122 protein-coding genes, 1 tRNA gene and 1 riboswitch (1 of these 124 running past the window's edge) are annotated in these 115,343 nt (G+C 30.0%); of the genes, 109 read left to right on the forward strand and 14 right to left on the reverse strand.

The window, feature by feature from the left end; all coding sequences use genetic code 11:
* On the forward strand, nucleotides 1-79 hold a 79-nt coding region (locus JK634_RS20695; protein ID WP_202765996.1), incomplete at its 5' end, for an IS3 family transposase.
* Nucleotides 80-133: 54 nt separating this feature from the next.
* Here JK634_RS20695 and JK634_RS03065 read toward each other — a convergent pair.
* Complete coding sequence (locus JK634_RS03065) at nucleotides 134-772, reverse strand: TetR/AcrR family transcriptional regulator (RefSeq protein ID WP_202766155.1); 639 nt, start codon at nucleotides 770-772, stop codon at nucleotides 134-136.
* A 143-nt stretch (nucleotides 773-915) separates the two neighbouring features.
* On the opposite strand from JK634_RS03065, the gene JK634_RS03070 reads away from it, so the two are divergent.
* The 4 genes from JK634_RS03070 to JK634_RS03085 all read left to right on the forward strand — a co-directional run bounded on the left by JK634_RS03070 (nucleotide 916) and on the right by JK634_RS03085 (nucleotide 5,506).
* Nucleotides 916-2,580, forward strand: a complete 1,665-nt coding sequence (locus JK634_RS03070) for an MFS transporter (protein ID WP_202766156.1) — start codon at nucleotides 916-918, stop codon at nucleotides 2,578-2,580.
* 134 nt (nucleotides 2,581-2,714) lie between these two features.
* Entirely contained in the window at nucleotides 2,715-3,194 is a 480-nt protein-coding gene (locus JK634_RS03075) for a cupin domain-containing protein (protein WP_202766157.1), read from the forward strand.
* Between the two features lie 90 nt (nucleotides 3,195-3,284).
* Nucleotides 3,285-4,334 (forward strand): sugar ABC transporter substrate-binding protein, encoded by a 1,050-nt coding sequence (locus tag JK634_RS03080; RefSeq protein WP_202766158.1) that lies wholly within the window; start codon nucleotides 3,285-3,287, stop codon nucleotides 4,332-4,334.
* A 137-nt stretch (nucleotides 4,335-4,471) separates the two neighbouring features.
* Nucleotides 4,472-5,506: a sugar ABC transporter substrate-binding protein gene (locus JK634_RS03085; RefSeq protein ID WP_202766159.1), complete on the forward strand. Its 1,035-nt coding sequence runs from the start codon at nucleotides 4,472-4,474 to the stop codon at nucleotides 5,504-5,506.
* A gap of 58 nt (nucleotides 5,507-5,564) precedes the next feature.
* Here the strand turns inward: JK634_RS03085 and fabF are convergent, their stop codons facing one another.
* A complete protein-coding gene (fabF, locus tag JK634_RS03090) occupies nucleotides 5,565-6,800 on the reverse strand; it encodes a beta-ketoacyl-ACP synthase II (RefSeq protein WP_202766160.1) in 1,236 nt (411 codons plus the stop codon).
* Between the two features lie 123 nt (nucleotides 6,801-6,923).
* On the opposite strand from fabF, the gene JK634_RS03095 reads away from it, so the two are divergent.
* Nucleotides 6,924-7,799: an AraC family transcriptional regulator gene (locus tag JK634_RS03095; RefSeq protein ID WP_202766161.1), complete on the forward strand. Its 876-nt coding sequence runs from the start codon at nucleotides 6,924-6,926 to the stop codon at nucleotides 7,797-7,799.
* A gap of 39 nt (nucleotides 7,800-7,838) precedes the next feature.
* Here the strand turns inward: JK634_RS03095 and JK634_RS03100 are convergent, their stop codons facing one another.
* Nucleotides 7,839-8,135: a hypothetical protein gene (locus JK634_RS03100; protein WP_202766162.1), complete on the reverse strand. Its 297-nt coding sequence runs from the start codon at nucleotides 8,133-8,135 to the stop codon at nucleotides 7,839-7,841.
* 170 nt (nucleotides 8,136-8,305) lie between these two features.
* Here JK634_RS03100 and sigK point away from each other — a divergent pair, with 170 nt between their 5' ends.
* The 21 genes from sigK (at nucleotide 8,306) to JK634_RS03205 (ending at nucleotide 29,201) form a co-directional block, all read left to right on the forward strand.
* Nucleotides 8,306-9,001 carry an RNA polymerase sporulation sigma factor SigK gene (gene sigK, locus JK634_RS03105; RefSeq protein ID WP_202766163.1) on the forward strand — a complete coding sequence of 232 codons (696 nt, stop codon included), beginning with the start codon at nucleotides 8,306-8,308 and terminating at the stop codon, nucleotides 8,999-9,001.
* Nucleotides 9,002-9,189: 188 nt separating this feature from the next.
* On the forward strand, nucleotides 9,190-10,245 hold the full coding sequence (locus tag JK634_RS03110; RefSeq protein ID WP_202766164.1) for a type IV pilus twitching motility protein PilT: 1,056 nt from the start codon (nucleotides 9,190-9,192) through the stop codon (nucleotides 10,243-10,245).
* A gap of 196 nt (nucleotides 10,246-10,441) precedes the next feature.
* Entirely contained in the window at nucleotides 10,442-11,716 is a 1,275-nt protein-coding gene (locus JK634_RS03115) for a glycosyltransferase family 2 protein (protein ID WP_202766165.1), read from the forward strand.
* 138 nt (nucleotides 11,717-11,854) lie between these two features.
* The gene (locus JK634_RS03120; RefSeq protein WP_202766166.1) at nucleotides 11,855-13,081 is read left to right on the forward strand and encodes a cell division FtsA domain-containing protein; all 1,227 of its coding nucleotides are present in this window, start codon (nucleotides 11,855-11,857) and stop codon (nucleotides 13,079-13,081) included.
* Nucleotides 13,082-13,095: 14 nt separating this feature from the next.
* Nucleotides 13,096-14,202 carry a cell division protein FtsZ gene (gene ftsZ / locus JK634_RS03125; RefSeq protein ID WP_202766167.1) on the forward strand — a complete coding sequence of 369 codons (1,107 nt, stop codon included), beginning with the start codon at nucleotides 13,096-13,098 and terminating at the stop codon, nucleotides 14,200-14,202.
* Between the two features lie 158 nt (nucleotides 14,203-14,360).
* Nucleotides 14,361-15,164, forward strand: a complete 804-nt coding sequence (locus JK634_RS03130) for a sigma-E processing peptidase SpoIIGA (RefSeq protein ID WP_202766168.1) — start codon at nucleotides 14,361-14,363, stop codon at nucleotides 15,162-15,164.
* 13 nt (nucleotides 15,165-15,177) lie between these two features.
* Nucleotides 15,178-15,885 (forward strand): RNA polymerase sporulation sigma factor SigE, encoded by a 708-nt coding sequence (gene sigE / locus JK634_RS03135; protein WP_202766169.1) that lies wholly within the window; start codon nucleotides 15,178-15,180, stop codon nucleotides 15,883-15,885.
* Nucleotides 15,886-15,963: 78 nt separating this feature from the next.
* Nucleotides 15,964-16,737 carry an RNA polymerase sporulation sigma factor SigG gene (gene sigG, locus JK634_RS03140; protein WP_202766170.1) on the forward strand — a complete coding sequence of 258 codons (774 nt, stop codon included), beginning with the start codon at nucleotides 15,964-15,966 and terminating at the stop codon, nucleotides 16,735-16,737.
* A gap of 165 nt (nucleotides 16,738-16,902) precedes the next feature.
* Nucleotides 16,903-17,163: a YlmC/YmxH family sporulation protein gene (locus tag JK634_RS03145; RefSeq protein ID WP_202766171.1), complete on the forward strand. Its 261-nt coding sequence runs from the start codon at nucleotides 16,903-16,905 to the stop codon at nucleotides 17,161-17,163.
* A 59-nt stretch (nucleotides 17,164-17,222) separates the two neighbouring features.
* The gene (nrdR, locus tag JK634_RS03150; RefSeq protein WP_202766597.1) at nucleotides 17,223-17,678 is read left to right on the forward strand and encodes a transcriptional regulator NrdR; all 456 of its coding nucleotides are present in this window, start codon (nucleotides 17,223-17,225) and stop codon (nucleotides 17,676-17,678) included.
* Between the two features lie 184 nt (nucleotides 17,679-17,862).
* The gene (gene pgeF / locus JK634_RS03155; RefSeq protein WP_202766172.1) at nucleotides 17,863-18,576 is read left to right on the forward strand and encodes a peptidoglycan editing factor PgeF; all 714 of its coding nucleotides are present in this window, start codon (nucleotides 17,863-17,865) and stop codon (nucleotides 18,574-18,576) included.
* A gap of 15 nt (nucleotides 18,577-18,591) precedes the next feature.
* Nucleotides 18,592-19,290 (forward strand): response regulator transcription factor, encoded by a 699-nt coding sequence (locus tag JK634_RS03160; RefSeq protein WP_202766173.1) that lies wholly within the window; start codon nucleotides 18,592-18,594, stop codon nucleotides 19,288-19,290.
* A 2-nt stretch (nucleotides 19,291-19,292) separates the two neighbouring features.
* Complete coding sequence (gene pnpS / locus JK634_RS03165) at nucleotides 19,293-20,990, forward strand: two-component system histidine kinase PnpS (RefSeq protein WP_202766174.1); 1,698 nt, start codon at nucleotides 19,293-19,295, stop codon at nucleotides 20,988-20,990.
* A gap of 228 nt (nucleotides 20,991-21,218) precedes the next feature.
* Nucleotides 21,219-22,109, forward strand: a complete 891-nt coding sequence (locus JK634_RS03170; RefSeq protein WP_202766175.1) for a phosphate ABC transporter substrate-binding protein — start codon at nucleotides 21,219-21,221, stop codon at nucleotides 22,107-22,109.
* Nucleotides 22,110-22,179: 70 nt separating this feature from the next.
* Nucleotides 22,180-23,070: a phosphate ABC transporter permease subunit PstC gene (pstC, locus tag JK634_RS03175; RefSeq protein WP_202766176.1), complete on the forward strand. Its 891-nt coding sequence runs from the start codon at nucleotides 22,180-22,182 to the stop codon at nucleotides 23,068-23,070.
* A 1-nt stretch (nucleotide 23,071) separates the two neighbouring features.
* On the forward strand, nucleotides 23,072-23,956 hold the full coding sequence (gene pstA, locus JK634_RS03180; RefSeq protein ID WP_202766177.1) for a phosphate ABC transporter permease PstA: 885 nt from the start codon (nucleotides 23,072-23,074) through the stop codon (nucleotides 23,954-23,956).
* 12 nt (nucleotides 23,957-23,968) lie between these two features.
* Nucleotides 23,969-24,718 (forward strand): phosphate ABC transporter ATP-binding protein PstB, encoded by a 750-nt coding sequence (pstB, locus tag JK634_RS03185; protein ID WP_202766178.1) that lies wholly within the window; start codon nucleotides 23,969-23,971, stop codon nucleotides 24,716-24,718.
* 24 nt (nucleotides 24,719-24,742) lie between these two features.
* On the forward strand, nucleotides 24,743-25,399 hold the full coding sequence (gene phoU, locus JK634_RS03190; RefSeq protein ID WP_202766179.1) for a phosphate signaling complex protein PhoU: 657 nt from the start codon (nucleotides 24,743-24,745) through the stop codon (nucleotides 25,397-25,399).
* A gap of 153 nt (nucleotides 25,400-25,552) precedes the next feature.
* Complete coding sequence (locus JK634_RS03195; RefSeq protein ID WP_202766180.1) at nucleotides 25,553-26,887, forward strand: DUF512 domain-containing protein; 1,335 nt, start codon at nucleotides 25,553-25,555, stop codon at nucleotides 26,885-26,887.
* Nucleotides 26,888-26,889: 2 nt separating this feature from the next.
* Nucleotides 26,890-28,206 carry a ribosome biogenesis GTPase Der gene (gene der, locus JK634_RS03200; RefSeq protein ID WP_202766181.1) on the forward strand — a complete coding sequence of 439 codons (1,317 nt, stop codon included), beginning with the start codon at nucleotides 26,890-26,892 and terminating at the stop codon, nucleotides 28,204-28,206.
* A 2-nt stretch (nucleotides 28,207-28,208) separates the two neighbouring features.
* Nucleotides 28,209-29,201 carry an NAD(P)H-dependent glycerol-3-phosphate dehydrogenase gene (locus tag JK634_RS03205; RefSeq protein WP_202766182.1) on the forward strand — a complete coding sequence of 331 codons (993 nt, stop codon included), beginning with the start codon at nucleotides 28,209-28,211 and terminating at the stop codon, nucleotides 29,199-29,201.
* Nucleotides 29,202-29,236: 35 nt separating this feature from the next.
* Here JK634_RS03205 and JK634_RS03210 read toward each other — a convergent pair whose 3' ends face one another.
* Nucleotides 29,237-29,689: a GNAT family N-acetyltransferase gene (locus JK634_RS03210; protein ID WP_202766183.1), complete on the reverse strand. Its 453-nt coding sequence runs from the start codon at nucleotides 29,687-29,689 to the stop codon at nucleotides 29,237-29,239.
* 216 nt (nucleotides 29,690-29,905) lie between these two features.
* Between JK634_RS03210 and spoIVA the strand changes: the two genes are divergently transcribed.
* From spoIVA to JK634_RS03225, 4 genes are all read left to right on the forward strand, one after another.
* On the forward strand, nucleotides 29,906-31,384 hold the full coding sequence (gene spoIVA, locus JK634_RS03215; protein WP_202766184.1) for a stage IV sporulation protein A: 1,479 nt from the start codon (nucleotides 29,906-29,908) through the stop codon (nucleotides 31,382-31,384).
* A 76-nt stretch (nucleotides 31,385-31,460) separates the two neighbouring features.
* Nucleotides 31,461-31,586: a hypothetical protein gene (locus JK634_RS20515; RefSeq protein ID WP_274601334.1), complete on the forward strand. Its 126-nt coding sequence runs from the start codon at nucleotides 31,461-31,463 to the stop codon at nucleotides 31,584-31,586.
* A 55-nt stretch (nucleotides 31,587-31,641) separates the two neighbouring features.
* A tRNA-Pro gene (locus JK634_RS03220) sits at nucleotides 31,642-31,717 on the forward strand.
* Nucleotides 31,718-31,947: 230 nt separating this feature from the next.
* A complete protein-coding gene (locus JK634_RS03225; RefSeq protein ID WP_202766185.1) occupies nucleotides 31,948-32,778 on the forward strand; it encodes a histidinol-phosphatase HisJ family protein in 831 nt (276 codons plus the stop codon).
* A gap of 300 nt (nucleotides 32,779-33,078) precedes the next feature.
* Here JK634_RS03225 and JK634_RS03230 read toward each other — a convergent pair whose 3' ends face one another.
* A complete protein-coding gene (locus tag JK634_RS03230) occupies nucleotides 33,079-33,408 on the reverse strand; it encodes a hypothetical protein (RefSeq protein ID WP_202766186.1) in 330 nt (109 codons plus the stop codon).
* Nucleotides 33,409-33,556: 148 nt separating this feature from the next.
* Between JK634_RS03230 and murI the strand changes: the two genes are divergently transcribed.
* From murI to sugE, 3 genes are all read left to right on the forward strand, one after another.
* Nucleotides 33,557-34,345, forward strand: coding sequence for a glutamate racemase (gene murI, locus JK634_RS03235; protein WP_202766187.1), 789 nt, complete (start codon nucleotides 33,557-33,559; stop codon nucleotides 34,343-34,345).
* A gap of 263 nt (nucleotides 34,346-34,608) precedes the next feature.
* A riboswitch (guanidine-I (ykkC/yxkD leader) is annotated at nucleotides 34,609-34,713 on the forward strand.
* 158 nt (nucleotides 34,714-34,871) lie between these two features.
* Entirely contained in the window at nucleotides 34,872-35,342 is a 471-nt protein-coding gene (tnpA, locus tag JK634_RS03240; protein WP_202766188.1) for an IS200/IS605 family transposase, read from the forward strand.
* A 158-nt stretch (nucleotides 35,343-35,500) separates the two neighbouring features.
* On the forward strand, nucleotides 35,501-35,821 hold the full coding sequence (sugE, locus tag JK634_RS03245) for a quaternary ammonium compound efflux SMR transporter SugE (RefSeq protein WP_202766189.1): 321 nt from the start codon (nucleotides 35,501-35,503) through the stop codon (nucleotides 35,819-35,821).
* A 54-nt stretch (nucleotides 35,822-35,875) separates the two neighbouring features.
* Here the strand turns inward: sugE and JK634_RS03250 are convergent, their stop codons facing one another.
* Together JK634_RS03250 and JK634_RS03255 are read right to left on the reverse strand one after the other, a co-directional pair.
* A complete protein-coding gene (locus JK634_RS03250; protein ID WP_202766190.1) occupies nucleotides 35,876-36,193 on the reverse strand; it encodes a hypothetical protein in 318 nt (105 codons plus the stop codon).
* A gap of 23 nt (nucleotides 36,194-36,216) precedes the next feature.
* Nucleotides 36,217-36,537 carry a hypothetical protein gene (locus tag JK634_RS03255; RefSeq protein WP_202766191.1) on the reverse strand — a complete coding sequence of 107 codons (321 nt, stop codon included), beginning with the start codon at nucleotides 36,535-36,537 and terminating at the stop codon, nucleotides 36,217-36,219.
* Between the two features lie 163 nt (nucleotides 36,538-36,700).
* On the opposite strand from JK634_RS03255, the gene JK634_RS03260 reads away from it, so the two are divergent.
* Together JK634_RS03260 and JK634_RS03265 are read left to right on the forward strand one after the other, a co-directional pair.
* Entirely contained in the window at nucleotides 36,701-37,255 is a 555-nt protein-coding gene (locus JK634_RS03260; RefSeq protein ID WP_202766192.1) for a GNAT family N-acetyltransferase, read from the forward strand.
* 219 nt (nucleotides 37,256-37,474) lie between these two features.
* Nucleotides 37,475-37,690: a hypothetical protein gene (locus JK634_RS03265; protein WP_202766193.1), complete on the forward strand. Its 216-nt coding sequence runs from the start codon at nucleotides 37,475-37,477 to the stop codon at nucleotides 37,688-37,690.
* 40 nt (nucleotides 37,691-37,730) lie between these two features.
* Here JK634_RS03265 and JK634_RS03270 read toward each other — a convergent pair whose 3' ends face one another.
* Nucleotides 37,731-38,120 (reverse strand): hypothetical protein, encoded by a 390-nt coding sequence (locus tag JK634_RS03270; RefSeq protein WP_202766194.1) that lies wholly within the window; start codon nucleotides 38,118-38,120, stop codon nucleotides 37,731-37,733.
* 246 nt (nucleotides 38,121-38,366) lie between these two features.
* On the opposite strand from JK634_RS03270, the gene JK634_RS03275 reads away from it, so the two are divergent.
* The gene (locus JK634_RS03275) at nucleotides 38,367-39,437 is read left to right on the forward strand and encodes a diguanylate cyclase (protein ID WP_202766195.1); all 1,071 of its coding nucleotides are present in this window, start codon (nucleotides 38,367-38,369) and stop codon (nucleotides 39,435-39,437) included.
* Between the two features lie 54 nt (nucleotides 39,438-39,491).
* Here JK634_RS03275 and JK634_RS03280 read toward each other — a convergent pair whose 3' ends face one another.
* The gene (locus JK634_RS03280) at nucleotides 39,492-40,073 is read right to left on the reverse strand and encodes a hypothetical protein (RefSeq protein WP_202766196.1); all 582 of its coding nucleotides are present in this window, start codon (nucleotides 40,071-40,073) and stop codon (nucleotides 39,492-39,494) included.
* Nucleotides 40,074-40,278: 205 nt separating this feature from the next.
* Here JK634_RS03280 and JK634_RS03285 point away from each other — a divergent pair, with 205 nt between their 5' ends.
* Nucleotides 40,279-40,875, forward strand: a complete 597-nt coding sequence (locus JK634_RS03285; RefSeq protein WP_202766197.1) for a HEPN domain-containing protein — start codon at nucleotides 40,279-40,281, stop codon at nucleotides 40,873-40,875.
* A gap of 80 nt (nucleotides 40,876-40,955) precedes the next feature.
* Nucleotides 40,956-42,164, forward strand: coding sequence for an EAL and HDOD domain-containing protein (locus JK634_RS03290; RefSeq protein WP_202766198.1), 1,209 nt, complete (start codon nucleotides 40,956-40,958; stop codon nucleotides 42,162-42,164).
* 49 nt (nucleotides 42,165-42,213) lie between these two features.
* On the opposite strand, the gene JK634_RS03295 is transcribed toward JK634_RS03290, so the two are convergent.
* The gene (locus JK634_RS03295; RefSeq protein ID WP_202766199.1) at nucleotides 42,214-42,516 is read right to left on the reverse strand and encodes a hypothetical protein; all 303 of its coding nucleotides are present in this window, start codon (nucleotides 42,514-42,516) and stop codon (nucleotides 42,214-42,216) included.
* Nucleotides 42,517-42,668: 152 nt separating this feature from the next.
* Here JK634_RS03295 and JK634_RS03300 point away from each other — a divergent pair, with 152 nt between their 5' ends.
* The 18 genes from JK634_RS03300 to spoVM all read left to right on the forward strand — a co-directional run bounded on the left by JK634_RS03300 (nucleotide 42,669) and on the right by spoVM (nucleotide 58,679).
* Nucleotides 42,669-43,643, forward strand: a complete 975-nt coding sequence (locus JK634_RS03300) for an asparaginase (protein ID WP_202766200.1) — start codon at nucleotides 42,669-42,671, stop codon at nucleotides 43,641-43,643.
* A 92-nt stretch (nucleotides 43,644-43,735) separates the two neighbouring features.
* Entirely contained in the window at nucleotides 43,736-44,617 is an 882-nt protein-coding gene (locus JK634_RS03305; protein ID WP_202766201.1) for a YicC/YloC family endoribonuclease, read from the forward strand.
* 14 nt (nucleotides 44,618-44,631) lie between these two features.
* Nucleotides 44,632-44,901, forward strand: coding sequence for an extracellular matrix/biofilm regulator RemA (gene remA / locus JK634_RS03310; RefSeq protein WP_202766202.1), 270 nt, complete (start codon nucleotides 44,632-44,634; stop codon nucleotides 44,899-44,901).
* Nucleotides 44,901-45,539, forward strand: a complete 639-nt coding sequence (gmk, locus tag JK634_RS03315) for a guanylate kinase (RefSeq protein WP_202766203.1) — start codon at nucleotides 44,901-44,903, stop codon at nucleotides 45,537-45,539. Before remA ends, gmk begins: the two co-directional genes overlap by 1 nt.
* Nucleotides 45,520-45,738 (forward strand): DNA-directed RNA polymerase subunit omega, encoded by a 219-nt coding sequence (gene rpoZ, locus JK634_RS03320; protein ID WP_202766204.1) that lies wholly within the window; start codon nucleotides 45,520-45,522, stop codon nucleotides 45,736-45,738. The genes gmk and rpoZ overlap by 20 nt, the downstream gene beginning before the upstream one ends.
* A 1-nt stretch (nucleotide 45,739) precedes the next feature.
* Nucleotides 45,740-46,936, forward strand: coding sequence for a bifunctional phosphopantothenoylcysteine decarboxylase/phosphopantothenate--cysteine ligase CoaBC (coaBC, locus tag JK634_RS03325; RefSeq protein ID WP_202766205.1), 1,197 nt, complete (start codon nucleotides 45,740-45,742; stop codon nucleotides 46,934-46,936).
* A gap of 49 nt (nucleotides 46,937-46,985) precedes the next feature.
* Nucleotides 46,986-49,187 carry a primosomal protein N' gene (priA, locus tag JK634_RS03330; RefSeq protein ID WP_202766598.1) on the forward strand — a complete coding sequence of 734 codons (2,202 nt, stop codon included), beginning with the start codon at nucleotides 46,986-46,988 and terminating at the stop codon, nucleotides 49,185-49,187.
* Nucleotides 49,188-49,196: 9 nt separating this feature from the next.
* The gene (def, locus tag JK634_RS03335; RefSeq protein WP_202766206.1) at nucleotides 49,197-49,640 is read left to right on the forward strand and encodes a peptide deformylase; all 444 of its coding nucleotides are present in this window, start codon (nucleotides 49,197-49,199) and stop codon (nucleotides 49,638-49,640) included.
* Between the two features lie 11 nt (nucleotides 49,641-49,651).
* Entirely contained in the window at nucleotides 49,652-50,587 is a 936-nt protein-coding gene (fmt, locus tag JK634_RS03340) for a methionyl-tRNA formyltransferase (RefSeq protein WP_202766207.1), read from the forward strand.
* An 11-nt stretch (nucleotides 50,588-50,598) separates the two neighbouring features.
* On the forward strand, nucleotides 50,599-51,282 hold the full coding sequence (locus JK634_RS03345; protein WP_202766208.1) for a zinc metallopeptidase: 684 nt from the start codon (nucleotides 50,599-50,601) through the stop codon (nucleotides 51,280-51,282).
* 7 nt (nucleotides 51,283-51,289) lie between these two features.
* Nucleotides 51,290-52,612, forward strand: a complete 1,323-nt coding sequence (gene rsmB, locus JK634_RS03350; RefSeq protein WP_202766209.1) for a 16S rRNA (cytosine(967)-C(5))-methyltransferase RsmB — start codon at nucleotides 51,290-51,292, stop codon at nucleotides 52,610-52,612.
* Nucleotides 52,613-52,614: 2 nt separating this feature from the next.
* The gene (gene rlmN, locus JK634_RS03355) at nucleotides 52,615-53,649 is read left to right on the forward strand and encodes a dual-specificity RNA methyltransferase RlmN (RefSeq protein ID WP_202766210.1); all 1,035 of its coding nucleotides are present in this window, start codon (nucleotides 52,615-52,617) and stop codon (nucleotides 53,647-53,649) included.
* An 11-nt stretch (nucleotides 53,650-53,660) separates the two neighbouring features.
* A complete protein-coding gene (locus JK634_RS03360; protein WP_202766211.1) occupies nucleotides 53,661-54,377 on the forward strand; it encodes a Stp1/IreP family PP2C-type Ser/Thr phosphatase in 717 nt (238 codons plus the stop codon).
* Nucleotide 54,378: 1 nt separating this feature from the next.
* On the forward strand, nucleotides 54,379-56,283 hold the full coding sequence (pknB, locus tag JK634_RS03365) for a Stk1 family PASTA domain-containing Ser/Thr kinase (protein WP_202766212.1): 1,905 nt from the start codon (nucleotides 54,379-54,381) through the stop codon (nucleotides 56,281-56,283).
* A 121-nt stretch (nucleotides 56,284-56,404) separates the two neighbouring features.
* Nucleotides 56,405-57,268 carry a ribosome small subunit-dependent GTPase A gene (gene rsgA, locus JK634_RS03370; RefSeq protein WP_202766213.1) on the forward strand — a complete coding sequence of 288 codons (864 nt, stop codon included), beginning with the start codon at nucleotides 56,405-56,407 and terminating at the stop codon, nucleotides 57,266-57,268.
* Nucleotides 57,262-57,912, forward strand: a complete 651-nt coding sequence (gene rpe, locus JK634_RS03375) for a ribulose-phosphate 3-epimerase (protein ID WP_202766214.1) — start codon at nucleotides 57,262-57,264, stop codon at nucleotides 57,910-57,912. The genes rsgA and rpe overlap by 7 nt, the downstream gene beginning before the upstream one ends.
* Before the next feature lies 1 nt (nucleotide 57,913).
* A complete protein-coding gene (locus JK634_RS03380; RefSeq protein WP_202766215.1) occupies nucleotides 57,914-58,549 on the forward strand; it encodes a thiamine diphosphokinase in 636 nt (211 codons plus the stop codon).
* Between the two features lie 58 nt (nucleotides 58,550-58,607).
* Nucleotides 58,608-58,679: a stage V sporulation protein SpoVM gene (spoVM, locus tag JK634_RS20700; RefSeq protein ID WP_373689038.1), complete on the forward strand. Its 72-nt coding sequence runs from the start codon at nucleotides 58,608-58,610 to the stop codon at nucleotides 58,677-58,679.
* A gap of 138 nt (nucleotides 58,680-58,817) precedes the next feature.
* Here spoVM and rpmB read toward each other — a convergent pair whose 3' ends face one another.
* Nucleotides 58,818-59,009: a 50S ribosomal protein L28 gene (gene rpmB, locus JK634_RS03390; RefSeq protein WP_202766216.1), complete on the reverse strand. Its 192-nt coding sequence runs from the start codon at nucleotides 59,007-59,009 to the stop codon at nucleotides 58,818-58,820.
* A gap of 195 nt (nucleotides 59,010-59,204) precedes the next feature.
* On the opposite strand from rpmB, the gene JK634_RS03395 reads away from it, so the two are divergent.
* From JK634_RS03395 to JK634_RS03420, 6 genes are all read left to right on the forward strand, one after another.
* Entirely contained in the window at nucleotides 59,205-59,552 is a 348-nt protein-coding gene (locus tag JK634_RS03395; protein ID WP_202766217.1) for an Asp23/Gls24 family envelope stress response protein, read from the forward strand.
* A 13-nt stretch (nucleotides 59,553-59,565) separates the two neighbouring features.
* Nucleotides 59,566-61,194 carry a DAK2 domain-containing protein gene (locus JK634_RS03400; protein ID WP_202766218.1) on the forward strand — a complete coding sequence of 543 codons (1,629 nt, stop codon included), beginning with the start codon at nucleotides 59,566-59,568 and terminating at the stop codon, nucleotides 61,192-61,194.
* A 122-nt stretch (nucleotides 61,195-61,316) separates the two neighbouring features.
* Nucleotides 61,317-63,350 carry an ATP-dependent DNA helicase RecG gene (recG, locus tag JK634_RS03405; RefSeq protein WP_202766219.1) on the forward strand — a complete coding sequence of 678 codons (2,034 nt, stop codon included), beginning with the start codon at nucleotides 61,317-61,319 and terminating at the stop codon, nucleotides 63,348-63,350.
* Between the two features lie 66 nt (nucleotides 63,351-63,416).
* A complete protein-coding gene (gene rsmD / locus JK634_RS03410; protein ID WP_202766220.1) occupies nucleotides 63,417-63,974 on the forward strand; it encodes a 16S rRNA (guanine(966)-N(2))-methyltransferase RsmD in 558 nt (185 codons plus the stop codon).
* Nucleotide 63,975: 1 nt separating this feature from the next.
* Nucleotides 63,976-64,458, forward strand: coding sequence for a pantetheine-phosphate adenylyltransferase (gene coaD / locus JK634_RS03415; RefSeq protein ID WP_202766221.1), 483 nt, complete (start codon nucleotides 63,976-63,978; stop codon nucleotides 64,456-64,458).
* Nucleotides 64,459-64,469: 11 nt separating this feature from the next.
* Nucleotides 64,470-65,009, forward strand: a complete 540-nt coding sequence (locus JK634_RS03420; protein WP_202766222.1) for an ATP synthase subunit B family protein — start codon at nucleotides 64,470-64,472, stop codon at nucleotides 65,007-65,009.
* On the opposite strand, the gene ylbJ is transcribed toward JK634_RS03420, so the two are convergent.
* Together ylbJ and JK634_RS03430 are read right to left on the reverse strand one after the other, a co-directional pair.
* A complete protein-coding gene (ylbJ, locus tag JK634_RS03425) occupies nucleotides 64,993-66,033 on the reverse strand; it encodes a sporulation integral membrane protein YlbJ (protein ID WP_202766223.1) in 1,041 nt (346 codons plus the stop codon). The genes JK634_RS03420 and ylbJ overlap by 17 nt on opposite strands.
* Before the next feature lie 87 nt (nucleotides 66,034-66,120).
* Nucleotides 66,121-67,353 (reverse strand): nucleotidyltransferase, encoded by a 1,233-nt coding sequence (locus tag JK634_RS03430; protein ID WP_202766224.1) that lies wholly within the window; start codon nucleotides 67,351-67,353, stop codon nucleotides 66,121-66,123.
* Nucleotides 67,354-67,558: 205 nt separating this feature from the next.
* On the opposite strand from JK634_RS03430, the gene pta reads away from it, so the two are divergent.
* The 19 genes from pta (at nucleotide 67,559) to JK634_RS03525 (ending at nucleotide 84,636) form a co-directional block, all read left to right on the forward strand.
* A complete protein-coding gene (gene pta, locus JK634_RS03435) occupies nucleotides 67,559-68,560 on the forward strand; it encodes a phosphate acetyltransferase (RefSeq protein WP_202766225.1) in 1,002 nt (333 codons plus the stop codon).
* 22 nt (nucleotides 68,561-68,582) lie between these two features.
* A complete protein-coding gene (locus JK634_RS03440) occupies nucleotides 68,583-69,773 on the forward strand; it encodes an acetate/propionate family kinase (RefSeq protein WP_202766226.1) in 1,191 nt (396 codons plus the stop codon).
* A 163-nt stretch (nucleotides 69,774-69,936) separates the two neighbouring features.
* On the forward strand, nucleotides 69,937-70,434 hold the full coding sequence (locus JK634_RS03445; RefSeq protein WP_202766227.1) for a YceD family protein: 498 nt from the start codon (nucleotides 69,937-69,939) through the stop codon (nucleotides 70,432-70,434).
* A 12-nt stretch (nucleotides 70,435-70,446) separates the two neighbouring features.
* On the forward strand, nucleotides 70,447-70,629 hold the full coding sequence (rpmF, locus tag JK634_RS03450) for a 50S ribosomal protein L32 (RefSeq protein ID WP_202766228.1): 183 nt from the start codon (nucleotides 70,447-70,449) through the stop codon (nucleotides 70,627-70,629).
* Between the two features lie 121 nt (nucleotides 70,630-70,750).
* A complete protein-coding gene (plsX, locus tag JK634_RS03455; RefSeq protein WP_202766229.1) occupies nucleotides 70,751-71,749 on the forward strand; it encodes a phosphate acyltransferase PlsX in 999 nt (332 codons plus the stop codon).
* A 103-nt stretch (nucleotides 71,750-71,852) separates the two neighbouring features.
* Complete coding sequence (acpP, locus tag JK634_RS03460; protein WP_202766230.1) at nucleotides 71,853-72,083, forward strand: acyl carrier protein; 231 nt, start codon at nucleotides 71,853-71,855, stop codon at nucleotides 72,081-72,083.
* A gap of 98 nt (nucleotides 72,084-72,181) precedes the next feature.
* On the forward strand, nucleotides 72,182-72,871 hold the full coding sequence (gene rnc, locus JK634_RS03465) for a ribonuclease III (protein WP_202766231.1): 690 nt from the start codon (nucleotides 72,182-72,184) through the stop codon (nucleotides 72,869-72,871).
* On the forward strand, nucleotides 72,864-73,907 hold the full coding sequence (locus JK634_RS03470) for an elongator complex protein 3 (RefSeq protein ID WP_202766232.1): 1,044 nt from the start codon (nucleotides 72,864-72,866) through the stop codon (nucleotides 73,905-73,907). The genes rnc and JK634_RS03470 overlap by 8 nt, the downstream gene beginning before the upstream one ends.
* Nucleotides 73,908-74,158: 251 nt before the next feature.
* On the forward strand, nucleotides 74,159-77,716 hold the full coding sequence (smc, locus tag JK634_RS03475) for a chromosome segregation protein SMC (protein ID WP_202766233.1): 3,558 nt from the start codon (nucleotides 74,159-74,161) through the stop codon (nucleotides 77,714-77,716).
* A gap of 14 nt (nucleotides 77,717-77,730) precedes the next feature.
* Nucleotides 77,731-78,639 carry a signal recognition particle-docking protein FtsY gene (gene ftsY, locus JK634_RS03480; protein WP_202766234.1) on the forward strand — a complete coding sequence of 303 codons (909 nt, stop codon included), beginning with the start codon at nucleotides 77,731-77,733 and terminating at the stop codon, nucleotides 78,637-78,639.
* 149 nt (nucleotides 78,640-78,788) lie between these two features.
* Nucleotides 78,789-79,127 (forward strand): putative DNA-binding protein, encoded by a 339-nt coding sequence (locus tag JK634_RS03485; protein ID WP_202766235.1) that lies wholly within the window; start codon nucleotides 78,789-78,791, stop codon nucleotides 79,125-79,127.
* 10 nt (nucleotides 79,128-79,137) lie between these two features.
* Entirely contained in the window at nucleotides 79,138-80,487 is a 1,350-nt protein-coding gene (gene ffh / locus JK634_RS03490) for a signal recognition particle protein (RefSeq protein WP_202766236.1), read from the forward strand.
* A gap of 43 nt (nucleotides 80,488-80,530) precedes the next feature.
* The gene (rpsP, locus tag JK634_RS03495) at nucleotides 80,531-80,779 is read left to right on the forward strand and encodes a 30S ribosomal protein S16 (protein ID WP_202766237.1); all 249 of its coding nucleotides are present in this window, start codon (nucleotides 80,531-80,533) and stop codon (nucleotides 80,777-80,779) included.
* A gap of 45 nt (nucleotides 80,780-80,824) precedes the next feature.
* Nucleotides 80,825-81,052 (forward strand): KH domain-containing protein, encoded by a 228-nt coding sequence (locus tag JK634_RS03500; protein ID WP_202766238.1) that lies wholly within the window; start codon nucleotides 80,825-80,827, stop codon nucleotides 81,050-81,052.
* Nucleotides 81,053-81,223: 171 nt separating this feature from the next.
* Complete coding sequence (gene rimM, locus JK634_RS03505) at nucleotides 81,224-81,721, forward strand: ribosome maturation factor RimM (protein WP_202766239.1); 498 nt, start codon at nucleotides 81,224-81,226, stop codon at nucleotides 81,719-81,721.
* Nucleotides 81,711-82,421, forward strand: coding sequence for a tRNA (guanosine(37)-N1)-methyltransferase TrmD (gene trmD / locus JK634_RS03510; protein ID WP_202766240.1), 711 nt, complete (start codon nucleotides 81,711-81,713; stop codon nucleotides 82,419-82,421). Before rimM ends, trmD begins: the two co-directional genes overlap by 11 nt.
* Nucleotides 82,422-82,545: 124 nt before the next feature.
* Nucleotides 82,546-82,893: a 50S ribosomal protein L19 gene (rplS, locus tag JK634_RS03515; RefSeq protein ID WP_202766241.1), complete on the forward strand. Its 348-nt coding sequence runs from the start codon at nucleotides 82,546-82,548 to the stop codon at nucleotides 82,891-82,893.
* 73 nt (nucleotides 82,894-82,966) lie between these two features.
* A complete protein-coding gene (gene ylqF / locus JK634_RS03520; RefSeq protein ID WP_202766242.1) occupies nucleotides 82,967-83,812 on the forward strand; it encodes a ribosome biogenesis GTPase YlqF in 846 nt (281 codons plus the stop codon).
* An 11-nt stretch (nucleotides 83,813-83,823) separates the two neighbouring features.
* Nucleotides 83,824-84,636, forward strand: a complete 813-nt coding sequence (locus JK634_RS03525) for a ribonuclease HII (RefSeq protein WP_202766243.1) — start codon at nucleotides 83,824-83,826, stop codon at nucleotides 84,634-84,636.
* Nucleotides 84,637-84,712: 76 nt separating this feature from the next.
* Here JK634_RS03525 and JK634_RS03530 read toward each other — a convergent pair whose 3' ends face one another.
* Complete coding sequence (locus JK634_RS03530; protein WP_202766244.1) at nucleotides 84,713-85,075, reverse strand: YraN family protein; 363 nt, start codon at nucleotides 85,073-85,075, stop codon at nucleotides 84,713-84,715.
* 90 nt (nucleotides 85,076-85,165) lie between these two features.
* Between JK634_RS03530 and JK634_RS03535 the strand changes: the two genes are divergently transcribed.
* The 27 genes from JK634_RS03535 to JK634_RS03665 all read left to right on the forward strand — a co-directional run.
* Nucleotides 85,166-86,680 (forward strand): YifB family Mg chelatase-like AAA ATPase, encoded by a 1,515-nt coding sequence (locus JK634_RS03535; protein WP_202766245.1) that lies wholly within the window; start codon nucleotides 85,166-85,168, stop codon nucleotides 86,678-86,680.
* Entirely contained in the window at nucleotides 86,677-87,750 is a 1,074-nt protein-coding gene (gene dprA, locus JK634_RS03540) for a DNA-processing protein DprA (protein WP_202766246.1), read from the forward strand. Before JK634_RS03535 ends, dprA begins: the two co-directional genes overlap by 4 nt.
* Nucleotides 87,751-87,790: 40 nt before the next feature.
* Nucleotides 87,791-89,881 carry a type I DNA topoisomerase gene (gene topA, locus JK634_RS03545; RefSeq protein WP_202766247.1) on the forward strand — a complete coding sequence of 697 codons (2,091 nt, stop codon included), beginning with the start codon at nucleotides 87,791-87,793 and terminating at the stop codon, nucleotides 89,879-89,881.
* Nucleotides 89,882-90,025: 144 nt separating this feature from the next.
* Entirely contained in the window at nucleotides 90,026-90,802 is a 777-nt protein-coding gene (gene codY, locus JK634_RS03550; protein WP_202766248.1) for a GTP-sensing pleiotropic transcriptional regulator CodY, read from the forward strand.
* Nucleotides 90,803-91,029: 227 nt separating this feature from the next.
* A complete protein-coding gene (gene rpsB, locus JK634_RS03555) occupies nucleotides 91,030-91,731 on the forward strand; it encodes a 30S ribosomal protein S2 (protein ID WP_202766249.1) in 702 nt (233 codons plus the stop codon).
* A gap of 73 nt (nucleotides 91,732-91,804) precedes the next feature.
* Nucleotides 91,805-92,719 (forward strand): translation elongation factor Ts, encoded by a 915-nt coding sequence (gene tsf, locus JK634_RS03560; protein ID WP_202766250.1) that lies wholly within the window; start codon nucleotides 91,805-91,807, stop codon nucleotides 92,717-92,719.
* A 61-nt stretch (nucleotides 92,720-92,780) separates the two neighbouring features.
* Entirely contained in the window at nucleotides 92,781-93,488 is a 708-nt protein-coding gene (pyrH, locus tag JK634_RS03565; RefSeq protein ID WP_202766251.1) for a UMP kinase, read from the forward strand.
* 20 nt (nucleotides 93,489-93,508) lie between these two features.
* A complete protein-coding gene (gene frr / locus JK634_RS03570; RefSeq protein WP_202766252.1) occupies nucleotides 93,509-94,066 on the forward strand; it encodes a ribosome recycling factor in 558 nt (185 codons plus the stop codon).
* A 68-nt stretch (nucleotides 94,067-94,134) separates the two neighbouring features.
* Nucleotides 94,135-94,902, forward strand: a complete 768-nt coding sequence (locus JK634_RS03575) for an isoprenyl transferase (protein ID WP_202766253.1) — start codon at nucleotides 94,135-94,137, stop codon at nucleotides 94,900-94,902.
* A gap of 13 nt (nucleotides 94,903-94,915) precedes the next feature.
* Nucleotides 94,916-95,710, forward strand: coding sequence for a phosphatidate cytidylyltransferase (locus JK634_RS03580; RefSeq protein ID WP_202766254.1), 795 nt, complete (start codon nucleotides 94,916-94,918; stop codon nucleotides 95,708-95,710).
* Nucleotides 95,711-95,912: 202 nt separating this feature from the next.
* Nucleotides 95,913-97,067, forward strand: coding sequence for a 1-deoxy-D-xylulose-5-phosphate reductoisomerase (locus tag JK634_RS03585; protein WP_202766255.1), 1,155 nt, complete (start codon nucleotides 95,913-95,915; stop codon nucleotides 97,065-97,067).
* Between the two features lie 11 nt (nucleotides 97,068-97,078).
* A complete protein-coding gene (rseP, locus tag JK634_RS03590) occupies nucleotides 97,079-98,110 on the forward strand; it encodes an RIP metalloprotease RseP (protein WP_202766256.1) in 1,032 nt (343 codons plus the stop codon).
* A gap of 12 nt (nucleotides 98,111-98,122) precedes the next feature.
* On the forward strand, nucleotides 98,123-99,172 hold the full coding sequence (ispG, locus tag JK634_RS03595) for a flavodoxin-dependent (E)-4-hydroxy-3-methylbut-2-enyl-diphosphate synthase (protein WP_202766257.1): 1,050 nt from the start codon (nucleotides 98,123-98,125) through the stop codon (nucleotides 99,170-99,172).
* A 54-nt stretch (nucleotides 99,173-99,226) separates the two neighbouring features.
* On the forward strand, nucleotides 99,227-103,552 hold the full coding sequence (locus tag JK634_RS03600; RefSeq protein WP_202766258.1) for a PolC-type DNA polymerase III: 4,326 nt from the start codon (nucleotides 99,227-99,229) through the stop codon (nucleotides 103,550-103,552).
* Between the two features lie 290 nt (nucleotides 103,553-103,842).
* Nucleotides 103,843-104,298 carry a ribosome maturation factor RimP gene (gene rimP / locus JK634_RS03605; RefSeq protein ID WP_202766259.1) on the forward strand — a complete coding sequence of 152 codons (456 nt, stop codon included), beginning with the start codon at nucleotides 103,843-103,845 and terminating at the stop codon, nucleotides 104,296-104,298.
* A 19-nt stretch (nucleotides 104,299-104,317) separates the two neighbouring features.
* Complete coding sequence (gene nusA, locus JK634_RS03610; protein ID WP_202766260.1) at nucleotides 104,318-105,370, forward strand: transcription termination factor NusA; 1,053 nt, start codon at nucleotides 104,318-104,320, stop codon at nucleotides 105,368-105,370.
* Between the two features lie 22 nt (nucleotides 105,371-105,392).
* A complete protein-coding gene (gene rnpM / locus JK634_RS03615; protein ID WP_202766261.1) occupies nucleotides 105,393-105,662 on the forward strand; it encodes an RNase P modulator RnpM in 270 nt (89 codons plus the stop codon).
* A complete protein-coding gene (locus JK634_RS03620) occupies nucleotides 105,652-105,966 on the forward strand; it encodes a ribosomal L7Ae/L30e/S12e/Gadd45 family protein (RefSeq protein ID WP_207753582.1) in 315 nt (104 codons plus the stop codon). The genes rnpM and JK634_RS03620 overlap by 11 nt, the downstream gene beginning before the upstream one ends.
* A gap of 23 nt (nucleotides 105,967-105,989) precedes the next feature.
* Entirely contained in the window at nucleotides 105,990-108,071 is a 2,082-nt protein-coding gene (gene infB / locus JK634_RS03625) for a translation initiation factor IF-2 (protein ID WP_202766262.1), read from the forward strand.
* A 12-nt stretch (nucleotides 108,072-108,083) separates the two neighbouring features.
* Nucleotides 108,084-108,434, forward strand: a complete 351-nt coding sequence (gene rbfA / locus JK634_RS03630; RefSeq protein WP_202766263.1) for a 30S ribosome-binding factor RbfA — start codon at nucleotides 108,084-108,086, stop codon at nucleotides 108,432-108,434.
* Entirely contained in the window at nucleotides 108,431-109,375 is a 945-nt protein-coding gene (locus JK634_RS03635) for a DHH family phosphoesterase (protein ID WP_202766601.1), read from the forward strand. The genes rbfA and JK634_RS03635 overlap by 4 nt, the downstream gene beginning before the upstream one ends.
* Complete coding sequence (gene truB, locus JK634_RS03640) at nucleotides 109,375-110,253, forward strand: tRNA pseudouridine(55) synthase TruB (protein ID WP_202766264.1); 879 nt, start codon at nucleotides 109,375-109,377, stop codon at nucleotides 110,251-110,253. Before JK634_RS03635 ends, truB begins: the two co-directional genes overlap by 1 nt.
* Nucleotides 110,254-110,272: 19 nt before the next feature.
* Nucleotides 110,273-111,202 (forward strand): bifunctional riboflavin kinase/FAD synthetase, encoded by a 930-nt coding sequence (locus tag JK634_RS03645; protein WP_202766265.1) that lies wholly within the window; start codon nucleotides 110,273-110,275, stop codon nucleotides 111,200-111,202.
* A gap of 120 nt (nucleotides 111,203-111,322) precedes the next feature.
* Nucleotides 111,323-111,586 (forward strand): 30S ribosomal protein S15, encoded by a 264-nt coding sequence (rpsO, locus tag JK634_RS03650; RefSeq protein WP_202766266.1) that lies wholly within the window; start codon nucleotides 111,323-111,325, stop codon nucleotides 111,584-111,586.
* Between the two features lie 90 nt (nucleotides 111,587-111,676).
* Nucleotides 111,677-113,782, forward strand: a complete 2,106-nt coding sequence (locus JK634_RS03655; RefSeq protein WP_202766267.1) for a polyribonucleotide nucleotidyltransferase — start codon at nucleotides 111,677-111,679, stop codon at nucleotides 113,780-113,782.
* A gap of 49 nt (nucleotides 113,783-113,831) precedes the next feature.
* Nucleotides 113,832-115,130, forward strand: coding sequence for a M16 family metallopeptidase (locus JK634_RS03660; RefSeq protein ID WP_202766268.1), 1,299 nt, complete (start codon nucleotides 113,832-113,834; stop codon nucleotides 115,128-115,130).
* Between the two features lie 89 nt (nucleotides 115,131-115,219).
* Nucleotides 115,220-115,343 carry the 5' end (the start) of a YlmC/YmxH family sporulation protein gene (locus tag JK634_RS03665; protein WP_202766269.1) on the forward strand. 152 nt of this gene lie beyond the right edge of the window, so 124 of the gene's 276 nt are visible here — the first part of the coding sequence; it begins with the start codon at nucleotides 115,220-115,222; its stop codon lies off the right edge, out of view.

Here is a 115,343-nt window from a genome sequence, read left to right on the forward strand (position 1 = left end):
CAACAATAATCGTATTAAGATCAAACTAAAAGGACTGAGTCCTGTTCAATACAGGCTCCAGTCCTTGAAGATAGCTTAATTAAAAATTGTCTAAAATTATGGGTTCAGTTCATTTTAGCTCTTTTTTATTAAATTAACTAGTGAGTGTAGTAGATTTAAATAGAGAATAAATCATATCAACACCTTTTTCAATATACGAATTTATATCTTTTATATTTTCGTCATAAAGAATTTTGTGGCATATATCATCTATAATTAGATTGCAATAATGAAGAAAGATAGCAGAATCTTCTTCACTTTTAAAAGGAATAGACATGATATCAAAAACTTCGTAAATTTTCTTTATTCTTTCTATTTCTTGAGCTTCTTTTAAATTTCTAACGTCCTTATCTAATAAAGTTAAGGCATCTAATTCATCATGATAGATTTTAGAAAAATTGTGATACTGAATCATTAATTTCACAAAAACTCTAAATATATCTTTTACAGCATTTTCGTTTTCCAAATCAATTATCTTATTTTCCATCCAAAAATCTTTCGTAGGGTAAATAAATCTGTCAGATACCATTTTTTGAACATGTAAGTAAATGTCTTTTTTATCTTCAAAATAAGCGTATACAGAACCGGTAGCAACGCCAGCTTCTTTAGCAATATCTGCAGTAGTAGTGTTATAGTAGCCTATTTCGTTGAATAGCTTAAATGAGGCCTGAATAATTTTATCCATCTTTTCTAAAGCTCTTTTTTGAGTTGGTTTTCGTATTTTTCTTTCCATATCATCACCTAATATAATATTAAAATAGCTAAAATAAAAAGTCAATAACATGAAATTCATTTCATGTTATTGACAGGAGAAAATTCTATTGATAATATATGAATATGAAATTAATTTCATATTATGATCTAAGGAGTGTTATCATGAATAAAAAAGAAAAAATTTTTGCATTTATCTCATTAGCAATCGCATGTTTTTTAACCGTTTTGGATGGAACAATAGTAAATGTATCATTACCTTCTATGGCTAATTATTTTAATACAAACATTACAGGAATTTCTTGGGTTAGTACATCATATTTAATCCCTTTTTCAGCATTACTTATTAATTTTTCTAAAATTGCAGATATTTACGGAAGAAAGAAATTATTTTTAATTGGATTATTTATCTTTGGAATTTCTTCTGTATGTTGTGGTCTTTCAACTTCATTACCAATGATTATATTTTTTAGAATAATTCAAGGTGTAGGGGCAGCTATTTTAACTCCATTAGCAATACCTTTAGGCATTGAACTTTTTGGAAAAGATGCTATGGGAAAATTAGCAATTATTATTGGAATGATTATATCTATTTCAGCTGCATCTGGTCCAGTATTAGGTGGGGTCTTAAATGAAGCTTTTAATTTTAAAGCTATTTTTTATGTGAATATACCTTTCATCTTAATAGCATTATTTTTAGGTAAAAAATATGTAGTTGAATGTTATGATAGAACAATTGAGAAAAAAGTTGATATTGTAGGTTCGATTCTTCTAGCATATGGCTTAGGCGCACTTACATTCTTGTTAGTTAAAGGAAATGAATATGGATGGAGTAGTAATAAAATTATTTTTTTAATGATAACATCGCTAGTATCTATAATAATTTTTTTAATATATGAAAGAAAAATTCCTAACGCAATGATAGATTTTAGTTTATTTAAGACAAAAAGCTATACTGCATCAATTATTTTAATTTCAATAATCTTTTTTGCATATATGCCTATTTCATACCTTATGAATTTTTATCTTGAAAATCAACTTGGGTATTCGGTTCTAAAATCAGGTTTGATTATTGGAATAACTAGCGCAACTTCGTTTATAATGTCACCAATATTTGCACTAATTTCTAAAAAAACTTCTTCGAGAGTTGTTTCATTCTGCGCAATTGTATTTATTTCCTTAGGAGATTTGATGTTTATATTTATGAATAGCAGCAACAATACTAAAATTATTTATATAGCATTTATTATACTTGGATTAGGTATGGCTTCTACAACGCCACTATATCAAAGTGCATTTGAAGAGATTTCTCTTGATAAAAATGGAATGGCTTCTGGTGTACTAAATAGCTTAAGACAATTAACAGCATGTATTGCAATTGCATTAGTTTCTACTTTAAGTACACATTATACAAATATAGCAATTGATAATACAAAAAATAAAATAATAGAAAAAGTAAATGAAAATGTAGTTCTAGAACAAGAAGTTAAGGACACAATCAATGATAAGATTAATGATTCGTCAGCTAGCAAAGGAGAAGTCTTTTCAAAAGAAATGGTACACAATATAATATCTCAGAAGGAAAAAACGATTTTACCTACAGTTCCACAAAATATGCAAGAGGCGGTCTCAAAGAAATTTCAAGCGCAAGAGATTGAAGTGAATAAAGTGTTACAAGATATAAACAAAATTAAAGAAGATGAAAGTAATGAGGTTTATAATAAGAGTTACATGATAACTGGTATAATCGCATTATTTGGATTGTTCATAGTGCCTTTTAATATTAGAAATGAAATTAAGAGTGGAAAAAAATCTAAGGCCATAGCATAGAATATAAAAAGATATTAGTTTATTGTATATAATGGAAATAATTAACTACTTAAAATTAAAATGTGTTTTAAGATAGGTTTATAAAAGTAGTTATAAACCTATCTTTTTTTATTAATTAAAAGGGGGAATATAAAGTGGCTCAAATTTTTAGAAAAGATACGATGCAGTTTAAATTAAGACAGTCACCAATACCAGAATTCTCTTGGCATACAAGTGAAAAATTATCAGAATTAGCTAAATCAGAACATATGCAATTTAATGTAAGATTTCTTGATCCGGGAAAGTACTCATATCCATATCACTTTCATAGAAATTCAGAGGAATTATTTGTAATACTCTCCGGCACGGTAACTTTAAGAATTCCAGATGAATTCTTAATTCTAAATGAAGGTGATATTGTATTTTTCAAAATGGGGCCAAGTGGAGCACATCAACTATATAATCACACCACTGAACCATGCAAGTTTTTAGATATCAGGACAGTATTTGGGCTAGATGTATGTGAATATCCGGATTCAGGAAAAATAAATATTTTGCCATACGAAGAGATATACGAAAGTAGTGCAAAAGTAGATTATTATAAGGGAGAAGAAAAAGTAAAAGATAAATGGTGAATAAATATTAAATTTAATTAGAATTATATACATAGCTTTAATTTAGCGTGAATATTCTAGTTATAAGAATAATAGTATTAAAGAGGCATTATGTACCAATTAATACCAAAACCTTTATTAATGCAATTTAATTATGTGAGTAGGGATTTCTTAGAAATAGATAAGTTAATTTTAATGAGAGAAGAAGAACTTATGGACAGTGGCAAAAGACAAGGAACTATAGGAGTATCCTTACCAGATGGAGTAGAAAAGAGATGGATTAGAGATCTTGCAGCAATGGAGAAGGAAGCAAAAGAAAAAGGAGCATTTTTAAAATCAGAAGTTTCAAATAACGTGTTTGCTAATCAAGATACAAAAGTGGATAAATTGTTATCAGAGGGTATAAGTATATTAATAATAGCCCCAACAGATTCAGTTGCTGCAGCTTCAATAGTTGACAAAGCACATAAAGTGAATGTTAAAGTAATTGCCTATGATAGAATAATAAAAAATAGTGATGTTGATTTATATGTAACCTTTGATAGCCAACGCGTTGGAGAAATTCAAGGACAATATCTTACAAAAACTGCTCCAAAAGGTAATTATATTATTTTAACAGGAGATCCTGAAGATAATAATTCAGCACTTTTGTTAAAAGGAGCAATGGAATTTATTCAACCTCTAGTTACGCAAAGAGAAATTAAAATAGTTACAAATATGCCAGTATTAAATTGGGATCCTAAAAATGCATATAAAATAGTAGCTGATTCACTAAAGGATAATAAAAATAACATAAATGCAATATTAGCACCAAATGATGCAATTGCCGGAGCTGCAATAGATGCTTTAAAAGAACAAGGATTGGCAGGAAAAGTTATAGTTACAGGTCAAGATGCTGATGTTGATGCAGCAAAAAGGATAGTGCAAGGAACTCAAGCAATGACTGTTTTCAAAGATACAAGAGCTTTAGGAGCAGCAGCAATAGATGCAGCAATAAAACTTTCAGAAGGAAAAGCATTAGATCTAAGTGGTACAACCAATAATGGTAAAATTGAAGTACCATCTATTTTATTGGATTCTGTAGCAGTGACAAAAGATAATTTAGAGGCTATACTAATAAATAGTGGATTTATTAAAAAATCGGATGTTTTTACTACCTAATAATTTGGGTAGTTTTTTATTTTATTGATATAAAAAGATTATAAAATGATTCTTAGTTTTTAATATATGAAAACATTCATAGATAAATGATTATTTGAATAAATTTATAAATAAATAATTAGTTTATAGAGGTAATCATGTTCCTAAGTTTACCAAATGAATTTCATGTACCTATTAGGTTTATAAATAAAGACATTTTAGAATTTAATGAAGTATTCTTAAATTTCAGACAAGCACCAATAGGAGTATCCCTCCCCTTACAGCAGGAGGAAAGGTGGATCAAAGATTTAGAAGCAATGAAGCAACGAGCTAAAGAAATTGGTGTTTCATTAGATGTCAGACTTGCTAGAGATGCAAATGATCAAAAAGCACAAGTAGATGAATTAATCACCAAAGGCAGTATTGGAGTTTTAATCATAGCTGCTATTAATCCTTTGGCTTTTGAGGACTTAGTAGATAAAGCACATAAGTCAAATATTAAAGTGATTGCATATGATAGACTAATAAAAAATAGTGATTTAGATTTATATATTACCTTTAATAATGAAAGAGTTGGAGAACTACAGGGAAGATATTTAATTGAAAAAGTTCCAAAAGGAAATTATATTATCTTATCTGGAGATCCTGAGGATAATAATGCCAAGTTAGTTAAAGAAGGGGCAATGGCATTTATAAATCCTCTTGTAACATTGAGAGATATAAAAATTGTTGCAGATAAAGCAGTAGATAATTGGGATCCTAAAATTGCATATGGTTTTGTAAAAGAGGCATTGATTGCTAATAAGAATGCTGTAAATGCAGTGTTAGCACCAAATGATGATATTGCAGGTGGGGCAATAGATGCTTTAAAAGAACAAGGGTTAGCAGGAAAAGTTGCAGTAACTGGTCAGGATGCAGATTTTCAAGCTATTCGTAGAATTATAGAAGGTACACAATCTATGACAGTTTTTAAGGACACAAGGGAGTTGGGAAAAGTAGCCATTGAATCTGCAAAAAAACTAGCACTTGGTGAAGCAATAGATTCGACTGATACTATTAATAATGGTAAAACAGATGTGCAATCGATATTTATTTCACCTACATTGGTAACTAAAGATAATTTAGTTCAAATACTTATAAATAGTGGATACTTAAAAAAAGAAGATGTATATGGAAAAAATAACATTAAGTAAATCCTAATTAAAAAACTGCCTAACTTAGGCAGTTTTTTTAGAAATTCAAACAAGATTTTTATTTAAATGCTTTCAAAACTATAGTAGCATTATGTCCACCAAAACCAAGTGAGTTCGATAGAGCATAATTTATATCAGTAGATATGCCTTTATTTGGAGTGTAATTTAAATCGCATTCAGGATCCGGAGTATTATAATTTATTGTTGGAGGTATAAATCCATCTTTAAGTGCTAGAGCCGTTATAATTGCTTCAACTGCACCAGTAGCCCCTAACATATGTCCAGTCATTGATTTTGTAGAACTAATAGGTAATTTGTAAGAATATTCACCAAAAACAGTTTTAATAGCAGCTGTTTCATTCTTATCATTAGCTGAAGTGGAAGTACCATGAGCATTAATATAGCCTATCTCTGATGGGTTTATTCCTGCATCTTCAATTGCTGTTTTCATTGATCTTGCTGCACCTTCGCCACCCTCTGCTGGTGAAGTAATGTGATAAGCATCATTAGTGCAACCATATCCAACAACCTCAGCAATAATATTGGCACCTCTTTTAATTGCATGTTCGTATTCTTCAAGAATTAGCATTCCAGCACCTTCACCCATGATAAACCCATCTCTCTCTTTATCAAAAGGTCTTGAAGCAGTAGTTGGATCCTCATTTCTAGTCATGGCTTTGCTTGAACAGAAGCCAGCTAAACATAATCTAGTAATTGAGGCTTCAGTACCACCAGCGATTATTGCGTCAGCGTCACCTCTTTGAATAACCTTAAAGGCATCTCCTAATGTATTTGTAGAAGTTGCGCAGGCTGTTACTGTACATTCAACAAAACCTTTTGCACCAAATCTTATAGCAATAAGACCAGATGCCATATTGGATATCATCATAGGTACTAAAAATGGACTAACTCTTCCTGGACCTTTTTCAATTAGAGTGTTATATTGATTTTCTAAAGTTTCGATTCCACCAATTCCTGAACCTACAATTACGCCTAGACGTTCTTTGTTGACATTTTTTAAGTCAAGCTTAGAATTCTCTATGGCCATTTGTGCTGCAGCAATAGCGTACTGTGAGAATCTATCCATTCTTCTTATTTCTTTTTTTTCAATATAAATTTCAGGATTAAAATCTTTAATTTCAGCAGCAACTTTCGTAGGCATATCTGAAACATCAACTCTTTCTATTTTACTTATTCCACTTTTTCCTTCTTTTATGTTATTCCAGAATTCTTCAGTTCCCATACCAACAGATGAAACTACACCTGTTCCAGTGATTACTACACGTTTTTTCATTTAATAAACCTCCATATTATATAAAGTATTAATATTCACATATATTTACACTAAATAAAATATCATATATAATTTATTAAAAATGAACAACAATTGCTTTTTTAAGCATCAATTGAGGTTATTATGATTGATTTAAAGGATACAATAGAAGAATGCATAGAATATATAGAGGATAATATCTATAATAAAATATCTTTAGATGAAATTTCTGAAGAAACTGGAATATCAAAATATTATCTTCATAGAGTATTTAAATCATTAACAGGAGAGTCAATTATAGAATATGTACAATCAAGGAAACTTACTGCAAGTATAGATGAATTGGTACATACTAATAAGAGAATTATAGATATTGCTATGGATTATGGTTTTAATTATGAGCAATCTTATATTAGAGCTTTTAAGAAAAAATTTGGACACACTCCATTAAAAGTTCGTACAGATGATGTTTCAATGGTTCTTACAGAAAAAATAAATATAAATGATATACTTACTGTAGACAATTCTATAACCTATAAACCTTCTTTTATATTTAAACAAAAATTTAATATTGTAGGTACAGAATATAAAATTATGAGTAAATCTGGAGATAACGCAGCCAATACTTATGGACGTGAATTTTTTTATAATCGCAAAAATGAGATTGTGAATCCTATAAATTCACACATTTATATTGGGTATACAGATTGGAGTCAAAATGATAACGGATATATATATTACATGCCATCTACACAAGTAGCAGATTTAGAACATATACCAGACGGAATGAAAGGTGTAACGATACCTGCAAATAAATATGTTGTATTTAGATTTATTGGATTTTTTAATCCAGATGAAATTAGGGGAAGACATATAGGAAGAGTTCTAGCTCATTTATATAGAAAATGGATATATAAATCAGAGTTTAAATTTGCAGATTCCTTTAGACTTGAATATATAGATTCATCTTTAACAAAAGACAATTATTGTGAACTTGATATTTATCAACCTATAGAATAAATAGAAGTAGCCATCAGTAGCTACTTCTATTTTTTTACTTTATGAAAATAGGAGTATAGTGTAATTTATTATGGCATCAGTTCTTTTCTCAAATTTACTACCTCTAAACCCGAAAACAACTGTTACTTGAACCTCATAGGGGCTAATAACTTGTAACTTACAATCAACTGTACTTCTAAAAAATGGACCTTCTTCATCAGAAAATCCATAATCGATTCCCTGTAGAGCAACGGTTGCTTGGGATACATAGAATGGATATGTTTTATAAGTTTTATTTAATACTCTTCCGCCAGAAGTTTTTTCAGAAAACCTAATAGAGTCATTAATTATTCTCATGATATCACCTCATAAAATATATATGTTTACCTATACAATATTTATACAAACTGAATAGTATTTTCTAAAAATAAATATGCATAATTATAGGAAAAAAATAAAAAAATATTAGTAAATAAGTACAGGCTTACCTCATAATATATTAATAAGCATTACTAGGAGGCAAGGCTTTGATTATTGTTGCAAATTTATTTGAGCTAATATGCAATTTACCTTTTCTAACAGGATATGTAAACAATAATACTTTCCCAAAACCTCTTTCCGAGGAAGAGGAAGAACTATATTTAAGAAAATTACGTGAAGGTGAAACCTCAGCAAAGTCAATACTTATTGAAAGAAACTTGAGACTTGTGGCACATATAGTAAAGAAGTATTCTGTACAAAACAAGGAGGTTGATGATTTAATCTCAATAGGTACAGTGGGATTAATTAAGGCTATAGAGTCTTTTGATTCAACCAAAGGAACTAGACTTGCTACCTACGCTGCTAGGTGTATAGAAAATGAAATTCTTATGCTTTTTAGAAATAATAAAAAAAACAAGGGAGAAGTATATTTACAGGATCCCATTGGTATTGATAAAGAAGGCAATGAAATTTGTTTAATGGATGTACTAAGTAGTGATAGTGATTCAGTAGTAGAGATTGTTGAAAATAATCTTCAAGTTAAGAGTTTGTACAACAAAATGAGCAAATTTTTAACTTTAAGAGAAAAAGAAATAATTGAAATGAGATATGGACTGCTAGATGGTAAGATAAAAACACAAAGAGAAATAGCTGCTCTCTTAGGTATTTCGAGATCATATGTATCTAGAATAGAAAAAAAAGCTCTGAAAAAATTATATAAGGAAATGAATGGAAGGTACTAGTATAAGGCTAAAATCTTGTGATATATAGTTAGAATTTTCACTTTTGACTTATGGACAAAGTGTAAAAGAACTTTAATTATATAAAAAAACAGATTTTAGCCTTTTATGTTGAAATGGAGATTTTTTTATATGAAAAAAATGTTATAATATACTTAGGGATAGTATGCAAATTAGATTGGAGGATATTTATGTATGATTTATTGAATTTATTAAAGGATACTTTAGAAAGGGGAGCATCAGATTTACATTTAACTGTAGGAATACCACCAATAATAAGAGTTAATGGAGAGTTAATTAAAATTGGTAAAGAGTCATTAACACCTGCAGATACAAATAGATTTACAATGGAAATTCTAGAGGATAAATATCCTATATATAATGAGGCGGGAGAATATGATACCTCATATTCAATTTCAGGTTATGGTAGATTTAGAGTAAATGCCTTTAAGCAAAGAAATTCAGATGCCTTAGCATTAAGAGTTATAGCATTAAAAATACCTACATTAGAAGAATTAAAACATCCTGAGATTGTAAAAACATTAACCGAGAAAAAGAGAGGGTTAGTTCTAGTAACAGGACCTACAGGAAGTGGTAAATCTACTACATTAGCGGCTATGATTAACCAGATAAATAATACAAGAGAAGAACATGTAATTACTTTAGAAGATCCGATTGAGTATTTACATAAACACAAACAATGTATAATAAATCAAAGAGAAATAGGTAAAGATTCTAAAAGTTATGAAAATGCATTAAGGGCAGTTCTTAGAGAAGACCCAGATGTTATTTTAGTAGGTGAGATGAGAGATTTAGAAACTATTGCAATAGCAATAACTGCTGCTGAGACTGGTCATCTTGTATTTTCAACCTTACATACAATAGGTGCAGCTAAGACAATCGATAGAATTGTAGATGTTTTCCCACCACATCAACAGCAGCAAATAAGAATTCAGCTTTCAGCTGTTTTACAAGGAATTATTTCTCAACAATTAGTTCCAACAGCGGATAAGAAAGGAAGAGTTGCAGCTCTTGAAGTAATGGTTACTACACCTGGTATTCAAAACTTAATAAGAGAGGGAAAAACTCATCAAATTGAATCTTCTATTCAAACTGGAAGTAAATATGGAATGAAGACCATGGATATGGCTTTATCTGAATTGTATAGAAAAGGAATTATTACGTCAGAAACCGCACTAAGCTACGCAGTAGATAGTGAGACTATAAAGCGAATTATGCTACTATAAAGAATCTTTTGGTAAAACTAAAATTATCCTTGTAAATCATAAGAATTTAAGATAAGATTTACAAGGTGTTTTATTTTTTGGGGGATAAATATAGGAAATAGGAAAACAATATTAATATTAGTTTAAATATATAACATTAAGTGGTAATAATCATTTTTTTGTGCTAAAATATGTATGAACTAGGGGGGAGCATTAAATGTATTATATTAAAGGTATCTTTAATTTTATTTCTGTAATATTTTCAAATTTAGTATTCATCATTTCCCTATATTTTTTGTTTCTTTCACTTTTTGGATTATTTAAAAAGAAGTCCAAAGGACATAAACCTCCAAAAACTAGCTTTGCCTTAATTGTCGCAGCACATAATGAAGAAAAAGTAATCAAAGGAATAATTGAAAGCTTTAAAAGACTGGATTATCCCAAAGAGCTATTTGATATCTTTGTTATAGCAGATAATTGTTCTGACAGAACTGCCGCAATAGCAAGGGAAGCTGGTGCAAAAGTATATGAACGTTTTGATGAAACTAAAAAAGGAAAAGGTTATGCACTTGAATGGATGTTTGACAAGATATTCAAGATGAAAAAACAATATGATTCAGTGGGAGTATTTGATGCTGATAATTTAGTTAGCAAGAATTTTTTATTAGAAATAAATAATAAATTCATTGATGGATATAAGGTAGTACAAGGATATTTGGATTCAAAGAATCCTAACGATACATGGATTACAGCAAACTATTCAATTTCTTTTTGGCTTTCAAATAGAATGTTCCAGTTAGCAAGAAGCAATGTAGGATTATCTAGCCAACTTGGGGGAACCGGTTTCTGCATTAAGACAGATACTTTAAAGGAGTTAGGCTGGGGAGCAACTTGTCTTACAGAAGATTTAGAGTTTTCATGTAAATTAGTTCTTAATGGACATAAGGTAGGTTGGGCACATGAAGCTGTAGTATATGATGAAAAACCACTAACTTTAGCTCAGTCATGGTCACAACGAAAAAGATGGATGCAAGGATTTGCTGATGTTTCAAGCAGATATTTCTTTAAATTAGTAAAAAAGGGAATTACAGAATTAAACGTAGTAGCTCTGGATTGTGCGTTATATAGTATACAACCAATACTACTTATTTTACTAGGAATAGCTTTAGCATTGAACTTATATAATCAATTTATGATGGTACCTAATATGGTAATAGGAATTATTTCATTTTTAAATTCGGCAAATGCTAATATAACAATATACGGTGGATTGATTCTACTTATATTACAAATATTATATAGTCCCTTTATTCTTGCGATTGAAAAGAAAATGAGTTTTAAAATTATGTTATACTTTATACTTAACCCAATATATTCTTTAACTTGGGTTCCTATTTCAATACAAGGTATAATAGCAAAGAACGACAAAGAATGGTCACATACTGAGCATACTAGAAATATTGATATTACAGAGTTGGAAAAAGTGAACTAAGAATATATTGTAAAAAAACTTGGAAAATCCAAGTTTTTTTTATTTTGATTAAATGATAATTGTCAATAATTACATGAAGGAATTTAGTGATGAGTGTTGAATATGAATATGTGATGAAGCTTAAGGAGGAATCGACAGTTGAGAAATATAGCATTAATAGGAGTAGACATAGGTTCATACAATATTAGTATTTCATCAGGAATAATAAATTCATTAGGAGAATTAGAAATATTAAATAGTTATAGTCAAGTTTCACAAGGTGTAATTGCAGGAATAATTGAAGATAAAGAAAGCTTATCTAAAGTTTTAAAATCATTGTTAGATAAAGCAATTAATGATACAAATCTCAAAGACTATATTATTCAAGTAGGAATAACTTCAAGAGAAAGCAGAATATCTTATAATAATTACGAAAATCCTATTAAAACTGGTGAAGTAAACGCATCAGATATTAATAAAATTATTGAAAAAGCAAGAGAAGATTTAGTATTAGGACGAGATGAAATAGTAGCTGATACAATAATTCTTGATTATATAATTGATAATAGAAGTATTAAAGAAAATGTTATTGGGTGGAAAAGTAGAAGACTCAAGGCTAATCTTTGTCATATAATCTGCAAAAAAAATATTGTAGATAGTTATATAGAAGTATTTAATTTGATAGGTTATAAAGTAAATAAAATATCACCTGATATAATTTATTCCAGAAAGTTTTTCTTAGAGAATAATTACAATGATACAGCTCTTATTGATATAGGAGACGAAGTAACTGATATTGCTATATATAATAATGACATTCCAAAAGAATTGTTTTCAATTCCTATTGGTGGTAAACAAATTACCAATGATATTTCAATTGGATTGGGTTTGCCAAAAGGGGAAAGCCAAAGAATTAAAGAAATTTATGCCTTTAGTTATAAAACTTTAACAAACTTGGACGATAATATTAATAGTAAAATTGGAACAATAGAAATTGATAAGGTTTTACTAAAGGAAATTATAGAAGCTAGAATTGAAGAAATACTTAAAATTGTAATTTTACAGTTAAAAAAAGCTTCATACTATGATAAAATAAGTAATGTAATAATCTTCGGTGAAGGAATTGTTAATTTTGAGGGCATTAAAGGTTTAGCTAAAACAATTATCGGTAAAAAAATTACAATTACAACAAGAAATAGTCATAATTTACAAAATTCTTCAACTATTTTATCCTTATCTATTGTAAAGGGCGCATATGATGATATAGAATTATTATGTGAGAACTTTAATACATTAGATTTTAAACAAAATGAAATTGAAGCAAATAAGAATTATAAGAATAAGAAATTGAACAAACTTAAAAATATGCTAAAGGGAATTTTCTAAAGGAGGAATAAATTTTGTTAGACTTTGAAGTAGATATACAAGATTTCACAAATATTAAGGTTATAGGTTGCGGCGGTGGCGGTAGTAACGCTGTTAATAGAATGATTGTTGAAGGATTAAAAAATGTTGAATTTTTAGCTATAAATACAGATAAACAAGCACTTATGCTTTCTCATGCAAATCAAAAAATCCAAGTTGGTGAAAAATTAACTAAAGGCCTTGGTGCTGGAGCTAATCCTGAAATCGGTAAAAAGGCAGCTGAAGAAAGTAGAGAAGAAATAGAAGAGGCAATAAAAGGCGCTGATATGGTATTCATTACTGCTGGTATGGGTGGTGGAACAGGTACAGGAGCCGCACCAGTTGTTGCTGAAATTGCAAAATCTCTAGGAATTTTAACTGTAGGAGTTGTAACAAAACCTTTTCCTTTTGAAGGAAGAAGAAGAATGAAGCATGCTGAAATGGGAATTGAGAACCTTAAAGAAAAGGTTGATACATTAGTTATCATTCCTAATGAAAGATTGTTAACTATGGTTGATAAGAAGACAACCTTATTAGATTCTTTCAAGCTTGCAGATGATGTATTAAGACAAGGTGTACAAGGTATATCTGACTTAATTACAATTCCAGGTCTTGTAAACTTAGACTTTGCTGACGTTAGGGCGGTAATGTTAGATAAAGGACTTGCACACATGGGTGTAGGTAAGGGAAGTGGAGATAATAGAGCACAAGAAGCTGCTAAACAGGCAATTTCTTCACCTTTACTTGAGACATCAATAGTTGGAGCAACTGGAGTTTTACTTAATGTTACTGGTGGTGCTGATTTAGGATTATTAGAAATTAATGAGGCTGCAGAAATTGTTCAAGATGCTGCAGATCCAGATGCTAATATAATATTTGGTGCTGTAATTGATGAAACATTAAAAGATGAAATTAGAATAACAGTAATCGCTACTGGCTTTGAAGAAGAAGTAAGAAGTATATCAAAAGAGGAAGCTAAAAAAGAAGTAGCTAGTACTATAGTTTCAGAAAAAGCAGAAGAAGAAACAGTAGCTCAACATAAGGTTGAAGAGGATGAGGATGAGATTAACATTCCTACATTCTTAAGAAATAGAAAAAAATAGTTTAAATTTAAAGAACCGTTGTTTAAAAAGCAACGGTTCTTTTTTTATATTAAATGTAGTTAATTGTAAATTATAAGAAAAAAATAATCATAAATATCCTTTTTAAAATGACAATATTTTCCTATGACTAGTTTTATAATTTAAATGGGGTGATAATTATGATAATATACATAGATATTTTACTTATAGAGAATTTCATAATAAATTTATTTCTATTAATGGTAATGACAAAATTATTAAAGGTTAAAAAGAGGAGAAAACAAGAAGTTTTTGCAGCAACTTTAGGAGCCTTCTATGTTTTAGTCATGATTAGCCCAAGTTTAAAGTTCTTTACATTAATACCTTTTAAGATAATTGTATCAATAATTATGGTATATATAACCATTGGAACAACACATATAAAGAATTTAATTAAAGGAACAGGGGTGTTAATAATGCTATCCTTTTTATTAAGTGGCGTGTGTTTTGGTTTATCATTTTTTTCAAATGGATATAGTTTGAATTCGGGATACACTTTAAATTCATATCCTATTAAATACTTGGTACTCGCTATACTTTGTATTTTAATATTTACTGAAAGAATTGTAGACATAATTAAAGATAAATATTTTGTTAGTAATTACACTTATGACTTAACAATTAAAATTAACAATAAAGAGATTCATACACAAGGATTTTTAGATACTGGAAATGAACTAAAAGAACCGATCACAAATCTACCGGTAATAATTATTGAAAAGGCGTTATATGATGATGTGGATTTAGACCCAAAGAAACTACTATATATTAATTTTAAAGCTGTTAATGGTGTTGACGGAATGTTAAGAGGAATAAGAGTAGATGAAATAATTATAGAAAATGAAAGCTGCAAATTGTTAAGAGAAGGAATTGTATGTTTTACCGAGCATTCACTGGCAGAGGATGGTGAATATAGAGCTTTATTATCAAGAGGAATAGTATAGGGGTGTTGACGTTATGAATAAAATTCTAATTATAATAAATAGAATATTAAGCAAACTAAAATTATTTAGAAAAAAAGTATATTACGTTGGAGGAAATGATGCACTTCCACCTCCACTTTCAAAGGAAGAAGAAGAACAATTGGTTTCAAACTTAATGAATGGAAATGAAAAAGTCAGAAGTACACTTATAGAAAGAAATTTGCGATTGGTAGTTTATATAGCAAGAAAATTTGAAAATACTGGAGTTGGAGTTGAAGACTTAATATCAGTAGGAACTATTGGTTTAATAAAGGCAGTCAATACCTTTAATCCAGAGAAGAAAATTAAATTAGCAACCTATGCATCGCGTTGTATAGAAAATGAAATACTAATGTATTTAAGAAGAAATTCCAAAGTGAAGGCTGAGATTTCTTTTTATGAACCATTAAATATTGATTGGGATGGAAATGAATTATTGCTTTCAGATATATTAGGTACTGAAAATGACATTGTATATAATTTAATTGAAGATGAAGTTGATAAACAATTATTATTCATGGTACTAAAAAATTTGAATGACAGAGAGAAGGAAATAGTTAAATTAAGATTTGGATTATATGGCTCTAGAGAAAAGACGCAAAAGGAAGTAGCCGACATGTTAGGTATTTCTCAATCATATATTTCTAGATTAGAAAAGAAGATAATTAATAGATTAAAAAAAGAAATGAATAAAATGATTTAATATGTTTAGTATAAAAAAACCTCCTAAGGGATATACTCTTAATGCAGTCATTTATTACGTCCTAAGGGGTTGGTCATTTTGATTATTAATAAGGTTGAAATCTGTGGAGTAAATACAGCTAAACTACCAGTGCTAAAGTCAAAGGAAATGAAAGAGTTGTTAATTAGAATGAAAAACGGCGATGAAAGTGCTAGAGAAGTTTTTATTAAAGGCAATTTAAGGCTAGTATTAAGTGTAATACAAAGATTTAACAACCGTGGTGAAAATGTAGATGACCTTTTTCAAGTGGGTTGCATTGGATTAATGAAAGCTATTGACAATTTTGACTTAGAGCAAAATGTTAAGTTTTCCACCTATGCTGTACCAATGATAATTGGTGAGATTAGAAGATATTTAAGAGATAATAATTCAATTAGAGTAAGCAGATCATTAAGAGATATTGCTTATAGAGCTCTACTTGTAAGAGATAGATTAATTAATGAAGATAATAAAGAACCTACAATTTCTCAAATTGCAAAAGAACTAGAATTGCCAAGAGAGGAAGTTGTATTTGCACTGGATGCTATTCAAGATCCAGTATCGTTATTTGAGCCTATATATCATGATGGCGGAGATGCCATTTTTGTTATGGATCAAATTAGTGATACCAAAAATGGTGACGATAACTGGCTTGAGAACATATCTATTAAAGAAGCAATGAAAAAGCTTAATGAAAGAGAAAAATTAATACTTACATTAAGATTTTTTAATGGAAGAACACAAATGGAAGTTGCAGATGAAATTGGTATTTCACAAGCACAGGTTAGTCGATTAGAAAAAACTGCATTGAAGCATATGAGAAAATATGTTTAATAACAGCTTGAATTAAGGGAATTCAGAATTATGAGTTCCCTTAATTTTATTATTAAAAATAAAGTTATATTACAATATTATTTGAATATTATGTAGTATAGGGTTTTTGATAGGAAACTTAACTTAAAACCCTGAAATAGGTTTTAAAATTAGGGGGATTAAAAAATGGAAGAAATATTACATTCATTAAATGCTATAAGAACTATGGAAGTTATTGATATAGAAAGAGGAATAAAGATTGGCTTTGCACGAGACTTTAAGATAAATTGTGATAATAATTCTATTGAGTCTATTCTTATTCCAATACAAAAAGGAAATTGGTTTGGTAAGATGGAATATATAGAAATAGCTTGGGGCGATATTATTAAAATAGGTGAAGATGTGATACTTGTAAATCTCAAGGAAATTGCTCAAGAAATACTCTAGCAAATTTAACATTTTATAGGTATAATATATTTACATCATATATGAGGGGCGTGAATAGAATGAGATGTCCATATTGTTCCTATGAAGAAAGTAAAGTAGTTGATTCAAGATCGACTGATGATTTTGCTGCAATTAGAAGAAGAAGAGAATGCTTAAGCTGTGGTAAAAGATATACAACCTATGAGAAGCTTGAGGATATTCCAATTCTTGTTATAAAGAAAGATCAAAGCAGAGAAAACTTTAATAAGGATAAAATAATTAGTGGGTTAATAAAAGCATGTCAGAAAAGACCTGTTTCTAGAGCTCAAATCGAGGAAATCGCAAGTGATATAGAAAAAGCAATAAGTAATAAGATGATTTCTGAAATAAAGTCTGACCTTATTGGAGAAATGATAATGGATAGATTAAAAGACATTGATGAAGTAGCTTATGTTAGGTTTGCGTCAGTTTATAGACAGTTTAAAGACATAAATACTTTCCTTCAAGAAATTGAACGATTAATGTTAAATAAATAGTGGATTAAGGACTACATAATTTAAAGAGTACTAAAAAGAGATAATATTTCATTTTAGTAACTTTGTAAGTAGTCCTTTTGTTATATTAAAAATTTATGTTATAGTTTAGTTAAGACGTGTTAATTTTTGTTATAAATACAATAAGATATACATATAAAATGTTAAAATTAAGAGGTAAGAAAGTATGCAAAATAAAAATATGAAGGATTTTATAAGTATAGTAGATGACAATTATGAAGTATATTTCTCAATTGGAGATAAAAATTATAGTAAGAGTACAATGAGTGGTAGAGCCAATATAAAAAGTTTAGAAGATATTTTCTCAATGGAGTCTGTAAAATATATATCGCAGGTACATTCTGATAGAATAATTAATTTGGTTAACATTGAAGAAGATACTTCAAAATTAGAGGCAGATGCTATAATAACTAGTTTAAAAAATACTGGAATAGGAGTTTTTTATGCAGATTGTGTACCAGTTATACTTTATGATAAATCAACCGGGATAATTGCAGCAGTGCACAGTGGCTGGAGAGGAACCTACGAAGAAATTGTTAAAAAGACAGTTTTATCAATGGGGAATGAATACAGCTGTAAGATATCAAATATAAAGGTAATAATAGGACCTCATATTCACGATTGTTGTTATGAAGTAAGTGAAGAGCTTAAAACACAATTCACAGATAAAGATTCGTTTAGGGGAGTAAATTTATTCAAAGGTAGAAATTTATCTCTTAAAAAAGCAATTATAAAAGGATTAAATGACTTAGGAGTAGAAGACAAAAATATATTAACATTAGATTACTGTACTTGTTGTGAAAAAGATATTAAATTGCATTCTTACAGAAGAGATGGAATTAATTCAGGAAGATGCTATGGATTTATAGTAAAAAAATAGCTGGAGGTAATAAAAATGTCAAGCGAGAAAATATTTATTGTTGATGATGAAGAACATATATTAGAACTTTTGAAATTTAATTTTGAAAATTCAGGTTACAAGGTAGACACAGCTACCAATGGTGTTGATGCATTAAAAAAAATTAAAGCAGAACCACCTAAGCTTATTTTGTTAGATGTTATGCTTCCAGGTATGGATGGTTATGATGTTTGCAAAGAGATAAGAAGGGAAAGCGCTACTCAAAATATTCCAATAATAATGATTACTGCAAAGAGTGAAGAACTTGATAAAATTCTTGGCCTTGAACTAGGGGCAGATGATTATATTACTAAACCTTTTTCAGTTAGAGAGATTCTTGCTAGAGTAAAAGCAGTATTAAGAAGAACAACTTCAAATACAACAACTGAACGAGCGTTTAATGTATACAATATATCAGTAGATTTTGTTAAGCATGAAGTACTTAAAGATGGGCAAAAAGTAGACTTAACACTTAAGGAGTTCGAATTATTAGAAATATTAATTAGAAATAGAGGAAAAGTATTAACTAGAGAGACATTATTAGATAAAATATGGGGATATGAGTACATTGGTGAAACTAGAACGGTTGACGTACATATAAGACACCTAAGAAAGAAAGTTGAAGAAGATGATAAAAATCCTAAACTAATTGAGACAATCAGAGGAATCGGATATAGATTCTTCAGCGGAGATTAAATATGAGAAAAAAAATCTTATTTTCTATAATAGTAACCGTTCTGTTTGCACTTATAGTAGTAAGTACTGCATTTATAACTATGGTAAATTATCAATATGTGAATAATGCAAAAGAAACCTTAAAAATATATAATGACCTAGTTAAATATTCTGACTTGAAAAATATAGAAAACATCCCTAAGCTAGCAGCAGCGGATAAAAATACTCCAGAAATAAGAATTACATATATCTTAAAAGATGGAAAAGTTGTCTTTGACTCAGATGAAGATAGTTCAAAACTCGATAATCATAATACAAGAGAGGAAGTTCAAGCTGCAAGGCAAAATGGTGAAGGTTCAGCTATTAGATTTTCAAATACTTTACACAAAACTATGGTTTATTATGCAACCCAATTAGATGATGGAAGTATAATTAGAACTTCAATTCCATTAGAAAATACTAAGTTATTCTACAATGGATATTTTAAGTATTATATTTTAGTCTTTTTAATTGTAATTTTAGTTACAATTTGGTTATCATTTAAATTAATTAAAGTTATTGTTGAACCAGTTAAGGAAATGGAGTTTATAACATCGAGAATTGCTCAAGGCGAATATAATAGAAGAGTTAGAATTTTCTCAAAAGATGAACTTGGTTCGCTAGGAAAAACTTTTAATAATATGGCAGAACAATTACAATCTAAGATAAACGAAGTTGTAGAAAAACAAAATAGACTTGAAGCTATTTTAACTAGTATGGACAGCGGTGTTATAGCAGTTGATAGAATGCATAATATAATAATGATAAATCCATATGCAAAAAATATATTTAGCATTAAGGATGACATAATAGGCAAACCCCTATTAGATCATATTCGTGATTTTGAATTAGATCTTCTCTTTGAAGAGAAATCAGAAGGCGTACATGAGATTAAAATTATTTGGCCAAGTGAAAGAATATTAAGAATAAGAACTACAGATATTATAAATGGAAGTGAATTCATAGGAACAGTTGCTGTTCTGCAAGATATAACTGATATCAGAAGACTAGAAAATATGAGATCTGAATTTGTAGCAAATGTTTCTCATGAACTTAAAACTCCACTTACTTCAATAAAAGGTTTTGCTGAAACCTTAAAATATGTTGAAGATGAGGCAACTAGACAAAAGTTCTTAGGCATTATTGATGATGAATCAGAAAGACTAACAAGATTAATTAATGATATCTTAACTTTATCAAATATTGAACAAAACAATGATATTATTAAAGAAGAATTCCATCCTAAAGAAATAGTTGAAGATGTAACATTATTAATGAAGAAACTAGCTGATGATAAAAAAATACAACTAAACACTTCTAATGATTCTTCTGTATATTTGTATGGAAGTAAAGATGGATTTAAACAGATGGTTATTAATCTTCTGGAAAATGCAATCAAATATTCAGAAGAGGGAGATACAGTAAACTGCAGAAGTTATAGTAAGAATGGGGAGTATTATTTTGAAGTAGAGGATACAGGTTGTGGAATACCTGAAAATGAATTAACAAGAATCTTTGAAAGATTTTATAGAGTTGATAAAGCTAGAAGCAGAGCTAAAGGTGGAACTGGTTTGGGGCTTGCAATAGTAAAACATATCATAAAGAGTTATAATGGAACAATTGATGTTCAAAGTGAAGTAGGAAAAGGAAGTAAGTTCTTAGTTAAAATTAAACATTTATAATAAAAAAAGAGGCAATGGCCTCTTTTTTTTATTATTAAATAAGAATATGTAAGTAATTTAAATAAAGATTAAATTGTAAAATTCCTTGTCAATATAGCTAATGTTAATTTTAATTAACATTAGCATAATACTAATTTACATTTATCTAATAGTGGGTTAACTTTGTAGGTTTATTATTAATCTTGTAAGGAATAATAAATATGTAAATAAAGTTTTGGAGGAATAGAAATGAAAAGAAAAGGAATAAAATTTACAATCTTAGGTATGTCTCTAGTATTAGGACTTTCAGCTTTCGCTGGATGTGCAAAGAAAGATGATACTGCGAACCAAACTAAAAAGTTATCAGGAAGCATAACTTTAGCAGGATCAACTGCTTTACAACCATTAGTTGAAGCTTCAAAAGATGGATTTAATTCTGAATATCCAGATATAACAATTAATGCTCAAGGTGGTGGATCCGGTACAGGATTAACTCAAGTATCTCAAGGAGCAGTTGATGTAGGAGATTCTGATGTATTTGCAGAAGAAAGTTTAAAGCCAGAAGATGCTAAAGCACTTGTAGATCACAAAGTGGTTGCTCAAGGATTTGCTGTAGTAGTTAACAAAAACTTAAATGTTACTAACTTAACTAAGAAACAAATTCAAGACATATTTGCTGGAACAATTAAAAATTGGAAAGAAGTTGGCGGACCAGATAAGGAAATCATAATCGTTCACAGACCAAGTTCTTCAGGAACAAGAAAGACTTTCGTTAAAGTTGTACTTGATGGAAACAAAGATTTAGAAAATGATAAGCTTGGTGTTACTCAAGATAGTAACGGAGCTGTAGTTCAAGCTATGGAGAAGTCTGATGGATCAATCAGTTACGTTTCACTTGCATACTTACAAAGTGATGAAGCTAAAGATAAGTTAAGCGGAGTAAGCATTGATAATGTTGCACCAACTAAAGATAACATAACAACTGGAAAATATATATTCTGGTCATGGGGACATATGTATACTAAAGGCGAACCAAATGAAGTAGTAAAAGCATTCTTAGATTATGTTGGAAGCGATAAAAACAAAGAAGTTATTAATAAACAAGGATATATCAACGGATCAGATATGAAGGTTAAATAATAATTAAAGAGAATTCTCCAAGGGCTGATTAGTTTCAGCCCTAAATTTCATGGAGGGGGATAATTAAAGTATGGAAGGCTCAAGAAGTTTTATAAAAAAATTAAGAACAGAATATACAGGAAAAATATATGCTTATTTATGTGGAATAATTATCATAATACTAACCCTTTCAATAATGTTTTTTATTGCATCAAAGGGGCTTCAAACATTTATAACTGATAAACAAAGCATTAAAGATGTGTTACTTGGACTTAACTGGAAACCAGATGCAAGCACTCCTAAGTATGGGGCTTTAGTGTTCATACTAGGATCAACATTTGTTTCAGTAGGCGCAGTTATAATTAGCGCACCTATTGCTATAGCTTTAGCAATATTTATGAATCTTATTTCAAGTAAATTTGGTAAAAAGGTATTACAACCTGCATTAGAATTGTTTGTTGGAATACCATCAGTAGTTTATGGATGGATAGGTATATCAATTTTAGTACCATTAATCAAAAACTCCTTTGGAGGTTTAGGTTTTAGTTTATTATCAGGTATTTTAGTTTTAAGTATAATGATATTACCAACTATTGCTTCACTTGCCTCAGATGCAATTAGTACAGTACCAAGAGACTATTTAGAAGCTTCTTATGGATTAGGTGCTACTAGGTGGCAAACTATAAGTAAGGTAATAATTCCAGCTGCCAAAAGTGGAATATTAACAGGAGTAGTTCTTGGGATAGCAAGAGCCTTTGGAGAGGCATTAGCTGTACAAATGGTTATAGGTAATAGTGCAAGAATCCCGGCTGGTCTTACAGACTCTACTGCAACATTAACTAGCATTATAACTATGGATATGGCAAATACAGCAACAGGAACCCCATGGAATAATGCTCTTTGGACACTTGCATTAATACTTCTAGTTATTAGTTTCTTATTTATATTAATAATTAGAAAGATTGGATCAAGAGGTGAGTAATATGAAAGCAAAAACCCAAGATAAGATTGCAACAATAATTTTGTATATTATTTCTAGCTTAGTAGTATTACTACTAGTAGCGTTTATGGGATATATAATTTATAGAGGAGCATCCTCATTAAATATAAATTTCTTAACTTCAGCTCCAAAGACCACATCTTCTGGAGGTGGAATTGGACCAGAGTTATTTAATTCATTATATATGCTTGTAATTTCATTAATTATTACTGTTCCATTTGGAATAGGAGCAGGAATATATCTAGCAGAATATTCTAAAGAAGGTAGATTTGTTCGTTTTGTTAGATTATCCATAGAAACAATGGCATCATTACCTTCTATAGTAATAGGTTTGTTTGGATTATTAGTTTTCGTAACATATTTACATTGGGGATATTCAATATTAGCGGGAGCTATTTCAGTTTCCATACTAAATTTACCTTCCCTTGCAAGAGTAAGTGAAACAGCAATAAAGGCATCCTCAAAAAAAGTTAAAGAAGCTAGTTTAGGACTTGGGGCTACTAATTGGCAAACAATAAAAAAGGTTGTATTACCTTCTGCTATGCCACAAATATTAACAGGAATTATATTAGCTTCAGGAAGAATATTTGGTGAAGCTGCAGCGTTTTTATATACTGCTGGACTTAGTTCAGGAAGACTTAAGTTTACAGATATAAGTCTTGTAAATAATACATCACCATTTTCATTATTTAAACCAGCTGAAACCCTAGCAGTTCATATATGGAAATTAAACTCTGAAGGTTTAGTGCCAGATGCTGCAAAAATAGCAAATGGTACATCAGCAGTTTTAATTATAGCTGTACTATTATTTAATATTCTAGCAAGAGTAATTGGAAATGCACTATATAAGTCATATAGTGGTAAATAGGAGGAAAAAAGTATGGGAATTATAGATACTAAAAACTTAAATTTATATTATGGTAAATCGCAAGCATTAAAAGATATAACATTAGAAATTGATAGAAATTCAGTTACAGCATTAATTGGACCTTCAGGTTGTGGTAAATCAACTTTTTTAAGAACCTTAAACAGAATGAATGATTTGATAGATAGTGTAAATATAACTGGAGAAGTATTTTTTGAAGGAAAGAATATATATAGCGACTACGATGAAATATTACTAAGAAAAAGAGTAGGAATGGTATTCCAAAAAGCTAATCCATTTCCTATGTCTATTTATGATAATATAGCATATGGTCCTAAAATACACGGTATAAAAAATAAAGCAGAGCTTGATGAAATTGTGGAGAACAGTTTAAAAGGGGCAGCTTTATGGGATGAGGTTAAAGATAGATTAAAGAAGAGTGCATTAGGTCTTTCAGGAGGGCAACAACAAAGACTTTGTATAGCAAGAAGTTTAGCTGTTGAACCAGAAGTACTTCTAATGGATGAACCTACTTCAGCACTAGATCCAATTTCAACTAGTAAGATAGAAGAGCTAATGGATGAACTTAAAAAGAAGTATACAGTTATCATAGTAACACATAATATGCAACAAGCAGGTAGAATTGCTGATAAGACTGCTTTCTTCTTAAACGGCGAAGTAGTAGAATATGATTTAACAGAAAACATATTTTATAAACCTACCGATAAGAGAACAGAAGACTATATTACTGGTAGATTTGGTTAAAAACAGAATAAAGGAGAGATTTATATGACAAGAACTTCTTCAGATTTAAAACTAAAAAAGATACACGAAGACATAATAAAAATGGGTAGCATAGTTGAAAAACAAATTTTTCTATCAATTGAAGCATTAAAAAGTAAGGATGTAGATTTAGCCAATGAAACTATTAAAAAAGATGATTTAGTTGATAATCTACAAAAGCAAATAGAGGAAGACTGCATAAAATTTATAGCAGCTGAACAACCTTTAGCTGTTGATTTAAGAGATATATTTACTGCAGCAAAGATCGTTACAGACTTAGAGAGAATGGCTGACCATGCAGTTGATATTTGTAAAATTGTCAAAAGAACAAAGGATCAAAAACATGTTAAAGAGCTTAAGGACATAGGAGAGATAGCAGCAAAGGTACAAAATATGATAAAGCTATCTATTGATGCATATATAGCTTTAGATGAGAAAAAAGCATTAAGTATATGTAAGATGGATGATGAAATAGATGCTTTATATAAGAAGGTATTTGAAGAACTCTTAGGTATAATGAGTAATCAATCTGAACACATTGGTCAATCAGCTCAATTATTATTTGTATGCAAATATCTAGAAAGAATTGCAGACCATGTTACTAATGTATGTGAATGGACTATCTACTTAAAAACTGGTAAATATGTTGATTTGAATGAATAAATGTGATTAGTATTATTAAAGATAAGCAGAAACCAAAGGGTTTCTGCTTATTAATTTGTAGAAATTCATATTTCTTGACTTAATTTAGGAATTAAGTTAAGATTACATAATGAAAGAGTATGGGTTAATAAGCCAAAAAACTAGGAGAAAGTTATGAAAAATAAAATTTTAAAGGTTGAAGCTAATAGTTTAGGTGAAGAACTTGGAATTGAAGCTGGAGATTTTTTATTATCTATAAACGGTACTGCTATAGAAGATATTATGGATTATAAATTCTTAATGTCGGATGAATATATAGAAGTTGAAATAGAAAAGCCTAACGGAGAAGTTTGGATTCTTGAGGCTGATAAGGAAATACAAGAAGACTTAGGGGTGGATTTTGAAAGCTCCATAATGGATAGAGCAAAGAGTTGTTCTAATAAATGTATTTTTTGTTTCATAGATCAATTGCCAAAGGGAATGAGAGATACACTTTATTTTAAGGATGATGATTCAAGATTATCTTTTTTACAAGGAAACTTTGTAACCTTAACAAATATGAAAGAATCAGATATTGATAGAATAATCAATTACAGAATAAGCCCTATTAATGTAAGTGTACATACTACAAATCCTGAACTTAGAGTTCAGATGCTAAACAATCGATTTGCAGGTAATATATATGATAGACTTAAAAGACTTGCAGAAGCAGAAATTGTAATGAATGCACAAATAGTAGTTGTGCCTGGAGTAAATAATGGAGAAGAGCTTAAAAAGACTGTAGAAGACTTATATAAGCTTTATCCGCATGTACAAAATATTGCTGCTGTACCAATAGGTGTTACAAAACATAGAGAAGGTTTAGCAAAGTTAAAAACTTTTGATAAAAATTCTGCATTAAAAGAAATTGAGGACCTTAAAGAATTACAAGAAAAGTATATGAATGAGATTGGAGCCCCTTTTGTACGTTTGTCAGATGAATTTTACGTTATGGCGGGAATAGATGTACCTGAAGAAGATTTTTATGGAGAATATGAACAGCTTGAAGATGGTATAGGTATGATAAGATTATTTAGGCAATATGTTTTAGATAACTTAGATAGCTTAAAGAAAGACTTAAATGGCAGCTTTACCATGATAACAGGTGTTTCAGCTTATGAAGAAATTTTATGGGCCTCAAATAAAATTAAAGAAGTAAATAATAATATAAATATAGAAGTTTTTAAAATTAAAAATTATCATTTTGGTGAAACTATAACTGTTGCAGGTTTATTAACTGGAAGAGATATAATTGAACAATTGAAGGAGAAAATAAACTCTAAATACTTAATTATGTCTAGTAATATGTTTAGAAAAGGTTACGAGCTTTCAAATTCAAAAGAACTAGTTATGCTAGATGATATTAAAATTAATGATATTGAAAGAGAATTAGGTGTTAAAGTTATAGTTGTGGACTATACTGGAGAAGACCTAATTCAAAATATAAATAAACATTTAGAGGAGGGTTAATAATGGGAAAACCGATTGTTGCCATAGTAGGTAGACCAAATGTAGGTAAATCTACATTATTTAATAGATTAGCAGGAAAAAGAATATCAATAGTACAGGATACTCCTGGAGTTACTAGAGATAGAGTATATGCAGAAGCTGAGTGGTTAACTCATAATTTCACTATGATTGATACTGGCGGAATAGAGCCAGAAAATGAAAATATTATTGTTAAACAAATGAGAAGACAGGCACAAATAGCTATTGAAACTGCTGATGTTATTGTTTTTATAGTTGATGGAAAAGAAGGGTTAACTGGAGCAGATAAAGAAGTTGCTCAAATGCTAAGAAAAAGTAAAAAACCTATTGTTTTAGTTGTTAATAAAGTTGACTCATTAAAAGAAGAAGATAACGCATGGGAATTCTATAACTTAGGAATAGGTGACCCCGTTACTATTTCAGCATCTCAAGGTCTAGGTCTAGGAGATATGCTTGATAGAGTAGTAGAACACTTTAAAACTATTGGCGAAGATGAGGAAGAAGATGAATATATTAAGATTGCAATGCTTGGTAAACCTAATGTAGGGAAATCTTCTTTAATAAATAAATTATTAGGTGAAGAAAGAGTTATTGTATCGGATGTTCCTGGTACAACTAGAGATGCAATCGATAGTTATTTAGAAACTGATATAGGTAAGTTTACTTTAATAGATACAGCTGGTCTTAGAAGAAAAAGTAAAGTAAAAGAAGAAATAGAAAGATATTCAGTAATTAGAACATATACAGCTATTGAAAGAGCAGATGTATGTATACTTATGGTTGATGCTCAAGAAGGAGTAACAGACCAAGATGAAAAGATAATTGGATATGCTCATGAGCTTAAAAAAGCAATAATGGTTATAGTTAACAAGTGGGATTTAATTGAGAAAGATGACAAGACTATGGCTAACTACCAAAAAGATTTAATGGCAAACTTAAAGTTTATGTCATATGCTCAATACCTATTTATTTCAGCTTTAACTGGTCAAAGAGTTCATAAGGTATTAGAAGTTGCAAAATATTGCTACGATAATTACTCAAAGAGAATTTCAACAGGTATATTAAATGAAGTTATAAATAAGGCAGTTCTAATGAAGGAGCCACCAGTTGTTGGTTTAAAGAGATTGAAAATATTCTATGCTACTCAAGTTGCATCAAAACCACCAAAGTTTATTTTCTTTGTAAATGATAGTAATGCTTCTCACTTCTCATATGAAAGATATCTTGAAAATCAGTTAAGAGAAAGTTTTGACTTTAAAGGAACTGGAATAGAGATAGAATACAGAGAAAGGAAGGAATAGTTATGGATAAGGTTGCTTTTCTTGGAGGAGGTAGCTTTGGAACAGCCCTAGCTACAGTAATAGCCAATAAAGGCTATAACGTAAATTTTTGGCTAAGAAATGAAAAAATAGCTCAAGAAATCAATCAAAACCGAACTAATGAAAAATATTTAAAAGGCGTAAAAATTCCAACTAATGTTAAAGCCACTTGCGATTTAAAAGAGGCTTTAACAGAGGTTAAATATATAGTTCTTACAATACCTTCTTCATCTATTAGAAATGTTTGTGAACAAATAAAAGAATATATAAATGAGGAAAGTGTTATAATTTCCCTTGCAAAAGGTATTGAAGATGGCACAAACTTAAGACTTTCTGAGGTAATTGAGCAAGTTCTAGATAAAAAGCCGGTAGTCTTATCTGGCCCATCTCATGCAGAGGAAGTAGCTGCATTAATACCTACTACCATAGTATCTTCAAGCAAAGATATGAAGCTTGCTGAAGAAGTTCAAGAACTTTTTATGACACCAACCTTAAGAATTTATACAAATGAAGACTTAATTGGTGTGGAAGTTGGGGGAGCTGTTAAAAATATAATTGCAGTTGCAGCTGGTATCCTTGATGGAATAGGCTATGGTGATAATACAAAGGCTGCACTTATGACTAGAGGTATGAAAGAAATTTCTAGAGTTGGAATTAAGCTAGGTGGTAAGGAAGAAACTTTCTATGGGTTGACAGGCATGGGAGACTTAATAGTTACATGTACATCAATGCATTCAAGAAATAGAAAAGCTGGTATTTTATTTGGTAAAGGTAAAAAACTAGATGAGGTATTAAAGGAAGTTGGAATGGTAGTTGAGGGGGTAAAAGCTTGTCACGCATTCTATACTTTAAAGGAATCCTTAGGTGTAAGCATGCCAATAACAGATGTACTTTACAAATTTATATTTGAAGAAAAAAATCCAATTAAAGCTATTGAAGAGCTTATGCAAAGAGATAAGAAAAGCGAAAGCTATTAATATAAACTCCAGAGGAAAACATCCTCTGGAGTTTTTTATTTGTATAAATTCTTCTGAAAGCAAATTGCTTCAGGATTATTAGCATATTTACCATAGTTCTCTATTTGGATATAGTTATTTTTCCTATAAAAGTTTACTGCAGCTTTATTAATTACTCTAGTTTCGAGTAATAAAGAGTTATATCCTATATTTCTAGCCTCAGTTTCTAAATGTTTTAAAATTATTGTTCCAATTCCAATATCTTTAACCTTAGCAAACATTCTTTTAACCTCAGCTGTGTATTCAGTAATTGGACGAAAAGCTCCACAGCCTATAGCTTGTCCAGAATCATCATAGGCTATTACAAATAATGAACGAGGAACAAGCACATCATTTGGATCAAAAGAGTTTTTCCCACTAGCTCCAGTTATATTTTCTAAACTTTTAGATAGCTCATCCATTAACATAATTGCATCAACGTCTTTTGGACTTTTCTTTATTATTTTCATATTTCATACCCCAACTCACAAAAATATTAATAACTTTAAGAATATAAACATAATTATACTCTAAATAAAAGAAGAAATGCCCAGAACATGTATCAAAGTTACTAAAAATGTTATTTGTTCAGTACCTAAATCAATATAAATAATTTATAAAATCAGTATACTTTTTGTTGCTCATTAATATATATATATTGTTAATAATATTTTAGGAGGATTAGCTTGGAGGATTTTAATATCTATAAGGATATAGCAGAAAGAACCCAAGGGGATATATACGTTGGGGTAGTAGGACCTGTAAGAACTGGTAAGTCTACATTCATAAAGAGATTTATGGACCTTATGGTTATTCCTAATATCGAAAATACTTATAAAAAAGAAAGAGCTAAAGATGAATTACCTCAAAGTGGTTCAGGGAAGACAATTCATACTACAGAACCTAAATTTGTACCAAATGAAGCTGTAGATATAACAATTGAAGAAGACTTAAAGCTTAAAGTGAGATTAGTTGATTGTGTTGGTTACATTGTAAAAGGAGCACTAGGATATATGGAGGAGGATACACCTAAAATGGTTCACACTCCTTGGTATGACAACGAAATTCCTTTTGAAGATGCTGCAGAAATTGGCACAAGAAAAGTAATAACTGATCATTCTACTATAGGCTTAGTAGTAACAACTGATGGCTCAATAACTGGTATTTCAAGAGAAGACTATGTTGAAGCTGAAGAAAGGGTTATAGATGAACTTAAATCTATAAATAAACCTTTTATAATTGTACTTAATACTATAAATCCAAATTCAACTGAAACAAAAGAATTAAGAAAGAGCATGGAGTTAAAATACAATGTATCTGTTCAAATATTAGATGTTCAAAAAATGGATGAGAGTTCAATTCAAAAATTATTTAAACAAGTACTTAAAGAATTCCCTGTTAAAGAAATAAACATAGATATGCCGGAATGGATTGAAAAACTTGATGGTTCTCATTGGCTAAAGGCAAACTTTATAAACATAATCAGATCAATGTGTGAGAACATATATAAAGTTAGAGATATAAAAGGGTGTTTAGATAGTACCTCAGGAGAAGATTACTATGCACAAAGTGATATTTCAGAAATGAATTTAGGTGACGGTAGTGCAAAGATAATGATGAAACCTAAGGATGGAGTATTCTATAAAATACTTAGCGAATTATGTGACACAGAAATAAAATCAGATTCTCATCTAATGGAATTAATAAAGGAATTACACTTAGCTAAGGTTGAATACGATAAAGTATCACAAGCCTTAGAAGATGTAAAGAACACTGGATATGGACTAGTAGCACCTCAATTAACTGAAATGAAATTTGAGGAACCTGAAATTGTTAAGCAAGGATCAAAATATGGAGTGAAATTAAAGGCTAGCGCTCCAAGCTTGCATTTAATTAAGGCTGATATTGAAACAGAAATATCACCAATTATGGGTTCTGAAAAGGAAACTGAGGAGCTTATGAAATCTTTATTAAACCAATTTGAGAATGATCCATCAAAGTTATGGCAAAGTAATATGTTTGGTAAATCTCTAGAAGTTTTAGTTAAAGAGGGCTTACAAAATAAACTATATAAAATGCCAGAGGATGTACAAGTTAAAATTCAAAAAACTCTACAAAAAATAATCAATGAGGGCAATGGCGGATTAATCTGCATAATTTTATAGCTAAATGCTAATTAATATAGGCCTTAAGGTGAGTTTTAAATAGCTTTATGGCCTATTAATTTTTTAGGAGGATACTATGCCAGATAAAGGGAAAAGCAAAAGTGGTTCAGGTAAGAATAATAAAAATACTAAGACCACTAAGAATTCAAAAAATGATACAAAAAAGCAAACAAATAAGAATCAAGAAAAGAAGAAAAAGTAGGTTTTGTAAATTGATTTAACTGGAAATTTGGTATATAATATGCTGGTAATGATGTCTGGGTATAGCGCAGATGGTAGCGTACAAGACTGGGGGTCTTGGGGTCGCGGGTTCAAGTCCCGCTACTCAGACCAAAATTGGCATTTAGCCCTGCAAACAAGAGAGTTTGCAGGGTTCTTTGTTTTTTAGAGAATAATGCCTGGTGCCCCAAAGTGACGAAATTTCTATTTAGTCAAAAATAAGTACATTACTTCAATGTTTTCAATTTTTGAAAAGTATATAAGTATGCGTTGATATATAATAATTGTATACTTATGCTGCAATTATATAGATAAAAAATGATAGTATAGAAGAGGGGTATATTATGATTTGTGATTATCATGTGCATTCAAACTTTAGTGATGATTCTGAATACATTATGGAAAATGTCATTATTGATGCAATAAAAATGGGAATAAGCGAAATTTGTTTTACAGATCATGTTGATTACGGTATTAAGGTAGATTGGGAACAAGTTGATAAGACTAAGAATGATGGAAATAAGTCTATTTATAATGTAAACTATCCTTTATACTTTAAAGAAATTGAAAGATTACAGAACAAATATTGTAGTGATATTAAAATAAAAAAGGGCCTTGAGTTTGGGATGCAAATGCACACAATTCCGTGTTTTCAAAAAATATTTAATTTATATCCAATGGATTTTGTTATTTTATCAATTCATCAAATTAATGATAAGGAATTTTGGACTAATGAATTTCAAAAAGGAAAAACAGAGAAAGAGTATTATGATGAATATTACCAAGCAATGTATGATATAATACAAAACTATCATAATTATAGTGTCATTGGTCATATGGATTTAATACGAAGATATGATAACAAAGATGATTTTCCTTTTAGAAATAATAAAGAGATGATCACACAAATTCTTAAATATATTATTAAAGATGGCAAAGGAATTGAAATAAATACAAGCTCTCATCGATATAAACTGGATGATTTAACACCATCACATGAAATACTAAAAATTTATAAAGATTTAGGTGGAAAGATCATTACGATTGGTAGTGATAGTCATGTACATGAAGATTTAGGAGCATATATTAAAGAAACGAGATTAGAGTTAAAGAAGTTAGGATTCAAATGTTATTGCACTTTTGAAGATATGACGCCAATTTATCATGAATTATAGGAGAAATAAATGATTGACCATTCCTAGAGACTAATGTAGAAAAAATACTATAAATTAGAATGCAATTCAACTTTTAGACGTTTTGGGGCGTGGGTTCAAGTCCCACTACTCAGAATTAAATTAGTATTTAACCCTGCAAACATGATAGTTTGCAGGGATTTTGTCTTTTGGTGGAATATTAAAAGTTAAAATGTGTTTATATTAATGGTATAGAGATAATATACAATATTTATTTAAAAGTAAGTAATAAATATAAAAATATGCAGTGATTATAGGTGCCATAAATTCTATATTAGCAATTTATTGAACAGGAGAAAAAGATATTTCACCTGAGCCGACTATTACCATAAGATCACCATTTTTAATAGGGCCTAATTTTACAATTTCATTTGGATTAATAGATCTTAATAGTACTTTTTGATTTCCATCCGAATCAAGTACAATCACTGTAACAGGTGCATCAGGAGTTGTAAGTTTTGAGGTAACAAATTTTCCTGAATACTGAGATATATCATAGATACCTTGTTTATAAGTGTTTGCTATAGGTGGTGGTTGAACCTGAGCATGTGGAAACTCAACAAATGTAAATATTGATATCAAAAAGAATAATAAAAATTTCTTTATATTCATAGGAGCACCTCCATTGTATTATTATTTTGTTTTTTTAATCGCAATATTCACTTTATTTGCAATAAAAAATAATAACATCTAATTTGCTGAAATATAATTTCATATATGTTAAGATTATTTATAGCTTTTAGTTATTGGAGGAATTGACATGAAAATAGGTTTTTTTGACTCGGGTATAGGTGGTATGACTGTATTGTATGATACTTTAAAGATCCTACCTAATGAAGATTACATATATTACGCAGATACTATAAATGTTCCATATGGGCCAAAGCCAAAAGAAGAAGTTAAAAAATACATTTTGAATGCAGTAGATTTTATTATTAAGCAGGGGGTAAAGGCTGTAGTTATTGCATGTAATACAGCAACAAGTGTAGCAATTGAAGAACTGAGGGCTAAATATGACATTCCAATAATCGGAATGGAGCCTGCAGTTAAGCCAGCTGTTGAAAATAATAAAGATTTAAATAAACGAGTTTTGGTAACAGCTACAGAATTAACTATAAAAGAAGAAAGACTACAGAATCTTATTAGTAAATTGGATAACGAACATGTTGTAGACTTATTGCCACTTCCGGGGTTAGTTAAATTTTCTGAAGGTCTTGAATTTAGAGATGAAATAGTATTGCCTTATCTTAAAGAACAATTAAGTAAATATGATATGAAAAACTATGAAACAATTGTATTAGGATGTACTCATTTCTCATACTATAAAGACATGTTTAAAAAGTTGGTTCAGCCACATGTAAATATTATAGATGGAAATTACGGTACTGCTAATAACTTAAAAAGGATTTTAAAAGAAATGAATTCTTTAAATGATGGTAACGGAGATATTTCATTCTATAATTCTGGGGTAAAGGTTGAAGATAAAATTGAATTAGCTAGATATGATAAACTATTTAAAAGACTTCATGACATAAATGAATCAAATTAAAGTATTTTTCATTTGGAGGAATAAACCTTATGAAAGAACTTAGATTGGAAGAAAAAACAATACAAATTATATTTGGTTAGGTGTTTGGGAATACAACATAAATGCCATAAAATTTTATGAAAAACTTGGACTTGAAAAATTCGATACACATATTTTCAAGTTAGGTGAAGATGAACCGACAGATAATTTAATGAAATTAATATTGTAAATTTACATATTATAAAATCTATGATAATATTTATCTGTAAACAAAATATAAATATTTTTAAGTTTTATAGGGTTCCGCAGTTATAAATTGATTACTGGACTGGTCCAAGATAAAACGTACAGTTTAACTGTATTCACGGAAGGATAAAAGCCTGGGAGATATCTTTATATCGCCTTGGCTTTTCTTATTGTGTAACGAATACCACAGGTTATACCTGTGGTTCAAAAAAGCTTATAGCTATGAGTAGAAAAAAAGAAACCTCATTTGATAAAATTATTGCAGGTTCGCCAACCGCATTAATATCAAAGGAGGAATCTTATGAATAGTGAAAGTTTAGCACATAGTAAGTGGAATTGCAAATACCATATTGTATTTGCACCAAAATATCGAAGACAAATCATTTATGGAAAGATTAAAAAAGATATTGGACAGATATTGAGAAAACTATGTGAACACAAAGGTGTTGAAATAATTGAAGCAGAAGCATGTCCTGATCATATTCACATGTTAGTGAGCATACCACCCAAATTGAGTGTATCTCAGTTTATGGGATATCTGAAAGGGAAAAGTTCGGTGAGGATATTTGATAGACATGCAAATCTTAAGTACAAATATGGGAATAGGCAATTTTGGTGCAGAGGATATTATGTTGATACAGTAGGAAGAAATAAAAAAGCAATTGAAGAATACATAAGAAATCAACTACAAGAAGACGTAGCAAGTGACCAAATAAGTATGAAAGAATTTATAGACCCGTTTACGGGTGAGCCAGAAAGCAAAGACAAATAAAAAACAGCCTCTTTAGAGGCCGTCTGTAAAAACTTTGCGGTTGGTGGATTTTTCAGCGTGTCTTGAGACACAGCCAGGAATATGCCCTTATAGGGCTAGAGCATGCCACCCGTTTTACGGGTGGTCATGACTTTTATTAAGAAAGGTGAGAGGAAATTATGAAATGGTTATTTTTGATTTTAGCAGGTCTATTTGAAGTATGGTGGGCGATAGGGCTTAAATATTCGCAAGGATTTACAAAGTTTATTCCAAGTGTTCTTACTGTAGCTGGGATGATTGCGAGTTTTTATTTTTTATCATTAGCATTAAAGAATATTCCATTGGGAACAGCATATGCAATTTGGACTGGTATAGGTACAGTTGGAACTGTAATTTTAGGAATAATACTATTTAAAGAGCCTTTTGAAATTATTAGGTTAATTTGTATTGGGTTTATTATAGTCGGGATAATAGGATTAAAGATTGTATCTCCAAATTAATTTTGCTAGTCTATGAATATTTAACCCCTTTGAACAAATGAGTTCACCGGGGTTTTATTCTATTTTTATAAGTCCTTTTCCTATAATAACAATTTTATAATCTGGTTTCATAGGTGGTAATTTGAATTTAGGTGAGTTAGGGCTTAATTCATTTGATGTGAGTATTTCCTTAGTTCCATCGATGATATCTACTACTACGGTATCAGTTGGGGAAATATTTTGAAGTTCATATCCATCCTTAAGAGGGATAGATAAATCAGAAAACTTATAAATACCTTCTTTAAGGACGGTATGTGCATATGCAGGTTGTAAATTATAAGTACTAAAAAATAAGCATAAGAATAATAGAAATAGTATAGAGACTTTTTTCATTATTAGACCTCCTTTCAATGTTATCATGAAATATAGACCATTCCATCACCAACAATCATGAGTTTATATGTCTCTTTAAGAGGTGTTAATTTATATTTATCTGAGTTCGGCTCTAGTTGAATACATTGTATTCTATGTTGATTTTCATCATAAATAGCAATATAGATGCTTTTACTAGAAACATTTTGAACATAATAAATATTATTTGGAGAAAAATTAAAATCAGATACTTTATAAACACCCTCTTTAAAGGTGTTTGTAGTTATAGCAGAAACAGGAGTTGTTTTTAAAAAAATTAATGAAATAAATAAAATAGATATGATAAGAGTACAAATTTTTTTCATCAAGCCTACCACCTTTCAAGCATATTATGAGCAAAATACTTCATAATATACTTTTATCTTTTCTTATATATATCTTTAAATTGGTTGATGCAAGCTTTATACTATATATAAGTTTTATAAACTTTTGAAATAACAGCTATATAGCTAATTAAGGAGGCTTTAGGTGGATCATATAAGTTTTACTCCATTTCCTGTGTTAGAAACTGAAAGGCTTTTATTAAGAAGAGTAGAAAGATCAGATGCTAAATATATATTTAGACTTCGTTCTGATGAAAAATATTGCAAATTTACAGGAATTAAAAAGTACAAGGATATTAATGAAGCTATAAAATACATAGATAGAATTCATAAGGATATTGAAAATAAAGAATGTATCTTATGGTCAATTTGCAGTAAAGATACAAATGAATTTATTGGAGGTATTAGCTTATGGGATATTAAAGATAAAGAAAAACAATCAGAAATAGGATACGATCTTCTACCTGAATTTAGAGGAGAAGGATATATTCAAGAAGCAATCAAAGTAGTAATATGCTATGCATTTAATGAATTGAACTTTCGTAAAATAGTGGCTGAAGAAGTCAGAACAGAAAATATTAAATCAATGAAAGTTTTAGAAGAAAGCGGATTTGAAGTTATTAAGAAATATGAAGTTGTAAATGAAGATGGTAATAAAGAAGAGAGAGCAGATCATTCATTATTAAGAACAAAATTTTAATTTGTTAATTAAATTTCTAAAGCAAAATTAGTATGAAAATATGGAAGAGTACCTTTATATATGAGGTACTCTTTTCGTATTTATATAAATAATTATTGAAAAAAATATTTAATGCTGACCACTGTGGATGTCTAGTATGTAAAATTTAGGTATATTAAGTAAGGAAATAAAGTGCATAGTAAGCATAAACAAAAAACATATGAGGAGAGAGGGAAATCAATGGATATGAGAGATTTGTTATATAAATGTTTAGAGTGTAATAAGCAAGAGATTGTTAGGGCAGATAATAATATAAGGGATGGAAGAAGATGCAGGATCTGTAAAGGGAAATTAGAACAAGTTGGTTATTTAGGATTAGATTTAGCAAATGAAGTAAACAAAAGTTCAACGCATTATACCCATAGAGTGAAAAAGTCAAATAATTCAAAGCTTTAGAAGATTGGATAAAAAGGTAGTTTTATAAACTACCTTTTTATTATTTTATTGCAGCTCCTAGTAAAAACCAAGGAAGTGGATTGAATCCGTAGTTATAGTACATATATGGATTATAATATGGGTAATAGTTGTAATAAGGATAATAACCATAATAAAAATAAGGTGTACGAGAATAATTTCCCATTGGCATATTATAAGTTCCAATCTGAGTTCCAGGATACATATTACTATATGGATACTGCATAGGTACATTCATAGGTTGTTGCATTTTTTGCATATTTTGCATGTTATAAGGATTTTGCATATATGGTGTTGTATATTGATAATTAGTTTTATTCTTTTTATCCTCTTCATGCATACCTTCTGGATTAACAGGAGGTATTATAACTTCTTGAGGATAGCTTTGAGGATAGAATAGAGTATTATTCATTACTTTCTCCATTAAAATTTATCACAATACTGATATATGTTTTTAATCTATAAATGTGAAATATAAATTAGTTAATAAACATTTTTTTTAAGTGTATAACAAAACAGGAATATTATGTGTCATTATACATTTTAACTAATTTTTAAAGAATAGTGGAAAATTTAACTCTATTAATAATGATTATTTCTTCATAATGTGGTAGAATTTAAGTATAATTTTAAATATGAATTATAAGGAGGGGTGCATATGATTAGTTCATTATTCATAAACGCAACTATAATTATTTCATTTCTATACTTAGGTAGCCAAATACTTAAAAGTGAAAACTTTATTATGAGTATTAGTATTAAAGATAAAACCTTACTAGGAATTCTATGTGGACTAGCTGGATGTATTTTAATATTCTATAGCATCCATACTTATAATAACGTTCTAATAGATTTAAGAGTAATATCCGTATTGATTGCAGCTTTTTACGGTGGATATATTTCAAGCGTTATAGCAACTTTTATGATTGTATTTTTTAGAATAGGATACTATGGAATAACTTATATATCAGTTATAGCATCAATATCGCTTTTTATAATATCACTTATTTTTTCTTATATATCTAAAACAAAACTTAGTTTTATAAAGAAATATATAATTATGTCACTTGTAAATATTATATATGGGGTAATTTTATATTCAGTATTAGTAGATGATTTAAAAGTTCTATCCATGGTTAACATTAGTTTTACAATATCAACAATTATAGTTTCTATCATAGTTTATTATACTTTAAAATACATTTCTAAAACTAATGAACTATATAGAAAGCTTAGATTAGAATCCACTAAGGATTATCTTACAGGTCTTAATAATGTTAGAGAATTTGACAAGTTATTGAATATGCATATAAATAGTGCAGTTGAAAAAAATGAAAACATATCGATTCTTATGATAGACATAGATTTCTTTAAGCATATTAATGATACATATGGACATTCTTCAGGGGATTTAATTTTAAAACAACTTTCAAATTTATTGGTTAAATCTTGTAGAAGCTTCGATATTGTGTCCCGTAATGGAGGAGAAGAGTTTACTACCATTTTACTAGATTGTGATTATGGACATGCATTTACTATAGCTGAAAGAATGAGAAAAGCAGTAGAAGAATATGATTTTATAATAGAAGGTAATAAAGAAATACATATAACTGTTTCTATCGGAGTTGGTGCTTATCCTTATCCTACTGAAGAAATTAGCACTATTTTAAAAGTTGCAGATGATGCACTATATAACGCTAAACGTTCAGGAAGAAATAAAGTTTGTTAATAATGAAAGCCTCATCTATCGGATAGGTGAGGCTTTTTATTATATATTGATATCTTAATATCTTTTTACAAAAGATAAATCTTCATTATATCTGTCTGAATCAACATCTTTAACTATTTCCTCATAATTTTCATGAAGATATTTTGTAACTTCATTAACAGGCTTTTCAGTATAAAGCTTATTCAAGCTTAATGGGTCGAGAATAGTAACATTATTTGATTTAAGAATGTTAAATATTATTGGAAGCTGCTCAAAGTCAGAGCATTCAAATGAATATATTGTATTATCTTTCTGCTTTATCTCTATAAACAATTTAAGGAAAGTTGCTGGAAAACCTCCAAAAACTGTGTTTAATTTTCTAAGTATACCAAGCTCTACAGATGATATGTCTTTATAATTTATGGTTTTAATAGTTTTGATACCTTTTTCAATCATAAAAGAACTTAATTCACGGTGTTTTAAAATTATTTCCTCTTGAGTAAATTCACAAATACAAGTTGCAAATGTTGTAGATGAAAGCTTTGGATAACGTTCTCCATTAATCTCAATAATAGTTGCCACCGTTCCGCTTTTTAATGCCTCATCTAAGTTTTCTAAATGACTAATGAACTCTTGAGCGTGTGTTTTTTCACTCATAATAAATATCCCCTTTATAATATATTTAACATTGATTATCATGTATATAATTATAACAGGGTTGGGTATAATTGTAAATAGAAATAGTATAAAATACTATATAATTTATTTATAAATACCTCTTAACATGGTTAGGCATTTATAATAAAGTTTTGAGTAGTTGGAAAACTAATAATAATAAGCTTGGCATAATTGAGGTGGAAATATGGATTTTAATGAATTAAAGAACTATAGTGATAAAAATAAATATATTTTAAGTACTATTCCAAAAGCAACAGAGGATTATATTTCAGCAAGATGCTTAATAATTAATGGAATTTTAAACAATGGGCTTATATTAGTGAAAGAAGCAATCGATAAATATCTTAAGGCATATATTTGGATAAATGATGAAAACTTTGATCCAAGAGGAAAAAGTTTTACCTTGGAGGAATTAGTGGAAAGTGCTAAGAAAAATGGGTTAGATTTAGCAATTTACACTGGATTAATTAGAAAAATCTCTGAGTTTTATAAACTAAGATATACAGATAATTTATTTAAACTTAAAGAGTATAAAGCTGAGGATCTTTATGAAATCGATTCATTAATTATTTATCTAAATAACAGCTTAAAGTTACCACCTGAAATTAAATTTAGAATTTTAGGAATAGAGCATTATATTTCATTCGATTTAGCTAATTCTATTGAAATACCAAAAAATCATTATTTGAAATGGCTTGAGGAGAACAATAAGCCTGTTAAGGGGTTAATTAAAAAACTAGAACCAGAGTATTTTGCATTCAAAAGATCTCTAACACCATAGCCTATTATGATATGTTAGAATAATATTACATACAAAATACATTACAGTTTAATTATTTGTTATTTAAAATGGAGGGTAATATGGAAGTTTATGTTGGAAGGCAACCTATATTTGACAATAAAAGTAAGGTGGTTGCATATGAACTTTTATTTAGAAACAGTTTGGGAAATGAATATAGTGAGGAAGATGGAGAAAGAGCTACCTTGGAAGTAATTTTAAATACTTTCTATACTCTTGGTTCTAATGAGGTAACAGAAGGTAAGAAAGCATTTATAAATTTTACTGAAAAAATGATACATACGAATATTTTTTCAATTATTTCGCCTGATAAAGTGGCAGTAGAAATTTTAGAGAGTGTTGAACCTACAAAAGAAGTAATTGAGATATGTAAACATCTTAAAGAATTGGGTTATATTATTGCGTTAGATGACTTTATATATGATTACAAGTATAAAGAATTAATTAATTATGCAGATATTATAAAGGTTGATTTTAGAGCTACTGGCCCAATAGGGAGAAAAGAAATTATGAAAAAGATATCTAATCCAAGAGTTAAGTTTTTAGCGGAGAAGGTAGAGACGCATGAAGAATATAAAGAAGCTCTTAACCTTGGATATGAATTATTTCAAGGATACTTTTTTAGTAAGCCTCAAATATTAGTTGGGAAGGATATTACGGAATCTGACTATGCTACAATAAATATTATGAATGAGCTTAATAGCAATTCCTTCAATATAAATTCAATTGAAAAGATTATACTATCAGACGTTGCACTTTCTTTTAAACTTTTAAAGTATATAAATTCTGCAGCCTTTGGCCTTGTTTCAAAAATTAATACAATAAGAAGTGCTTTAAATCTTTTAGGAGAGAAGGAAATAAAAAAATGGCTTCATTTTGCTTTATTAAGGGGAATAAACGAAAATAAGCCTAGTGAACTATATAATACAGCTCTTATTAGAGCAAAATTTAGTGAAAGTATTGCTCAATTAATTAATAAAGAAGATTTATCTTATGATTCATATCTTATAGGAATGTTTTCACTACTTGATGCTATTTTCGATAAACCTATGAAGTATATATTGGACAAAATCGCTATAAGTGACCATATTAAAGGCGTTTTACTTGGACAAAAGTCTTTGCAAAATGATATATTGTCACTAGTAATAGCCTATGAATGTGGTGATTGGGAGAAAGTTGATTCACTAGTAAAGGAATTTAATATTAAAGAAAAGGAACTTACAAGTGCTTATTTAAATTCTATTAAATGGGTAAATGATTTTAATATATAATAAAGGTTTGTAGAAAGATTTTTAATCTCATCTACAAACCTTTTAATAGTTATTTAAAAATAATATATTTTTTATTTATTGAAATTAAATTAAAAATAAAAGTTGAAATAGGTGAAATAATAAGAAGTAAAAAGAACCTAACATCTTTAGTATAAAAAATAGCTCCACTTGCCACTAAAGTACATACACCATAGAACACTCTTTGATAAAAGAGAATGGTATTATATTCTGCTTTTTTCATAACTTTGTAATTGCCAGTCTTAGGAAGTGGCATCTTTTTTTTATTTATCATAGAATTGGTAATTTGAGCAATACCAGCTATCAATAAAATTAAACTAACTATAGTTATCATTGTTACCCTCCATACAAATATTATCCTTAATTAATTATATGTTAATATAAAAAAATTTAAAAGAAAAAATATTTTTGATACATTTTATTTGGGCTTTTGTGATAGAATTAATTAAAATTATTATAAATTTGTTATAGGAGGATAAATATATAATGAAAAAAGTGGCAGTTGTTTTTAATGGTGGAACCATTTCAATGAAAGTAGATGAAAGAATTAAAGCAGCAGTTCCATCCTTAACAGGTGAAGAAATTATGTCAATGGTTACAGGAATTGAGGAGTTTGCAAAGTTAGAAACTTATACATTTTCCTCCTTACCTTCGCCACATATGACTCCAAATATGATGCTTCAGCTTGCAAAATTTATTGAAGACTTACTTAAAAAAGAGGACATTGATGGTGTTGTAGTAACTCACGGTACAGATACCTTAGAGGAAACTGCATATCTTTTAGATTTAGCTATTGCTTCAAAAAAGCCTGTTGTAATTACAGGTTCAATGAGAAGTAGTTCAGAACTAGGATATGATGGTCCTTCTAATCTAGCTGCATCAATATGTACTGCAATTTCTGAAGAAGCAAGAGGAAGAGGTGTTTTAGTTTGTTTAAATGGTGAATTACACACAGCTGCAGAAGTTACTAAAGCAAATTCTATGAGCTTAAATGCATTTAGAACTCCAAACTTTGGACCAATAGGTATAGTTGATGATAATAAAGTTATGTTTTATAGAGATAAAATAAAAGGAAGAACCTTTGAAGTTGATGAAATTGAGGACAGAGTAGCATTGATAAAATGTGCAGCTGGTATGGATTCAAAGCTTATAAAGTTCCTAATTGAATCTGGAGAAAAAGGAATAGTAATTGAAGCTTTAGGTAGAGGAAATGTTCCTCCGGCTATGGTTTCTGGTATTGAATTAGCTATAAAAAATAATATTCCAGTAGTTGTAGTCTCAAGATGTTTTGAAGGTAGAGTGCATGAATCTTATGGATACTTAGGTGGTGGACAACAACTACATGAGATGGGTGTTATATTTGGGGATACTTTACCAGGACAAAAAGCTCGAATATTACTTATGATGTGCTTAAGTATTACAAAAAGAATAGAAACCATCCGTGGATATTTTGAAAAATAATTTGTAAACATTTTGTTAACAAACCATTGACCTACAAAATTAATTATATTATATTTTTTGTATGACATAATTAATTTAAGGGGGAGTATTAAATGGCAAAAAGTATGACTGGATTCGGAAGAGCCACTAGTAAAGAAGGTAGTGAAAGAATTTTTACTGTAGAGATGAAGAGTGTAAATCACAGATATCTTGATTTAAACATAAGAATGCCAAAATCTATGATAAGCTTTGAGGATAAAATTAGAAGATGTATATCTAAAAAGATTAATAGAGGCAAGATAGATATTTTCATTAACTTGAAAGATTATCATAAGGGAGATCAGGTTACAAGATTTAATGAAACCCTAGCTGATAGCTACTATAATTCGTTACTAGAAATTGAAAAAAGATATCCAGTTAAAAATGATATATCCCTTTCCTTAATAGCTAGATTTCCAGAAGTTATTACAATAGAAGAAAAGGAACAAAATCTACAAGAACTTTGGGTAGAACTAGAACCTTTAATCAATGAAGCAGTTGACGTTATGGTAGAAATGAGAGAAGTTGAAGGCTTAAAGTTAAAGGAAGACATTTTAGTTAAATGTAATGAAATTAAAGAAAATGTTAAAATAATTGAAGCAGCTTCACACAAGCTTGTAGACAACTATAAGATAAAATTAGAAGAAAGAATTAAAGAATTAACTTCTAATATGGATATTGATCCAAATAGAATTGCTACTGAAATAGCAATCTTTGCAGATAAATCTGCAGTGGATGAAGAAATCACTAGATTATATTCACATCTAAATCAAATTTCAAGCACATTTTCACTAAATGAGCCAATTGGAAGAAAGATGGATTTTATAATTCAAGAGTTAAATAGAGAAGCTAATACTATTGCTTCAAAGTCATATGATATAGATATTACTAACATTGTTATTAATATAAAGAACACTATTGAAAAAATAAGAGAACAAATTCAAAACATCGAGTAATCAGGAGGAGAGAGATGGGAATAAAACTAATTAACATAGGTTTTGGTAATATTGTTTCAGCTAACAGATTAGTTGCAATAGTAAGTCCAGAATCTGCGCCAATCAAAAGAATAATTCAAGAAGCTAGGGACAGAGGTATGCTTATTGATGCTACATATGGAAGAAGAACAAGAGCAGTTATTATAACTGATTCAGATCACGTAATTCTTTCAGCTGTTCAGCCTGAAACTGTTGCACATAGATTATCAGCCAAAGATGAAATAATTGACGAGGTTGATGAATAATGGTGAATCATAACAGAGGATTGCTTATAGTGATTTCAGGACCATCTGGGGCTGGGAAAGGTACAATTTGTAAAGAGCTATTAGAGAAAAATGATAACTTGTTCATTTCTGTATCAGCAACAACTAGAAATCCTAGGGCAGGAGAAGTTGATGGAGTTAACTATTATTTTTTAGACAAAGATAGTTTTATTCAGAAAATCGAAGCAGGTGATTTCCTTGAGCATGCTGAAGTATATGGTAACTACTACGGAACGCCTAAATCAAAGGTAGAAGAAATGCTACTAAGTGGTAAAGATGTCATTTTAGAAATTGATATACAAGGAGCACTTAAAGTAAAAGAAAATTCTCAAGAGGGTATTTTCGTATTTATTCTTCCTCCATCAATGGAAGAACTAAAGAAGAGAATCATTAAAAGGGGTAGTGAAACAGAGGAATCCCTAATGACTAGATTTAAATCAGCGTATCAAGAAATTAATTATGTTTCAACGTATAATTATGCTGTAGTAAATGACGAAGTTCATGAAGCTGTTAAGAAGATAGAAAGCATTCTTACAGCTGAAAGATGTAGAGTAGATAGAATTAAAGAAAATATATTAGATTCGAAGGAGGGCTTAATTCATGAACAACTCTATGATTAATCCATCAATTGTAGACCTATTAGATAAGGTTGATAACAGATATTCTTTGGTAATTGTTACTTCAAAGAGAGCTAGACAATTAATAGACGGTCAAGAGCCACGTGTAGATGTAGATTCTAAGAAGCCATTAACTATAGCAATAAATGAAGTTAATGATTTAGAAATAACTTTTGAGCAAGTAAAAGAAGGTTATAAATAAAATGAATAATTATAAAGTACTAATTGGGGTAACTGGTGGTATAGCTGTATATAAAGCACTAGATCTCATTTCCAAATTAAGAAAACATGATATCGAAGTTAAGGTTATTATGACTGAGTCTGCAGAGAAATTTGTAACACCGCTTAGTTTTCAATCCTTAAGTCAAAATATGGTTACAACAGATATGTTTCAAGAACCAAAAGCTTGGGAAATTCAGCATATTTCTTTAGCTAAGTGGCCTGACTTAGTACTTGTTGTTCCTGCAACTGCAAATATAATTGGAAAAGTAGCTAATGGCATATCAGATGATATGTTATCTACTACTATTATGGCAACTAAAGCTCCAGTGTATTTTGCACCAGCTATGAACACAAATATGTATGAGAATCCAATAGTTCAAGGAAATATTTCAAAACTAAAAGAGTATGGATACGGCTTTATAAATCCAGATAGTGGAAGACTAGCTTGTGGTGATGTAGGAGCAGGAAAGCTTGCGGCTGTAGATGATATACTTGAAGTTACTTTAAGTCTTCTAAATAAAAATGAAGATTTAAAAGGAAAGAAAATACTAATTACTGCAGGACCTACCATTTCACCTATTGATCCTGTTAGATTTATTACTAATAGAAGTTCTGGTAAAATGGGTTATGCAATTGCTGAGGAAGCTAGAGATCGTGGAGCTGAAGTAGTTTTGGTTTCAGGTCCAACAAATATAAAACCGCCTTACGGAATAAAATTCATAAAAGTAAATACTAATGAAGAAATGAAGGATGCTGTTTTAGATAATTTTGTTACAAGTGATATAGTAATTAAGGCAGCTGCTGTAGCTGATTACAAGATTGCTGAATACTCTGATAAGAAAATTAAAAAGGGTGAAGGTAATCTAAATCTTGAATTCACAAGAGATAATGATATACTAAAAATCTTAGGTGAAAAAAAATCAGAAAGTCAAATATTAGTAGGCTTTGCTGCTGAGAGTCATGACTTAATTGAAAATGCAAGAAGAAAACTTGCAAATAAAAATCTTGATTTAATTGTAGCAAATGATATAACCTCTAATGAGACTGGCTTTGCATCTGATGATAACAGAGTCATATTTATCACTAAAAGTAATGAGAGTACCGTTTTAGATAAAATGAGTAAGCGTGAAATTAGTAAAAAACTTTTAGATGAAGTAATGAAGATTAGTGAAAATTAAGTACAATAGACTCTCTATGTATTCGTAGGGAGTCTTTTTATAAAGGGTGATTTATTTGTATGCAAAAGTTGTTATAAATAGTGATGCAGTTAGTATTGATAAGCTTTTTACTTATAAGATTCCAGAAGACATTATTCAAAATATTTTCGTGGGGTCAAGAGTCTTAGTGCCTTTTGGCATGGGAAATAGAGCCTATGAAGCATTTGTTCTAAGCCTATCTTATGAGCCAGATACAGAATTTAAAAATTTAAAAAGTATTATTAAAGCCCTAGATGATAAACCTCTTATAGACGAAAAAGGTATATTATTATTTAATTATTTAGTAAATAATTATTTGTGCAGAAAAATCGAAGCAATTCGTTTAATTATACCTACTGGAGTTATGAGGGGCATTAAGGAAAAAAGCAAGGAAGTAGTCATATTAGGAAAAATTTTAGATGGAAAGTTCAAGGAAAAGGAAGCGTATATTTCTATTATAAATTTCATTTCCATAAATGAAGGACTATACACAAGAAGTGAATTAATTACAAAATTCAACCTATCTTCATATATGCTTGGTAAATTATTAAAGGAAGGATATCTTTCAGTAACTAAAGAAAAAATTGAAAGATATAATGATAGGGATTATAATTTCTACGATTCTTTCAGATTAAATGAAGAACAACAAAAAGCATATGATGAAATAATTAATTCTGATGAGAGATTATTTCTTATAAAAGGTGTTACTGGTAGTGGTAAAACTGAGATTTATATGAATTTAGTTAAAGAAATGCTTTATGAAGATAAAACAAGTCTAGTATTAGTTCCAGAGATCTCATTAACACCTCAGATGATTGAAAGATTTAAAGGTAGATTTGGAAAAGATGTAGCTGTCTTTCATTCTAAGCTATCCTTAGGTGAAAGATATGATGAATGGTTTAGAGTGAAAGAAGGTAAGGTTAAGCTTGTTGTTGGTGCAAGAAGTGCAATTTTTTTGCCATTTAAAAACCTAGGCTTAATTGTAATAGATGAAGAACATGAAGGAACTTATAAATCTGAACAAAACCCAAAATATCAAACTAAGGAGGTTGCAGATTTTATAAGTCAAATAAATAACTGTAAAGTAGTATATGCATCGGCCACTCCCTCTGTGGAAAGTTATTATAATGCATTAAATGGTAAATATAAATTAATTCAATTAAATAACAGAGTAAATAATAAACCAATGCCTAAAATGAAAATTATTGATATGAGACAAGAACTTAAAAATAATAATAGGAATATGTTTTCTAGAGAATTATTTGAAAAGCTTTCTCATAATTTAGATAAAAAAGAACAAAGTATAATATTTTTAAATAGAAGAGGTTTTTCTACTTTTGTATCCTGTAGAAGTTGTGGTTATGTATATAAATGCCCACATTGCGATATTTCAATGACTTATCATAATAATGGATATTTAATATGTCACTATTGTGGAACTGCAAAGAAAATAGAAAAATTATGTCCTAAGTGCGGTAGCAAATATATAAAGCATTTCGGCGCTGGTACTGAAAAGGTAGAAGGGGAAATTAAAAAATTATTTCCTAATGCAAGAGTACTAAGAATGGATGTTGATACCACACGAAACAAGGATTCTCATGAAAAAATATATAATAGTTTTAAAAATGGAGAAGCTGATATTTTAATAGGTACTCAAATGATATCTAAAGGGCTTGATTTCCCAAACGTGACCTTAGTAGGAGTGGTAGCAGCAGACACTACTCTTAATCTACCAGACTATAGATCAGGAGAAAGAACTTATCAATTAATAACGCAAGTAGCAGGTAGAGCTGGAAGAGGAGATAAACTTGGGGAAGTAATTATTCAAAGTTATACTCCTGAGCATTATTCCTTAACAAATGCTTTAAATGAGAATTATGAAAATTTATATAATGAAGAAATAAGTGCTAGAAAGCTTTTAAAATATCCTCCTTTTGGAGATATACTTTTAGTGCAGTGTACCTCAAAAAATGAAGCATTGTTAAAGGATTTTATGAGGACAGTTAATAAGGAAGTAAGCTCATTAATTAATAAAAATGATGTTGATATTTTAGGACCAAGTCCATGTATAATAGGAAAAATTAAAGAAAACTATAGATGGCAGCTAGTTTTTAAGGGAAATTTAGACTTAAATCTATGTAGAAATATAAAAGATAGGGTTTATCAATTAGGTTCAAATGTATATAATGATATAAAGATATCTATTGATATTAATCCAAATAGTTTAATTTAGGAGGAAAAGATGGCAAAGAGAAACATCAGATTTGCAGGAGATGAACTTTTAAGAAAAAAAAGCAGACCTGTAGATGAAATTAATGGAAGAATTTTAACTTTAATAAAAGATATGTTTGAAACTATGTATAATAGCTATGGGGTAGGACTTGCAGCACCTCAAGTTGGAATATTAAAAAGAATATTTGTAGTAGACACTGGTGATAATCCACTAGTTTTTATAAATCCAGAAATACTTGAGACTGAAGGTTCTCAAACTGACGTGGAAGGATGTCTTTCATTTCCTAATAGACAAGAAATGGTGGAAAGACCTTTTAAAGTAAAGGTTAAGGCCTTAAATGAAAAGGGAGAAGAATTTACACTTGAAGCAGAAGAACTATTAGCTAGAGCAATCTTGCATGAAAATGATCATCTAAATGGTGTTCTATTTGTTGATAAAATTAAAAAGAATTAGGAGGGAATAGAATGAATATTGTTTTTATGGGAACCCCAGACTTTGCTGTTCCTTCTCTTAAAGCTATAATTGAGAATTATGGTGTGAAAGCTGTATTTACTCAACCAGATAGACCAAAGGGAAGAGGCAAAAAATTAGCCATGTCTGCAGTGAAGGAAGAAGCAATTAAGCATGATGTTAAAATATTTCAGCCTGAAAAGTTAAAAAATGATATAGAAGCTATTGAATATCTAAAGAACTTAAAACCTGATTTTATAATAGTTGTTGCTTATGGACAAATATTAACAAAAGAAATATTAGATATACCTAAATATGCTTGTATAAATTTACATGCCTCTCTTTTACCAAAGTATAGAGGTTCAGCACCTATAAATTGGGCGATAGTAAATGGTGAGACGTGTTCAGGTAATACAACAATGTTAATGGATGTTGGGATAGATACAGGAGATATGTTACTAAAAGATAAGGTTGAAATATCAAAGGATATGACAGCAGGCGATTTACATGATATCTTAATGGAAAGAGGAGCTAAACTACTTATTGATACAATAAGTGGGTTTGCTAATGGCAGTATAATTCCTGAAAAGCAGGCTAACGAAAACACATGCCATGCTCCAATGTTAAATAAAGATTTAGCTAAAATAGATTGGAATAAAAGTGCACTTGATATTCATAACATGATAAGAGGGTTAAATCCTTGGCCAATAACATTTACTACTTTAGATAATCAAAATATGAAGATTTTTGAAAGTGAAGTTTTAGGAAATGAAAAGGAAAACTCAATAGTTGGTGAAATTATTGATGTAAGTAAAAATGGTCTTACGGTAAATTGCGGAAAAGGAACTTTGCTTATAAAGAAAGTACAATTCCCTAATGGAAAACCTCTTACTATTGAGCAATATCTTAATGGTAATGAAATAAAGAAGAATATAATTTTAGGAATGTAGAGGTGATTTAAATGTTTTATTTTGACCCAACCATGATAATTTTAATACCAGGGATTATTTTAGCAATGTGGGCACAAAGTCAAGTTTCTTCAACCTTTAATAAATACAGTAGAGTTCGTAGCTTTAATGGACTTACAGGAGCAGAAGTAGCAAGAAGTATATTAGATTCAGCCGGCTTATTTGATGTATCTATTGAACAAGTTAGAGGTTCTTTGACTGATCACTATAATCCAAGAACAAAAGTCTTAGCATTATCTGAAGATGTATATAGCAGTACTTCTGTAGCAGCAATTGGAGTAGCTGCTCATGAAGTTGGTCATGCAATTCAACATAATGAGAAGTATGCGCCACTATTAATAAGAAATGCAATAGTTCCAGTAGCAAACTTTGGAAACTACTTTTCTTGGATTTTAATATTAATAGGTATTTTCTTTGCTGCTACTAATCTTATGTATCTAGGAATAGTTTTCTTCCTTGCAGTTGTAATATTTCAACTTATAACTTTACCAGTTGAATTTGATGCATCTAGAAGAGCAATAGTTCAGCTTGAAGGTAGAAATCTACTTATTGGTGATGAAATTAATGGAGCTAAGAAAGTTCTTAAAGCTGCTGCGATGACTTATGTAGCTGCTGCTGCAAACGCAATATTACAACTTATTAGATTACTTGCGATTGTAAGTAGAAATGATGATTGAGGTAAAAATGAATAGTAGAAAACTTGCAACTAAGGTATTGGACTCAGTTTTAAATGGCGGCGCTTATTCTAATATAGCGTTAAATAATGCATTTAAAACAGCTGATTTAGATATAAAAGACAAGGGTCTAGTTACAGAAATTGTTTATGGTACAATTAAATATAAACAATCAATAGATGATATCATAGCATTATATGTTAAGGACATAAACAAAATTGATAAAGAAATAATTAATGTACTAAGAAGTGCGATTTATCAAATAAAATATTTAGATAAAATTCCACCATATGCAGCAGTAAATGAAGCTGTTAATATTGCAAAAAAGCATTCCATGAGTTCATCAAAATTTGTAAATGGTGTGCTAAGAAACTTTTTAAGAAATAAAGAAAAGGAACCTAGATTTAAAGACAATAAGTCTAAAATAGCTTTTGAGTATTCTTTTCCTAGATGGCTTGTTGAATTTTTTACTAAGCAATATGGTGAAGAGAAAGCCTTAGATATTCTAAAAGGATTAAATATGACACCTAAGTTAACTGTAAGGGTAAATTCCCTTAAGTCAAGTTATGAGGAGCTTCTTGAAGAATTAGAAACTGAGGGTTATGATGTTTCAGAGGGGTTTGCTTCACCAGATGCTATAGTGATTAATAGAGGAAGTTCTATTGAAGGAAATAAAGCATTTAGGGATGGAAAAATATTTGTTCAAGATGAGAGTGCAATGCTTGTATCCTCATTATTAGAATTAGAGGAAAACATGAAAGTTGCTGATTTATGTTCTGCTCCGGGCGGAAAATCAACGCATATTGCAGAATTAATGAATAACAAGGGAGAAGTATATTCTTTTGATATTCACTCAAATAAACTTTCACTTATAGAAGATAATGCTAAACGACTTGGAATAGAAATAATAAAAACAGAAAAACAAGATGCTACTGAATATAATTCATCCTTAGAAAATGCTTTTGATAGAGTTTTGCTTGATGTTCCTTGTTCAGGTCTAGGAATAATAAGAAAAAAGCCTGAGATTAAGTGGCAAAAAGATTTGAAATCTCTTAAAGAAATCCAAAGCATTCAGAAAAAAATATTAGATAATGCATGGAAGTACTTAAAGCCTGGCGGAGTAATGGTATATTCTACATGTACATTAAACAAGGAAGAAAATGAAGAAAATGTTAGATATTTATTAAATAATAATGAAGATTGTCAAATTGAAAAAATATATATTGGTACTCTTCCAAATTTTATATATAATGTAGATGGAACTTTAACAATTTTACCAAATGAATACATGGATGGATTTTTCATTGGAAAACTAAGAAAAAGGCAGGTGTAAAGATGAAAGATCTATTAGATTTAACTCTAGATGAATTTAAAAGTGAATTAATTTCTCAAGGAGAAAGTGGCTTTAGAGCTAAGCAGGTTTTTGATTGGATATACAAAGGAGTATTTGATTATAATGATATGAAAAACATTCCGCAAGCCCTTAAAGATAAGCTTAAGGATGGTTTTAAAGTTGGAATTCCTAAAGTAGTTGAAGAGTATACTTCAAATGATGGCACAAAAAAACTGCTGGTTTCTTTGGAAGACGGTAATTTGATTGAATGTGTTATTATGAAGTATATCCATGGAAACACAATTTGTATATCAACACAAGTAGGATGTAGAATGGGGTGTAAGTTTTGTGCATCAACCCTTGGTGGAGTTATAAGAAATATAACTTCAGGAGAAATGATAGGACAAATTTTATTAGCTCAAAATATACTTGGAGAGAGAATTTCAAATGTGGTTTTAATGGGAAGTGGGGAACCATTAGATAATTTTGATAATGTTATGAAATTTTTAGAGCTTGTGAATGCTGAATATGGATTAAATATTGGTCAAAGACATATTACACTTTCAACCTGTGGAATTGTACCTAAAATCTATGAATTAGCAGATAAAGATTTAAGTATAACTTTAGCTATTTCTCTTCATGCTTTCTCAGATGAAAAAAGAAGAGAAATAATGCCAATTGCAAATAAATATTCCATAAAGGAAATTATGGACGCTTGTGCTTACTATATTGATAAAACTAATAGAAGAATCACATTTGAATATTCATTAGTTAAGGGTGTAAATGATTCAAAGGAAGACGCGAAAGCTTTAGCAAGCTTATTAAGAGGAGTACTTTGTCATGTTAATTTAATTCCAGTAAATGAGATTAAAGAGAAAGAATATAGGAAATCTTCAAAAGAAGATATAAAAGCTTTTGAAGCAATTCTTAAATCTCATGGAATTGAAGCAACAGTTCGAAGAGAAATGGGTTCTGATATTAATGCAGCATGTGGGCAATTAAGAAGAAGCTATTTAGAAACTCGTAATTCAAATTAGGGGGAATACTCATGATTGGAGTAATAAGTGATGTGGGTAAAAAACGCATGATCAATGAAGATTATGCAGATTATTTTATTTCACCTAACTATGAGCTTTATATTGTAGCTGATGGTATGGGGGGACATAACGCAGGAGAAGTAGCTAGTAAAATAGCTGTAGATGTTATTAAAGAATATATAAAAGAGAACTGGAATAACCATAGTGATGGAATGTTACTTAAAGATGCAATTCTTGCGGCTAATAAGAAAATTCTAGAGTACGCAAGTAACAACGTAGAATTAAGTGGTATGGGTACAACTGTAACAGCATGTTTAGTATTAGGGGGATATACTTATATAGCTAACGTAGGTGATAGTGCATGCTTCGTTCTTGAAAATGAACAACTAGTAAAGATTACTAAAGATCACTCTTTAGTTCAAGAATTATTAGATAGTGGTTCAATTACAGAGGAAGAGGCCAGAAATCACCCAAGAAAAAATGTAATAACTAGAGCTGTAGGTGCTTATGAAGTGTTAGAAGTTGATATTTTTAAACTTCCAGACAGGAAGGAAAATAAATTTCTTATTTGCTCAGATGGATTATTAAATGAAGTAAATAAAGAGGAAATTACAAATGTATTAATTTCTTATAATAATGAAGAAGCAGCAAAACAATTAGTTATTTTGGCTAATGAAAGAGAAGGAAGAGATAATATTACAGTATTAGTGTTTGGAGGAGAGAATTAGTATGGAAACTATATTGTTGGGGGAAAGATACGAACTGCTTGAACAAATAGGTGAAGGTGGAATGTCTTTTGTTTATAAAGCAAGAGATAAAAAATTAAACAGATTTGTAGCAGTGAAGATACTAAAAAAAGATTTTATTAACAATGCAGACATTGTAGAAAAATTTAAAAAAGAAGCTACTGCAATCGCTAATTTAAGCGATCCAAATATAGTTAATGTTCTTGATGTAGGAACTCAAGATCAAGCTCATTACATTGTAATGGAATATGTAAAAGGAAGTACGCTTAAAGAATTTATTAGAGATAAAGGGAGATTGCCTTACGATTTATCCATTAATATAGCTATCCAAGTTGCAAAAGCTCTTGATTGCGCACATAAAAACAATATAATTCATAGAGATATAAAGCCACAAAACATTTTAGTCACAGAAGATGGTACTATTAAGGTAACTGATTTTGGAATAGCTAAATCAACAAATTCATCAACCATAATAAATACTTCAAATATAATTGGTTCTGCACACTATTTTTCGCCAGAACAAGCTAAAGGAAACTATATAGATTCTAGAACTGATCTTTATTCATTAGGAGTAGTAATTTATGAAATGGTAACTGGAAGACTTCCTTTTGATGCTGATTCACCAGTTTCAGTAGCTCTTAAACATATACAAGAGGATGTAGTTCCACCAAAAAATATAAATTCTACAATTCCAGAATCATTGAATAAATTGATTTTAAAAGCAATGGAAAAGGCTCAAATAAAAAGATACCAATCAGCTAAAGAATTAATTGGTGATCTAGAAAAAATAAAAAATGATCCAAATGTTGTTATTGGAAGCATACCAGTGAATCAAGATGAGTTTACTAGAGTTATGGCACCAGTAAATGTACCACCAACACCAAAGTCAACTGCTTCAAAAATTTCCAACAATGATTGGGAAGATGACGAAGAGGATGAGTGGGATGATGAAGATGACGAAGAAAATAAGGGCAAAAAGACTAAGATTCGTATAATATTAGGTTTGGTTTTTGCTTTAATATTAGTTGCAGCAGGAGTAGGAACATATTTTATAACTAGAAATACCACCTCAAATGAAAAAATAACTGTCCCAACAGGCTTAGTTAATTCACCAAAAGAAGATGTTCAGAAAAAATTAGAAGCTTTAGGCTTAGTTATGGATATAGGCGGAGAAGAAAAGAGTGATAAGCCAGCAGGTACAGTATTAAGTGTTACTCCAAGTGAAGGTTCAACTGTTAATAAGAACGATCATATTAGAGTAGTAATAAGTGGTGAAGAAAATAAGCTTAAAGCGCCTGGTTTAGTAGGTTTAACATTAGATGATGCAAAGAAATATTTAGATAATCAAAATCTTAAGTTAGGTAATGTAACTTATGAATATTCTGATACAGACCCAAAGGACCAAGTAATTAAGCAAAGTCCAGAAAAAGATGCAGACATGTCAGAAAATGATAAGATTAATTTAGTAGTAAGTAAAGGGCCTGAAATAAAAAATACAAATGTTCCATCAATAATTGGATTATCAGAAGCTGATGCTAGAAACGCATTATCTCAAGCGAAGCTTCAAGTTAAGGTTAACTATGTAGATACAGATAAGCAAAGTGATAATGGAAAAGTAACTTCAAGTAATATAGCAGAAGGAACTAGTGTTAAAGAAGGTACAACTGTTACAATAAATGTAGGAAGATTTGTAGAGGCAAATGTAGATTTAACACCAGCATTATCAATGTCACCAGCAGATGCAAAAGCGTTTATTCAATCAAAAGGATTTAATAATGTAACAATTCAAGGAAAGGGTGACAAAGTATCAAGTTTAAATAAAACATCTGCTAAGCCAAGCGAAGCGATAGTTATTTATGTTATTCAATCACAACCAACAACACATTAATAATTTTTTAGAAAGAGTTTCATTTTGAGGCTCTTTCTTTTTTATTATTCTTATTATTTTATTGCATTTTATTAGTAAAAGTGTTTATTATAGATATGTGAATAAAATAATTGGAGGATATATGAAGGGAATAATAATTAAAGGTATTGGCGGCTTTTATTATATAAAAACAAATGAAGGAATAATTGAATGTAAAGCCAGAGGTAAGTTTAGACATAACGACTTAAAGCCTATGGTGGGCGATTGGGTAGAGATTGAAGTTGAGAATAATAAAGGTGTAATTGAGAAGATATATGATAGAACTTCAGAATTAATTAGACCAACAGTTGCAAATGTAACTCAGGCTTTTGTAGTTTTTGCTGTTAAGAATCCTGATATTAATTATGAGCTATTAAATAAATTTTTATTGCTTTGCGAATATAACAATATTAAGGCTATAGTATGCTTAAACAAAAGTGATTTAATTAATGGTGAAGAAAGAGAGTACATTAAAACCAAAATTAATAATATAGGTTATGAAGTAATATTTATCAAAGCAAAGTTTAATGAAGGAATCTCGGAATTAAATGAAAGATTAAATGATAATGTTACTGTTTTATGTGGTCCATCAGGAGCTGGAAAATCTACATTAATCAATGTATTTAGTCAAGAAACAAAAATGGAAACTGGAGAAGTTAGTGAAAAGATAGGTAGAGGAAAACATACAACAAGACATAGTGAATTACTAACAATTGAAAATGGATATGTGGTTGATACACCGGGATTTTCAACTTTAGATATATCTTTTATAGAAAAAGAAAAATTAATGTACTACTTCCCTGATTTTGAGGAATACAATGATAATTGCAAATTTACAGGTTGTGTGCATCATAAAGAACCAAATTGTGCAGTTAAAAAAGCTTTAGAAGAAGGAAAAATAAATGAATTTAGATACGATTTTTATATTAAGACATTAGAAGAAATAGGGAGGAAAAACAAATGGTAAAAATAGCACCTTCAATTTTATCAGCAGATTTTGCTAAATTAGGAGAAGAAGTTAGAAAAGTAGATGAGGCTGGAGCAGATTTTATACATATAGATGTGATGGATGGTAGTTTTGTTCCAAACATTACCTTTGGTATGCCAGTAATAAAAGCAATTAGAAGCTACACTAAAAAGGTTTTTGATTTACATTTAATGATAGATGAACCTTCTAAATTCATTGATGATTTTATTTCTGCTGGAGCTGATTTAATTACAATTCATTATGAAGCAGATAAACATATAGATAGAACCATTAATTACATAAAAAGCAAGGGAATTAAAGCAGGAATCTCATTAAATCCTGGAACGCCTGTATCACTTATTAAAGACTTAATCCCATCACTTGATATGGTACTTATAATGTCTGTTAACCCAGGTTTTGGTGGACAAAAATTCATCTCTTATTCAATTGATAAGGTAAAAGAAGTAAAACAAATTAGCGAGAATACTAACAAAGATTTATTAATTCAAGTAGATGGGGGAATAGATAGTACCAATATTAAAAGTGTTGTTGATGCAGGAGCTAATGTAATTGTAGCTGGTTCAGCTATATTTAAAGATGGAAAACTTAAAGAAAATATAGCTTTACTTAGAGAGAGTATATAAAATGAAAATAATTATTGTTGCAGGAGGTACCCCTCCTTCTAAAGAGTTGTTATTAGAATCTGTTAAAGAGGCTGACTACATTATTGCTGCAGATAAAGGGACTGAGGTATTATTAACTAATAACATAGTACCTGATTATGTATTAGGTGATTTTGATTCTATTGATAAAAATTTTTTAGCTGATTTGTCATTGAAAAAAGTCAATATTATTAAACATAATCCTATTAAGGACTTTACGGATACTGATAGTGCATTTAATAAAGCTATAGAGCTTAAAGCTACAGATATCACACTACTTGGATGTACTGGAACAAGAATTGATCATTTGTTTTCTAATATAGGTCTTCTCAAAAAAGCCATTGAGAATAATATTTTATGTAAAATTATTGATAATAACAATGTAATTCAGCTAGCAAACAAGCCAATGACTTTTAAAGGAAAAAGAGGACAACTTATTTCTTTCTATGCATATGAAAAGGTTGTTGAAGACTTTTGTATTTATGGAGCTAAATATGAACTGTTTAACCATAAACTAATTCCTTTTGATGGTCTTACCGTGTCAAATGAATTTTTAGATGAAGATATTAAAATTACTTTTAATAAAGGTTTAGTTTTAATATTTTTTTCAAAAGATTAGTAACAATTTTTTATAAACCTCATAGAATAATATAGAACTATTTATGCTTGGAGGTAAAATGAAGATTGTTACAATAAAACTACCTAAATTTCTTTCTAAGATAGTTAAAATCTTTTATAGACGTCATTAGAACCAGGGCAAGAACATAAAATTTTACTTAAGAGTAGGGCTAAAATTTACTTAAATTAAATTACAATTCAAAAAAAGAGATGGTAATACCATCTCTTTTTTCTGCAAAGAAAAAAAGCGCCAATTGACGCTTTCTATACTAAATAGCTCTTTGAACTTTTCCTGATCTAAGGCATCTAGTACAAACATGTACAGTTTTTGGAGTTCCATTAACTATAGCTTTAATCTTTTTTATGTTTGGAGCCCAAGTTCTCTTAGATTGTCTATGAGAATGGCTGAATTGTACTCCAGCGATAACACCCTTATTGCAAACTTCACACTTTCTTGACATCCGAAAACACCTCCCTGCTTCATGAAGATAGGCTTCTAAATAAGACCTTTATATTTTAGCATAGAGTTTATATAAAAATCAAGTAATTTATCAAATAAAATGGAAAGAAGAAGAAGAAAGGAAATGAAATCCTTGAATAATGTAATTAATTAATATAGAATATACTATATGGATAATGATTAGGAGGATAATTATATGTTAGGATTTGAAAATAATAATGGAAATATAACATACAATGAAGAAGTCATTTCTAAAATTGTTGGCCTATCTACAATGGAATGTTATGGCGTAGTAGGTATGGTTTCTAAAAATGCTAGTGAAGGTTTTTGGGAATTAATTAGAATTGAGAACTTAAGTAAAGGCGTTAAGATTTCTTATAAGGATGAGAAATTAGATGTAGAGGTTTTCGTAATGATAGAATACGGAACTAATATATCAACTATTTCAAATAATATAATACAAAAGATCAAGTATAATGTTGAGAACTACACAGGATTAAAGGTCTCTTCTATAACTGTTAACGTTCAGGCAGTTAGGGTCTAGGAGGTAATATACAATGAAGTATACTAAAATTAACGGACATGAATTTTATCGCATGGTTATACATGCTAGTAATAAACTAGAGGAGCAAAGCGACTATGTAAACTCTCTAAACGTCTTTCCAGTTCCAGATGGAGATACAGGTACAAATATGTCAATGACATTTAAAGCTGCTGCAAAAGAAATTGAAAATATAAATTCAGATAATATTGGAGAGGTTTCTAAAAAATTAGCTAAAGGTGCCCTTATGGGAGCTAGAGGTAACTCAGGTGTTATTCTATCTCAAATCTTAAGAGGAATATCAAAAGGTTTAGAGGGTAAGACTGAGGTATCTTCAAAAGAACTTTCTATTGCATTTCAAGAAGGTTCTAAAGCAGCGTATAAGGCTGTTATGAAGCCAACTGAAGGAACAATATTAACTATTATTAGAGCAGCTGCAGAATCAGCAGTAGCATCTTCTCAAAGTGATATAACTTCACTTATGAATGAAATATGCAAAGCCTCTGAAATAATGCTTAATAAAACTCCAGATATGCTTCCAGCATTAAAACAAGCTAAGGTTGTAGATTCTGGTGGAATGGGACTACTTATAATATTAAAAGGAATGTATGAAGCTTTAGCTGAAGATATAAAACCAACAATAGGTGCAGTAAGTAAAGCTCCAGCTGCGAATGTAAAAGCTCAAGAACTTGTAAGTCAAGATATTAAATTTGGATATTGTACTGAATTTATTGTATTGGGTGATGCATCTAAAGCTAATATTTTAAAAGAAAAGATATCTTCTCTTGGGGATTCAATGATTGTAGTTGGTTATGAGGATGTAATTAAAGTTCATATTCATTCTAATGATCCAGGTGCAGTTCTTTCTCATGCTGTTCAATTTGGAGAATTATCTAAAATTAAAATTGATAACATGAGAGAAGAGCATAGGAGTTTATTAAATGAATCTTCAGAAGGTGAAGAAGAAGTTGCATCCGTTGCTGAAAATAAAGAATATGGATTTATTTCAGTTGCTATGGGAAGCGGTATCAGTGATATTTTTAAAGACTTAGGCGTTGATTATATAATAGAAGGTGGTCAAACTATGAACCCTTCTACACAGGATATGGTTGAAGCAATAAACAAGATAAATGCAGAACACATTTTTATTTTACCAAATAATAAGAATATTCAAATGGCCGCTACACAAGCTGCAGAAATTTCAGATAAAGATGTTCGTGTAATTGCCTCAAAAACTATTCCTCAAGGAATAACAGCAATTACAATGTTCAATCCTGAAGCTAATGTAGAAGAAAATGAAGCAGCTATGATAGAAGCATTAGGTATGGTTAAATCAGCTTCAATTACTTATGCTGTTAGAGATACTGAAATGGATGGTATAGAGATAAGAGAAGGAAATATACTTGGACTTTTAGAAGGAAAAATCAATCAAGTTGGAGAAGATATATTTAAAGTTACAGAAGAAGTTCTTAGTAACATGGTTGACGAAGATTCTGAGTTAATTACTTTATTTTATGGTGAGGAAATTACTAAAGAAAAAGCTGAGGAGTTTGTTTCTGCATTAGAAGAAAAGTATGAAGATTTAGATATCCAATTATATAGTGGAGATCAACCTCTTTACTATTTCATTATGTCAGTTGAGTAAGCGTATTTTATCAAAAGACTTAATAGGGTTTTATTAAGCCTTATGCATATATTTTAAAGGGAAAAGCGACCATGTCGCTTTTTTCTTTTAAAAAATCTTGAGGCCTATTTTTAGGAGGAAAAATGAACCTATATAGTGATATCTCTACTTTAAAAGGAGTAGGGCCAAAACTAAAAGAAAAACTAAATAAATGTGGCATATTTTCAATAATGGATTTACTTTTATACTTTCCTAGAGATTATGAATTTGTTAACGGAAATAAAAGTGTTGAAGATATGAATAAAGAAGAGAAGCAAATTCTTACTTGCACAGTAACTGGATTTAAAAGTGATGTTCGTACTAAAAATCGCAAAATATTATCTACCGTCATTTTTAAATATGAAAATCAAATAGTTTTAGGAATATGGTTTAATCAACCTTACATAAAAAGAAATTTTATTATCGGTAAAGAATATAATCTTTTAGGTAAATTTAAGAAGAATAAAGATGTTCTTGAGGTTGTAAATCCTTTAGTTACTACTAATGAAACCTTAAAGTCCCAAATCATACCTAAATATCACTTAAAAGGTGATATTAATAATGCTGTTATTGTTAAGTTAATTAATCAAATCTTATTTTCTATAAAGATTAAAGATAACTTACCAAAAGAGATAATTGAGAAATATAAACTTTCATCATTAGATGAAAGTATAAGAAATATACACTTTCCAACTGAAAAAGATATCTTGAAAAAGGCTACAGATAGACTAAAGTTTCAAGAATTATTTACATTTTCACTAAAATTATCAATGTTAAAATATCATTTGAAGAATAATTCTACAGGAATTGAATTTACTATGAGCGAGGAGTTAGTAAAGTTAAAAGAGAAACTACCCTACAGCTTAACTAACGCACAAAGTAAGGTTGTAAGAGAAATTCTTTTAGATCAGAAGAAAAAGATTCCGATGAATAGATTAGTTCAAGGGGATGTAGGAAGTGGAAAAACCATTGTAGCATTAATTGCTATGTTTAACGTTTATAAAAATGGCTATCAAAGCGTGTTAATGGCTCCAACAGAGATTTTAGCTAATCAACATTTTGTAGAAGCACAAAAATTACTAGGTGATTTTAATGTAGATATTGAATTATTAACTGGAAGTACAACTAATAAAGAAAAGTTAAGAATAAAAGAAAAAATAAAAAGCAATGAACCATTAATTGTAGTAGGAACACACGCTTTAATACAAGAAGATGTAGAGTTCGGAAATTTAGGTTTTATAGTAACTGATGAGCAACATAGATTTGGTGTAGAACAAAGAAGTAAGTTAATTAATAAGGGTAAAGAAGTTGATTGCATGGTAATGAGTGCAACTCCGATACCAAGAACTCTAGCGTTATATCTTTATTCTGATTTAGAAGTATCAGTAATTGATGAGCTACCACCAGGAAGAAAAGAAATCAAAACCAGCTTTTATTCTATGGAAAAAAGAAATTTTGCATATAGACTTGCTAAAGAAGAAATTGATAAAGGGCGCCAAGCATATATTGTTTGTCCTCTTATTGAAGAAGATGAGAAGGGAAATTTAAACTCTGTTGAAAAAGTCTATAATGAATTATCCCATGGAATATTTAAAGAAACAGAAATAAGAATACTTCATGGCAAAATGCCTTCAAAAGAAAAAGATAGCATTATAAATGCTTTTAAAAATAATGAAGTTAAACTCTTGATTTCTACTACAGTAATAGAAGTTGGAGTGAATGTTCCAAATGCAACAATAATGATTATCGAAAACTCTGAAAGATTTGGATTAGCTCAATTACATCAGTTAAGAGGTAGAGTAGGAAGAGGAGAATTTGAGTCTCAATGTATACTAATAGGAAATGCAAAAAATCCTGTAACTAAAAGAAGAATGGAGATAATGGTTTCAAGTAATGATGGATTCTATATAGCAGAAGAAGATCTTAAAATTAGAGGTTCAGGTGAGATGTTTGGATATAGCCAAAGTGGAGAAACAGATTTGCTTCTTGCAGATATTATAGAAGATATTAGCATATTAAAATATGCAAATTATGAGGCTAAAAATGCTATTTTATGTAATGATATAGAATATAAGAATTTGTGTATGGAAATACTTAAAACCCTAAAAAATAGCAGTAAATATATATGTTTTAATTAAATTAAATTGTAGAAAATATATCAGTGTGTTAAAATGTTAAAGAAATAAATAGGAGGAGGTTCTTATATGAGAATCATAGCAGGTAAGGCAAAAGGACGTAAATTACTTTCTCCAGCCACATATGAAACAAGACCTACTTTAGACCGTGTAAAAGAATCAATGTTTAGTATTATTCAAAATTATTTAATAGATGCTACAGTTGTAGATGTATTTGCAGGTACTGGTTCTCTTGGTTTAGAGGCAGCAAGTAGAGGCGCAAAGGAAGTATTTCTAGTTGATAAAAGTCCTGTTACATTTCCAATTCTAAAACAAAATATTGAAGCTTTAAAATTTGATGATTTTTGTCATGCTTTAAATAAAGATGCCTATGCAGCATTGAATTTTTTAGCCGATAAAAATAAGGTGTTTGATATTATTTTTATTGATCCACCTTATTTAAAGGATATGATCCCAAAAGCATTAGAAATTGTTAAGGAAAAAAATATGCTGCATGCAGAAGGAATCGTTGTAACTAAAATTGATACAAGCGAAGAAATCTGCGATGGATACAAAGATATTAAGCTAGTAGATACAAGGAAGTATGGTAATACTACTGTATGCTTATATAAGTACAAGGAGGACTAATATGAAAATAGGAGTATATCCTGGAAGCTTTGATCCTATTACAAATGGTCATTTAGATATTATCGAAAGAGGATCAAAGGTCTTTGATAAGCTTATAGTAGGAGTCTTAGTTAATGTAGATAAAAAAGGTTTATTTGACTATCCTGAAAGAGTTGAACTTATACAAAGGGTGACTGCAAAATATAAAAATGTTGAAGTAAGATGTTTTGAAGGCTTACTTATTGATTTTATGAAAAAAGAAGAGGCTAGCGTAATTTTAAAAGGTCTAAGAGCTTTCTCGGATTTTGAATATGAATTTCAAATGGCGCTTATGAACAATAAGTTAGATCCAGAGGTCGAGACTGTATTTATGATGACTTCAGCACAATACTCTTATTTAAGTTCTTCAGCAGTAAAACAGGTAGCTAAATTTGGCGGGCGTATTGAGGGATTAGTACCAGATGAGGTAATTGATGATGTATACTCAAAAATACTAAGTTTATAAGAGGTGTTAAAATGGAAAAAATGGATGTTAATATTATTGAACTATTGGAATACTTACAAGATTTAGTTGAAAATTCTGCTAAGGTTCCAATAACAGGCAAAGTAGTTCTTGATAAAAAAGAAGTGATTGATGTAATTGAACAAATTGTTCATTATTTACCAGATCAATTTAAAAAAGCTCAGTGGGTTGTAAATGAGAGAGAAAGAATACTACAAGAAGCCAATGTAGAACTTGAAACAGCAAGAAAAGAAACTGCTGAATTAATGCGTAAGAACATAGAAAATCATGATTACGTAAAAGAAGCGAAGGTTAGATCTCAAGAAATAATTGCTCAAGCTCAAAGAGAAGCAAAATCTATTAGATTAGGTGCTAGAGATTATGCTGATGAAATTTTAAGTGATTTAGATAAGCAAGTTGAAATAAAAAAAGAGGCCCTTATGAATGAACTAAAAGCCTCTGTAGAAACATTTGCACAAGGCCTTGATGGTACTTTGCAAAATATAGGTGGAACTATTAAAGAAAATATTAAAGAGCTTAGAAGTATGAAATAGTTAAAAATACATAAGTAATAATAGTTGCAAAACTCCCTTGAAGTAATTTGTACATAAAATACTTTTTTAATTTGACTCCATGTTGACTACAAAAAGAACTAATTTGTGCTAAAACTGAAAAACCACAAAAAGATGTTAGAAAACTAATAATACATAACTTCATATTTATGGACAGGCTACTTGAAGAAATAATTTTACATCCATTAGTTATTTCGATCATGCCTAGAACTGTTCCTTTCATTATTTCATATGGAACACCAAAAAGCGAAGCTATGCTATTTAATGAGAGATTAAAAAAGTAGGAATTACTTACTATGGATATAATAACGGAAAATATTATAATGTATCCCGAAATATTTAAGGTGCTTATAATGGCATTTTCTAAGGAATTTTTAAAAATGGTTCCAAAATTAGCAGTTATGTTGATTTTGGAATCATTTTTTTTATAGCTAGAAATAGTTTTAGTTCTAGTAATAAATGCTATTAAAATCATTGAAATATAATTTCCTAATATAAGTATGTATCCATAGGTTTTGTTTTGTAACATTACACTTCCTACTGAACCAATTAAAAATAATGGACCAGTATTTGACGCTATAGATATTAATCTTACATATTCATCAAATTGAACATGTCCTTTTTCATATAGTTCAGATGAATATTTAGCACCAATAGGATTGCCACAAATAATACTTGCTATAATGGGAAAACTACAGTTTTTACTCAATTTAAAAGGAGTGCATAAAAATCTACCAAATAACTTACTGTATACTGAGATTCCACCATAAGCAATAAGCAAATTACATAGAACCATAAAAGGAAGGACTGTAGGTAAAACAGCTTGTACAAATAATTCAGCACCTTTTAAAGATGCATCTATACATAGCTTGGGATTTAGTAAAAAATATATTATTAAAATAGACAATAATACAGTTGGCATTATTGTTATTTTTCCCTTTATTTGAATGATTAACGAAATCGTTAAGATGATTATTAATCCATATAAAATATAAATACTATACATAAGAACACCCCCATATATAGTATTTATATTATGTTTAGTATCTAATTAGAATATTAAGTGGGAATATTCTAATTAACCTTTATTATTTTATATTTCATTCATTTTAATTAGTGGTGACTGCTTAAACTCGTTATCCATTTTTATATTTTTGCAAATTAAACTATAAGCTTTTGATGCTTGAATATCTATTGTGTAGATATCACTAAAAGGTTTTTTAGGTTTATTTATTAATTCAATTGAACTCTCTTTTTTAATTCGTTTAATTATTTCAGCACCTTTTTGATTTAACCCTAGAATTCTTACCTTATCAGGCTGTTTTTTTCTCAGTTCCGTTAGAGGATACTTCTCAAGGCCGATAAAAAATTGGGCTAAAATTCTGCTTATTCTAGTATAAGTATATCTTTTGCTTTTGCAGTTCAATATTAATTCATTTAAGTTATTTGAATTCTGAAGTTCATTTATTATTTTATTATCTAGTCCCTCAGAGGCATCTGGAATTAAGCTTAAGGATTTTGGATCAGTCAATATTTTATATTTAACATATGAAAAGATCTTTTCTTCAAAGGCGAAATCATAATTTTCTAATGAAAGTTTACTTAAAATATTATATGATTCCATTGGAAGATGAGCTTTTAAATCATCAACAACGTTATTTGCCTTAAGGTAATTTCTTATTGATGAAGCAGAGGAAAAATCCTTATTTAATTCCTTATCATTATATAATGCACCTTCCCTTTTAAAAGTGTAAGGTATTATATTGCTTTTAAGTCTAAGTATTGCTTTTAAATATTCTATACCAAGTATATTGTTTGATGAATTTAGTTGTTTCTTTAAATAGTCTTCATCATAAGATAAATTTAAACTTTGCATAATTTCTAGTATTGCTTTACTCCTTGAAACTGCAACAGGATATCCTTCATTTAAAAATTTCTTTATAGTTTCTTTAAATTCGTTACTTTCGTTTGATAGTATAGAAGATATTTGGATTAGTAAATTAATATCTCCACATTCACTTCCAAAAGCAATTGAATCTATTACATTAAGTGAGTTTAGTATAGAAACTGCGCCAGATGCAAAAAATTCTGCTGAAGATACAGCATAAACTGTTGGAAGTTCTAATATAAGATCTATACCATTATCCAATGCCATTTGGGCTCTAGACCATTTATCAATTATGGCTGGCGCACCTCTTTGAACAAAATGGCCGCTCATTAAACAAACTACAGCATCACAATTTGTCAATTTTTTTGTTTTTTCTAAATGCAATTTATGCCCTAAATGAAAGGGATTATATTCAGTTATAATTCCAGCAATTTTCATAATTTCACCTCTTACAATAGGTATTATACATTATAATTCTATAAAATATCAAAATCATATTAAATTGTTAGAAAATTAATATTATTTATAATAATTAAATTATAATAATCTAGGCATTTTTTATCTTTAAAATATTGAAATGCTTATATGAATAGGAGTATATTATAAGGTGTAGTATATCTACGCTTTGAAAGGAGAAATGAACATGGAACTTATGAAAAAAATATGGGAGATGGCAAAAACAGATAGAAAAAGAATTGTCCTTCCAGAAGGAGACGAGGAAAGAACAGTCGTAGCAGCTCAAAAAATAAAAGAACTTGGGCTCGCTGATGTAATCCTTGTTGGTAACGTTAGTAAAATAAAGGAGAAAGCTGAAAGTATAGGAGTAAATTTAGATGGAATATCTATTGAAGATCCTGAGACTTCAGCAAAACTTCATGATTACATTAATGCATTCTATGAAATAAGAAAAAATAAAGGAATGACATTAGAAAAAGCTGAAAAAATAGTTAGAGATCCACTTTATTTCGGAACTATGATGGTAAAAATGGACGATGCAGATGGAATGGTTTCAGGAGCTGTTCACACTACAGGCGATCTATTAAGACCAGGTCTTCAAATAATAAAAAATGCACCTGGAGTATCAGTAGTATCAAGTTTCTTTATAATGATGGTACCAGGATCTAAGTATGGAGAGAGTGGTATGCTTTTATTCTCTGACTGTGCAGTAAATCCTAATCCAAATGCTGACCAATTAGCAGCAATAGCTATTGCTACAGCAGATACAGCTAAAAAATTATGTAATATAGATCCAAAGGTTGCAATGCTTTCATTCTCAACTATGGGTTCAGCTGACCATGAACTTGTTGATAAGGTAAGAACTGCGACTGCTAAAGCTAAAGAATTAAGACCAGATTTATTAATTGATGGAGAAATGCAATTAGATGCTGCTATTGTAAGAAAAGTTGCTGATCAAAAGGCACCAAGCAGTCCAGTAGCTGGTAATGCTAATGTACTAGTATTCCCGGATTTACAAGCTGGAAATATTGGTTATAAATTAGTTCAAAGATTTGCTAATGCAGAAGCTATAGGCCCTATATGCCAAGGTTTTGCTAAACCTATCAACGACTTATCAAGAGGTTGTAGCTCAGATGATATAGTGAATGTTGTAGCGCTTACTGCTGTTCAAGCAATAACAAATAAATAATTGCACAAGGAGAGATTGTACTATGAATATATTAGTAATTAACTGTGGAAGTTCATCTTTAAAATATCAATTAATAGATATGAAAACTGAGGATTCATTAGCAACTGGATTAGTTGAGAGAATCGGAATTGAAGGTTCAATACTAACTCAAAAAGCTAATGGTGAAAAATATGTTGTTGAATCACCAATGAAAGATCATACGGATGCTATTAAGCTTGTTTTAGATGCTTTAGTAAATGATGTTCATGGCGTTATTAAATCAATGGACGAAATCCAAGCAGTTGGACATAGAGTTGTTCATGGTGGAGAAAAATATGCTAAATCTGTTTTAATTACTGACCAAGTAATGAAAGATTTAGAAGATTGTGCTAAGCTAGCACCACTTCATAACCCACCAAATATAATTGGAATTAATGCTTGTAAAGCACTTATGCCAAATACACCTATGGTTGTTGTTTTTGATACAGCTTTCCATCAAACTATGCCAGAAAAAGCGTATTTATATGCAATTCCATATGAATTATATGAAGAAAAACATATTAGAAAATACGGATTCCATGGAACTTCACATAGATATGTATCATTAAAAGCTGCAGAAGCTTTAGGAAAAGATATTAAAGATCTTAAAATCATAACTTGTCATTTAGGTAATGGTGCATCTGTTGCCGCTGTTAAAAACGGTGAATCAGTTGATACTTCTATGGGATTCACACCATTAGAAGGATTAGTAATGGGTACTAGAACTGGAAATATAGATGCAGCAGTAATTACATACTTAATTAAAGAAGCAGGGTATACTGCAGAACAAGTAGATGAAATTTTAAATAAAAAGTCAGGTATACTTGGAGTTTCAGGCGTAAGCTCAGACTTTAGAGATGTAGAAGATGCTGCATGGAACAGAAATGAGCATAGATCTATCTTAGCTCTTGATATGTTTGCATACAGAGTTAAACAATATATTGGTTCTTATGCTGCTATAATGGGTGGTGTAGACGTTATAGTATTTACAGCTGGAGTAGGTGAAAACTCACCAGAAATGAGAGAGAGCATTTTAGAAGGTTTAGATTTCTTAGGTGTTCAATTTGATGCGTCAGCAAATAAGGTTAGAGGTAAATTAACTGAGATTACAAAACCTGAATCTAAGGTTAAAGCTTTCTTAATTCCTACTAATGAAGAGCTTATGATTGCAAAGGATACTTTAGCATTTCTTTAAAATATTTGCCAAGTACCCTTGACTTTTAATCATCTCCTCTATATAATAAATTGTGGTTATGGACTAATTTCTAACTAAGGAGAGTGAAAAGAAGCTTTGACTCAAGCTATGTAAAACATAATGCACCTTATGGGTGTGAGGAAGAAATTCCAGAGTCTTATTTATGATTATTAATCTTTTAGATTTATCAAGTAAAAATGATAAGGTTAAGAATATTAGCTTTGAATTTACTCATGAACCATTTAATTTTGAAGGGGAGATATTTACTCCTTTAGAATCCATTAAGGTTAGTGGATTAGTTAAGGCATATGGAGATATATTAGAGCTTACTCTAGAGGTTAATACAGTTCTAGAAGCTTCATGTTCCAGGTGTTTAGAAAACTTTTCATTCCCAATAGATTTAACTATTGAAGAGAAGTTTACAAATAAATCTACTATAGAAGATGAAGGCATAACCTTCATTGAAGGTGATAACTTAGATATCACCGAAGTAGTTATAAATGATATTATATCAACCTTGCCTATTAAGAGACTTTGCAGTGAGAGTTGTAAAGGGCTTTGTTTAAATTGTGGAACCAATCTTAATAAGAGCACATGTAATTGTGAAACTTATGAAGTTGATTACAGATTAGAAGCCTTAAAGAACTTTTTCACAGAATAAGGAGGTGTAGCAATGGGAAATCCAGCTAGAAAAACTTACAGAGCTAAAAGAGATTCAAGAAGAGCACAAACTTTCAAACTAAGCTTACCTGGCATAGTTGAATGTCCACAATGTCATGAAATGAAACTTGCTCATAGAGTATGTAAAAAATGCGGATATTACAAAGGTAAAGAAGTTGTAGCTTCTGAAAATTAAAGAAAGTCTTATGACTTTCTTTTCTTTATAGTGAATTTTAATAAATTGCATTTATACAGCCTTGTCTTTTAAATTATTAAATGCAATTTATTTTATAATTCTTAAAAATGGGGTGTGGTTTATGAAATTTGTTATTGATGGAATGGGCGGAGACAATGCTCCTAAAGCTGTAGTTGAGGGTGCTGTTGAAGCAATAAAGGCTTTTTCAGATATTGAGATCTACATTACTGGTCCAGCTGAAAAACTAACAAAGGAATTGGAAAATTACACTTATGATAAATCAAAAATAAAAGTAGTTGATGCTACTGAAGTAATTTCCCCTAATGAGCATCCAGTTATGGCTTTAAGGAAGAAAAAAGATTCAAGTATGGTAAAAGCACTAAATCTTGTTAAGTCTGGTGATTGTGATGGCATAATATCAGCTGGTAGCACAGGAGCATTTTTAGCAGGGTGTACTTTGATAGTTGGAAGGATTCCAGGGATTGAAAGACCTGTACTAGCTCCAATTATGCCTGGAAAGAATGGCAACTTTATGGTTATTGATGCTGGTGCAAACGTTGACTCAAAACCACACTATCTTCCACAATTTGCACTTATGGGAAAGGTATACTATAAAAGTGTTACTGGAGTTAATGAACCATCAGTTGGATTAATTAATATAGGTACTGAAGAAGAAAAAGGTAACGAGCTTACAAAAGCTGCCTATCCACTTTTGAAAAATACAGATATTAATTTTGTAGGAAATGTTGAGCCAAGAGAAGCACCAAAGGGTGATGTTAATGTATTAGTATGTGATGGATTTGTAGGAAATACATTACTTAAAACTTATGAAGGCGTTGCTTCAACACTTTTAAATATGCTTAAAGATGAAATAAAAGCCTCAACCATTGGTAAAATTGGTGCTTTATTTTTACTTCCTGTCTTTAAAAAACTTCAAAAAAAGTTTGATTATAAAGAAGAAGGTGGTGCACCTTTTTTAGGAGTTCAAGGAATTTGTATCAAGGCACATGGAAGTTCTGATGGTAAAGCATTCAAAAACGCAATAAGGCAAGCAAAAATTTTCTATGAAAATGATATTTTATCTAAGATAAAAATAGAAATTGAAAAAATAAATAGGTAAAATACTTTTATATTATTAAAATAACAACATATTCTAATTTAGAATATTGACGTCAAAAAATATATATAATATTATCTAAGTAGACGGAAGTGGAGGTGAAATTATGTTTGAGAAAATTAAAGAAATTATAGCTGATAAGTTAAGTGTTAATGTTGATGACATTACTATGGAATCATCTTTTATAGAAGATTTAGGAGCTGATTCACTTGATATAGTTGAATTAATTATGGCATTAGAAGATGAATTAGAAATGGAAATTCCTGATGAAGATGCTGAGAAGTTTACAACTGTAGGAGATGTAGTTAACTACATTAAAGCACAGGGTGATGAATAAATAAGATCCCGCAAATTGCGGGATTTTAATTTTAAACTAGTGTATTCTTGAATTTGTTAAATGAACAACTTGAAGAATATACTTCGAGGAGAGATAATATGGAGTTAATGAACTTTGAAAAAAAGATTGAAATTTTTTTCGCTGATGAGAATTTTTTAAGAACAGCCCTTACACATTCCTCTTTTGCTCACCAATACAAAAATGTTGATCATAATGAAAGACTTGAATTCTTAGGAGACTCTGTATTACAGTTGACTATAACTGAGTACTTATTTAAAAAATATAGTCATAAAAGTGAAGGAGAGTTAACTAAGATAAGAAGTTTAATAGTTTGTGAAAATTCACTTTTCCAAATTGCTAAGACCTTAGAATTATCTTCCTTTATTAGAATGAGTAAAGGTGAGGAATTGACGGGTGGTCGTGAAAGAGCTTCGCTTTTAGCTGATGCTGTGGAAGCTGTAATCGCAGCAATCTATTTAGATAAAGGTTTAGAAGTGGCTAAAAATTTTATTTTAATTAACTTTGATCCAATTATAAAGATGGCTATTAAAAATGAAATTATTTTAGATTTCAAAACACGATTGCAAGAGTTGCTTCAGAAAAAAGGTGAGGTGGAAATTTCTTATCATCTAATTAAATTTGAAGGACCTCCCCATAGAAGAAAATTCTTTATAGATGTATTTATCAATAATGAAAATTTCGGTTCAGGTGAAGGATACTCAAAGAAGGAAGCAGAACAAAATGCTGCTAGAAAGGCTTTAGAAAACTTGGAGGCAAGAAATGGGTAAAAATTATTATATCATTCCTTTGTTTGTTCCACACGAAGGGTGTCCGCATAATTGTGTTTTTTGCAATCAATCAAGAATAACTGGTGAGAGTGAAAGAGTAACTAGGGATATTGCTATAAAGACTATTGATGAGTACCTTGAAACAATAAATAGTAATAACTCAACGGTGGAAGTATCCTTTTTCGGAGGAACTTTTACTGCAATTAGAGAAGAAAATCAAAAAGAATTGCTTGAGGTTGCAAAACACTATAAAGATAAAGGCTTGATAGATAAGATTAGATTAAGTACTCGTCCCGATTATATAAATGAATATATACTGGACTATCTAAAAGAATATGGAGTAGATATTATTGAACTTGGGGTACAATCTCTTATTGATGATGTGTTGAAACTTTCAGGGAGAGGACATTCAAAAGAAGATGTGGAAAATGCCTCTCGTTTGATTAAGGATTATGGGTTTACATTAGGTCATCAATTGATGATTGGACTTCCAGGAGATACTTTAGATAGAGATATTCAAAGTGTTAGAGATTCAATAGAGATGAAACCGGATATTGCAAGAATATATCCTGCATTAGTAATAAAAGATACTCCAATGGAAATAATGTATAAAAGAGGAACATTTATACCATATACATTAGAGGAAGCAGTAGAAGCTTCAAAGATTGTTTTTAAAGAATATAAAAGCAATGATGTTAAGGTTATAAGAATAGGACTTCAGCCTACAGAAAACATTACTTTAGGAAAAGATATAATCGCGGGTCCATTTCACCCAGCGTTTAGGGAATTGGTTGAAGCAAGTATATTAGAAGAAAATTTACTGTCAATTGCAAAAGAACATATCAGTTCAAGCTCATTTGACATTCTAATAAATCCAAAAAACTTATCTAAGTTATATGCTGATAAGAAGAAATATTTTAATGATTTAAATTCTAAATTAAAAGATATAAATATTAATGTAGTTCAAGATTCAGCTATAGATAGAGAGTCAATAATTATAAAATCTGGTGCAAATGAATTTAAAATTAATTTATAAACTTTAATACATAGTAGTTGTGTATAATAGCCTTAATAAACTAGAAATAATTAATTAAAGGCATTTTACACGACTTTTTTATTGAAAATATTTACTTTTTACCAATATTATTTTAAACTTATTAAAGAATAGGAGTGAGAGAATGAAAAAGCAGACAAGAGATAAGGCTAAATATATTTTAATAATTTTTATGCTTTTAACATTTATACTTAGTTTACTTCCAAATTTCTTAAAAAGATAGGAGTGTCAACATGTTTTTAAAATCTCTAGAAATAAGAGGATTTAAATCTTTTGCAGATAAAACTGAATTAAAATTTAAGAAAGGGGTAACTGCTGTTGTTGGTCCTAATGGTAGTGGTAAAAGTAATATATCCGATTCTGTAAGATGGGTTTTAGGTGAACAAAGTATAAAAACATTAAGAGGCGGAAAAATGGAGGATGTTATTTTTGCAGGCACACAATTTAGAAAGCCTGTTGGACTAGCACAAGTATCCCTAACTTTAGATAATTCTGATAAAGAGCTTGGAATAGATTTTTCTGATGTCACAGTAACTAGAAGAATCTATAGATCTGGCGAAAGTGAGTATTTAATAAATAATTCTGTGTGTAGGTTAAAAGATATAACACAATTATTTATGGATACGGGTATAGGTAAAGAAGGGTATTCTCTTATTGGACAAGGTAAAATAGATGCTATCTTAAGCGGTAAAGCGGAAGAAAGAAGAGCGTTATTAGAAGAAGCAGCTGGTATCGTAAAGTATAAGTCTCGAAAAGATGAAGCAGAAAAGAAGCTTTCAAACACAGAAGAAAATTTAGTTAGAATTAAAGATATTCTTTCTACATATGAAGAAAGAATTGAACCTTTAAGAATTGAAAGTGAAAAGGCTGCAAAATTTTTAGAGTTATCAAATGAGTTAAAATCAAGGGAAATTGATCTTTTAGTTCATCATATAAAAAATGTTGAATATAACATTAAAACATATAATGATGAGCTTATTGAAGTGAAAAATAAAAGTAATTCTTTAAGAGAGGATATTAGTAAAGCTAAGTCCAAACTTTCTGAATATCAAAATGAAATAGAAGTACTTGAAGGCAAAACGACTGAAGAAAGAATTGAATATTATAAAAGTAAAGAAAATATTACAGAATTAAATGCTGAAATAAACTTATTAGTTGAGAGAATTGCCAATATTGATGAACAGATAAAAAATAATAATAAAGAAAAGACTAATATAACAGATAAAATAGAAAATCTTATTAACTTACAAGATAAACTTGCATTAGAAATGGAATCTAAAAAGCAAGAATTATTAGATTTGCAATTTAACATATATGAACTAGATAAAGATGCAAATATAATAACTGATGAAATTTCAGAAAATGAGGACAAGGTTGGAAAACTGAAGCAATCTGAAATAGAAGAATATAAAAAAATAGCTGAATTAGAAAATGAGAAAAAAATTATAGAAAACACTCTAGAATCTTTAAACTCAAATTTAAAAGAAATTGAGGAAAATAGTGTTAATCTTAAAAACTCTTCAACTATAAATGCTAATACTAAGATATTACTAGATGAAAAGTTAGAAGAACATAAAAAATTGATATTAGAATTAGAAGAAAAAATAAGATTAAATAAAAAAGAGATATCCAGAATTCAAGCTGAGATTATAAAAAAAGAGCAAGAATTTAGAGAAGTAAATAGTGAGCTTACAAGATCAGATGCAACTTTTAAGATGATAAATAACTTAGAAAAGCATTTTGAAGGATATAATAAATCCACAAAAGTTCTCATGGAACATATGTCAAAAGGCTTTGTAGGAAATTTAAATTCTAAAGTAACAATTCTCGGGGAAACTATACAAGTTCCAAAGAAGTATGAAGTTGCTATAGAAATCGCATTAGGTGCAGGTATTTCTAATATTATTACTGAAGATGAAAATACTGCTAAGAATCTTATTGATTATTTAAAATCCAATAAGTTAGGTAGAGCTACATTTTTACCACTAACTATTATTCAAGGTAAAAAAATTAATATAGATAATAGAATAAAAGATATACAAGGATATATTGGAATAGCTTCAGACTTGGTTAAATATAACAACAAGTATGAAAGTGCAATTCAATATTCTCTTGGAAGAACTTTAGTTGTTGAAACCATGGAGTCAGCATTAAAGGTTTCTAAGGCAGGAAATTACTCATATAGAATTGTAACCTTAACTGGCGAAGTCGTTAATCCAGGTGGAGCTCTTACTGGTGGTAACTATGGTGGAAAAAATAGCTCTATCATTAGTAGAAAAAGAGAACTAGAAGAATTAAAGAATAAGATTACTTCTCTTGAAGAGAGAGCTGACGTATTGAAGAAAGAAATTTCTGAAATAAAGGAAAAGGCTATGAAATATGATGAAGATAATCTTAATAAGCGAGATGAAATTCATTTTAATAATATAGAAATAGCCAAGCTTCAAGGAGAAATTAAAAATATCCAAAATGAATGGCTTAAGATTAATGATTTTCTTGTAACAGCTGCAAATCAAAAGAAAGAAATTGAAAATAGAACAGTTGAGCTAATAAACAAAATGGACTCAATTGAAAAGTTAATCAACGACTCAAATTCGTCAACCTTCAAAAACAAGGATTTAATTAAAGAGATAGAAGAAAAAATTAAAGAATTAAACGCAGTTGTTATTGAAAAAAGAGATAAAACAACTGACTTTAAAATTAAAAAAGCAACGGTAGAAGAGTTTATTTCAAATAGATCATCTGAGAGTCAAAGACTTGAATCTGAATATAATGAAGCTATTGCTAAGATTCAGGATTTAACTAACTCAGTTAAAAGTGGAAATGAATCTAAAATACTATTCAACGAGAAAATTCTATCAAATAAACAACGAATTGAAGAATTAGCTTTACATATTAATGCTTTTGATGAAAAGTGGAAAGAAACAGAAGCGCTCAAAGCTTCTCTAAAAGAAAAGATTAATACGATTGAAAGTGAACAGGAAACATTAATTAAGCTACTAGAAAAGAACGAAGATGAATATCATAAGAAAGAAATGGGAAAAGCTAAATTTGACATTGAGAAGGATAGCTATTACACTAAGTTAAATGAAGATCTTAACTTAACTTATGCAGAAGCTGTTGAGCTAGCATCTGAAATAGAAAATTTAAATGCTCATAGGGATGAAATTAATAAATATAAGAGAGATATAAATTCTCTTGGAGTTGTTAATGTGAGTTCTATAGAAGAGTATAAAGAAGTTAAAGAAAAATTTACTTTTATGAATTCTCAAAAAGATGACTTAGAAAATGCAAAAAAAGATTTATTAGATGTTATCGATGATATGACTTATAAGATGAAGGAATTATTTAAAGATAATTTTAAAGTTTTAAACTTATATTTTAGCGAAACATTTAAGGAATTATTTAAAGGTGGTAGTGCAGAACTTATATTAGGTGAAGGTGATGAGCTTACTGCCAATATAGATATTAATGTTCAACCCCCAGGTAAAAAAGTTCAAAACATAAATCTAATGTCTGGCGGAGAGAAGGTTATGTCTGCAATAGCATTATTATTTGCTATTTTAAAGATGAAGCCTACACCATTCTGTATCTTGGACGAAATTGAAGCAGCACTAGATGATGCAAATGTTTATAGGTATGCAGAATTTTTGAAAAAATTCTCAAGCAATATTCAGTTTATTGTTATTACTCATAGAAAAGGAACAATGGAAGCATCCGACATTATGTATGGAGTAACAATGGAAGAAAAGGGAGTATCAAAAGTAGTTTCAGTCAATTTAGAAAATTAATAGGAGGTCTTAATATGTTTGGAGGATTTTTTGATAAGTTAAAAAGTGGATTATCAAAAACTAGAGATAGCTTAACAGATAAAATCAATGAGGCATTAAAATTAGCAGTAACAATAGATGAAGATTTGTACGAGGAATTAGAAGAAATTCTTATTACTTCAGATATTGGAATGGATACAACTTTAAATATAATTGAAAGATTGAGAGCAAAAATAAGAAAAGAAAAAATTGCAGATCCTGCTATGGTGTGGCCAGCTATCAAAGAAGTTATTAAAGAAATTCTTTTAGAAGGAGCCCCTGAAAAAACAGAACCTGAGAAGAAAATTATTTTAATAATTGGCGTTAACGGAGTAGGTAAAACTACATCAATCGGAAAGCTTTCTGCAAAATTCAGATCAGAAGGACATAAGGTATTGATGGCTGCTGCAGATACATTTAGAGCTGCAGCTATTGATCAATTAGAAATTTGGAGCAAAAGAGCTGGTGTAGATATAGTTAGACATCAAGAAGGTTCGGATCCAGCAGCTGTAGTTTTTGATGCATTACAAGCTTCAAAATCTAGAGGGGTTACTAGACTTTTAATAGATACGGCTGGTAGACTTCATAATAAGAAAAATCTTATGGATGAATTAGCTAAGATTAATAGAGTTATTGATAGAGAAATGGATGGAGTAGAAAGAGAAACTCTTTTAGTTTTAGATGCTACAACAGGACAAAATGCTGTAATTCAAGCAAAACAATTCATGGAGGCTTGCCCTATTGATGGAATAATCTTAACTAAGCTAGATGGTACAGCAAAAGGTGGAGTAGTGATTTCAATAAAACAAAATCTTAACTTACCTGTTAGATATATTGGAGTTGGTGAAGGTATAGAGGACCTTCAAGAATTTAATGCAGAGGATTTTGTAGAAGCTCTATTCTAAAATAGGCTAAAGGGGTTTTAAGTTCAACTAATAACTTATTCAAACAAGAATAAATTAAGTTTGCTATAAAAACCCCTGTAGTGTTAAGTAAAAATACTTGACACTATTTTTATATTCTGATATTATAATATTCGTGGTCGGGTGATGATATGGAAGATAGATTTGAAATATCGCTTTTGTTAGACTTTTACGGCAATTTATTAACTCCTAAACAAAAAACTATTATGGAGTTATATTATAATGAAGATCTTTCATTAGGAGAAATTGCTGAAATTAATGATACTTCTAGGCAGGCAATTCATGATCTAACTAAAAGGTGTTATAAGTTATTGTTAAACTATGAAGAAAAGCTTTCGCTTTTAAGTAAATATAATATTAGAGAAGAAAAATATAAAATTGCACTAGAGGACATAAAAGATCGCTTTAAGCTTTCTGACGAAGCAATTAATTATATAAATAAATTATTTGAGGATATAAATAATTCTTAGGAGGATTTACATGGCTTTTGAAAGTTTATCAGAAAAATTACAAGAAGCCTTTAAGAAACTTAGAGGTAAAGGAAAGTTAACTGAAAAAGATATAAAAGAAGCCATGAGGGAAGTTAAACTAGCCCTTTTAGAAGCAGATGTTAACTACAGAGTTGTTAAAAACTTTGTTTCAAATGTAAGTGCAAAGTGTGTTGGAGAAGATGTTTTAGGAAGCTTAACTCCTGGACAACAAGTTATTAAAGTAGTTAACGAAGAACTAACTGAACTTATGGGTAAATCGGAAAGTAAACTAAATACTTCAGATTCAGGACTTACAGTAATAATGTTAGTAGGACTTCAAGGTGCAGGTAAAACTACCATGTGTGGTAAGTTAGCTCTTTCCTTAAGAAAGAAAAATAAGAAACCTTTATTAGTAGCTTGTGACGTTTATAGACCGGCAGCTATTAAACAACTAGAAGTTGTAGGAAAAGGGATAGATATTCCTGTATTCACTATGGGAGATAAAATTAGTCCAGTTGATATTGCTAAAGCAGGTATTGCTAAGGCAAAGGAAGATGGGCATAATGTTGTAATCATAGATACAGCTGGTAGACTTCATATTGATGAAGCATTAATGGATGAGTTAAAGAATATTAAAGCCGGGGTCAACCCAAATGATATACTTTTAGTAGTTGATGCTATGACAGGTCAAGATGCTGTAAATGTAGCTGAAAGCTTTAATAATACTCTAGATATATCAGGTGTTATCCTTACAAAACTTGATGGTGATACAAGAGGTGGAGCTGCATTATCTATTCGTAGTATTACTGAAAAGCCTATTAAATTTGTAGGTATGGGAGAAAAGATGAATGATCTTGAAGTTTTCCATCCTGATAGAATGGCATCAAGAATACTTGGGATGGGAGATGTTCTTTCATTAATTGAAAAAGCTCAAGCATCTATAGATGAAAAAGAAGCAGAAGATTTAGCAAAGAAGGTATTTAGCTCAGATTTCAATTTTGAAGATTACTTAACTGCTATGGAGCAGATGAATAAATTAGGACCAATTAATAAATTTCTTGAAATGATGCCAGGAGTTAATGCAAAACAACTTCAAGGAATTGACTTTGCAGCTGGCGAAAAACAAATGGGTAGAACAAAAGCTATTATTCAATCAATGACTCAAAAAGAAAGAAGAAATCCTCAATTAGTTTCAGGTTCTTCTTCAAGAAAAAAGAGAATAGCTCATGGTTCTGGAACAAGTATTCAAGAAATAAATAAGTTATTAAAAGGCTTTGAAGCCGCAAGAAAACAAATGAAACAAATGAAATCATTGACTAAGAACTCTAAAAAAGGCTTGTTTGGAAAACTTCCTTTTTAGATAATATATATTAGTATTTAATTCCTTAAAGGAGGTGAAATTAATGGCAGTAAAAATCAGATTAAGAAGAATGGGTGCTAAAAAAGCTCCTTTCTATAGAGTTGTTGTTGCAGATTCAAGAAGTCCAAGAGATGGAAGATTCATCGAAGAAATTGGATACTACAACCCAGTTGCTCAACCAGATGCAGAAATCAAAATAGATTCTGAAAAAGCAGCTAAATGGTTAGGAAATGGTGCACAACCAACTGATATAGTTAAAAAGTTATTTGTTAAAGCAGGAATCAATAAGTAATTTCTGGGAGGTGAATCTGTTAAGGGAGTTTTCTTAACAGTTACTATGAAAGATTTAGTTGAAATTATCGCCAAGTCTTTAGTTGACAATCCAGATGCTGTTGAAGTTAAGGCGGTTGCCGGTGAGCAATCCCTTATCCTTGAACTTAAGGTTGCCCCAGAAGACATGGGTAAAGTAATAGGTAAGCAAGGACGAATAGCAAAAGCAATAAGAACAGTAGTAAAAGCTGCAGCAATCAAAGAAAATAAGCGTGTAGTTGTAGAAATTATCTAAGAGAGTTAGGTTTGTGCCTAGCTCTTTTATTTTACACTTTAGGGATTTATAATATTTTAATAATGACGTTTTTTAATAAAAAAACCTTATAATTCCTAAGATTAGTATACAAAGTTAAGTTTTTATGTTTTAATATAACTTAGGAATTTTTGAATATAAGGAGTGATAATTTTGAAAGAATTTTTTAATATAGGTCAAATTGTAAATTCACACGGTATTAAAGGTGAAGTTAAGGTACTTCCTTTAACTGATGATGTTATGAGATTTAAAAAACTTAAATCTATACTGATTGGCGATATAGAATATAAGATTGAATCATGCAAATTTCAAAAAGATAGAGTGATACTAAAGCTCGAAGGTATTGAAGATATGAATTCTGCATTAAAACTAAAAACTAAATATCTTAAAGTTCAAAGAAAAGATGCTGTTAAGTTACCTGAAGATACATATTTTATTGCAGATTTAATTGGTTGTAATATTTATGATACTAATGATACTTTAATAGGAAAGATATATGATGTAATTAAAACTGGTAGCAACGATGTTTACTGGATTAAAGAACCTAAAGAAGTATTAATTCCTGTGTTAAAGGAAATAGTATTAGATATAAATATAGAAGATGCAAAAATTGTTATTAAACCTATAGGTGAATGGCAAGATGAAGATTAGTATATTAACTCTCTTCCCTGAAATGTTTAATATCTTTAATCATTCTATAATAGGAAGAGCTAAAGAAAATAACATACTTTCTATAGAACCAATTAATATAAGAGACTATACTGAAAATAAACATAAGAAGGTTGATGATTATCCCTATGGTGGAGGAGCTGGAATGGTAATGAGTGCCCAGCCAGTTGTTTCGGCTATAAAGGCTTTAAAAGAAGTTAACAATGGCAAAGTAATATTTCTTGGACCGAGAGGAGTAACCTTCAATCAATCACTAGCTAAGAAATTATCAAAAGAGGATAATTTAATTTTTGTATGCGGTCATTATGAAGGAATCGATGAAAGAGCTTATAAATACTTTGATATGGAGATTTCCTTAGGTGATTTTGTATTAACTGGTGGTGAAATGGCTTGTATTCCTATAGTTGATAGCATTGCAAGACTAATTCCTGGAGTGCTAGGAAAAGAAGAGAGTTTTCAAGAGGAATCCTTTTATGAAGGCCTACTTGAATATCCTCAATATACTAGACCAGAAACATTTGAAGATGAGAAAGTCCCTGAAGTCCTTTTATCTGGACATCATGAAAATATAAGAAAATGGAGAAGGAAAATGTCTTTAGATATAACTAAAAAAAGACGTCCTGATCTATTTAAAGAAGTGACTTTAACCAAAGAGGATATAAAGCTATTAAAAAAAGAATAGCATTGTAAATTTATGTTGCATGAATATACTCTTTATGGTAAAATAATCGTTGTGCTAGTACGGGCGGTCCTCTGACAAACACTATTGTTAAGAACGTCACATTAATATTTAGGAGGGAATGCACATGAACGAAATTATAAGAGCTATAGAACAAGAACAATTAAGAAGTGATCTTCCAAACTTTGGTATAGGTGATACTATTAAAGTTCACGTTAAAATCAAAGAAGGAAACAGAGAAAGAGTTCAAGTTTTCGAAGGAACTGTTATTAAGAAACAAAACGGTGGAGCTAGAGAAACTTTCACTGTTAGAAGAGTAGCTTACGGTACAGGAGTTGAAAGAACTTTCCCTATAAACTCCCCAATTATCGAAAAAATCGAAGTTGTAAGATACGGTAAGGTAAGAAGAGCTAAACTTTACTACTTAAGAGATAGAGTTGGTAAGGCAGCTAAAGTAAAAGAATTAATAAAATAATTCAAATAGAAATGGGGCTTTATAAGTCCCTTTTTTATTTATAAAATATTATGAAGTGTAGAGGAGTGATTTTATGGCTATTAACTGGTTTCCTGGACACATGGTTAAAACTAAAAGAGAGATAAAAGAGAATTTAAAGCTTGTAGATGCTGTTATAGAAATACGTGATGCAAGAATCCCTAAAGCATCTGCAAATCCAGATATAGATGCTCTATGCAAAGATAAACCGAGAGTAATTATTCTGAATAAGAGTGATTTAACAGATACAGCTTCAACTAGAAAATGGATAGATTATTTATCAAACGAAAATGTAAAAACTATCGCGTTAAATTCATTAAAAGGTGATGGAATTAGAAGCATAAAACCAGCACTAGACGAATTATTAAAAGAAAAGCACGAGAGACAAAGAAGAAAAGGTTTAGTTAAAATAATTACAAGAGTAATGGTAGTTGGAATCCCTAATGTAGGTAAATCAACTTTTATAAATAAAATGGCTAAAAATAATATTGCAAAAACTGGCGATAGACCAGGTGTAACTAAAAGTAAACAATGGATAAAAACTTCTATAGGAATTGAACTTATGGACACTCCAGGAGTACTTTGGCCTAAGTTCGAAGATGAAGATGTAGCATTAAACTTAGCTTTTACTGGTGCAATTAAAGATGAAATAATGGATATTGAGGAGTTAGCTTTAAAGCTTGTTGAAAGACTTCAAGTTCATTATCCAGAAAACTTAAAAACTAGATATAAAATAGAAAACCTAGGAGAAACTCCATTAGAAACTCTAGATTTAATTGCTAAAAAAAGAGGATGTATAGTTTCTGGCGGGGAAATCAATTATAATAGAATTGCAGTTATTTTATTGGATGAGTTTAGAGGTGGAAAAATAGGGAACATTACTCTAGAGATTCCTGATTAGGAGAAGCTAATATGTTTATATTAAATAAAACTATAGGTGAATTTTCATTTAAAGAATTAAAAGAAATGGTGAAAGATATTTCACTTACAGAAATAATTTCAAATGATGAATTTACAAAATTTATTGATTTACTACTAAATGATAGCAGAAAGAATTTTAATGATTTAGGTAAAAAGTTCTTAAGAGATATTGATAAATATAAGAAAGAACAAGATCGTGTATCTAACATGTATTCTTTTGACAAAAGTCATGGTAACTATAATATCATTGCTGGAGTAGATGAGGTTGGCAGAGGCCCATTGGCTGGTCCTATAGTTTCTTGTGCTGTAGTTTTAGATTTAAATGTAGATATCACTGATATTATACTAGGAATTAAGGATTCTAAGGCCTTATCTAAGGAAAAAAGAGAAGAATTAAGTGAAATCATAAAAGAAAAAGCTCTCTCTTACTCAATAGCCATGTGTGACAATTTGGAGATTGACGAAAAAGGAATCGGAGTTTGCAATAATAAAGTGTTCATAGAAGCATGTAAAGGCTTAAAACATAAACCTGAATTTATTTTATCTGACGGTTATCCAATAAGGGGTATAGATATAAAAAATACTGGTGTTGTAAAAGGCGATACAAAAAGTGCATCAATTGCCTGTGCTTCAATTGTGGCTAAAGTATTTAGGGATAATCTAATGGAAGAATATCATAATAAATACCCTATGTATTATTTTAATGAGAATGCTGGTTATGGCACAGTTAAGCATGTAGAAGCCATTAAAAAGCATGGTCCCTGTGAAATACATAGATTAAGTTTCTTAAAAAATATATTGTAATTAATTTATAGGGTTTATTATAGGAAACTTAACTTATACTTACATAAATAAGTTAATAGTTGAACTTAAAACCCTATTAGCTAAAGGCATCCTCGTAATATTGGATGCTTTTTTTATTTCTATCTATATCTAAAGTTATTGTTATAACATCAAATCTTGCGTTTAAGTGATATAAATTATTTTTATGTATGTAATATCTTGCAGTTTTTATACATTTCGCTTTCTTAAAATAATTAATTGACTCTTCTCCTAATCCATAATTTGAAAAGCATCTTGTTTTAACTTCAATAAAAATTAAAACATCCTCTTTTAATGCAATTATATCTATTTCCCCATTTTTAGAAAAATAATTTCTATTTAAAATAGTATACCCTTTATTTTTAATATATTCACATGCATAGTCTTCTCCATAATTACCTATATTTTTCTTATTTATCACTTAAATCACCTCAAATAATATTATTGACAATTTTTATAAAATTGGTAATGATATCAATAATTTTGTCAATAATGACATTGAGGTGATAAAATGGCTGTAATAATTAAGAGTGGAACAGTGTTAAATCTTCAGGGAATACTAGTTGATGTTGAAATAGAAATATTTAAGGGTCTTCCTTCCTTTACAATAGTAGGTTTAGCCGACCAATCAATTAAGGAATCAAAAGAGAGAATTAAGGCGGCAATAATAAATTCTGGCTTTAAGTTTCCTCTCGGGAAAATAGTTATAAATTTAGCACCAGCCAATATTAAAAAGATAGGATCAGTATTAGACCTCCCAATGTCTATAGGTATTTTACTTGCCAGTAATCAAATTTCTGTAGAGAACATAGAGAAGTTTCTAATAGCTGGTGAGCTGAGTTTAGGTGGAGATATAAAAGAGATCAAAGGATTATTTCCTATTTTACAAGAAGGAATAGATAAAGGAATTGATAAGTTCATTATCCCAGAAGAAAATTCTTATCAAAGTAATTTTTTCTACAAGGGTGATATTTATTTAATGAATAATTTAAAAAATACAGTCAATTATCTAATTTATAGAGATCAATTACCTTCAGATAGAGCTGATTTTAAAATTCCCCCTATGATAAGAGGAGATTTAGATGATATTATTGGGCAAGAAGGGGTTTTAAGGTCTATTGAAATATCTGCTGCTGGATTTCATAACATTGCTTTATATGGATCACCAGGGGCAGGTAAAACTTTAATTGCTAAAAAAATTCAAGAGATTTTGCCTAGTATGAGTTACGAGGAGGCTTATGAAGTCTTTAAAATATATAGTATGTCAGAAAACTCAAAAGAGCTTTTTGAATCATTAAAAAGGCCTTTTCGAAGTCCACATCATTCATGCACAGTAGCATCCTTAACTGGAGGCATTAAAGGTAAGCTTGGTGAAATAACTTTAGCACATAATGGGGTTCTTTTTCTTGATGAATTCCTACATTTTAAAAAAGAGTGTATCGAAGAACTTAGGGAACCTTTAGAAAATAAAGAAATTAATATTAGTAGACTAAATTGTAATATCAAGCTTCCAGCAAAATTTCTATTATTAATTGCCTTTAATCCATGCCCTTGTGGTAATTATCTAAGCCTTACACGTAATTGCACTTGTACTGAAGGGGAAAGAATTAGATATTTAAATAAAATAAGTAAACCAATTCTAGATAGAATAGATATGTTTACTTATGTTCCTAGAGTTGAATTCAAAGCTCTTTCAAAAAATAATAAAAAAGCTTTAAGCAAATCGATATGTGAGGACATAAAATATGCAACTGAAGTTCAAAATGATAGGTATTCTAAATGTAAGGATAAATACAATGGATTAGTAACAACTAAAGAGCTTATGAGAAATATAAACATTGAAAAACCTGCATTAGAGAAATTAAATCTTTTATATGAAAGTCTTGGATTAACAATGAGAGGATATTATAAAATTTTAAGACTATCTCGAACTATCGCAGACCTACAAAGAGATGAAAAGCTAAACCAAAACCATATTTTTGAAGCTATAAATTATAGAAAATTTATAGGGCAGGAGGTAATATGAACAATGAGAATATCGAGTCTTTCTATAAGCTATGGTTAGCTACTATTAATATACCTAACGCACAAAAGATATATTTAAAAAATAAATTTAAGAGCGAAAAAAATATATATAATTTCTATAAAAGGTTTAAAAATGACTCTTTTAATTATAAATTTACAGATAAAATATTATCAGCAAAAGATGAAGATGTATATAATTTAATGGACTATATAAATAATAATTCTATATCATTTTTTACATATGACGACATGGATTATATTAAAGATTTTGAACATCTTAAAGAACCTCCTTATATACTATTCTATAAAGGAGACTTAAATAAACTTTCAAGAAGACGAAGAATATCTATAGTTGGTTCTAGAAAACCCACTGCTTACGGTGCTCAAATCACTAAATTGATTGCTATTGAACTAGCAAAGAATGATATAGCCTTAGTTAGTGGTGGTGCTTATGGAGTTGATACAATAGTTCATAATTGTGCTATCTCCTACAATAGTCCAACATGCGCAGTTTTAGGCTGTGGTATTGATGTAGTATATCCAAAGGTAAATCAAAAACTATATGAAAGTATATTAGAAAATGGCGTAATTATATCAGAATTTTTACCTGGAACGCCACCATACGCGTATAATTTTCCTAGAAGAAATAGAATAATTAGTGCTCTAGGAGATTCGTTAATTGTTACTGAAGCTACTGAAAAAAGTGGCAGCTTAATAACGGTAGGATATTCATTAGAACTTGGACGTGATATTATTGCTGTTCCAGGAAATCCCTTAAGTCAAAATAGCAAAGGGTGTAATCAGCTTATAAAAGATGGTGCTAAAATACTTCCAGAAATAGATGACTTATATGAACTATTAAAAATAAAAAAAGTGGCTAAAAATAGTAATAAATATACTGGAGAGAAGGCCATTCTATTAAGCATGATTGGAAAAACACCTATTCACATTAATGAGTTGGCACAAAAATGTAATATTGACATAAATACGATTTATGGTTTATTATTTGAATTGCAACTTGAAAAAGTAGTAATTAGTTTAAATGGAAACTATTTTGCTAGGATAAGTTAAATTTTTAAGGGGGTGAACACCTCTAGCATAGAGGTAAGTAATGGGACAAAATTTAGTTATTGTTGAGTCACCAGCTAAAGCAAAAACCATTGGCAAATATTTAGGTAAAAACTACGTAGTTGAAGCATCAATGGGACATGTACGTGATCTTCCTAAGAGTCAATTAGGCGTAAGTATAGAAGAAAATTTTTCCCCTAAGTATATAACTATTAGAGGAAAAGGGGATTTACTAGATAAATTGAAAAAACTTGCTAAGAAGAGTGACAAGATATATCTTGCTACTGACCCAGATAGAGAAGGGGAAGCTATTTCATGGCATTTAGCAAATATTTTGAAGATATCCAGTGAAGAGTCTTGTAGAATAGAATTTAACGAAGTAACAAAAGAAGCTGTTAAAGCTTCAATAAAAAAGCCAAGACCAATAAATCAAAATTTAGTAGATGCACAACAAGCAAGAAGAGTATTGGATAGACTTGTGGGATATCAAATAAGCCCTATATTATGGAAAAACGTAAAATGGGGATTAAGTGCAGGAAGAGTTCAATCTGCTGCCCTTAAACTTATTTGTGATAGAGAAGAGGAAATAAAAGCTTTTGAGCCTAAGGAATTTTGGACTGTTGATTGTTTCTTAAAAAAGAACAGTAAAAAATTTCAAGTAAAGCTATCACAATACAAAAATAAAAAAATAGAAATAAATACTGAAGAAGAAGCATTAAAAATAATTGATGATTTAAATGAAGGAAATTATTTGGTAAAAGAAGTTAAAAAGGGTAGTAAGCTTAAAAATCCATTACCACCTTTCACAACTTCAACCTTACAACAAGATGCTAATAAAAAACTTAATTTCATGACTAAGAAAACAATGTCAGTAGCACAAAAGCTTTATGAAGGTGTTGAAATAAAAGGAAGAGGTACAATAGGTTTAATTACTTATATGAGAACTGACTCAGTTAGAATTTCCTCTGAAGCTCAAGGAAAAGCTCTTGAATTTATTAAAGAGACATACGGAGAAGCATATTCTCCAAAAACACCAAGAGTTTTCAAAAGCAAAAAAAATATTCAAGATGCTCATGAAGCAATAAGACCAACTTACATTGAAATAACTCCAGAGATAGCTAAAGATAATCTTACACCTGAAGGTTATAAACTATACTCACTTATATGGAAAAGATTTGTTGCAAGTCAAATGTCTTCATGCGAATTAAACACTATTTCAGTTTTAATCGAAAATGGAGATTATAAATTAAGAGCATCAGGTTCTAATATAAAATTTGATGGATTTATGAAAATATATGAATATACTACTGACGAGGAAAATGAGAATGTTACTATTCCGGAAATAGAATCAGGTGAAGAGTTAAAAGAAGATTCAATCTCACCTAAGCAACACTTTACACAACCTCCAAGTAGATATACTGAAGCATCTTTTGTAAAATTATTAGAGGAAAAGGGTATTGGGAGACCAAGTACCTATGTTCCTACGATATCAACCTTAATAGATAGAAAATATGTATTAAGAGAGAAGAAAAATTTAATTCCTACTGACTTAGGATTTATAGTAAATAATATTATGTCAGATTATTTTAATGAAATTGTAGATACTGATTTTACAGCTGAAATGGAATCAAAGTTAGATAATATAGAAGAAGGAAAAGACAACTGGAAAAAAATTGTCGAAGAATTCTTTACTCCATTAAAAGTATCAATAGAAAAAGCCGAAACTGAAGTATCAAAGATTGTAATTGAAGACAAGGTTTCCGATGTTCCATGTGATAAGTGTGGAAGAATGATGGTAATTAAACATGGACGTTTTGGGGATTTCCTTGCATGTCCTGGGTATCCTGAATGTCAAAATACTAAACCAATTGTTCATGAAATAGATGCACCATGTCCAAAATGCGGTGGGAAAGTATTGCTTAAGAGAAGTAAGAAGGGCAACAAATTCTATGGTTGTTCAAATTACCCTAGTTGTGACTTTGTAAGTTGGCATGAGCCTGCAAAGGAAAAGTGTGAAAAATGTAATTCACCTATGGTCTACAGATATTCTAAATCAAAAGGTAAATATTTGGAATGTACTAACTCAGAATGTGGGAATAAGGTACCAGTAAACACCGAAAATGAAGAACAATAATGTCGAAATATAAAAGAGTAGGTTGAAAATGATATTTTCTTGTGGTATATTATAAATAGTAAAAATAATCGTAAAATTTCAACTATTTGAAATTTTCAAATAATATTAATATATTTATAATTTAAAACTATTAGGAGGAGCTCTATGTCAACCCTACTCTCAAAAACAAGAAAGTTAAATAAAATACTACAAAAATCCGGTACTGAGCCAGTTGCTTTTGAAGATATATGTGAAATGTTAAGTGATGTTATGGAATGTAATGTTTATGTAGTGAGCAGAAGAGGAAAAATTCTTGGACATACATTTTCGGTTGGATTTGAGTGCGATATCATGAAGAGAAAAGTACTTGAAGAAAAGAAATTTCCTGAGGACTATAACAACAAACTACTTAACATTCATGAATCTTTACCAAACTTACATAACAAAGGAATATGTGTTTTTGATGGACAAGGCGGTTGTAATTTAGATAATAAAATTACTACTATTGTACCTCTCATAGGTAACAGGGAAAGACTTGGAACTCTTTTACTTGCTAGATTTGGAAATCCATTTAATGATGAAGATTTAGTTCTCGCTGAATATTCTGCAACTATAGTAGGTATGGAAATGTTAAGAGCAAAACAAGTTGAACTTGAGGATGAAGCTAGAAAGAAAGCCGTAGTTCAATTGGCTATAGGTACACTATCCTATTCAGAGTTAGAAGCTGTAGAACACATCTTTGATGAATTAGAAGGAAATGAAGGACTTTTAGTGGCATCTAAAATAGCTGATAAAGTTGGGATTACAAGATCTGTTATTGTAAATGCACTTAGAAAATTTGAAAGTGCAGGTGTAATAGAATCAAGATCACTTGGTATGAAGGGAACTCATATCCGTATACTTAATGATAAGCTATTAGAAGAGTTAAAAAAGATTAAATAATAAACAAAAAGGAATTTAGTTCATACTAAATTCCTTTTTTAATGTCCATAGATATTTGTCAAAAAAAAGTAAAAATTTTAAATTTTTATGTTGATACTTAAAATCCTCTATGTTATACTATCTAAGGTAAGAAAATACACACATCATCTTATTTATAGAGTGGTGCCCTAAGGGAAGCTCTGTAAAAATGCCGATGATGGAGGTTAAACCAATAGGAGGTAACAATAATGTCAGTAATTTCAATGAAACAATTATTAGAAGCAGGTGTTCACTTTGGACATCAAACAAGAAGATGGAACCCTAAAATGGCTCCATATATATTCACAGAAAGAAATGGAATATATATAATAGATCTTCAAAAAACAGTTAAGAAGGTAGAAGAAGCTTATGACTTCATCAAAGAAGTAGCAACAGAAGGAAAAGATATACTTTTCGTTGGTACTAAGAAACAAGCTCAAGAAGCTATTCAAGAAGAAGCTATAAGATCAAACATGCATTTCGTTAATAATAGATGGTTAGGTGGAATGTTAACTAACTTCAATACTATAAGAACAAGAATCAGAAGATTAGCTGAATTAGAACAAATGGAACAAGATGGAACTTTTGAAGTTCTTCCTAAGAAAGAAGTAACTAATCTAAAAAATGAAAAAGAAAAGTTAATCAAAAACTTAGGCGGAATGAAAGAAGTTAATGTTTCTAACATAGGAGCAATGTTCGTTGTTGACCCTAGAAAAGAAAAGAATGCTATTTCTGAAGCTAAAATTCTTGGAATTCCTGTTGTAGCTATAGTTGATACAAACTGTGATCCAGATGAAGTTGATTATGTAATACCTGGAAACGATGATGCTATAAGAGCAGTAAAATTAATAACTGCTAAATTAGCTGATGCTATAATAGAAGGAAGACAAGGCGAACAATTAGCTGAATAATTTAAGAAAATAAAGGTAGGTGAAGAATTTCTTCATTTACCTTTTGACTTAATAAATTTAAGGAGGAATTAAGATGATAACTGCACAATCAGTTAAGGAATTAAGAGAAAGAACTGGCGCAGGTATGATGGACTGCAAAAAAGCCTTAACAGAATGTAATGGAGATATGGATAAGGCTGTTGAAATATTAAGAGAAAAAGGTCTTGCAGCTGCTGCTAAAAAAGCTGGAAGAGTTGCTGCAGAAGGTATTGTTAAAACTTACATTTCTGCTGATAAGAAAAAAGGAGCTATAGTTGAATTAAACTGTGAAACAGATTTCGTTGCTGCAAACGATGAATTCATTGCTTTCGCTGATAGATTAGCTGAAATGGCTTCAACTACAACTGCTGCTGATGTAGAAGCTTTTGTAAACGAAAAATTCAATGATGAACAAACAATCCAAGAAGCTTTAACTGCTTTAATTGCTAAGCTTGGAGAAAACATGACTGTAAGAAGATTCAAGAATTTATCAGTTGAAAACGGTGTTGTAGCTAGTTACATACACGGTGGCGGAAGAATCGGTGTTTTAGTTGAAGTTGGTTCTGAAGTTCAAGGAAATGTTGTTGAAGAAGTAGCTAAAGATATTTGTATGCAAGTTGCTGCTGCAAACCCAGCATTCTTAAATAAAGATCAAGTTGATAACGAATCACTTGAAAAAGAAAAAGAAATCTACAGAGTTCAAGCTTTAAATGAAGGAAAGCCTGAAAACATAGTAGAAAAAATGGTTATGGGAAGAATCCAAAAATACTACAAAGAAGTTTGTCTTTTAGATCAAGCTTGGGTAAAAGATGGAGACAAAACTATAACTAAATATCTTCAAGAGAAATCTAAAGAAGTTGGTTCTCAAATTACTGTAAACTCTTTCGTGAGATTCGAAAGAGGAGAAGGTATCGAGAAGAAAGAAGAAAACTTTGCTGAAGAAGTTGCAAGACAAATTGGAGCAAAATAATTTAAAAGAGAACACAAAGTGTTCTCTTTTTTTAAAATAATATTCAATTGGAGGATGAAATATGTCAGAGTGTAAATATAAAAGAGTAATGCTAAAGTTATCTGGAGAAGCATTAGCTGGAGCTAACGGATTCGGAATAGACTTTAACGTAGCACTAAGAATTGCCACTGAAATTAAGGAATTAGTTGATATGGGTGTAGAAGTTGGTGCTGTAGTTGGTGCTGGAAACATATGGAGAGGCAGACAAGGTGAAGATATGGACAGAACTACTGCTGATTATATGGGAATGCTTGGAACATGTATAAACGCATTAGCATTACAAGATTCTTTAGAAAGTTTAGGGGTAATGACAAGAGTTCAATCTGCCATTGAAATGAAAGAAGTTGCTGAGCCATTTATAAGAAGAAGAGCAATGCGTCATCTTGAAAAAGGAAGAGTTGTGATATTTGCTGCTGGAACAGGAAATCCATATTTCTCAACTGATACTGCTGCTGCTTTAAGAGCTGCAGAAATTGAAGCAGATGTTATTTTATTAGCTAAAAAAGTTGATGGAGTTTATGATAAAGATCCACATAAGCATGACGATGCAGTTAAATTTGATACTTTAAGTCACTTAGAAGTATTAGAAAAAGGACTTCAAGTTATGGATTCTACAGCATCATCACTTTGTAAAGACAACAATATTCCAATAATAGTATTCGCTTTAGATGAACCAGGAAATATTAAAAAGGCCATAACTGGTGAAAAAATAGGAACTATAGTTTCTTAATAATATAAGGAGGCATTTTTATGATTAAAGACGTTATTAAAACTTCAGAAGAGAAAATGAATAAGACATTAAGTGTTCTAAGATCAGATTTAGCTACTTTAAAAGCTGGAAGAGCTAATCCTACTATGCTTGATAGAATCGAAGTAGACTATTATGGTAGTATGTGTCCAATAAGCCAAGTAGCTAACATATCTGCCCCAGAACCAAGGGTACTTATGATTACACCTTGGGAAAAGTCTATGTTAAAAGAAATAGACAAAGCTATATTAAAGTCAGATTTAGGAATCAATCCTTCTAATGATGGTCAAGTAATTAGACTAGTTGTTCCAGAATTAACTGAAGAAACAAGAAAGAACTTAGTTAAAACAGTTAAAAAATACGGGGAAGAGGCTAAAGTTGCAATAAGATCAATCAGAAGAGATGCTAACGAAAAAATTAAATCCTTAAAAAAGGATGGAGAAGTATCTGAGGACCAAATAAAAAAAGGCGAAGATGATGTACAAAAAATAACTGATAACTTTGTAAAAGAAGTAGATAGTATAGTTGCACATAAAGAAAAAGAGATTATGTCTATATAAACCTGCTCTTAAGCAGGTTTTTTTACTCTTGAGGATTTTTTGCCATATTTATTATGGGAGGATATATTATGTTTAATTTTTTTAAAAAGAAAGAAAATAACTCAAATAAAGACTTAGATATTGCTTTAGACTATGATAACATTCCAAAACACATAGCAATAATAATGGATGGAAATGGAAGATGGGCGAAACAGAAGGGTCTACCAAGAAGTTTTGGACATAAAGCCGGAACTGAAACAGTAAGAAAAGTAATTAAAGAATGTAATAGACTTGGTGTTAAATATCTTACACTTTATGCATTCTCAACAGAGAATTGGAAAAGGCCTAAAGATGAAGTGAATGTATTGATGAACATCTTAGTTGAATATCTAAGAAAAGAATTTAATGAGTTAAATGAAAATAATGTTGTTATAAATCATATTGGAGATATCACTGGATTGCCTTTAGAATGCCAGAAAGAGTTAATATCTGCTTATGAGAGAACAAAGAATAATACTGGAGTTACCATGAATTTAGCTATCAATTATGGTGGAAGAACTGAAATAGTTGATGCCACAAAAAAAATAATAGAAGAAATAGAAAATGGTATACTAACAATAAATAATTTAAATGAAAAGATGTTTTCTTCTTATCTATATACAAAAAATATGCCAGATCCAGATTTAATTATAAGACCTTCTGGAGAGCAAAGATTAAGCAATTTCTTATTATGGCAATGTGCTTATTCAGAATTCTGGTATTCTAACATAAATTGGCCTGATTTTAACGAAGATGATTTACGTAAGGCTATTTTTGACTATCAAAATAGAGATAGAAGATACGGTGGAATAAAATAGCGGAGGTATCTTTATGAAATCCAATAATAGGTATTTGGGAGCAGTAATAATTGCACCTTTTATAATATTTATTTACTTAGGGGGAGATTATTTAAAGTATTTCACAATAGCCTTGTCGGCAGTTGGGTTATACGAATTTTATAAGACATTGAAGGTAAAGGAGTTTAATCCAATAATCCCTGCCGGATATGTACTTTTAGTCTTATTCTATTTATTTAACAATAATTTTGAAATATTAATGTACATAATAATAATTAGTTCCTTCATATTATTATGTATTCCTATAATTGATTTAAAAATAACTTTTATAGATGTAGCGTTAACATTATTAGGATTTATCTATGTAGGTGTGTTTTTCTCATTTATTTATCTAGTAAATAAAAAACCAGGCGGAGAATTTTTGGTATGGTTGATATTTATAGGATCTTGGTTATGTGATACTAGCGCATACTATGCAGGAAGGCTTTTTGGAAAGCATAAATTAATTCCTAAAGTAAGTCCTAAGAAGACTATTGAAGGATCTATAGGCGGGCTTATAGGTGCATCAATCTTTTGTGGTTTATTTGGAATTTTTGTACAAGGATATTTTACTGAAGTTCAATTATATCATTATTTTATAATCGGAGCTTTATGTGGAATATTCTCGCAATTTGGTGATTTAGTAGCATCATCAATAAAAAGATATGCAGGAATTAAAGATTACTCAAATCTAATACCTGGTCATGGTGGAATATTAGATAGATTTGACTCAATTTTATTTTCAGGAATAATTGTATTTTATTACTTAACTTTTATTGTGAAATTATAAGCTATACACAATACATGTAGTGTCTCATATCAAGTGAGGCACTTTTTTTCTGCTAAAAATAGTTGATATTAATAATTAGTTGCTATAATTTTCTACTTATACAATAAGTTTATTAAAAACTTCATTGATATGATTTATATGTTTGATATAATAATACTATGTAAGAAGGCAATTAAGTTCGACGTATTTTAGGAGGTAAATAATGAAAAATATAAGTATTTTAGGCGCTACAGGCTCAATTGGAACCCAGACACTAGATGTTATTAAGTTTCATAAAGAAACCTTAAAGCTTGTTGCAGCCTCAGCTCATAAGAATTGGGAAAAAACTATTGAAATTATAGATGAATTTAAACCTAATTATATAGTTATGACTGATGAGTTGGCATATGAAAAAGTTAATGAATATATTAAAAATAACAACCTATGCATAAACTTATTGTTTGGCATGGAAGGATTAGAAAAAATTGCATCTTTAGAAGAAGTAGATGTAGTTTTAACATCAATTGTGGGTATGATAGGATTGAAACCAACTTTAGCTGCAATTAGAGCTGGAAAAGATATAGCTTTAGCTAATAAAGAAACTTTAGTAGTTGCTGGTGAATTAGTAATTGCTGAAGCTAAAAAACACGGTGTGAAAATTTTACCGGTTGACTCTGAACATGGTGCAATCTTCCAGTGCCTTCAAGGAAAAGCAGATAATAAAATTAAAAAAATTCTCTTAACTGCATCTGGTGGACCTTTCAGAGGTAAGAAAATAGAAGATCTTGAAAATGTAACATATAGGGACGCACTTAAACATCCAAAGTGGAATATGGGTCAAAAAATTTCAATAGACTCTGCAACTTTAATGAATAAGGGCTTAGAGGTAATCGAAGCTCATTTTCTTTTTGATGTTTCCTATGAAGATATACAAGTAATTGTACATCCTCAAAGTATAATTCACTCAATGATTGAATATACTGATTCAAGTGTGATAGCTCAATTAGGAAGTACTGATATGCGCTTACCTATTCAATATGCATTAAACTACCCAGAAAGAAAAGGAAATATATCTGAAGCTTTAAATTTTTGGGAGATAAATAAATTAACATTTGAAAAACCAGATTTTGATACTTTTAAATGTTTATCCCTAGCTTATAAAGCCGGGAAAGTAGGAGGTATCATGCCTACAATATTAAATGGAGCAAATGAGGTATTAGTTGAATTATTCTTAAAGGATAAGATTAAATTTTTAGAAATTCCAGAAATAATTGAAGATTGCATGAATAAATTTTATGTAGAGAGTCCTTTAACCTTAGAGTTAATTTTAACAAAAGATAAAGAAGTTAGAGATTACTTATATAGCATTTATAGTTAGGAGGAAATTCTGTGTATATAATTTTAGCGATATTAGCTTTTTCAGTTTTAATAATCGTACATGAATTAGGTCATTTTATAATGGCCAAAGTTAATGGGGTAAGAGTAGATGAGTTTTCTATAGGATTTGGCCCTAGAATCATAGGCGTAAAAATTGGTGAAACAGATTACTGCTTAAGGATTCTTCCTTTTGGTGGTAGAGTTGCTATGCTTGGAGAGGAAGGTAGCGATGATGAAGCTGAGGGAGTAGATTATAGTAGAAGTTTAAATGCTAAACATCCCTTAAGAAAAATTTCAATAATAATCGCTGGAGTGGCAATGAATTATCTATTAGCAATTATTATTTTCCTAGTAATGGCCTTGAATTTAGGCATTACATTACCAGAAATCAAAGAAGTTATTCCAAATTCAGCTGCAGAGCAAGTTGGATTAAAGCCTGGAGATAAATTCCTTAAAATAGACGATGTTAACATATTAACTTCTGATGATGTAACAGTGGCAGTAGCCATGTCTAAAGGCAGTGAGATGAAAGTTAAAGTACAAAGTGGAAGTGAAATAAAAGACTTATCCTTAACCCCTAAATTAAATAAAGATACAGGGGCCTATCAGATAGGATTTTACTTTAATGGAATAGAAAAGCCTTCTTTCGGTCAAAGTGTAACTTATAGCATGAAAGAGACCGTATCTTTAGTAAAACAAACTTTCTTAGGCTTTAAACAAATTTTCTCTGGAAAAGCAAATCTTAAAACTGATGTTGGCGGACCAGTGACAATAATCAAAATGAGTGGAGCTGCAGCAAAAGCTGGTATATGGAATCTTTTATTCTTTGTTGCATTAATATCAGTGAATTTAGCTGTATTGAACTTGCTGCCATTTCCAGCATTAGATGGTGGTTGGGCCTTCTTTATATTAATTGAATTAATAACTGGAAAGAAAATACCACCTAGATTCCTAAATGCAGTTAATTCTGTAGGATTAATGGTTCTTTTAGGTTTGATGGTCTTAGTAACAATTAAAGATATAATTTTCCCAGTTAATTTTTAGGAGTGTAAATAAATGAATAGAAAAGAAACAAGAAAAATAAAGGTTGGTAACATATATGTAGGTGGAGATAGCAGAATTACTGTTCAATCCATGACCAATACAGATACAAGAGATGCTGAAAGTACTATTAAACAAATAAGAGCACTACAAATAGCAGGATGTGATATAATAAGATCTGCAGTTCCTGATATTGAGGCAGCTGAACAAATTTCTAAAATTGTTAAAGGAATTAGTATTCCTTTAGTAGCTGATATTCACTTTGATTATAGATTAGCTTTAGAGTCTATTAAAAATGGTGTTGCAGCTATAAGAATAAACCCTGGTAACATAGGTTCAATGGAAAGAGTAAAAATGGTTGCGGAAGCTTGTAAGGATAAAGGAATTCCTATAAGAATCGGAGTAAATTCTGGATCTTTAGAGAAAGAGCTTTTAGAGAAGTATGGAAAACCATGTCCTGAGGCATTTGTTGAAAGTGCTTTAAAAAGTGCTGCAATCTTAGAAAGTGTGAATTTTAGAGATATTGTAATATCCATTAAATCATCTAATGTAAATACAATGATAGAAAGCTATAGATTGATGAGTGAAAAATCTGATTATCCTCTTCATCTGGGAGTAACGGAATCAGGTACACCTTGGAGAGGTACAATTAAATCTTCTATAGGCATAGGTACGCTTTTATCTGAAGGAATAGGGGATACCTTGAGAGTATCTTTAACTGGAGACCCTATAGAAGAAGTAAAAGTTGGTAATGAGATTCTTAAAGCCCTTGATTTGAAGAAAGGCGGAATAGAATTTGTATCATGTCCTACCTGCGGAAGAACTCAAATAGATCTTATAAAGATTGCCAATATAGTTGAACAAAAGCTAGCTGAATGTAAAAAAGACATTAAAGTTGCAATAATGGGCTGTGTAGTAAATGGGCCTGGTGAAGCAAGGGAAGCTGATATTGGAATAGCTGGTGGAAAAGGCGAAGGTATTATATTTAAAAAAGGTGAAATTTTAAAGAAAGTAAAAGAAGAATATTTAGTTGAAGAGCTAATGAAGGAAATTGATAAATTATAATTTAAAGAAGGGTAATCCCTTCTTTAAATATTTTAACTGTGGGAGGATTTATTCTTGAGTAAGGAATTTATTGATTCAATAAAAAATGAAATAGAAAAAATAGAAGCCTTAGAAGATAAGAATATTCGAATTTCTGGTTTTCAGTTTATGAAAAAAAGCAATAAATTGAAGGCTGTAATTAGAAGTAGTGAATCTCTTTCAAATGAGGAAGAAAAGATAGTAAAAGATATAATAACAAAAAAATTAAATCTTAGTTTACATATTGATGTAATAACCTTAATAGATATTTCTAACATAACCTTACAAGAAGTAGTTAATAAACATTGGAATGAATTAGTTCAAGAGATAATAAAGAAACATCCTCTAGCTAAAGAAATACTTCTATCAGGTAAGAAAGATGTTAATGATAATTCTATAGTTATTTCTTATGGTTCAGAAATATTAATAAAGGTAGCAAAGTCTCAAAAGATTCAAGACTTATTAAAGAGGTATATTTCATATCTTTTCGGCATAACAGCAATAGTATCATTTAAATTTGATGAAAATATAGATGCTGCAATAAGTAAGGAATATGAATCCTTTAAAAAACAAGAAACTGAGAAGATTATAAAAGAAATAAAGACTGTAGTTGCAACCTCAGTTACTAAAGATTCAAAACCAAAAGAAAATCAACAAAAGTATTCTAATCAGGAAAATAAAGATACAAAAATAGATAATGAAAATTTAATAATGGGTAGAGTTATTATGGAAAACTCTGTTCCTGTAAAAAGTATAAGTGAAGAGTCTGGAACCGTAGCAATTACAGGTGAAATATTTAAGGTTGAAGCTAGAGAAACTAAGAGTGGTAAGATACTCCTTACTTTCTTTATAACTGATTATTCCTCTTCTATTGTTGCAAAAGCTTTCCTTAATCCAAAAGTTCAAGAAAGAGTTTTGGAAAATGTTAAAAAGGGATTATACTGCAAAATACGTGGTGAAGCTAGATATGATAATTACTCAAGGGAAGTAACCTTTAACGTTAAAGATATAGTTAAAATGCAAAAAATCCAAAAGCAAGATCTAAGTGATGAAAAAAGAGTAGAGTTACATTGTCATACTACAATGAGTACAATGGATGCAGTTACTCCTGCATCAAAACTAATTGAAAGAGCAGCCAAATGGGGACATCCTGCTATAGCCATTACTGATCACGGGGTAGTTCAAGCATTCCCTGAAGCTATGGATGCAGCAAAAAAACATGGTATAAAAGTAATCTATGGAGTTGAAGGATATTTAGTTGATAATGGTGTACCTATTGCACTTAATGAAAAAGGAGAATCTTTAGATGATACTTATGTTGTTTTCGATTTAGAAACCACTGGCTTCTCCTCAAAAAATGATGAAATTATTGAAATAGGTGCTGTAAAAGTTCAAAATGGCTCAATAATTGATAACTTTTCTACCTTTGTTAATCCTAGGAGAAGTATTCCTTATCACATTACAGAATTAACTTCAATTACTGATGACATGGTAGCAAATGCACCTTCAATTGAAGAGATTCTACCTAAATTTTTAGAGTTTTGTACTAATAGTGTTTTAGTTGCTCATAATGCTAATTTTGATACATCTTTTATAAAAACAAGCTGCAGTAAATATTCTTTACCTTTTAATTTTACAATTATAGACACAGTTCCTTTAGCTAGATTCTTATATCCTGAACTTAAAAGAGTGAAGTTAAATATAGTAGCAAAACATTTAGGTATTTCTCTAGAAAATCATCACAGAGCAGTTGATGATGCAAAAGCTACAGCTGAAATTTTATTAAAATGTTTTGAGAAGATTAAAGCGGACTTAGATATATTTGATTTAAAGAAATTGAATGAAGAATTTTTAAAGAATGTAGATATTAAAAAACTTCCAGCATACCACATAATATTATTAGCAAAAAATCAAGTTGGTCTTAAAAATTTATACAACCTTATAAGTATTTCACATTTAGATAATTTCTTTAAAAGACCGAGAATACCTAAAACATTACTTGAACAATATAGAGAAGGTATAATTGTAGGTTCTGCCTGCGAAGCTGGTCAAGTATATAAAGAGATTCTTGCTGGTAAGAATGATGAAGAGTTAGAAGATATTGTTAGATCATATGACTATTTAGAAATTCAGCCTATAGCTAATAATAATTTTCTTATTGAAAAAGGGAATGTAAAAGATGAGGAAGAGCTTAAAAATATAAACAGAAGAATTTATGATTTAGGTAAAAAGTATGGAAAAGATACGGTTGCAACCTGTGATGTTCATTTTATAGATCCTGAAGATGCAGTTTATAGAGCCATAATCCTTGCAGGTCAAGGGTTTGATGATGCAGATAGTCAGCCACCATTATATCTTAGAACTACTGATGAAATGCTTAAGGAATTTAGCTATTTAGGAACTGATATAGCAAAAGAAGTTGTTATTACAAACCCCAATAAGATTGCAGACTCAGTTGATTCATGCAAACCAATTCCAGATGAAACATATCCTCCTAAAATTGATGGAGCAGAAGATGATATTAAAAATATGACTTTAAATAAAGTTCATAGTATTTATGGTGATAACCTACCTGAAGTAGTTCAGAAGAGACTAGATAAAGAATTAAATTCTATCATCTCAAATGGTTATGCGGTGCTTTATTTGATTGCACAAAAGCTTGTTGCTAAATCAATTTCTGATGGATATCTAGTAGGTTCAAGAGGATCTGTAGGTTCTTCCTTTGTAGCTACAATGTCAGATATAACTGAGGTTAACGGATTACCTCCACATTATGTATGTCCTAATTGCAAAAAATCTGAATTCTTTTTAGATGGATCTATAAGCTCAGGCGCAGATTTACCTGATAAAAATTGTCCTGATTGTGGCACTCTCTATAAAAAAGATGGCCATGATATTCCGTTTGAAACCTTCTTAGGCTTTGAAGGTGATAAGGAACCAGATATAGATTTAAATTTCTCTGGAGATAACCAAGGAGTTATTCATAGATATACTGAAGTTCTGTTCGGAAAGGGCTATACATTCAAAGCAGGTACAATAGGTACTGTTGCGGAAAAAACTGCCTACGGATATGTTAGGAAATATCTTGATGAAAGAAATATTATTACATCATCAGCAGAAATAGAACGTCTAACAATAGGGTGTACAGGAATTAAAAGAACTACTGGGCAGCACCCTGGGGGAATTATGGTTGTACCTAGAGATAATGATATCCATAATTTTTGTCCCGTACAGCATCCAGCAGATGATAGCGAATCTGATGTAGTAACAACACATTTTGATTATCACTCAATAAGTGGTAGACTTCTAAAATTAGATATACTTGGTCACGACGATCCTACTGTTTTAAGAATGTTACAAGATTTAACTGGTTTAGACCCAAAGACTATCCCTCTTCATGATGAAAAAGTTTTAAGCTTGTTTACTAGCCCAGATGCGTTAGGCGTAACAAAGGAAGAGCTTGAATGTGAAGTAGGTACTTATGGACTTCCTGAATTCGGAACCAAATTCGTAAGACAAATGCTTTTAGATACTAAGCCACAGACCTTTGCTGATTTAGTTAGAATATCAGGCCTTTCTCATGGTACTGATGTATGGCTTAATAATGCTCAATATTATATAAAAGAAGGATATACTACATTAGGTGAATGTATCTCAACAAGAGATGATATTATGGTTTATTTAATTTATAAAGGGGTTCCCCCTAAAACCGCATTTAACATAATGGAGAAAGTTAGAAAAGGAAAGGGCGTATCAGAGGAATATGAACAAATAATGAAAGAAAATAATGTTCCAGAATGGTACATTGAATCTTGTAAAAAGATTAAATACATGTTCCCTAAAGGCCACGCAGTTGCTTATGTTATGATGGCAGTGAGAATAGCATACTATAAGGTATATTATCCATTAGCCTATTATGCAACATACTTTACAGTTAGAGCTGATGATTTTGATGCAGATTTAATATGTAAAGGGGAATCTGCTATAAAAAATAAATTACAAGAACTTTATGAACTTGGTAACAATGTTACTCAAAAAGATAAAGGACTCACTACTATTTTAGAAATCTCCTTTGAAATGATTAAGAGAGGCTTTAAATTCTTAAAGGTAGATCTATATAAATCCCATGCAACAAAATTCTTAATTGAAGATGGATTTATAAGACCACCAATAAATTCACTACAAGGTGTTGGTGCAAATGCCGCTAAGAGTATAGCTGAATGTAGAGAGAACGGGGAATTTATTTCAAAAGAAGATTTAAGATTAAGAGCTAAAGTTTCTAAAACTGTAATAGAAACCTTATCTAATCATGGCTGTTTAGAAGGATTAGGTGAAACAAATCAAATATCCTTATTTGGATAAATTTCTTTTCAAAGGGTATTGTAATAAATTTCTACCTATGATATCATAATTTATGAAGCTTAATTAATAGAAACAGGAAGGGAGTGGACAATTGTCCGCTCTTTCTATTTTATGAAACGCAACTCCTAAGGTTGCGTTTTTAGTTGGGTTTCATAATTTGTATTCAATATAGGCTTAGTTTTAAACATTAATTTATATATTGTACAGTATAAATTAATTTTCTCTATTAAAACCCTTAGCTTAGGCTATACTAAATATAAATTATAATAAATTTTAAAAGGAGGTACATTATGAGAGAAATAGAAAACAAAATACATGAACTAGTTAAACCAATAGTAGAAGAAAACGGATACGAGCTATATCATGTAGAATATGTTAAAGAGCAAAATGAATATTATTTAAGAATATATATAGATTCTACTAATGGAATATCACTTAATGACTGTGAAACAGTAAGTAGAGCCGTAAGTGAAATGTTAGATACAACTGATCCAATTAAGGATGCATATTACTTAGAAGTTTCTTCTCCAGGTATTGATAGACAATTATTTACTAATGAACATATTGAAAAAAGTATAGGTTCACAAGTTTTAGTAAAATTATCAAAGACAGTTAATGGTCACAAGAACTTAAAAGGAAAATTACTTGAAGCTAATGATAATGAAATCATTGTAGAAAATGATAATGATACAGTTACAATATCTAAAGAAAAGATTAAAACCATAAATATTATAGGTGAGATATAAATTAAGGGAGGGTATATTAATGAATGAGGAATTCATTACAGCATTAAAAGAGATAATCAAAGATAAAGGGATAAGCGAGGATTTAATTTTTGCTACTATTGAAGATGCTCTAATAAATGCCTATAAGAAAAATTATTCATTTGGTAGTGACAGAGGTGCACAAAATGTAAGAATTAGCATCAATAGGGAAACTGGTGAACTTCATGTTTACTCACAAAGAGAAGTTGTTGAAGATGTATACGATGCTCTTACTGAGATAGAATTACCAGATGCAAAAGAAATTAACCCTAATTATGAATATGGTGACATAGTTGAAATTGAAGTTACTCCAAGAAATTTTGGAAGAGTAGCTGCTATGCAAGCTAAACAAGTTGTTTTGCAAAGAATTAAAGAAGCAGAACGTAAAATAGTTTACAATGATTTCAAAGAAAAAGAATTCGACATTATCTCTGGTACTGTTATAAGAAAAGATAGGGGTAACGTTTTTGTAGATTTAGGAAAATTAGAAGCAATACTAGGACCTAATGAACAAATGGCTGGAGAAGCTTACAATTTTAATGAGATGTTAAAGTTATATATAGTTGAAGTTAAAAATGGTTCAAAAGGACCACAAGTATTAGTTTCAAGAACTCATCCAGGATTAGTTAGGAGACTTTTTGAACTTGAAGTTCCTGAAATATATTCAGGTGTTGTTGAGATAAAATCAATAGCTAGAGAAGCTGGTTCAAGAACTAAGATTGCTGTACACTCAAATGAAGAAGCTGTTGATCCAATGGGAGCTTGCGTAGGCCCTAAAGGTCAAAGAGTTCAAAATATTGTTAATGAACTAAAAAATGAAAAGATAGATATAATTAAATGGAGTAAGGAACCTGAAGAATTTATAGCTAATGCGTTAAGCCCATCTAAAGTTTTAGATGTGCAAGTTGATGAAGATAATAAATCAGCTAAAGTTGTAGTTGACGATTCTCAGCTTTCACTAGCAATAGGAAAAGAAGGCCAAAATGTTAGACTTGCTGCAAAGTTAACTAACTGGAAAATTGACATTAAAAGCAAATCTCAAGTAGAAGAATAAAAAGAATAGAGAGGTGTTTTTAATGAAAGTTAAAAAGATTCCTATGAGAATGTGTAATGGATGCATGGAAATGAAACCAAAAAAAGAATTGATTAGAATCGTTAAATCCCCAGAAGGTGATGTTTCAGTAGATCTTACTGGAAAGAAAGCTGGTAGAGGCGCTTATATATGCAAAGACTTTGAATGTCTGGAAAAAGCATATAAGTCTAGACGACTTAATAAGAACTTACAAAGTGAGATAAGTAGCGATGTCTATGAAAAGCTAAAGGATGAAATAAATAATGATAAATAAATTTTTTCAATTTTTAGGTTTGTCAAAAAGAGCTGGAAAATTGCTTGAAGGATATAACAAGTGTAATGATGCATTAAATAAAAGAGAAATCTTTTTATTTATTCTATCTCTAGATATATCAGAAAGAACTAAAAAGCTTTTTATAACTTATTGTGAAAAAAATAATATTCCCTATATACTAGATTTTTATAAAGAAGATCTTGGGAGTGCCATTGGTCGTGCAGAAGTTAATATAATTGGAGTTACAGATGATAATATCTCAAAGAAGCTATTATCACTATATGAAGAAAATAAACAAATTTAACCAAAATATTCGGGGGTGAATATATGTCTAAAATTAGAGTATATGAATTAGCAAAAGAATTAGGTGTATCAAGTAAAGACTTAATTACTTTATTAGAAGAAGAATTTTCAATAATTGTAAAGAATCACATGAGTGTTATAGAGGATGAAGATGCTGAGCTTATAAAAGAACTTTTATCAGGAAGCTCGAAAACCGAATTAACTTCTGATTCTTCTGAACCAAAAACTATAGTAGACGAATATGAAGATATGGTTGCTGAAGAAGTAAACAATCAATCGAAGAAGAAGAAAAAAGGTAAAGGCAAGAAAAATGAAGAGGATTCTGAGAATGGTGAAGCAGCTGGTAGCGATAAAATTATTGAAATAGGCGATAGTATCACTGTTAAGGATCTTGCTGATAAACTTAATAAACCAAGTACAGAAGTTATAAGAACTTTAATGTTTTCTGGTGTAATGGCTGCACTTAATCAAGAAATAGATTTTGAAACTGCTGAAAAGGTAGCTGAAAAATTTGAAATTATTGTAGAAAGAAAATCTGATGATCTTACTTTAGAAAAAGTTGAAGAAGAAGTTGAAGAATCAGAAGAGAATCTTAAGAAAAGACCTCCTATTATAACTGTAATGGGACACGTTGACCATGGTAAAACTTCATTACTAGATGCAATAAGAAAATCAAGTGTAACTGAAAGAGAAGCTGGTGGTATTACGCAACATATTGGTGCTTATACAGTTACAGTTAATGGAGAAAAAATAACATTCTTAGATACTCCAGGCCACGAAGCATTTACTGCTATGCGTGCTAGGGGTGCTCAAATTACTGATATAGTAATTCTAGTTGTTGCTGCAGATGATGGAATAATGCCTCAAACTAAAGAAGCTATTAATCACTGTAAAGCTGCTGGCGTTCCTATGATAGTTGCTATAAACAAAATGGATAGACCTGGTGCTAACCCAGATAGAGTTAAACAAGAATTAACAGAACATGGATTAGTAGCAGAAGACTGGGGTGGAGATACTATATGTGTAAATGTTTCTGCCAAAACTCATGAAAACCTTGATACTATATTAGAAATGGTACTTCTTACTGCTGAAATGCAAGAATTAACTGCAAATCCTGATAGAAGAGCTAAAGGAACCGTTGTAGAAGCTGAGCTTGATAAAGGTAGAGGAGCTGTGGCTACTTTATTAGTTCAGAATGGTACATTGCATGTAGGAGATTCTATTATTGTTGGTTCAACATACGGAAGAATCAGAGCTATGTTTGATGATAAAGGTAAGAAGATAAAGTCAGCTGGACCATCGATTCCTGTTGAGATACTTGGTCTTTCAGAAGTTCCTGCAGCTGGTGATAGATTTAACGTTGTTAAAGATGAAAAGACTGCTAGAACTATGGCTGAATCAAGAAAAGAGAAAGTTAGAGATGAACAGCTTAATTCAAATCATAGAGTTTCATTAGAAGACTTATATTCTCAAATAAAAGAAGGTAAGATAAAAGAACTTCCTGTAGTTGTAAAAGCGGATGTTCAAGGTTCAGTAGAAGCTATTAAATCCTCACTTGAAAAACTTTCTACAGATGATGTAAAAGTTAGAGTTATTCACGGTGGAGTTGGAGCTATTACTGAAACAGACGTAATTCTTGCTGCTGCATCAAATGCAATAATTATAGGATTCAATGTTAGACCTGATACTAATGCAAGTATTGTTGCTGAAAAAGAAGCCGTAGATTTGAAAACTTATAGAATCATCTATGAAGCAATAGAAGATATTAAATCTGCTATGATTGGAATGCTTGATCCAGATTACAAGGAAGTTGTATTAGGTAAGGCTGAAGTTAGAATGACATATAAAATCTCTAATGTTGGTACTATAGCTGGTTCTTATGTACTTGATGGTAAGTTAGTAAGAAACTCTGATGTAAGAATAATAAGAGATGGAATAGTAATTTTTGAATCTACTTTAGGTTCATTAAAGAGATTCAAAGATGATGTTAAAGAAGTTAATGCTGGATATGAATGTGGTATTACAGTTGAAAAATTCAATGACATTAAAGAGGGAGATATTGTAGAAGCATTTACAGTAGAAGCTATTAAGAGAAAAGAACTATAAAGAGGTGATTTGATGGCTAATTACAGAGGCGGAAGAATTAATGAGGAAGTTAAAAAGATTATTTCTTCCCTAATTCAATACGAGATTAAAGACCCTAGAATGTCAGCCATGGTTTCAGTTACAGATGTTAATGTAACAAAAGATTTAAGATATGCAAAAGTTTTCGTTTCAATCTTTACAAATAATGAAGAGGAAAAGAAAGCAACTTTGCAAGCACTAAAGAGTGCAAGTGGTTTTATTAGAAGAGAGTTAGGACATAAAATAAATCTAAGATATACTCCTGAAGTTTTATTTGAAGAAGATTCCTCAATATCTAATGGTATGTATATCGATTCTTTAATTGAAAAGATTAAGGAGAAATAATCATGGATGAAGTAATAAAAAAAATAAATGAATCCTTAAATATAGGCATAACTTATCATATTTCACCAGATGGTGACGCATTAGGAAGTGCATTAGCATTACTAATAGGACTTAAGAAATATGGAAAAAATGTATATATAATTTCAAAAGACATAGTTTCAGATGACATGGGATATCTACCATGTTCATCTGAAGTTAATGGCTTTCAAGTAACTCCTAAGGAAGATACAGACTTAGTAATAGTTGTAGATTGTGGTAACTTAGAAAGAATTTCAGCAGATTTAAGTAATTACTCAGGTACTATAATAAACATAGACCATCATTTATCAAATGATGAGTATGGCAATATAAATTATATAGATGTAAATGCTGCTGCAACTGCTGAGATAATATATTCCCTTTTAAAGACTATGAATATAATCATAAATAAAGATATAGCCACATGTTTATATACTTCCCTGGTTACTGATACAGGTTCATTTAGATTTTCAAATGTTACTAAGAGAAGTCATGAAATAGCTGGCGAGTTAATTGAGCTAGGCATTGATAATTCCTCAATACATTCTGAAATATTTGACAATAAACCATTAAATAGCCTTAAAATCCTTGGAGAAATACTAAAGAATATTAAAGTGTTTTTTAATGGAAAAGTTTCTTATCTTGAGTTAACAAAGGATATTTGTGATGACTGCGAAGATGTTTCAGATGTTGTTAATTATGGCCTTAAAATAAAAGGTGTGGAAGTTGCAGTTTTTATTAAGGAAATAAAAGATGGTGTCAAAGTTAGCTTAAGAAGCAAACATGATTTTGATGTAAGAAAAGTTGCTGAAGTTTTCGGCGGTGGAGGCCATACAAAAGCTTCTGGAATTACATTTAGAAATAAAACTATTCAAGATGTTAAGGAACTTATTTTAACATCTATAGAAAATGAGTTGGTTTAATGAATGGCGTAATTAATATAAATAAACCTAAAGGAATTACTTCTTTTGATGTTGTTTATAAGATTAAGAAAATCTCTGGAGAAAAAAAAATAGGTCACACTGGAACACTAGATCCTTTGGCAACTGGTGTTCTACCTATTTGTCTAGGAAAAAGCACAAAATTAATTGATTATATAATGTCAGGTAAAAAAAAATATAGAGTAAAATTTCAATTAGGTATAGTAACTGATACCTATGACTCAGAAGGTACCATATTAGAAGAACATGATACTTCCTATATAACAAAAGAAGAGGTTTTACATGTTATTAACTCCTTTAAAGGTGATATAATGCAAGAACCACCAATGTATTCTGCATTAAAACAAAATGGAGTAAGACTATATGAGTTAGCAAGGAAAGGCATTGAAGTTGAGAGAGAAAAAAGACCAATTTCTATCTTTAATATTGAGAATATTGAGATAGATTTGCCATATATAACTATGGATGTAAGTTGTTCTAAAGGCACATACATTAGAAGCTTATGTTATGATATAGGTAAAAGTCTTAATGTAGGTGCTGTAATGAGAGAATTAACTAGAATGGCATCAGAACCTTTTGATATAAAAGATTCCGTAGATTTAGAAAGCTTGGATTTAGAAACTTTGTTAAAACATATGATTTCTTCTGAAGAAGCACTTTCAATGTATGAAAGTGTTATATTAGAAGAAGGTTATGAAAAATTACTCATAAATGGGGTGAAACTTCTAGATCCTAATTTTACAAAGAGCTTTTTTGAATTAGATGAAATATATAAAGTATATAATTCCAAAAATGAATTCTTAGGTATTGGAAAAGGTACTAACCAAGGATTCAAACTACTTAAAAATCTTATGGAGTAACAAAAAGGGGAATATATAAATGATTATAATTAATGAAATTAATAGTGAAACAATCAAAGAAGATACTTATATTGCATTAGGCAGTTTTGATGGTTTACATAAAGGACATTTGACTTTAATAAAGAAGGCTAAAGAATTAGCTAACGCAAATAACGGGAAAAGCATGGTATTCTCTTTTAAGAATCATCCCCTTTCATTAATTAGACCTGAATTAGCACCTAAGCTTTTAATGAGTAATGAAGAAAAGATTAAAATACTAAGTGATTTAAATATTGATATATTTTCTTTAGTTGATTTTAATGAAAGCTTTATGAAGATTGAACCAGAAGATTTTATTTCTTTATTATGTACAAAGTATAATGCAAAAGGAATAATTGTTGGATTTAATTATAGATTTGGGTATAAAAATAAAGGTAACATAGAGCTTTTAAAAAGTTTAGAAGAAAAGTATAATTTTAAGTTACATATTTTAGATGCTTATAAATATAAAGATGAGATAGTAAGTTCATCAAGAATTAGAGAAGAGATAACTAGTGGAAATATTGAAGATGCCAACGAAATGCTTTCAAGAGCTTATTATGTTGAAGGAAAAGTGATTCATGGTAAAAAGCTTGGAAGACAGCTTGGATTTCCAACTGCAAATCTTGAATATTCTTCAGACTTCATCTTACCTAAGATAGGTGTATATTATACAAATGTAGTTATTAATGAAAAACAATATAAAGGAATCACATCAGTTGGTTATAACCCTACCGTTAAGGGTGAAAGTTTAACTGTAGAAACATATATATTAGATTTTGATGAAGATATATATGATAAAACGCTAAGGGTTTATTTTATCAAAAGAATAAGAGATGAAGAAAACTTTGCATCTTTAGATGAATTAATAGCTCAATTAAATTCTGACAAAGAATTTGCTGTAAAAGAGTCTTTAAGTATTAATTTGTAAAAATTCATTTACAATGGAAATTTCTTTTGTTATAATACTCTTTAGGAACCTACTTCTAAGAGTTAAGACTAGCCGACTTTCTTCTTGGAAATAGGGGATAAATTACGGAGGTGTATTTACATGGATAAAACTAAAAAGGCAGAAATAATCGCAAAATATGCAAGACATGAAGGAGATACTGGTTCTCCAGAAGTTCAAATTGCTCTATTAAGTGAAAGAATAAACTCTTTAACTGAGCATTTAAGAACACATAAAAAAGACCACCATTCAAGAAGAGGTCTTTTAATGATGGTTGGACAAAGAAGAGGTTTATTAAACTACCTTAACAGCATCGATATCGAAAGATACAGAACAATCATCCAACAATTAGGATTAAGAAGATAATTATAGAGCGGTATATCCGCTCTATTGTTTTAGAAGGGCAAAATTTGTAAAATTATGTAGATTTTTACATGACCTAAAGGAGGTTAATTTATGAGCCATATTTATTCAACAACTGTTGCCGGAAGAGAAATGAAAGTAGAATTTGGTAGTATTGGTATGCTATCTGATTGTGCTATGTTTATGAGCTATGGTGATACAGTTGTTTTAACAAATGTAAATGCTTCAGAAAAACCAAGAGATGGAATAGATTTCTTTCCATTAAGCGTTGAATATGAAGAAAGACTATATGCAGTAGGTAAAATACCTGGTGGATTTATTAAAAGAGAAGGAAGGCCTTCAGAAAACGCTATCTTAAATGGTAGAGCTATTGATAGATCCTTAAGACCTTTATTCCCAAAGGGATTCAGAAATGATGTGCAAGTTGTTTGTACTGTTGTATCTGTAGAAAACGATAATCTTCCAGAAATCTTAGCTATTAATGCAGCATCTACAGCATTAGCCATATCAAGCATTCCATTTACAACTCCTGTAGCAGGTGTTCAAGTAGGACTAATTGACGGAAGTTTTATTATAAACCCAACGTCAGCTCAAAGAGAAAAATCCGAAATGTTCTTAACTGTTTGTGCGACAAAAGACAAAGTAATGATGATTGAAGCTGGTGGAAATGAAATACCAGAAGAAACTATGATCAACGCTATCAACTTTGGATTTGAGGAATGTAAAAAGATTGCTTTATTCCAAGAAGAGTGCGTTAAACAATTCGGTAAAGAAAAGATAGTTCCTGAATTACACAAAGTGGACGAAGCTCTAGCTCAAGAAGTAAGAGATTACTCATATGAAATATTAAAGTCTGCAATGTATATTATTGATAAAAATGAGAGAAACTTAGCAGTAGATGAAGCTAAAGCTAAAGTTCTTGATGCATTTAAAGAAAAATATCCTGATAACATGAGTGATGTTGGAGAGGTAGTTTATAGCATTCAAAAAGAAGTAGTAAGACACATGTTATTAAAAGAACATAGAAGACCTGATGGTAGAAGATTTGATGAAATAAGACCTATAAACTGCGAAGTTAATGTACTTCCAAGAACTCATGGTACTGGTATATTCACAAGAGGATTAACTCAAGTTATGACAGTTGCTACATTAGGTGCAATTGGTGATGTTCAAGTTCTTGATGGAATAGGTGAAGAAGTTTCAAAGAGATATATGCATCACTATAATTTCCCTGCATACAGTGTTGGAGAAGTTAGACCTTTAAGAGGACCAGGAAGAAGAGAAATAGGTCATGGAGCGTTAGCTGAAAGAGCTTTAGAACCATTAATACCTTCTGAAGAAGAATTCCCATATACTATAAGATTAGTTTCAGAAGTTTTAAGCTCAAATGGATCAACTTCACAAGCTTCAGTTTGTGGATCTACTTTAGCATTATTAGATGCTGGTGTACCAATAAAAAGACCAGCTGCAGGTATTGCAATGGGATTAATTACTTCTGAAGACTTAACTGAAGAAGGAGTTATTACAGATATTCAAGGAATAGAAGATTTCTTTGGAGACATGGACTTTAAAGTAGCAGGTACAGAAGTAGGTATTACTTCAATCCAAGTTGACACAAAGCTAGCTGGATTATCAGAATATGTTATCAGAACAGCTATAGAAAATGCTAAGAAAGCTAGAATGGAAATTTTAGATAAAATTAATGCTTGTATATCTGGTCCAAGAGAAGAAGTATCAGAATTTGCACCAAAAACTTCTGCTATGCAAATAGATCCTGATAAAATAAGGGATGTAATAGGAGCAGGTGGAAAAGTAATTAATAAAATAATTGCTGACACAGGTGTTAAAATTGATATTAAAGATGATGGTAAGATATTTATATCTTCTTCTGACTCAGCAGGAGTTAAGCAAGCAATGAGTATAATTGAAGGTTTAACTAAAGAAGTTAAAGTTGGAGAAGTATATTTAGGTAAAGTAACTAAGATAGCTGCATTTGGAGCATTTGTAGAAGTGTTACCTGGAAAAGAAGGATTAGTTCACATTTCAAAACTTGATGTAAATAGAGTAAATAAAGTTGAAGATGTTGTATCAGTTGGAGATGAAATATTAGTAAAAGTTACTGAAATTGATGCTCAAGGAAGAGTTAACCTTTCTAGAAAAGATGCGATTGTAGATACTGAAAAAAAAGATGAAGAATAAATAGAAGGGCAATTATTAGTTGCCTTTTTATTTTTTAAATGGAGGCATTATGTATAACTTATATACTTTAAAAAATGGATTAAGAATTGTAACTGAAAAAATTGACTACATTAATTCCATTAGCATTGGTGTTTTAGTTAATAATGGTTCTAGAAATGAGAATCCAAGTATTAATGGAATATCTCACTTTATTGAACATATGTTATTTAAAGGTACAAATAAAAGAACCGCCAAGGAAATCGTAGAAGAGATTGAGAATGTTGGTGGTCAAATAAATGCTTATACTAGCAAAGAATCAACATGTTATTATATTAAAGCTTTAAATACACATTTAGAACTTTCTATAGACATTCTAGCAGATATGATTCTAAACTCTAAATTAGATGATGAAGAAATATCTAAAGAACAAGGAGTAGTAATAGAAGAAATAAATATGAATGAGGATACACCTGAAGAAGTCTTAGGTGACGTATACGCTAAAGCTGCCTTTGGTGATGACTCTTTATCCTATGCAATTTTAGGTACTCCTAAAACTGTATCCAGCTTTAATTCAAAAAAGCTGAAAGATTTCATAAATGACAACTATACTACCAAAAACACTGTAATTTCAATATGTGGAAATTTTGATGAATCTGAATTAAAAACCTTGATAGAAAATTATTTTGGTGTATGGGAAGAAACTTCAAATAGATCTTTTGAATATTCAAAGTCTAAATTAGAAGAAAACTTTTTATATACTGAAAAAAATATAGAACAACTTCATATTAACTTTGGACTAAAAGGTGTTCCAAATGGTGATGAAAGAGGTTATAGTTTAGTTCTTTTAAATAATATACTTGGCGGTGGAGCATCCTCTATTTTATTTCAAAAAGTTAGAGAAGAGTTAGGGTTATGCTATTCAATATACTCATATCTGCTACCATTTCAAAATGTTGGTGCATTTAATGTATACACAGGGTTAAGTCCAACGTATGCTGGTAAAGCTATTTCTGTTATTAAAGAGGAATTAAATAAATTTAAAACAAGAGAATTTACTCAAGAAGAGATAAATATTAATAAAGAGAAGATTAAAGCACATTATATTTTAGGATTAGAGAGTACCTCTGCAAGGATGTTTAATAACGGTAAATCCGTACTATTCCAAAATAAAATAAATACTCCAGAAGATATAATAAAAAAAATAGATAGAATTAATAAAGATACCATAAAAGAAGTTCAAAGTGTTTGTTTTAATGATGGAATTGTAAATGGAGCTTTTGTTGGGAAAAGTATTTCTCTTGATGAATTATCTGCTCAATGCGAGAAGGATGTTTTTGCTTATAATTCTATAAATGCAACATTAGTATAGCTCACAATATAATATTATGTAAATTTTATGAATGCATTTAGTTATAAATTACCTCCTTAACTCATATTATGTTTTAAGGGGGTAATGCTATGAGTGAAAATATTAAAACATTAAGTGAAATGGAACGTTTTGAAATAATTAACGTAAATGATGGAGAAAAATATAGTTATTTATCTAATAATGATATTATAATTGATGATGATGGGAATCTTA

Source organism: Clostridium paridis (assembly GCF_016765615.1).
Classification (GTDB): Bacteria; Bacillota; Clostridia; order Clostridiales; family Clostridiaceae; genus Clostridium_T; species Clostridium_T paridis.

What these genes read in the sequence shown, in the direction of transcription:
- JK634_RS03065 (WP_202766155.1), bottom strand. Translation starts at nt 772, where the DNA reads ATGGAAAGAAAAATACGAAAACCAACTCAAAAAAGAGCTTTAGAAAAG.
- JK634_RS03070 (WP_202766156.1), top strand. Translation starts at nt 916, where the DNA reads ATGAATAAAAAAGAAAAAATTTTTGCATTTATCTCATTAGCAATCGCA.
- JK634_RS03080 (WP_202766158.1), top strand. Translation starts at nt 3,285, where the DNA reads ATGTACCAATTAATACCAAAACCTTTATTAATGCAATTTAATTATGTG.
- JK634_RS03085 (WP_202766159.1), top strand. Translation starts at nt 4,472, where the DNA reads ATGTTCCTAAGTTTACCAAATGAATTTCATGTACCTATTAGGTTTATA.
- fabF (WP_202766160.1), bottom strand. Translation starts at nt 6,800, where the DNA reads ATGAAAAAACGTGTAGTAATCACTGGAACAGGTGTAGTTTCATCTGTT.
- JK634_RS03095 (WP_202766161.1), top strand. Translation starts at nt 6,924, where the DNA reads ATGATTGATTTAAAGGATACAATAGAAGAATGCATAGAATATATAGAG.
- JK634_RS03100 (WP_202766162.1), bottom strand. Translation starts at nt 8,135, where the DNA reads ATGAGAATAATTAATGACTCTATTAGGTTTTCTGAAAAAACTTCTGGC.
- JK634_RS03110 (WP_202766164.1), top strand. Translation starts at nt 9,190, where the DNA reads ATGTATGATTTATTGAATTTATTAAAGGATACTTTAGAAAGGGGAGCA.
- JK634_RS03115 (WP_202766165.1), top strand. Translation starts at nt 10,442, where the DNA reads ATGTATTATATTAAAGGTATCTTTAATTTTATTTCTGTAATATTTTCA.
- JK634_RS03130 (WP_202766168.1), top strand. Translation starts at nt 14,361, where the DNA reads ATGATAATATACATAGATATTTTACTTATAGAGAATTTCATAATAAAT.
- sigE (WP_202766169.1), top strand. Translation starts at nt 15,178, where the DNA reads ATGAATAAAATTCTAATTATAATAAATAGAATATTAAGCAAACTAAAA.
- JK634_RS03145 (WP_202766171.1), top strand. Translation starts at nt 16,903, where the DNA reads ATGGAAGAAATATTACATTCATTAAATGCTATAAGAACTATGGAAGTT.
- nrdR (WP_202766597.1), top strand. Translation starts at nt 17,223, where the DNA reads ATGAGATGTCCATATTGTTCCTATGAAGAAAGTAAAGTAGTTGATTCA.
- pgeF (WP_202766172.1), top strand. Translation starts at nt 17,863, where the DNA reads ATGCAAAATAAAAATATGAAGGATTTTATAAGTATAGTAGATGACAAT.
- JK634_RS03160 (WP_202766173.1), top strand. Translation starts at nt 18,592, where the DNA reads ATGTCAAGCGAGAAAATATTTATTGTTGATGATGAAGAACATATATTA.
- pnpS (WP_202766174.1), top strand. Translation starts at nt 19,293, where the DNA reads ATGAGAAAAAAAATCTTATTTTCTATAATAGTAACCGTTCTGTTTGCA.
- JK634_RS03170 (WP_202766175.1), top strand. Translation starts at nt 21,219, where the DNA reads ATGAAAAGAAAAGGAATAAAATTTACAATCTTAGGTATGTCTCTAGTA.
- pstC (WP_202766176.1), top strand. Translation starts at nt 22,180, where the DNA reads ATGGAAGGCTCAAGAAGTTTTATAAAAAAATTAAGAACAGAATATACA.
- pstA (WP_202766177.1), top strand. Translation starts at nt 23,072, where the DNA reads ATGAAAGCAAAAACCCAAGATAAGATTGCAACAATAATTTTGTATATT.
- pstB (WP_202766178.1), top strand. Translation starts at nt 23,969, where the DNA reads ATGGGAATTATAGATACTAAAAACTTAAATTTATATTATGGTAAATCG.
- phoU (WP_202766179.1), top strand. Translation starts at nt 24,743, where the DNA reads ATGACAAGAACTTCTTCAGATTTAAAACTAAAAAAGATACACGAAGAC.
- JK634_RS03195 (WP_202766180.1), top strand. Translation starts at nt 25,553, where the DNA reads ATGAAAAATAAAATTTTAAAGGTTGAAGCTAATAGTTTAGGTGAAGAA.
- der (WP_202766181.1), top strand. Translation starts at nt 26,890, where the DNA reads ATGGGAAAACCGATTGTTGCCATAGTAGGTAGACCAAATGTAGGTAAA.
- JK634_RS03205 (WP_202766182.1), top strand. Translation starts at nt 28,209, where the DNA reads ATGGATAAGGTTGCTTTTCTTGGAGGAGGTAGCTTTGGAACAGCCCTA.
- JK634_RS03210 (WP_202766183.1), bottom strand. Translation starts at nt 29,689, where the DNA reads ATGAAAATAATAAAGAAAAGTCCAAAAGACGTTGATGCAATTATGTTA.
- JK634_RS20515 (WP_274601334.1), top strand. Translation starts at nt 31,461, where the DNA reads ATGCCAGATAAAGGGAAAAGCAAAAGTGGTTCAGGTAAGAATAATAAA.
- JK634_RS03225 (WP_202766185.1), top strand. Translation starts at nt 31,948, where the DNA reads ATGATTTGTGATTATCATGTGCATTCAAACTTTAGTGATGATTCTGAA.
- JK634_RS03230 (WP_202766186.1), bottom strand. Translation starts at nt 33,408, where the DNA reads ATGAATATAAAGAAATTTTTATTATTCTTTTTGATATCAATATTTACA.
- murI (WP_202766187.1), top strand. Translation starts at nt 33,557, where the DNA reads ATGAAAATAGGTTTTTTTGACTCGGGTATAGGTGGTATGACTGTATTG.
- tnpA (WP_202766188.1), top strand. Translation starts at nt 34,872, where the DNA reads ATGAATAGTGAAAGTTTAGCACATAGTAAGTGGAATTGCAAATACCAT.
- sugE (WP_202766189.1), top strand. Translation starts at nt 35,501, where the DNA reads ATGAAATGGTTATTTTTGATTTTAGCAGGTCTATTTGAAGTATGGTGG.
- JK634_RS03250 (WP_202766190.1), bottom strand. Translation starts at nt 36,193, where the DNA reads ATGAAAAAAGTCTCTATACTATTTCTATTATTCTTATGCTTATTTTTT.
- JK634_RS03255 (WP_202766191.1), bottom strand. Translation starts at nt 36,537, where the DNA reads ATGAAAAAAATTTGTACTCTTATCATATCTATTTTATTTATTTCATTA.
- JK634_RS03265 (WP_202766193.1), top strand. Translation starts at nt 37,475, where the DNA reads ATGGATATGAGAGATTTGTTATATAAATGTTTAGAGTGTAATAAGCAA.
- JK634_RS03270 (WP_202766194.1), bottom strand. Translation starts at nt 38,120, where the DNA reads ATGAATAATACTCTATTCTATCCTCAAAGCTATCCTCAAGAAGTTATA.
- JK634_RS03275 (WP_202766195.1), top strand. Translation starts at nt 38,367, where the DNA reads ATGATTAGTTCATTATTCATAAACGCAACTATAATTATTTCATTTCTA.
- JK634_RS03280 (WP_202766196.1), bottom strand. Translation starts at nt 40,073, where the DNA reads ATGAGTGAAAAAACACACGCTCAAGAGTTCATTAGTCATTTAGAAAAC.
- JK634_RS03285 (WP_202766197.1), top strand. Translation starts at nt 40,279, where the DNA reads ATGGATTTTAATGAATTAAAGAACTATAGTGATAAAAATAAATATATT.
- JK634_RS03290 (WP_202766198.1), top strand. Translation starts at nt 40,956, where the DNA reads ATGGAAGTTTATGTTGGAAGGCAACCTATATTTGACAATAAAAGTAAG.
- JK634_RS03295 (WP_202766199.1), bottom strand. Translation starts at nt 42,516, where the DNA reads ATGATAACTATAGTTAGTTTAATTTTATTGATAGCTGGTATTGCTCAA.
- JK634_RS03300 (WP_202766200.1), top strand. Translation starts at nt 42,669, where the DNA reads ATGAAAAAAGTGGCAGTTGTTTTTAATGGTGGAACCATTTCAATGAAA.
- JK634_RS03305 (WP_202766201.1), top strand. Translation starts at nt 43,736, where the DNA reads ATGGCAAAAAGTATGACTGGATTCGGAAGAGCCACTAGTAAAGAAGGT.
- remA (WP_202766202.1), top strand. Translation starts at nt 44,632, where the DNA reads ATGGGAATAAAACTAATTAACATAGGTTTTGGTAATATTGTTTCAGCT.
- gmk (WP_202766203.1), top strand. Translation starts at nt 44,901, where the DNA reads ATGGTGAATCATAACAGAGGATTGCTTATAGTGATTTCAGGACCATCT.
- rpoZ (WP_202766204.1), top strand. Translation starts at nt 45,520, where the DNA reads ATGAACAACTCTATGATTAATCCATCAATTGTAGACCTATTAGATAAG.
- coaBC (WP_202766205.1), top strand. Translation starts at nt 45,740, where the DNA reads ATGAATAATTATAAAGTACTAATTGGGGTAACTGGTGGTATAGCTGTA.
- def (WP_202766206.1), top strand. Translation starts at nt 49,197, where the DNA reads ATGGCAAAGAGAAACATCAGATTTGCAGGAGATGAACTTTTAAGAAAA.
- fmt (WP_202766207.1), top strand. Translation starts at nt 49,652, where the DNA reads ATGAATATTGTTTTTATGGGAACCCCAGACTTTGCTGTTCCTTCTCTT.
- JK634_RS03345 (WP_202766208.1), top strand. Translation starts at nt 50,599, where the DNA reads ATGTTTTATTTTGACCCAACCATGATAATTTTAATACCAGGGATTATT.
- rsmB (WP_202766209.1), top strand. Translation starts at nt 51,290, where the DNA reads ATGAATAGTAGAAAACTTGCAACTAAGGTATTGGACTCAGTTTTAAAT.
- rlmN (WP_202766210.1), top strand. Translation starts at nt 52,615, where the DNA reads ATGAAAGATCTATTAGATTTAACTCTAGATGAATTTAAAAGTGAATTA.
- JK634_RS03360 (WP_202766211.1), top strand. Translation starts at nt 53,661, where the DNA reads ATGATTGGAGTAATAAGTGATGTGGGTAAAAAACGCATGATCAATGAA.
- pknB (WP_202766212.1), top strand. Translation starts at nt 54,379, where the DNA reads ATGGAAACTATATTGTTGGGGGAAAGATACGAACTGCTTGAACAAATA.
- rsgA (WP_202766213.1), top strand. Translation starts at nt 56,405, where the DNA reads ATGAAGGGAATAATAATTAAAGGTATTGGCGGCTTTTATTATATAAAA.
- rpe (WP_202766214.1), top strand. Translation starts at nt 57,262, where the DNA reads ATGGTAAAAATAGCACCTTCAATTTTATCAGCAGATTTTGCTAAATTA.
- JK634_RS03380 (WP_202766215.1), top strand. Translation starts at nt 57,914, where the DNA reads ATGAAAATAATTATTGTTGCAGGAGGTACCCCTCCTTCTAAAGAGTTG.
- rpmB (WP_202766216.1), bottom strand. Translation starts at nt 59,009, where the DNA reads ATGTCAAGAAAGTGTGAAGTTTGCAATAAGGGTGTTATCGCTGGAGTA.
- JK634_RS03395 (WP_202766217.1), top strand. Translation starts at nt 59,205, where the DNA reads ATGTTAGGATTTGAAAATAATAATGGAAATATAACATACAATGAAGAA.
- JK634_RS03400 (WP_202766218.1), top strand. Translation starts at nt 59,566, where the DNA reads ATGAAGTATACTAAAATTAACGGACATGAATTTTATCGCATGGTTATA.
- recG (WP_202766219.1), top strand. Translation starts at nt 61,317, where the DNA reads ATGAACCTATATAGTGATATCTCTACTTTAAAAGGAGTAGGGCCAAAA.
- rsmD (WP_202766220.1), top strand. Translation starts at nt 63,417, where the DNA reads ATGAGAATCATAGCAGGTAAGGCAAAAGGACGTAAATTACTTTCTCCA.
- coaD (WP_202766221.1), top strand. Translation starts at nt 63,976, where the DNA reads ATGAAAATAGGAGTATATCCTGGAAGCTTTGATCCTATTACAAATGGT.
- JK634_RS03420 (WP_202766222.1), top strand. Translation starts at nt 64,470, where the DNA reads ATGGAAAAAATGGATGTTAATATTATTGAACTATTGGAATACTTACAA.
- ylbJ (WP_202766223.1), bottom strand. Translation starts at nt 66,033, where the DNA reads ATGTATAGTATTTATATTTTATATGGATTAATAATCATCTTAACGATT.
- JK634_RS03430 (WP_202766224.1), bottom strand. Translation starts at nt 67,353, where the DNA reads ATGAAAATTGCTGGAATTATAACTGAATATAATCCCTTTCATTTAGGG.
- pta (WP_202766225.1), top strand. Translation starts at nt 67,559, where the DNA reads ATGGAACTTATGAAAAAAATATGGGAGATGGCAAAAACAGATAGAAAA.
- JK634_RS03440 (WP_202766226.1), top strand. Translation starts at nt 68,583, where the DNA reads ATGAATATATTAGTAATTAACTGTGGAAGTTCATCTTTAAAATATCAA.
- JK634_RS03445 (WP_202766227.1), top strand. Translation starts at nt 69,937, where the DNA reads ATGATTATTAATCTTTTAGATTTATCAAGTAAAAATGATAAGGTTAAG.
- rpmF (WP_202766228.1), top strand. Translation starts at nt 70,447, where the DNA reads ATGGGAAATCCAGCTAGAAAAACTTACAGAGCTAAAAGAGATTCAAGA.
- plsX (WP_202766229.1), top strand. Translation starts at nt 70,751, where the DNA reads ATGAAATTTGTTATTGATGGAATGGGCGGAGACAATGCTCCTAAAGCT.
- acpP (WP_202766230.1), top strand. Translation starts at nt 71,853, where the DNA reads ATGTTTGAGAAAATTAAAGAAATTATAGCTGATAAGTTAAGTGTTAAT.
- rnc (WP_202766231.1), top strand. Translation starts at nt 72,182, where the DNA reads ATGGAGTTAATGAACTTTGAAAAAAAGATTGAAATTTTTTTCGCTGAT.
- JK634_RS03470 (WP_202766232.1), top strand. Translation starts at nt 72,864, where the DNA reads ATGGGTAAAAATTATTATATCATTCCTTTGTTTGTTCCACACGAAGGG.
- smc (WP_202766233.1), top strand. Translation starts at nt 74,159, where the DNA reads ATGTTTTTAAAATCTCTAGAAATAAGAGGATTTAAATCTTTTGCAGAT.
- ftsY (WP_202766234.1), top strand. Translation starts at nt 77,731, where the DNA reads ATGTTTGGAGGATTTTTTGATAAGTTAAAAAGTGGATTATCAAAAACT.
- JK634_RS03485 (WP_202766235.1), top strand. Translation starts at nt 78,789, where the DNA reads ATGGAAGATAGATTTGAAATATCGCTTTTGTTAGACTTTTACGGCAAT.
- ffh (WP_202766236.1), top strand. Translation starts at nt 79,138, where the DNA reads ATGGCTTTTGAAAGTTTATCAGAAAAATTACAAGAAGCCTTTAAGAAA.
- rpsP (WP_202766237.1), top strand. Translation starts at nt 80,531, where the DNA reads ATGGCAGTAAAAATCAGATTAAGAAGAATGGGTGCTAAAAAAGCTCCT.
- JK634_RS03500 (WP_202766238.1), top strand. Translation starts at nt 80,825, where the DNA reads ATGAAAGATTTAGTTGAAATTATCGCCAAGTCTTTAGTTGACAATCCA.
- trmD (WP_202766240.1), top strand. Translation starts at nt 81,711, where the DNA reads ATGAAGATTAGTATATTAACTCTCTTCCCTGAAATGTTTAATATCTTT.
- rplS (WP_202766241.1), top strand. Translation starts at nt 82,546, where the DNA reads ATGAACGAAATTATAAGAGCTATAGAACAAGAACAATTAAGAAGTGAT.
- ylqF (WP_202766242.1), top strand. Translation starts at nt 82,967, where the DNA reads ATGGCTATTAACTGGTTTCCTGGACACATGGTTAAAACTAAAAGAGAG.
- JK634_RS03525 (WP_202766243.1), top strand. Translation starts at nt 83,824, where the DNA reads ATGTTTATATTAAATAAAACTATAGGTGAATTTTCATTTAAAGAATTA.
- JK634_RS03535 (WP_202766245.1), top strand. Translation starts at nt 85,166, where the DNA reads ATGGCTGTAATAATTAAGAGTGGAACAGTGTTAAATCTTCAGGGAATA.
- dprA (WP_202766246.1), top strand. Translation starts at nt 86,677, where the DNA reads ATGAACAATGAGAATATCGAGTCTTTCTATAAGCTATGGTTAGCTACT.
- topA (WP_202766247.1), top strand. Translation starts at nt 87,791, where the DNA reads ATGGGACAAAATTTAGTTATTGTTGAGTCACCAGCTAAAGCAAAAACC.
- codY (WP_202766248.1), top strand. Translation starts at nt 90,026, where the DNA reads ATGTCAACCCTACTCTCAAAAACAAGAAAGTTAAATAAAATACTACAA.
- rpsB (WP_202766249.1), top strand. Translation starts at nt 91,030, where the DNA reads ATGTCAGTAATTTCAATGAAACAATTATTAGAAGCAGGTGTTCACTTT.
- tsf (WP_202766250.1), top strand. Translation starts at nt 91,805, where the DNA reads ATGATAACTGCACAATCAGTTAAGGAATTAAGAGAAAGAACTGGCGCA.
- pyrH (WP_202766251.1), top strand. Translation starts at nt 92,781, where the DNA reads ATGTCAGAGTGTAAATATAAAAGAGTAATGCTAAAGTTATCTGGAGAA.
- frr (WP_202766252.1), top strand. Translation starts at nt 93,509, where the DNA reads ATGATTAAAGACGTTATTAAAACTTCAGAAGAGAAAATGAATAAGACA.
- JK634_RS03575 (WP_202766253.1), top strand. Translation starts at nt 94,135, where the DNA reads ATGTTTAATTTTTTTAAAAAGAAAGAAAATAACTCAAATAAAGACTTA.
- JK634_RS03580 (WP_202766254.1), top strand. Translation starts at nt 94,916, where the DNA reads ATGAAATCCAATAATAGGTATTTGGGAGCAGTAATAATTGCACCTTTT.
- JK634_RS03585 (WP_202766255.1), top strand. Translation starts at nt 95,913, where the DNA reads ATGAAAAATATAAGTATTTTAGGCGCTACAGGCTCAATTGGAACCCAG.
- ispG (WP_202766257.1), top strand. Translation starts at nt 98,123, where the DNA reads ATGAATAGAAAAGAAACAAGAAAAATAAAGGTTGGTAACATATATGTA.
- rimP (WP_202766259.1), top strand. Translation starts at nt 103,843, where the DNA reads ATGAGAGAAATAGAAAACAAAATACATGAACTAGTTAAACCAATAGTA.
- nusA (WP_202766260.1), top strand. Translation starts at nt 104,318, where the DNA reads ATGAATGAGGAATTCATTACAGCATTAAAAGAGATAATCAAAGATAAA.
- rnpM (WP_202766261.1), top strand. Translation starts at nt 105,393, where the DNA reads ATGAAAGTTAAAAAGATTCCTATGAGAATGTGTAATGGATGCATGGAA.
- JK634_RS03620 (WP_207753582.1), top strand. Translation starts at nt 105,652, where the DNA reads ATGATAAATAAATTTTTTCAATTTTTAGGTTTGTCAAAAAGAGCTGGA.
- infB (WP_202766262.1), top strand. Translation starts at nt 105,990, where the DNA reads ATGTCTAAAATTAGAGTATATGAATTAGCAAAAGAATTAGGTGTATCA.
- rbfA (WP_202766263.1), top strand. Translation starts at nt 108,084, where the DNA reads ATGGCTAATTACAGAGGCGGAAGAATTAATGAGGAAGTTAAAAAGATT.
- truB (WP_202766264.1), top strand. Translation starts at nt 109,375, where the DNA reads ATGAATGGCGTAATTAATATAAATAAACCTAAAGGAATTACTTCTTTT.
- JK634_RS03645 (WP_202766265.1), top strand. Translation starts at nt 110,273, where the DNA reads ATGATTATAATTAATGAAATTAATAGTGAAACAATCAAAGAAGATACT.
- rpsO (WP_202766266.1), top strand. Translation starts at nt 111,323, where the DNA reads ATGGATAAAACTAAAAAGGCAGAAATAATCGCAAAATATGCAAGACAT.
- JK634_RS03655 (WP_202766267.1), top strand. Translation starts at nt 111,677, where the DNA reads ATGAGCCATATTTATTCAACAACTGTTGCCGGAAGAGAAATGAAAGTA.
- JK634_RS03660 (WP_202766268.1), top strand. Translation starts at nt 113,832, where the DNA reads ATGTATAACTTATATACTTTAAAAAATGGATTAAGAATTGTAACTGAA.